Source organism: Reticulibacter mediterranei (assembly GCF_016587455.1).
On record NZ_BNJK01000001.1, the window covers coordinates 4,839,532 to 4,954,874 of the forward strand.

Annotated in this window: 103 protein-coding genes and 2 tRNA genes (2 of these 105 only partly in view); 58 read left to right on the forward strand and 47 right to left on the reverse strand. The window is 53.0% G+C overall.

Going from position 1 to position 115,343, the window contains the following annotated elements; translation table 11 throughout:
- The 4 genes from K3T83_RS20845 to K3T83_RS20860 all read left to right on the forward strand — a co-directional run.
- A protein-coding gene (locus K3T83_RS20845) for an ATP-dependent helicase (RefSeq protein WP_220204864.1) crosses the window boundary here: on the forward strand, nucleotides 1-574 show its end. It extends 3,101 nt beyond the left edge of the window; 574 of the gene's 3,675 nt are visible here — the last part of the coding sequence; its start codon lies off the left edge, out of view; it ends in the stop codon at nucleotides 572-574.
- 95 nt (nucleotides 575-669) lie between these two features.
- A complete protein-coding gene (locus K3T83_RS20850) occupies nucleotides 670-921 on the forward strand; it encodes a DUF2630 family protein (RefSeq protein WP_220204865.1) in 252 nt (83 codons plus the stop codon).
- A 517-nt stretch (nucleotides 922-1,438) separates the two neighbouring features.
- Nucleotides 1,439-2,086, forward strand: a complete 648-nt coding sequence (locus tag K3T83_RS20855) for a hypothetical protein (RefSeq protein WP_220204866.1) — start codon at nucleotides 1,439-1,441, stop codon at nucleotides 2,084-2,086.
- A 123-nt stretch (nucleotides 2,087-2,209) separates the two neighbouring features.
- On the forward strand, nucleotides 2,210-3,145 hold the full coding sequence (locus K3T83_RS20860; protein WP_220204867.1) for an NADP-dependent oxidoreductase: 936 nt from the start codon (nucleotides 2,210-2,212) through the stop codon (nucleotides 3,143-3,145).
- A 50-nt stretch (nucleotides 3,146-3,195) separates the two neighbouring features.
- Here K3T83_RS20860 and K3T83_RS20865 read toward each other — a convergent pair whose 3' ends face one another.
- Complete coding sequence (locus tag K3T83_RS20865; RefSeq protein ID WP_220204868.1) at nucleotides 3,196-3,768, reverse strand: general stress protein; 573 nt, start codon at nucleotides 3,766-3,768, stop codon at nucleotides 3,196-3,198.
- 255 nt (nucleotides 3,769-4,023) lie between these two features.
- On the opposite strand from K3T83_RS20865, the gene K3T83_RS20870 reads away from it, so the two are divergent.
- On the forward strand, nucleotides 4,024-5,505 hold the full coding sequence (locus tag K3T83_RS20870; RefSeq protein WP_220204869.1) for an outer membrane protein assembly factor BamB family protein: 1,482 nt from the start codon (nucleotides 4,024-4,026) through the stop codon (nucleotides 5,503-5,505).
- A 52-nt stretch (nucleotides 5,506-5,557) separates the two neighbouring features.
- Here K3T83_RS20870 and K3T83_RS20875 read toward each other — a convergent pair whose 3' ends face one another.
- Complete coding sequence (locus K3T83_RS20875) at nucleotides 5,558-6,376, reverse strand: SDR family NAD(P)-dependent oxidoreductase (protein WP_220204870.1); 819 nt, start codon at nucleotides 6,374-6,376, stop codon at nucleotides 5,558-5,560.
- Nucleotides 6,377-6,491: 115 nt separating this feature from the next.
- Here K3T83_RS20875 and K3T83_RS20880 point away from each other — a divergent pair, with 115 nt between their 5' ends.
- Nucleotides 6,492-6,914, forward strand: coding sequence for a winged helix-turn-helix transcriptional regulator (locus K3T83_RS20880; protein WP_220204871.1), 423 nt, complete (start codon nucleotides 6,492-6,494; stop codon nucleotides 6,912-6,914).
- Between the two features lie 62 nt (nucleotides 6,915-6,976).
- Here K3T83_RS20880 and K3T83_RS20885 read toward each other — a convergent pair whose 3' ends face one another.
- Nucleotides 6,977-8,161, reverse strand: coding sequence for a trans-sulfuration enzyme family protein (locus K3T83_RS20885; RefSeq protein WP_220204872.1), 1,185 nt, complete (start codon nucleotides 8,159-8,161; stop codon nucleotides 6,977-6,979).
- A gap of 279 nt (nucleotides 8,162-8,440) precedes the next feature.
- Here K3T83_RS20885 and K3T83_RS20890 point away from each other — a divergent pair, with 279 nt between their 5' ends.
- The 5 genes from K3T83_RS20890 (at nucleotide 8,441) to K3T83_RS20910 (ending at nucleotide 12,871) form a co-directional block, all read left to right on the forward strand.
- Entirely contained in the window at nucleotides 8,441-9,661 is a 1,221-nt protein-coding gene (locus K3T83_RS20890) for an acyl-CoA dehydrogenase family protein (protein WP_220204873.1), read from the forward strand.
- Nucleotides 9,662-9,805: 144 nt separating this feature from the next.
- Nucleotides 9,806-10,393 (forward strand): TetR/AcrR family transcriptional regulator, encoded by a 588-nt coding sequence (locus K3T83_RS20895; protein ID WP_220204874.1) that lies wholly within the window; start codon nucleotides 9,806-9,808, stop codon nucleotides 10,391-10,393.
- Between the two features lie 207 nt (nucleotides 10,394-10,600).
- Nucleotides 10,601-11,320 carry an MBL fold metallo-hydrolase gene (locus K3T83_RS20900; protein ID WP_220204875.1) on the forward strand — a complete coding sequence of 240 codons (720 nt, stop codon included), beginning with the start codon at nucleotides 10,601-10,603 and terminating at the stop codon, nucleotides 11,318-11,320.
- Between the two features lie 55 nt (nucleotides 11,321-11,375).
- Nucleotides 11,376-12,152 carry a hypothetical protein gene (locus tag K3T83_RS20905; RefSeq protein WP_220204876.1) on the forward strand — a complete coding sequence of 259 codons (777 nt, stop codon included), beginning with the start codon at nucleotides 11,376-11,378 and terminating at the stop codon, nucleotides 12,150-12,152.
- Between the two features lie 20 nt (nucleotides 12,153-12,172).
- Complete coding sequence (locus K3T83_RS20910; protein ID WP_220204877.1) at nucleotides 12,173-12,871, forward strand: transglutaminase-like domain-containing protein; 699 nt, start codon at nucleotides 12,173-12,175, stop codon at nucleotides 12,869-12,871.
- 6 nt (nucleotides 12,872-12,877) lie between these two features.
- Here the strand turns inward: K3T83_RS20910 and K3T83_RS20915 are convergent, their stop codons facing one another.
- The 5 genes from K3T83_RS20915 to K3T83_RS20935 all read right to left on the reverse strand — a co-directional run bounded on the left by K3T83_RS20915 (nucleotide 12,878) and on the right by K3T83_RS20935 (nucleotide 18,905).
- The gene (locus tag K3T83_RS20915; protein ID WP_220204878.1) at nucleotides 12,878-13,945 is read right to left on the reverse strand and encodes a glycosyltransferase family 9 protein; all 1,068 of its coding nucleotides are present in this window, start codon (nucleotides 13,943-13,945) and stop codon (nucleotides 12,878-12,880) included.
- A 47-nt stretch (nucleotides 13,946-13,992) separates the two neighbouring features.
- A complete protein-coding gene (locus K3T83_RS20920; RefSeq protein ID WP_220204879.1) occupies nucleotides 13,993-14,991 on the reverse strand; it encodes a radical SAM protein in 999 nt (332 codons plus the stop codon).
- Between the two features lie 12 nt (nucleotides 14,992-15,003).
- Nucleotides 15,004-15,987 carry a glycosyltransferase family 2 protein gene (locus K3T83_RS20925; RefSeq protein WP_220204880.1) on the reverse strand — a complete coding sequence of 328 codons (984 nt, stop codon included), beginning with the start codon at nucleotides 15,985-15,987 and terminating at the stop codon, nucleotides 15,004-15,006.
- Complete coding sequence (locus K3T83_RS20930; protein ID WP_220204881.1) at nucleotides 15,988-17,748, reverse strand: carbamoyltransferase family protein; 1,761 nt, start codon at nucleotides 17,746-17,748, stop codon at nucleotides 15,988-15,990.
- A gap of 68 nt (nucleotides 17,749-17,816) precedes the next feature.
- Entirely contained in the window at nucleotides 17,817-18,905 is a 1,089-nt protein-coding gene (locus K3T83_RS20935; RefSeq protein WP_220204882.1) for a glycosyltransferase family 9 protein, read from the reverse strand.
- A gap of 179 nt (nucleotides 18,906-19,084) precedes the next feature.
- Between K3T83_RS20935 and K3T83_RS20940 the strand changes: the two genes are divergently transcribed.
- From K3T83_RS20940 to K3T83_RS20950, 3 genes are all read left to right on the forward strand, one after another.
- Nucleotides 19,085-19,894 (forward strand): aldo/keto reductase, encoded by an 810-nt coding sequence (locus tag K3T83_RS20940; RefSeq protein ID WP_220204883.1) that lies wholly within the window; start codon nucleotides 19,085-19,087, stop codon nucleotides 19,892-19,894.
- Nucleotides 19,895-20,034: 140 nt separating this feature from the next.
- On the forward strand, nucleotides 20,035-20,736 hold the full coding sequence (locus K3T83_RS20945; protein ID WP_220204884.1) for an AlkZ-related protein: 702 nt from the start codon (nucleotides 20,035-20,037) through the stop codon (nucleotides 20,734-20,736).
- Nucleotides 20,737-20,983: 247 nt separating this feature from the next.
- Nucleotides 20,984-22,192 carry a LamG-like jellyroll fold domain-containing protein gene (locus tag K3T83_RS20950; protein WP_220204885.1) on the forward strand — a complete coding sequence of 403 codons (1,209 nt, stop codon included), beginning with the start codon at nucleotides 20,984-20,986 and terminating at the stop codon, nucleotides 22,190-22,192.
- Between the two features lie 19 nt (nucleotides 22,193-22,211).
- Here K3T83_RS20950 and K3T83_RS20955 read toward each other — a convergent pair whose 3' ends face one another.
- Nucleotides 22,212-22,445: an Lrp/AsnC ligand binding domain-containing protein gene (locus tag K3T83_RS20955; protein ID WP_220204886.1), complete on the reverse strand. Its 234-nt coding sequence runs from the start codon at nucleotides 22,443-22,445 to the stop codon at nucleotides 22,212-22,214.
- A 51-nt stretch (nucleotides 22,446-22,496) separates the two neighbouring features.
- On the opposite strand from K3T83_RS20955, the gene K3T83_RS20960 reads away from it, so the two are divergent.
- The 4 genes from K3T83_RS20960 (at nucleotide 22,497) to K3T83_RS20975 (ending at nucleotide 26,105) form a co-directional block, all read left to right on the forward strand.
- Nucleotides 22,497-22,817 carry a hypothetical protein gene (locus K3T83_RS20960; RefSeq protein WP_220204887.1) on the forward strand — a complete coding sequence of 107 codons (321 nt, stop codon included), beginning with the start codon at nucleotides 22,497-22,499 and terminating at the stop codon, nucleotides 22,815-22,817.
- A gap of 272 nt (nucleotides 22,818-23,089) precedes the next feature.
- Nucleotides 23,090-24,628, forward strand: a complete 1,539-nt coding sequence (locus K3T83_RS57260) for a Ppx/GppA phosphatase family protein (RefSeq protein WP_220204888.1) — start codon at nucleotides 23,090-23,092, stop codon at nucleotides 24,626-24,628.
- The gene (locus K3T83_RS57265; RefSeq protein WP_220204889.1) at nucleotides 24,606-25,199 is read left to right on the forward strand and encodes a CHAD domain-containing protein; all 594 of its coding nucleotides are present in this window, start codon (nucleotides 24,606-24,608) and stop codon (nucleotides 25,197-25,199) included. Before K3T83_RS57260 ends, K3T83_RS57265 begins: the two co-directional genes overlap by 23 nt.
- Before the next feature lie 129 nt (nucleotides 25,200-25,328).
- On the forward strand, nucleotides 25,329-26,105 hold the full coding sequence (locus K3T83_RS20975) for a DeoR/GlpR family DNA-binding transcription regulator (protein ID WP_220204890.1): 777 nt from the start codon (nucleotides 25,329-25,331) through the stop codon (nucleotides 26,103-26,105).
- A gap of 16 nt (nucleotides 26,106-26,121) precedes the next feature.
- Here K3T83_RS20975 and K3T83_RS20980 read toward each other — a convergent pair whose 3' ends face one another.
- Nucleotides 26,122-26,979 carry a sugar phosphate isomerase/epimerase family protein gene (locus K3T83_RS20980; RefSeq protein ID WP_220204891.1) on the reverse strand — a complete coding sequence of 286 codons (858 nt, stop codon included), beginning with the start codon at nucleotides 26,977-26,979 and terminating at the stop codon, nucleotides 26,122-26,124.
- A gap of 290 nt (nucleotides 26,980-27,269) precedes the next feature.
- Here K3T83_RS20980 and K3T83_RS20985 point away from each other — a divergent pair, with 290 nt between their 5' ends.
- From K3T83_RS20985 to K3T83_RS21010, 6 genes are all read left to right on the forward strand, one after another.
- The gene (locus K3T83_RS20985; protein WP_220204892.1) at nucleotides 27,270-27,452 is read left to right on the forward strand and encodes a helix-turn-helix domain-containing protein; all 183 of its coding nucleotides are present in this window, start codon (nucleotides 27,270-27,272) and stop codon (nucleotides 27,450-27,452) included.
- A gap of 123 nt (nucleotides 27,453-27,575) precedes the next feature.
- Nucleotides 27,576-27,731 (forward strand): DUF5679 domain-containing protein, encoded by a 156-nt coding sequence (locus tag K3T83_RS20990; RefSeq protein ID WP_220204893.1) that lies wholly within the window; start codon nucleotides 27,576-27,578, stop codon nucleotides 27,729-27,731.
- Between the two features lie 251 nt (nucleotides 27,732-27,982).
- Nucleotides 27,983-28,699, forward strand: coding sequence for a YggS family pyridoxal phosphate-dependent enzyme (locus K3T83_RS20995; protein WP_220204894.1), 717 nt, complete (start codon nucleotides 27,983-27,985; stop codon nucleotides 28,697-28,699).
- Between the two features lie 12 nt (nucleotides 28,700-28,711).
- Nucleotides 28,712-29,206 carry a DUF6391 domain-containing protein gene (locus K3T83_RS21000; protein ID WP_220204895.1) on the forward strand — a complete coding sequence of 165 codons (495 nt, stop codon included), beginning with the start codon at nucleotides 28,712-28,714 and terminating at the stop codon, nucleotides 29,204-29,206.
- A gap of 8 nt (nucleotides 29,207-29,214) precedes the next feature.
- Complete coding sequence (locus K3T83_RS21005) at nucleotides 29,215-29,487, forward strand: YggT family protein (RefSeq protein ID WP_220204896.1); 273 nt, start codon at nucleotides 29,215-29,217, stop codon at nucleotides 29,485-29,487.
- A gap of 25 nt (nucleotides 29,488-29,512) precedes the next feature.
- Nucleotides 29,513-29,764, forward strand: coding sequence for a DUF167 domain-containing protein (locus K3T83_RS21010; RefSeq protein WP_220204897.1), 252 nt, complete (start codon nucleotides 29,513-29,515; stop codon nucleotides 29,762-29,764).
- Here the strand turns inward: K3T83_RS21010 and K3T83_RS21015 are convergent.
- From K3T83_RS21015 to K3T83_RS21115, 21 genes are all read right to left on the reverse strand, one after another.
- Nucleotides 29,757-31,565: an ABC transporter ATP-binding protein gene (locus K3T83_RS21015; protein WP_220204898.1), complete on the reverse strand. Its 1,809-nt coding sequence runs from the start codon at nucleotides 31,563-31,565 to the stop codon at nucleotides 29,757-29,759. The genes K3T83_RS21010 and K3T83_RS21015 overlap by 8 nt on opposite strands.
- The gene (locus K3T83_RS21020; RefSeq protein WP_220204899.1) at nucleotides 31,562-33,304 is read right to left on the reverse strand and encodes an ABC transporter ATP-binding protein; all 1,743 of its coding nucleotides are present in this window, start codon (nucleotides 33,302-33,304) and stop codon (nucleotides 31,562-31,564) included. The genes K3T83_RS21015 and K3T83_RS21020 overlap by 4 nt, the downstream gene beginning before the upstream one ends.
- 362 nt (nucleotides 33,305-33,666) lie before the next feature.
- The gene (locus K3T83_RS21025) at nucleotides 33,667-35,532 is read right to left on the reverse strand and encodes a hypothetical protein (RefSeq protein ID WP_220204900.1); all 1,866 of its coding nucleotides are present in this window, start codon (nucleotides 35,530-35,532) and stop codon (nucleotides 33,667-33,669) included.
- A 228-nt stretch (nucleotides 35,533-35,760) separates the two neighbouring features.
- On the reverse strand, nucleotides 35,761-37,581 hold the full coding sequence (locus K3T83_RS21030) for a peptidoglycan-binding domain-containing protein (protein ID WP_220204901.1): 1,821 nt from the start codon (nucleotides 37,579-37,581) through the stop codon (nucleotides 35,761-35,763).
- Nucleotides 37,582-37,785: 204 nt separating this feature from the next.
- The gene (locus K3T83_RS21035) at nucleotides 37,786-39,198 is read right to left on the reverse strand and encodes a complex I subunit 1/NuoH family protein (protein ID WP_220204902.1); all 1,413 of its coding nucleotides are present in this window, start codon (nucleotides 39,196-39,198) and stop codon (nucleotides 37,786-37,788) included.
- Nucleotides 39,199-39,260: 62 nt separating this feature from the next.
- Nucleotides 39,261-40,418, reverse strand: a complete 1,158-nt coding sequence (locus K3T83_RS21040) for an NADH-quinone oxidoreductase subunit D (RefSeq protein WP_220204903.1) — start codon at nucleotides 40,416-40,418, stop codon at nucleotides 39,261-39,263.
- 61 nt (nucleotides 40,419-40,479) lie between these two features.
- Nucleotides 40,480-40,836: a hypothetical protein gene (locus tag K3T83_RS21045; protein ID WP_220204904.1), complete on the reverse strand. Its 357-nt coding sequence runs from the start codon at nucleotides 40,834-40,836 to the stop codon at nucleotides 40,480-40,482.
- A gap of 42 nt (nucleotides 40,837-40,878) precedes the next feature.
- On the reverse strand, nucleotides 40,879-41,607 hold the full coding sequence (locus K3T83_RS21050) for an NADH-quinone oxidoreductase subunit C (RefSeq protein ID WP_220204905.1): 729 nt from the start codon (nucleotides 41,605-41,607) through the stop codon (nucleotides 40,879-40,881).
- Complete coding sequence (locus tag K3T83_RS21055) at nucleotides 41,598-41,960, reverse strand: NADH-quinone oxidoreductase subunit A (RefSeq protein WP_220204906.1); 363 nt, start codon at nucleotides 41,958-41,960, stop codon at nucleotides 41,598-41,600. The genes K3T83_RS21050 and K3T83_RS21055 overlap by 10 nt, the downstream gene beginning before the upstream one ends.
- A gap of 293 nt (nucleotides 41,961-42,253) precedes the next feature.
- Complete coding sequence (locus K3T83_RS21060) at nucleotides 42,254-44,782, reverse strand: PP2C family protein-serine/threonine phosphatase (RefSeq protein ID WP_220204907.1); 2,529 nt, start codon at nucleotides 44,780-44,782, stop codon at nucleotides 42,254-42,256.
- Between the two features lie 48 nt (nucleotides 44,783-44,830).
- On the reverse strand, nucleotides 44,831-46,693 hold the full coding sequence (locus K3T83_RS21065; RefSeq protein ID WP_220204908.1) for a serine/threonine-protein kinase: 1,863 nt from the start codon (nucleotides 46,691-46,693) through the stop codon (nucleotides 44,831-44,833).
- Between the two features lie 444 nt (nucleotides 46,694-47,137).
- Nucleotides 47,138-48,451, reverse strand: a complete 1,314-nt coding sequence (hisD, locus tag K3T83_RS21070) for a histidinol dehydrogenase (protein ID WP_220204909.1) — start codon at nucleotides 48,449-48,451, stop codon at nucleotides 47,138-47,140.
- A gap of 221 nt (nucleotides 48,452-48,672) precedes the next feature.
- Nucleotides 48,673-49,614 carry a DUF6612 family protein gene (locus K3T83_RS21075; RefSeq protein ID WP_220204910.1) on the reverse strand — a complete coding sequence of 314 codons (942 nt, stop codon included), beginning with the start codon at nucleotides 49,612-49,614 and terminating at the stop codon, nucleotides 48,673-48,675.
- 281 nt (nucleotides 49,615-49,895) lie between these two features.
- On the reverse strand, nucleotides 49,896-50,426 hold the full coding sequence (locus K3T83_RS21080) for an RNA polymerase sigma factor (RefSeq protein ID WP_220204911.1): 531 nt from the start codon (nucleotides 50,424-50,426) through the stop codon (nucleotides 49,896-49,898).
- Nucleotides 50,423-50,653: a YgaP family membrane protein gene (locus K3T83_RS21085; RefSeq protein WP_220204912.1), complete on the reverse strand. Its 231-nt coding sequence runs from the start codon at nucleotides 50,651-50,653 to the stop codon at nucleotides 50,423-50,425. The genes K3T83_RS21080 and K3T83_RS21085 overlap by 4 nt, the downstream gene beginning before the upstream one ends.
- A 119-nt stretch (nucleotides 50,654-50,772) precedes the next feature.
- Nucleotides 50,773-52,194: a spinster family MFS transporter gene (locus K3T83_RS21090; RefSeq protein WP_220204913.1), complete on the reverse strand. Its 1,422-nt coding sequence runs from the start codon at nucleotides 52,192-52,194 to the stop codon at nucleotides 50,773-50,775.
- Nucleotides 52,195-52,281: 87 nt separating this feature from the next.
- The gene (gene recO, locus K3T83_RS21095; protein WP_220204914.1) at nucleotides 52,282-53,085 is read right to left on the reverse strand and encodes a DNA repair protein RecO; all 804 of its coding nucleotides are present in this window, start codon (nucleotides 53,083-53,085) and stop codon (nucleotides 52,282-52,284) included.
- Nucleotides 53,086-53,138: 53 nt separating this feature from the next.
- Nucleotides 53,139-53,212, reverse strand: a tRNA-Cys gene (locus K3T83_RS21100).
- A gap of 24 nt (nucleotides 53,213-53,236) precedes the next feature.
- Nucleotides 53,237-53,312: transfer RNA gene (locus K3T83_RS21105), tRNA-Gly, on the reverse strand.
- A 129-nt stretch (nucleotides 53,313-53,441) separates the two neighbouring features.
- On the reverse strand, nucleotides 53,442-55,829 hold the full coding sequence (locus K3T83_RS21110; protein ID WP_220204915.1) for a helicase-associated domain-containing protein: 2,388 nt from the start codon (nucleotides 55,827-55,829) through the stop codon (nucleotides 53,442-53,444).
- Nucleotides 55,816-58,206, reverse strand: coding sequence for a helicase-associated domain-containing protein (locus K3T83_RS21115; protein WP_220204916.1), 2,391 nt, complete (start codon nucleotides 58,204-58,206; stop codon nucleotides 55,816-55,818). Before K3T83_RS21115 ends, K3T83_RS21110 begins: the two co-directional genes overlap by 14 nt.
- A gap of 352 nt (nucleotides 58,207-58,558) precedes the next feature.
- Between K3T83_RS21115 and K3T83_RS21120 the strand changes: the two genes are divergently transcribed.
- Nucleotides 58,559-58,966, forward strand: coding sequence for a response regulator (locus K3T83_RS21120; protein WP_220204917.1), 408 nt, complete (start codon nucleotides 58,559-58,561; stop codon nucleotides 58,964-58,966).
- Nucleotides 58,967-59,021: 55 nt separating this feature from the next.
- Here the strand turns inward: K3T83_RS21120 and K3T83_RS21125 are convergent, their stop codons facing one another.
- Nucleotides 59,022-61,718, reverse strand: coding sequence for a hypothetical protein (locus tag K3T83_RS21125; RefSeq protein WP_220204918.1), 2,697 nt, complete (start codon nucleotides 61,716-61,718; stop codon nucleotides 59,022-59,024).
- 436 nt (nucleotides 61,719-62,154) lie between these two features.
- Between K3T83_RS21125 and K3T83_RS21130 the strand changes: the two genes are divergently transcribed.
- The 4 genes from K3T83_RS21130 (at nucleotide 62,155) to K3T83_RS21145 (ending at nucleotide 65,653) form a co-directional block, all read left to right on the forward strand.
- Complete coding sequence (locus K3T83_RS21130) at nucleotides 62,155-62,898, forward strand: 2-phosphosulfolactate phosphatase (RefSeq protein ID WP_220204919.1); 744 nt, start codon at nucleotides 62,155-62,157, stop codon at nucleotides 62,896-62,898.
- Nucleotides 62,899-62,977: 79 nt separating this feature from the next.
- On the forward strand, nucleotides 62,978-63,724 hold the full coding sequence (locus tag K3T83_RS21135) for a 2-phosphosulfolactate phosphatase (RefSeq protein ID WP_220204920.1): 747 nt from the start codon (nucleotides 62,978-62,980) through the stop codon (nucleotides 63,722-63,724).
- A gap of 412 nt (nucleotides 63,725-64,136) precedes the next feature.
- The gene (locus tag K3T83_RS21140; RefSeq protein ID WP_220204921.1) at nucleotides 64,137-64,565 is read left to right on the forward strand and encodes a hypothetical protein; all 429 of its coding nucleotides are present in this window, start codon (nucleotides 64,137-64,139) and stop codon (nucleotides 64,563-64,565) included.
- Nucleotides 64,566-64,885: 320 nt separating this feature from the next.
- A complete protein-coding gene (locus K3T83_RS21145) occupies nucleotides 64,886-65,653 on the forward strand; it encodes a beta/gamma crystallin domain-containing protein (protein WP_220204922.1) in 768 nt (255 codons plus the stop codon).
- A 99-nt stretch (nucleotides 65,654-65,752) separates the two neighbouring features.
- On the opposite strand, the gene K3T83_RS21150 is transcribed toward K3T83_RS21145, so the two are convergent.
- The 9 genes from K3T83_RS21150 to K3T83_RS21190 form a co-directional block, all read right to left on the reverse strand.
- Nucleotides 65,753-66,652, reverse strand: coding sequence for a carbohydrate ABC transporter permease (locus K3T83_RS21150; protein WP_220204923.1), 900 nt, complete (start codon nucleotides 66,650-66,652; stop codon nucleotides 65,753-65,755).
- A gap of 3 nt (nucleotides 66,653-66,655) precedes the next feature.
- Nucleotides 66,656-67,591 carry a carbohydrate ABC transporter permease gene (locus K3T83_RS21155; protein WP_236064945.1) on the reverse strand — a complete coding sequence of 312 codons (936 nt, stop codon included), beginning with the start codon at nucleotides 67,589-67,591 and terminating at the stop codon, nucleotides 66,656-66,658.
- Nucleotides 67,592-67,687: 96 nt separating this feature from the next.
- On the reverse strand, nucleotides 67,688-69,094 hold the full coding sequence (locus tag K3T83_RS21160) for an ABC transporter substrate-binding protein (protein WP_220204924.1): 1,407 nt from the start codon (nucleotides 69,092-69,094) through the stop codon (nucleotides 67,688-67,690).
- 226 nt (nucleotides 69,095-69,320) lie between these two features.
- Complete coding sequence (locus K3T83_RS21165; protein WP_220204925.1) at nucleotides 69,321-70,298, reverse strand: NAD(P)H-quinone oxidoreductase; 978 nt, start codon at nucleotides 70,296-70,298, stop codon at nucleotides 69,321-69,323.
- 68 nt (nucleotides 70,299-70,366) lie between these two features.
- Entirely contained in the window at nucleotides 70,367-71,314 is a 948-nt protein-coding gene (locus K3T83_RS21170) for a ribose-phosphate diphosphokinase (RefSeq protein ID WP_220204926.1), read from the reverse strand.
- A gap of 236 nt (nucleotides 71,315-71,550) precedes the next feature.
- Entirely contained in the window at nucleotides 71,551-72,075 is a 525-nt protein-coding gene (locus tag K3T83_RS21175) for a YceI family protein (RefSeq protein WP_220204927.1), read from the reverse strand.
- Between the two features lie 337 nt (nucleotides 72,076-72,412).
- Nucleotides 72,413-73,555, reverse strand: coding sequence for a BACON domain-containing protein (locus tag K3T83_RS21180; RefSeq protein ID WP_220204928.1), 1,143 nt, complete (start codon nucleotides 73,553-73,555; stop codon nucleotides 72,413-72,415).
- A 298-nt stretch (nucleotides 73,556-73,853) separates the two neighbouring features.
- On the reverse strand, nucleotides 73,854-77,345 hold the full coding sequence (locus K3T83_RS21185; protein ID WP_220204929.1) for a BACON domain-containing protein: 3,492 nt from the start codon (nucleotides 77,343-77,345) through the stop codon (nucleotides 73,854-73,856).
- A gap of 212 nt (nucleotides 77,346-77,557) precedes the next feature.
- Nucleotides 77,558-78,238, reverse strand: coding sequence for an HAD family hydrolase (locus tag K3T83_RS21190; protein WP_220204930.1), 681 nt, complete (start codon nucleotides 78,236-78,238; stop codon nucleotides 77,558-77,560).
- Between the two features lie 161 nt (nucleotides 78,239-78,399).
- On the opposite strand from K3T83_RS21190, the gene K3T83_RS21195 reads away from it, so the two are divergent.
- From K3T83_RS21195 to K3T83_RS21300, 22 genes are all read left to right on the forward strand, one after another.
- Nucleotides 78,400-78,999, forward strand: coding sequence for a metal-dependent hydrolase (locus K3T83_RS21195; protein WP_220204931.1), 600 nt, complete (start codon nucleotides 78,400-78,402; stop codon nucleotides 78,997-78,999).
- A 69-nt stretch (nucleotides 79,000-79,068) separates the two neighbouring features.
- A complete protein-coding gene (locus K3T83_RS21200; protein ID WP_220204932.1) occupies nucleotides 79,069-80,772 on the forward strand; it encodes a DUF2079 domain-containing protein in 1,704 nt (567 codons plus the stop codon).
- A 134-nt stretch (nucleotides 80,773-80,906) separates the two neighbouring features.
- On the forward strand, nucleotides 80,907-81,407 hold the full coding sequence (locus K3T83_RS21205; RefSeq protein WP_220204933.1) for a YggT family protein: 501 nt from the start codon (nucleotides 80,907-80,909) through the stop codon (nucleotides 81,405-81,407).
- Between the two features lie 343 nt (nucleotides 81,408-81,750).
- Entirely contained in the window at nucleotides 81,751-83,367 is a 1,617-nt protein-coding gene (locus tag K3T83_RS21210; protein ID WP_220204934.1) for a sensor histidine kinase, read from the forward strand.
- Between the two features lie 17 nt (nucleotides 83,368-83,384).
- A complete protein-coding gene (locus tag K3T83_RS21215) occupies nucleotides 83,385-84,023 on the forward strand; it encodes a response regulator (RefSeq protein WP_220204935.1) in 639 nt (212 codons plus the stop codon).
- A gap of 256 nt (nucleotides 84,024-84,279) precedes the next feature.
- Complete coding sequence (locus K3T83_RS21220) at nucleotides 84,280-85,050, forward strand: ABC transporter ATP-binding protein (RefSeq protein ID WP_236064946.1); 771 nt, start codon at nucleotides 84,280-84,282, stop codon at nucleotides 85,048-85,050.
- Nucleotides 85,047-86,363, forward strand: a complete 1,317-nt coding sequence (locus K3T83_RS21225) for an ABC transporter permease (RefSeq protein ID WP_220204936.1) — start codon at nucleotides 85,047-85,049, stop codon at nucleotides 86,361-86,363. Before K3T83_RS21220 ends, K3T83_RS21225 begins: the two co-directional genes overlap by 4 nt.
- Before the next feature lie 38 nt (nucleotides 86,364-86,401).
- Nucleotides 86,402-86,629: a hypothetical protein gene (locus tag K3T83_RS21230; RefSeq protein WP_220204937.1), complete on the forward strand. Its 228-nt coding sequence runs from the start codon at nucleotides 86,402-86,404 to the stop codon at nucleotides 86,627-86,629.
- Between the two features lie 27 nt (nucleotides 86,630-86,656).
- On the forward strand, nucleotides 86,657-86,893 hold the full coding sequence (locus tag K3T83_RS21235) for a hypothetical protein (protein ID WP_220204938.1): 237 nt from the start codon (nucleotides 86,657-86,659) through the stop codon (nucleotides 86,891-86,893).
- Between the two features lie 269 nt (nucleotides 86,894-87,162).
- The gene (locus tag K3T83_RS21240; protein ID WP_236064947.1) at nucleotides 87,163-88,101 is read left to right on the forward strand and encodes a ribose-phosphate diphosphokinase; all 939 of its coding nucleotides are present in this window, start codon (nucleotides 87,163-87,165) and stop codon (nucleotides 88,099-88,101) included.
- A 270-nt stretch (nucleotides 88,102-88,371) separates the two neighbouring features.
- The gene (gene der / locus K3T83_RS21245) at nucleotides 88,372-89,784 is read left to right on the forward strand and encodes a ribosome biogenesis GTPase Der (protein ID WP_220204940.1); all 1,413 of its coding nucleotides are present in this window, start codon (nucleotides 88,372-88,374) and stop codon (nucleotides 89,782-89,784) included.
- Between the two features lie 229 nt (nucleotides 89,785-90,013).
- Complete coding sequence (locus K3T83_RS21250) at nucleotides 90,014-90,889, forward strand: PP2C family protein-serine/threonine phosphatase (protein ID WP_220204941.1); 876 nt, start codon at nucleotides 90,014-90,016, stop codon at nucleotides 90,887-90,889.
- Between the two features lie 27 nt (nucleotides 90,890-90,916).
- Nucleotides 90,917-92,941 (forward strand): protein kinase domain-containing protein, encoded by a 2,025-nt coding sequence (locus K3T83_RS21255; protein WP_220204942.1) that lies wholly within the window; start codon nucleotides 90,917-90,919, stop codon nucleotides 92,939-92,941.
- 12 nt (nucleotides 92,942-92,953) lie between these two features.
- Nucleotides 92,954-95,008: a PP2C family protein-serine/threonine phosphatase gene (locus tag K3T83_RS21260; RefSeq protein WP_220204943.1), complete on the forward strand. Its 2,055-nt coding sequence runs from the start codon at nucleotides 92,954-92,956 to the stop codon at nucleotides 95,006-95,008.
- A gap of 46 nt (nucleotides 95,009-95,054) precedes the next feature.
- Nucleotides 95,055-96,293 (forward strand): vWA domain-containing protein, encoded by a 1,239-nt coding sequence (locus tag K3T83_RS21265; protein WP_220204944.1) that lies wholly within the window; start codon nucleotides 95,055-95,057, stop codon nucleotides 96,291-96,293.
- 65 nt (nucleotides 96,294-96,358) lie between these two features.
- A complete protein-coding gene (locus K3T83_RS21270) occupies nucleotides 96,359-97,021 on the forward strand; it encodes a double zinc ribbon and FHA domain-containing protein (protein ID WP_220204945.1) in 663 nt (220 codons plus the stop codon).
- Between the two features lie 96 nt (nucleotides 97,022-97,117).
- The gene (gene rpmH / locus K3T83_RS21275; protein ID WP_220204946.1) at nucleotides 97,118-97,252 is read left to right on the forward strand and encodes a 50S ribosomal protein L34; all 135 of its coding nucleotides are present in this window, start codon (nucleotides 97,118-97,120) and stop codon (nucleotides 97,250-97,252) included.
- 6 nt (nucleotides 97,253-97,258) lie between these two features.
- A complete protein-coding gene (gene rnpA, locus K3T83_RS21280; RefSeq protein WP_220204947.1) occupies nucleotides 97,259-97,648 on the forward strand; it encodes a ribonuclease P protein component in 390 nt (129 codons plus the stop codon).
- 22 nt (nucleotides 97,649-97,670) lie between these two features.
- Nucleotides 97,671-97,934 (forward strand): membrane protein insertion efficiency factor YidD, encoded by a 264-nt coding sequence (yidD, locus tag K3T83_RS21285; RefSeq protein WP_220204948.1) that lies wholly within the window; start codon nucleotides 97,671-97,673, stop codon nucleotides 97,932-97,934.
- On the forward strand, nucleotides 97,927-99,018 hold the full coding sequence (locus tag K3T83_RS21290) for a YidC/Oxa1 family membrane protein insertase (RefSeq protein WP_220204949.1): 1,092 nt from the start codon (nucleotides 97,927-97,929) through the stop codon (nucleotides 99,016-99,018). Before yidD ends, K3T83_RS21290 begins: the two co-directional genes overlap by 8 nt.
- Nucleotides 99,019-99,235: 217 nt before the next feature.
- Nucleotides 99,236-100,213 (forward strand): RNA-binding cell elongation regulator Jag/EloR, encoded by a 978-nt coding sequence (gene jag / locus K3T83_RS21295; protein WP_220204950.1) that lies wholly within the window; start codon nucleotides 99,236-99,238, stop codon nucleotides 100,211-100,213.
- A gap of 94 nt (nucleotides 100,214-100,307) precedes the next feature.
- A complete protein-coding gene (locus K3T83_RS21300) occupies nucleotides 100,308-101,198 on the forward strand; it encodes a PfkB family carbohydrate kinase (RefSeq protein WP_220204951.1) in 891 nt (296 codons plus the stop codon).
- Between the two features lie 373 nt (nucleotides 101,199-101,571).
- Here the strand turns inward: K3T83_RS21300 and K3T83_RS21305 are convergent, their stop codons facing one another.
- Nucleotides 101,572-102,288: a VC0807 family protein gene (locus K3T83_RS21305; protein ID WP_220204952.1), complete on the reverse strand. Its 717-nt coding sequence runs from the start codon at nucleotides 102,286-102,288 to the stop codon at nucleotides 101,572-101,574.
- A gap of 284 nt (nucleotides 102,289-102,572) precedes the next feature.
- On the opposite strand from K3T83_RS21305, the gene K3T83_RS21310 reads away from it, so the two are divergent.
- From K3T83_RS21310 to K3T83_RS21330, 5 genes are all read left to right on the forward strand, one after another.
- Nucleotides 102,573-103,772, forward strand: coding sequence for a sensor histidine kinase (locus K3T83_RS21310; protein ID WP_220204953.1), 1,200 nt, complete (start codon nucleotides 102,573-102,575; stop codon nucleotides 103,770-103,772).
- 1 nt (nucleotide 103,773) lies between these two features.
- The gene (locus tag K3T83_RS21315) at nucleotides 103,774-104,469 is read left to right on the forward strand and encodes a response regulator (RefSeq protein WP_220204954.1); all 696 of its coding nucleotides are present in this window, start codon (nucleotides 103,774-103,776) and stop codon (nucleotides 104,467-104,469) included.
- Between the two features lie 320 nt (nucleotides 104,470-104,789).
- The gene (locus K3T83_RS21320; RefSeq protein ID WP_220204955.1) at nucleotides 104,790-105,317 is read left to right on the forward strand and encodes an RNA polymerase sigma factor; all 528 of its coding nucleotides are present in this window, start codon (nucleotides 104,790-104,792) and stop codon (nucleotides 105,315-105,317) included.
- Nucleotides 105,318-105,343: 26 nt separating this feature from the next.
- Nucleotides 105,344-106,825, forward strand: a complete 1,482-nt coding sequence (locus tag K3T83_RS21325; protein ID WP_220204956.1) for a WD40 domain-containing protein — start codon at nucleotides 105,344-105,346, stop codon at nucleotides 106,823-106,825.
- A gap of 118 nt (nucleotides 106,826-106,943) precedes the next feature.
- Nucleotides 106,944-108,002 (forward strand): hypothetical protein, encoded by a 1,059-nt coding sequence (locus K3T83_RS21330; protein WP_220204957.1) that lies wholly within the window; start codon nucleotides 106,944-106,946, stop codon nucleotides 108,000-108,002.
- 9 nt (nucleotides 108,003-108,011) lie between these two features.
- Here K3T83_RS21330 and K3T83_RS21335 read toward each other — a convergent pair whose 3' ends face one another.
- From K3T83_RS21335 to K3T83_RS21355, 5 genes are all read right to left on the reverse strand, one after another.
- Nucleotides 108,012-108,749, reverse strand: a complete 738-nt coding sequence (locus K3T83_RS21335) for a response regulator transcription factor (protein ID WP_220204958.1) — start codon at nucleotides 108,747-108,749, stop codon at nucleotides 108,012-108,014.
- Entirely contained in the window at nucleotides 108,746-111,451 is a 2,706-nt protein-coding gene (locus tag K3T83_RS21340; RefSeq protein WP_220204959.1) for an ATP-binding protein, read from the reverse strand. The genes K3T83_RS21335 and K3T83_RS21340 overlap by 4 nt, the downstream gene beginning before the upstream one ends.
- Nucleotides 111,452-111,617: 166 nt before the next feature.
- The gene (locus K3T83_RS21345) at nucleotides 111,618-112,658 is read right to left on the reverse strand and encodes an ABC transporter substrate-binding protein (RefSeq protein ID WP_220204960.1); all 1,041 of its coding nucleotides are present in this window, start codon (nucleotides 112,656-112,658) and stop codon (nucleotides 111,618-111,620) included.
- Nucleotides 112,659-112,720: 62 nt separating this feature from the next.
- Complete coding sequence (locus K3T83_RS21350) at nucleotides 112,721-113,596, reverse strand: ABC transporter permease (protein WP_220204961.1); 876 nt, start codon at nucleotides 113,594-113,596, stop codon at nucleotides 112,721-112,723.
- Nucleotides 113,568-114,395: an ABC transporter ATP-binding protein gene (locus K3T83_RS21355; protein ID WP_236064948.1), complete on the reverse strand. Its 828-nt coding sequence runs from the start codon at nucleotides 114,393-114,395 to the stop codon at nucleotides 113,568-113,570. The genes K3T83_RS21350 and K3T83_RS21355 overlap by 29 nt, the downstream gene beginning before the upstream one ends.
- Nucleotides 114,396-114,694: 299 nt before the next feature.
- Between K3T83_RS21355 and K3T83_RS21360 the strand changes: the two genes are divergently transcribed.
- Nucleotides 114,695-115,060, forward strand: coding sequence for an SH3 domain-containing protein (locus K3T83_RS21360; RefSeq protein ID WP_220204963.1), 366 nt, complete (start codon nucleotides 114,695-114,697; stop codon nucleotides 115,058-115,060).
- 278 nt (nucleotides 115,061-115,338) lie between these two features.
- Nucleotides 115,339-115,343 carry the 5' portion of a metal-dependent hydrolase family protein gene (locus K3T83_RS21365; RefSeq protein ID WP_220204964.1) on the forward strand. 1,288 nt of this gene lie beyond the right edge of the window, so only the first 5 of its 1,293 coding nucleotides appear in the window; its start codon is at nucleotides 115,339-115,341; its stop codon lies beyond the right edge, outside the window.

Sequence of the window (115,343 nt, forward strand, 5' to 3'; positions counted from 1 at the left end):
GGAGAGCAACGGAACGCAGGTTGCCCCGACTCAGCAGGAGATTCAAGAACTGTATACGCAACACTGGCAGGAGTTGGGAGGGCATACCGCGCCCTTTGCCACTCTCTATGAAGAGCATGGGCATGAAGTGGTTGAGACGATTCGGCGCAAGTTGCTGGTGCAGGAGGATGTAGAGTGGGATACGCGACCGAGCTTCCAGGTAGATGTGGCCGGGAAGCCGGTACGCGTCACCGTTGATCGTATTGAGATGTCTACATCATCGCAGCCCATCGAGCCTGTGCGTTATGTCCGCACGCGTTTTGGCAGAAGTAAGAGCAGGCCATCGGCTGAGATGCGCGAGTTGCTCTATACGCTAGCCTATCGTCAACAGCATCCAGGGCAAAGTGTTGAGCTACATAGCCACAATTTGAGTACGGGTGAAGTTGTGCCGATTAAGATGACCGCCCGCAAAGAGCAAAGCCTGTATGATGAAGTCGAGAAGAGCATTACAGGGCTGGAGAAGAACGATTACCCTCCAAAGCCTGATGCGTTCCGCTGTCCAGGTTGCCCCTTCTTTTTTATCTGCCCAGCATAGGGGATGCAGAGCGAGGCTTTTTTGGTTATTATTAGGGAGTGGAAATATCGCATATTGAATAACCATCGGCAAGCAGAGAGGAGATAGAGACCCCTATGAATCATGAGAGCGATCAGGACATTTTGCACCAGATCACAACACTGGTTGATGAGGAACACACGCTGCTGCAAAAGTCGCATGAAGGAGAGCTGGCAAGCGATCAGCACGAGCGTATGAAGGAGTTAGAGGTAAAGCTGGATCAGTGCTGGGATCTGTTGCGCCAGCGCCGGGCGCGCAGACATGCCGGACAGAACCCGGACGAAGCCGCTGTGCGTAATGAAAGCACCGTTGAGCATTATCTGCAATAGCAGTCTGTAGAAGATGGCGGAACGGCAAGACGTGTACCGTCCGCCATCTTCCTCTTTTTTGGTGGCTCGCGACAGTGAGCGCATGTGTCTTTTCGCAGTAAAAAAGATGCTCCAATGGGGGGGTAAACGGCTAAATGAGGTCTCCATGAAGCATCTCCTTTATTCTCCATTATCTCCATGAGATAGCAATGAAAAGATAAGTTATTAGACTATAGTACTATTTATTCCTGAGAGAATTATCAGGAATGGATGAGGAAGTGATGGATAGTGGAATAGAGCTGGTTGCCTGAATGCTAGAGTTTCTCTCAACGGCAAAGAAAAAAGATACTTCAGTGGGGGTATAACAGAGTTCCAAGAGCGTTGAAGTATCTCTTTCTATGTACATGTTTGAAGAGTGAAAACAGACTCAGTGGAGCGAGCGAGAAGGATATAGACTGTCAGATTGCAATGATGTATCCTGTCCATAACGTGTTTTTGTATAGACAGGCTTGAAGGCCACGAAATGGAGTAGCGTTGCATGAAGCTATCGTTGGCACAACTATCCCTGTGGCTACGCTGGATCGCGCTCACCACCATTGGCGGATTGTCCGGGCTGCTGATTACTATGGTCCTGCCTCTGGATTCGCTCTTCTTTATCGGCTCGTATACTTTGGCGTCTGTCCTGGCTTGCATGGGACAGTGGCTCTTGCTCAATAAGCTTATCAACGCACGCAAGGGCTGGATAGCTACCGGACTGGCCGGCTTGATTACGCCGATTGTGCTGTTGATGAGTGCGGCACAACTTGGGGCGCTGGCCGGTACAGGTAATCCCCTTCTTCACAATTTGCTTACCTATCTCGGCGTTGGCATTGGTGGCTTGCTCTCGGGATTGCTGCTGGGCAACCTGCAACGTGCAGCTGTCTTGCAGCGCTGTCTGGATGAGACGCGAGGATGGACGCTGGCAACTGGCCTCGCCTGGGGTTTTGGCTGGGCGATTGGCACCACTATTCCAGGAATTGATCCGCCAACCGCAAACGATCCAGTTCGCATCATCATAGGCTGGCTCGTATCCTGGGTGATTATTGGAGCTATTACCGGCGGTATGTTGCTCTATTTGCTACCATCGAAGCGAGAACAACCAGCACAGGCTAAAAAAGAGATCGTTCACGAGAGCAAGCAATTGTAATCTTCATGTTGCATTATTTAGAGAGATGCGACATAATAATGTCTCTTTTGGCCCATGACAGTTTTCCTTCTTCGAGTTATGCTTAAACCAGATGAGAATTGAAGCAAAGGGGTAACGAAGAGAATGAAAGCGATTCATATTCATGGTCGGGGTGGCCCGGAACATCTCGTATATGAAGATGCGCCACAGCCGCGTTCAGGGCCAGGAGCGGTACTGGTTCGCGTCCAGGCAGCCGGTGTGATTGCGCCGGAATTAACCTGGGAGGAAACCTATCAAACCAGAGCGGGAGCGCCACGCTCTCTACCAATCCCTGGACACGACATCTCAGGTGTGGTTGTTGAGGTTGGTTCCGATGTTGCCAACCTCGCTGTAGGAGATGAAGTATATGGCCTTATCGCCTTTGAGCGGGATGGGGCCGCAGCCGAGTATGCTATTGCCTTGCCTGGTGAGCTTGCCCCCAGGCCGCGCACGCTCGATTATGTGCAGGCCGCAGCGGTGCCGTTAACGGCTTTAACAGCCTGGCAAGCGTTTTTTGACCACGCCGAGTTGAAAGCCGGTCAAAAGGTCCTGATTCATGGCGCTGCCGGAGGGGTTGGCGTTTTTGCTGTTCAGCTTGCGCATTGGGTTGGCGCGAATGTGATTGCAACTGCTTCGGCGCGGAACCATGATTTTTTGCGCGAACTGGGAGCAGATGAGATCATCGATTATACCACCACGCGCTTTGAGCAGGTGGTTCGCGATGTCGATGTCGTCTTAGATATGGTTGGTGGCGACACATTGGAGCGATCCTATGGAGCGCTGAAAAAGGGCGGCGTGCTGGTCTCTGTCGCTATGCCTCCATCTCCTGAGAAGGCAAAGGAACATGGTGTGCGCTCCGTCTGGTTTATTGTCGAACCAAATAGAGATCAACTGATCCAGATTAGTGAATTGATCGATGGGGGGCAGATTCGCCCGATCATTGATACCGTTTTTCCCTTGTCCCAGGCACGGCAGGCATACGAGCAGAGGGTGAAACGAGGCAAGATTGTGCTTCGTGTGGTGGATCAAGGCGAAGCATAAATAGGCAACCAGATAGCCTCTTACGGAGAGGCTATCTGGCGGAAGCTGGCTCATTCGTTCGTAGCACCTGGATTGTCAGTGTCTTCGTGATCTGTTGTGCCATAGGGCCGTACGGGAGGTGTCGCATTAATAACGCCTCTTTGAGTTGTGGCGTCATATGCACCGTTCTTGCGCAGGATAGCGAGCGCATCGTTGTAGCCGGTCTCGTCGGGCGTTTTGACCGTGACGATGGTATGGCCTGCGGCTAGCTCTTGCTGATAGAAGTGGGCGTCGCGTTCGGACAGACCCAGGCCGCGAAACGCACCAACTAACCCTCCAGCAGCCGCGCCTAATGCTGCACCACCAAACGTCGCTGCCAGAATGCCTCCAGCAATGGCCGGTCCCAATCCTGGTATAAGGAGCGAGGCGGCTGCGCCCAGAACTCCACCAATAACTCCGCCGCCGATCATACCGCTGGCGGCATCAGCGGCGACTGTAGCCTCCGGGTCCGCAGCACGTACACGCGCCAAAAAACCAATCTCATCATTATTGAAACCAGCACGTCGCAGTTCGTCAATGGCTCCTCTTGCCTGCTCCTGGTTGGGAAAGACACCCACCGCTACTATATTATGTACCATTGCCATTGGTTCTTCCTCCAAAGTTGATCGGCGAAGCTATCGCGCCTTCCATTACGTGCATAACGTAGCATTACATCTTTCACGGGTGAGGTTGAGAAAAGGTGACAGATCATATTAGGAAAAAAGTCAGATGGAGGAATGGCTCAGCTGGCCTGTGCAGGTAGTTGACATATATGTTGGTGAGATCGCTTACGTATAATAATTGTTGGGATATGAAACAACCGATATGAAACGACAAATAATGAGAAAAAGGAGAGAAAAATGTTTTTCGCCTTTGTTATCATCGCAGGAATGCTATTGATAGGCGTGCTGGTATTTGCTCGTCTCGCTGCCAGAGGGCAGTTCGTGATGCCATCTCGCTCTCCAGTATGGATCATCTTGAGTGCTATACTATTTGTGCTTGCTGGCTGCGGTTCGGGGTCGGTAACGACGCCACCGCCAATGACGCCAATCAGCACATCTGACACAGGGGCGACAACTCCTACAAGTGCGTCCGGCACCACTCAGAGTGATTGGACGATGTACCACAACGACAATGCTCGTACGGGCTATATTGAAAACTTCTCCGATCCCAAACAATTATCTCGCCTGTGGGATAAGACATTGGATGGTGCCGTCTATGCTGAGCCGCTGGTAGTGGGTGGTCACGTGTTGATTGCGACGGAGCAGAATACCATCTACTCTTTTGATGCCCAGACCGGCCAGGAGCAGTGGCATACTAATGTTGGCACGCCAGTTCCGCGCGCGGCGCTACCATGCGGCAATATCGACCCATCGGGCATTACCGGAACTCCTATTTACGATCCAGCGACGAAAGAGCTGTTCGCGGTGGCTGAGATCAGTGGCCCCTCGCATATTCTGGTTGGCCTCGATGTCAGCAACGGACAGGTGAAACTGCGCCGCCAGATCGACGTTGCGGGAATGGACCCATCGGCCCATCAAGAGCGAGCGGCGCTGGCGCTGAATCAGGGAACGGTCTATATTGCTTTCGGTGGTCGTTATGGTGATTGTGGCAATTATCATGGAATGGTGATCGGCTCAAAAACGAATGGGCAGGGACAATTGCTCGTGTATCAGGTTCCGACCCCGCGCGAAGGCGGTATCTGGTCGCCACCGGGACCAGCCATCGATGCTAATGGTCATTTGTATGTTGCGGTAGGCAACGGCGAGGTGACGAGCGGAACGTGGGATCATACCGACTCAGTGCTGCGGTTATCGCCAACCTTGCAATTGGAGGATGGTTTTGCTCCGACACAGTGGGCACAGGACAACGCCGCCGATGCTGATCTCGGCTCTATGAGTCCCGTATTGCTACCGAATGGACAGGTTTTTAGCGTGGGCAAGTCCGGTCGTGGCTATCTGCTGCATGCCAACGCACTTGGCGGTGTGGGAGGCCAGATTCAGGAGCAGCAGGTCTGTCCATCGTATGGCGGCTATGCAACGGTTGGTTCGCAAATCTTCCTGCCATGTCGCAATGGCATTCGTCAGGTGAAGATCGAGGGAAACAGCATTACGATGGGCTGGCAGCACGATCAGCCCAATGGCTCTCCTGTGGTGGGAGGCCATACGGTCTACTGCATGGATTATGCTGGTGGCACCCTCTACGCGCTCAATAGCGATGATGGTTCGGTGCGCACCTCGCTCTCCATTGGCACCACGTCGCGTTTTGCCACGCCCACGCTCTGGAATGGCCTTGTGTTTGTTGGCACAATGCAGGGTGTGGTTGCGCTCAAAGTGGCTTAATCTTAACGATTTCAGGGGAACTTGTTGCCTCAAACAAGTCCCCCTGAGACTATCAGAGCAGGTAGCTGCCGCCACCAGCAGCGAGGTAGTTGCCTGTGAGATAACGCGCCTCATTGGTTGCCAGCAGTAGAATTGCTCCGGCGACGTCTTCTGGTTGTCCGACGCGGCGCAATGGCAAGGAGGCGTTCAGCATTTCGCGGCGCTCCTGGATCACTGCTGCTGAAGCTTCGGTCTCAATTGCACCCGGAGCCACGACATTTACTCGTATGCCGTGTGGCCCCAGTTCGGAAGCCAGCACCCTCATCAATGCATCGACGCTCCCCTTACTGGCTGCAATGGCACCGCTACCCGGACGCGCTATGCGTGTTGCGAGGCTGCTGACGGCGATCAGGTTGCCACGTTTGCGCTCAATCATCAAGGGAGCTACAATACGGGCCGGGATATAGATGCCAGCCAGCGCTCTGAGTACCATATTCTGATATGTCTCCCAGCTTGACTCGACAAAAGGGGCAAATATTGCTTTGCTGTAGGCCATATTTGTCTCTGGCGTTTGAATCGTCTTACTCCCGGCTATAGCGTTCATGACCAATGTATCAATCGGCCCCAATTCTTGCTCAACCTGCTGTACCATTGCCGCGACTTGTTCATCGTTATCGACGCTGGCTTGAACTGCGATGGCTCGTCCCCCTTCGGCGCGAATAGCTGCGACCACCTCTTCCGCTCGCTTGGCACTGGCATGATAATTAACGCCGACCGCCGCCCCATGTCGTGCAAATAGGCGAGCAGTAGCCGCGCCAATCCCCCGGCTGCCGCCGGTAATCAACGCGACCTGTCCCTGTAATAATCCTGTGTTGCCTGAGTGTTCTTGCATAAAACCTTCCCTCGAAAAATGGAATGACGCATGTCTTTCATCGCTCACTACTGCTTACTATAAAATAGGAGGTATCTGCTTGCAAGAAGGCACTTAAAAGTGGTATAGGTATAGAATGTATACTAGGGAACCTGTCAGATTTGACATCAATTTTTCGGATCAAAAGTGTCCGGCTCGTCGCGCTCTGGATCTGGTAACAGACAAATGGACGCCGCTGGTGGTCTATCTGTTACGGGATGGTCCGCAACGCTATACGCAGCTCAAGCGGCAGATAGGCGGCATCACGCAGAAGATGTTGACGCAAACATTGCGCAAAATGGAGGAGGAGGGGCTGGCGACGCGAACCGTCTATCCAACCGCCCCGCCATCAGTCGAATATGCCCTGACCCCGTTGGGAGAGACGTTATGTGAGCCGATAGAGGGCTTGTTGCAGTGGGCCAGGACATATGGGTTGCAGATGCACTCGCTACTCGGGCCGGTGGCGTCTCGCGAGAGAAGACTGGCTCAGGAGGAGGCGGCAGACGAGGAAATAGACTAGCGCGCGTAATGACCAGCTTCGACAATCGTTAAGAAGTGGTCATTACATGCATCAATGGTTTGTTATTTGTTCAAAGCACTGTCCAGGTCGGCGATGATATCTTCGACGTTCTCCACACCGACAGAGAGGCGCAGCAGGCCCGGCGAGATGCCTGCCGTTTCGCGCTGTTCGTCGCTCTGGTGGGCGTGAATCATCGAGGCGGGATGTGTGATGAGCGTCTCCACACCGCCCAGGCTCACCGCTAGCAGGCAGACCTCCGTGTGCCTGACGACCTCGTAGGCACGCTGATAGCCTCCCTTGACCTCAAAAGAGAGCATGCCGCCGAAGCCACCAGGCATCTGCTGTTTTGCCAGAGCATGTTGGGGGTGTGAGGGCAGGCCCGGGTAGTATACCCGCTCAACCTGTGAATGTTGCTCTAAGAATTGAGCAACGGCAAGGGCATTGGCGTTATGAACTGCCATACGCAGGCCGTAAGTCTGCAAGCCGCGCCGCAACAGCCACGACTCGAAGGGATGTAACACCGGACCATGCACGCGTGAGTATTCCCAGACCGTATCGATTAATGCCCGCGATCCCATAATCGCCCCAGCCGTCACATCGGCGTGTCCATTGAGATATTTGGTTGCGCTATGTGTGACCAGATCGTAGCCAAACTCTAAGGGATGCTGGTTATATGCGGAGGCAAAGGTATTGTCAGTGATCGCCAGCGCCCCGGCTGCGTGAGCAATTTCGGCGGTGGCGCGCAGATCAGTCAGGTCCATTGTGGGATTCGTGGGTGTTTCAGTATAGACGATCCTGGTGTTGGGCCGTATGGCGTGTGCAAAAGACTCTGTATCGCGCTGGTCAACCTGCGTGACCTCGACGCCGTAGCGTGGCAGCGTTTCGGCCAGCAATGAGAGCGTCGCTGTGTAATGCGTCTGCTGAGCGACAACATGATCGCCTTTTTGTACATTGGCAAGAATAGCGGTCGTAATGGCGGCCATACCAGAGCCAAGTGCCAGCGCCGCCTCGCTCTCTTCCAACTCTGCCAGCAGGATCTCAACCTGTTTGTTATTAGGGGAACCATAGCGCGTATAATATGCGCCAGGAGCGACTTCCGCAGCAAGTTCAGCCCCTTCTTCCGGGGTACGCAACAGGAAGGTGCTGGTCTGGAAAATGGGGGGCGAGACGGCTGTGGTATCGTTGGCGTTGTGGGCATCGTGGATGAGGCGCGTCTGTAAGCCATAATCGCGTTTTTGCTCGCTCATAGAAATATTGCTCCTCTCAAGTGTCTATGCGGGGATTGCTATTGTACTTACCTCTATTCTACCGACACATTGGATCACGAAATAAGGGCCAATCAGCGGTTCATAGCCGGTTGGTCATCAGCCAACTGGCAGGCGGTGTTTTTGACTTTTTCTAAATGTGAATGCTACAATAAGTGCTATCTAAACCTGCCTGGACAGCATATCCTCTCCCAGATCTGTCATGTACATCGTGTGATTAGCGTAGGAAGCAGCATGCTTTTGCAAGGAGCATAGACGCGGATGGACAACAACAGTCAGTACGAGCCGGATGATTTCTCCAATCGAGATAATGCGCGCGAGGCCGCCAATCGTGAGCTAGGCGAGATGCTGGTGCAACGGGCGCGTGATCTGGTTCCAAAGCTACATGAGCGTGCCGCTCGCACCGAAGAGCTACGCAGCCTACCCCCTGAGACCATTTCCGATTTGCAGCAGGCCGGATTGCTCAGCGTCCAGAAGCCGCAGCGCTATGGTGGCTATCAACTTGGCTACGACGTGTTGATGGACGTATTGGTCGAGTTGGGGCGTGGCTGTGGTTCGACCGCATGGACGGCAATGGCTCTCAATTGTGCGAATATTCTCGTCGGCTTCCCGGAAGAGATTCAGCAAGAATTGTGGAGCACAGATGCGCTCGTCTCCGGCGTCTTTACACCTATTCCCGCCCTGATCGTGGATGGTGGTTATCAGTTGCGCGGCTCATGGTCGTATGCCAGCGGGGTTGACCATGCCGATTGGCTCTTTTTGGGAGGATTGATCGTGAGCCAGGATATTCCTGATGTGCGCTTCTTCCTGCTGCCGAAAAGCGATTTTGTGATCGTGGATGACTGGTTTACAGCGGGATTGCGCGGCACCGGTAGCAAGCGTGTGGTGGTCGATGACGCCTTCGTTCCAAAGGAGCGCACAGCCTCGCTTTCACAGTTGCGGGAAGGGACCGCCCTCAATGCAGTGCAGCACCAGACGTGGCTGTATCGCGTGCCGCTGGCTCCCATTTATCGACTCAATATGGTTGCGCCTGCCATCGGAATCGCTTTAGGAGCCTACGAATACTATCATGAGTGGGTACGCTCTCGCATTGGGTCGGATATGCAGCCTCTCTCGCAAAAGGCCAACGTCCAGATCCACCTGGCGGAATGTGCCGCCGATATCGACGCAGCTGCTCGCATCGTGCGTTCAGAGATAGCGGAGATCACCGAACGTGTGAAAAGTGGCTACGAGTTGACCATGAGAGAGCGCTCACGTTATCAGCGCGACGCGGCCTATTGTTGTGTGCTTTGTGTGCGTGCCGTTGACAGGCTCTATGAGCAGAGCGGAACAACGATCCTTCCCGAAAAACATCGCATCCAACGCGCATGGCGGGATATTCACGCGCTGGTTGCTCATACCGCCAATCTCTGGGATGATGCGATGCAGGATTTTGGACGCATCGAGTTTGGTTTGAGGCCGCTTAACCAGTTCTTCTATTGATGCTCCCTGAGCAATATGCGACAAAGATTTCGTAGTGGAGCCGCACCAACGCGATACATCGCTCCACTACGAAATCTTTGTCGCTTTTGTTAAATTTTTATATTCCCTTGACAATCATGTAAATAGTACTGTATAGTACTACTTATGAGAAGCACATCGAATCGAGACTACGTGATCAAAGTGGTGTCGGAAATGTTTCTGCTGCGCGGCTTTGCCTGTACTAGCATGGATGATGTGGTGAAGCAGAGCGGCGTTTCCAAGTCGAACATTTATTACCACTTTAAGAGCAAGGATGAGCTAACATTAGCTGTTCTGGAAAGCTATATTTCCACCCTGCAGAACCTGTTTCGCGAGCAATCGCAAGCTGAAGATGGGCAGCTTTTGCCGCGTCTGGAGCATTATATTGAACAGTTGATTCAGGATCTTGCGGAGCGCGATTGCGTGGGAGGTTGTCCCTTGATGTCGCTGATGGTGGAGGCTGGAAAGACGAACGAGGCGGTTCGTGTGCGATTGGCACAGTTCTTTCAGCAACAAAAGGATCAGCTTACACAGCTTTTGGAAGAGGGAAAGAGGCGTGGAGAGGTTCGGAACGACCTTCCGGCGAGCGTGCTGGCTTCTCTCATTAGCTCGTGGTTGGAAGGAATGCTGATGCTGGCAAGCATCCAGAAGAGCGCATCCACATTACGAGGTGAGCGTGACGCACTTCTGAGCATGCTCAAAGCTCGGCCCTGAATGATGGGAGGCTTTTCTTAATGAGCATGAACCTTCTTTTCGTAGTTGCGCGATTTATCGCGCTTTTCGACAATATAGATAATTGTGATAAAGCGCGATAAATCGCGCAACTACGAAAGAGATCTCATCATTAAGGGAAATTTCCTCTTTTTTTACCTTGTAATTAGTACCAATCAGTACTAATGAGAACCGTCAAGGAGGGAACATATGTATCGTATTGCGAATGGTATTTCTGGCATCGAGGGAACATGGATCGGGCGTATGTATGTGATTGAGGCACCTGATGGCCTGACACTGATTGATAGCAGCATCCCCGGCGCTTTACCACGAATCGAAAAAGACCTTCTGAGGGCCGGTCGTCGGCTTGACATGGTAAAACGTATCCTCATCACGCATGCGCACTGGGATCATTATGGCAGTCTTGCAGCTTTGAAGGAGGCGACAGGAGCGCGTGTGTACGCTCACCATCGCTATGAGAGCGCGGTCATTCGTGGAGAGAAAAAGCCCGATATGCCGTTGCCCTCGCAGCTTCATGGTTTTGACCGTCTGGTATCAACCGCCTGGATACAGCCGCAATTGAAGTTCAATATAGCGGTGAAAGTCGATTATGAACTCAAAGAGGGAGACCGGCTCGACGAGGTGCTACCTGGTTTAATGGTTATCGATACGCCGGGGCATAGTCTCGGTCATTGCGGTTTCTGGCAGCCAGAGCAGGGTCTCCTCTTTGGCGGCGATGTGATGATGCACCTGCCTTCTGGTCGCCTCGTGTTGCCTCTGGCATCCGCTACCCGTGATCTGGACGAGGCGAAACGTTCGGTGCAGAAAGTGGCCGACATGCAGGTCAAAACGCTATGCCTGGGGCATGGCAAGCCATTGATTGGCAATGCCACAGCAGCAATTAGCGCTTTTGCTGCCAAACTGAGCTAGAGGTCGAGCGATAGAGCAAGAGGGCTGTCTCTCCGAAGTTTGAGAGACAGCCCTCTTGCTCTATCAACCCAAATGCGATCATTGTCCGAAACTGCCGGTCATTCCCCTTGTCAAAATTGCTCTTTTTTGTTATGCTCTTTATGGAAGTGAACACGTTCATTTTTATGATAGAACGAGGAGGAACGAGACAATGAGCCTGGATGCTTTTGAATTGGAAGGAAAGTCAGTAAATCATGATGAGATGACGATCAGACGTAGAGAAAAGCATATGAAAAAGCGCTGGTTATGGATTGTTGGTATCCTGGGTTTTCTGTTGCCGGGCGTATGTCCGCCGTTTACTTTCTTCTTCAGCAAGCCAGAAGGCATGTTCTTTGATATGATATCCGTCTCTCCCTGGCCTTACCCATACCTGTTCACACCTGGCATGCCTGTAGAATACTGGTTTAAGGCGTTGAGCATATATACCGTGCTGGCAATAGGGACGACGGTGAGCGCCGTGTTGTTATGGCATTCGATTGTGCATAAAGCGGCAAAAATAAATTGGAAACAGGGAATGAAAGCGGGCGTATTGGCAAATATCGTGGCATACCTGTTGACCGGTATTATGCTGACATGGTTTTCTCAACTGAAAGCTCCTACCTATCCTCCAGGGATAGAGCAGTTTGTCTCTTTCATTATTGCAGTAACGACCGGATGGCTACTTGGTCTGGTTGGACTGCTACTCTATGGATGGTGGACAACTCCTGTTGCTCTCGTTTTAGGTTGGCTATGTGGTTGGTTAGAGGGAAGAGAGTTAAGTAAACCAGGAAGAGAAATGTTAAAATATGAATGATAAGAAGAAAGGAGCAGCATGTGAAATATGCTATGCCTGAAGATTACTTGCAGAGCACACCTATTCTCGATAAGGATCATTTGCTCATCGTTTGCCTGGTTAACGAACTGATCGCTGAACATGCAGGTGGAGATAGAGAATTTCTTCAGGCTGCACATCAATGGTTGGCACAGCATTTACGTCCCGTCTATACGTTGAATGAGAGGCAACCAGCATCGACCACGCTGGCACGTGGATGTGGCTCTTGCAGTCAACGGATGGCGGTATTGGAAGCGGTGGCACGGGCGGCAGGAATAGGGACGCGCTCACATGCGCTCTGGATCGATGGACAGTTCTGGCGTTCCCGCTTTCAGCAATTGCATCGGTTCCTCCCACAGAGAGTACTACTTGCATGGCCTGAGTTTTTTATTGATGGCTCCTGGGTAGGCTTCGAGGAACTGTATGGGCCGCTGCAAGAACTGGCCGAGCATAGGAGCGATGGGTTCACTAACGCCACTGGAGAGACGCTTTTTGAGGCGGTGCGATATACAGCTGTCGATTGGAGCGGTCAAACCTGTTCCTGTGCTATTGGGTCTGCCTGTGATCTCTCTCATGTCGTTATGGCTGATGGAGGCATCTTCTCTTCACGTGATGCCGTTTTTGATCGCTATGGTCTCCTGTTACACCAGCCCAGAGGTTGCCTCTTTGAACTGATCTTCGGTGGACGCGAAGCAGCCTGATTGGTGCTATGGGTGCCTGAAAACACTATTCGCCGCTGCTACTGCCATATCAACGGAGACCCCTTCCAGGCAAGGATAGCCGATAGGACAGGTCTCGTATCCGCAGGGACGGCAGGGAACGGGATGAGCCAGTGCTCGGAATGGCCCCGGCCGCAATGGTCCGTTGGTGGCGGGATTGCCAGCACCAAAGATGGTGACGGTTGGTGTTGCGAGCGCGTAGGCGATGTGTGCCGGTCCAGTATCGTTGGTAATCAGCACTGCCAGCCGATCTATGATCGCCCCCAGCGTTACCAGCGAGGTTTTACCGATCAAATTGAGATATGGCTTCCCGACCTGCCGGGCCAGTTGTTCGCCAGTCTCTCGCTCTTCTGGCTCGCCCAGGATGACCACTGTACCACCATGTTGTTGTCGTAGCTGCGCACCAACTGCCGCAAAGCGTTCGATGGGCCAGCGCCGTGTTATCTCACGGGCGGCTGGATGGAGGCCAATCAGTGGCGGTCGGGCATGCGACAGCGGCGCGGCGACTTCCGCGTGATCTTCCGGCCAGAGCGGGAACTCGATTTCTTCACCTTGTTCTGGTATCCCTAAGAAGCTGGTGAGGGCAAGGACGCAGCGTATCTCATGCGCTTGATCGGGATATGGTAGTGCAGCATCCAGCAAACCAGCGGAATCGTCGGAGCGCACAAAACCTGCGGTGGCCTTTGCTCCTAGTAGCAGTGTGAACGGGTTGGAATAAACGCCCGAACCCTGCATCTGAAGTGCCAGATCAAAATGTTGCTCCTGCATGGCCTGGAAAAACCGTATTGTCCTGCGAGCATCAAAGAATTGTTCCGCGATCCCTGGAAAGCCTGGAAACGCTACGTAGTGATCCAGATAAGGCGAGCGCACGGCGATATCGCGCAAAATTGGCAAGGTAATCATGGTTATTTCGGCATCTGGCAAGGCGTAGCGCAGGGCGCGTAGTGCTGGAGTCGCACAGATAAAATCACCGATGCGCGAGGCACGCAGCAGAGCGATTTTGCGAGGCGGCTCTGGCTGGCGAGTCAACAGACCTGGTGCAAACGGATTATTCATCTAGCATCGTACCTCGCTCTTACCTTTTAGTTTTTATCTCTTAGTTTTTAAAAAGTTCCGTGATAGAGCGAGCAGGAGCGGCAGACCTCTGGCGGTTCTTCAGAGGAGAGCTGGTCGCGAAATTGCTGGTATGGAGCGCTGTTCCAGAGGGTGTCGGCGCTCTGTTCGGTGATCTTCCCGAAGTTGATGCGGTCGGGCGTCGAGACCATGCAGCAGGGCATCGAGTAGCCCTGATAGCTGAAGTACGCGCCTGTCCAGGGCCAATCGCAACGTTGGGGGCCAGGAGTGCCGGGAGGATGCATACGCAGGCGGGTGCGCGGTAGGCGCAGATCTATATTGAGCTGTCGAGCAACCTCGCGTGCCTCGCCAAAGTAGCGCTCGATGCGTTGCGGCTCCTCTTCCAGCAAGGTCTGTTCCTGAACAAAATCGCGCATCGGCAGATAGTTGGCGGGCAGGCTGGACTCGCCGAAATCGTGACAGAGATGTTGCACAAAGATGCTCTCCATCTCATATTGAGCGGCAAAACGCACGATAGCAGGTAGCTCAGGCAAGTTCTGGCGCATAATCACCATCACCATGCGCAGGTGCGGTTGTGCGGAACCTGCGCGCTGGCGTGCTGCCAGAATGCGTTCGATGTTATTGACGACACGATCAAAGTGCGCTCGCACGCGAATACGCTCGTACGTTTCGGCGGTGGCGGCATCCAGCGAGATATGCAGGCTGTGGAGGCCGCTGATGATGCAGCGGTCGGCCCGGCGATCATTGAGCAGCGTCAGATTTGAGTTGGTGCTGACCTGCACACCGCGCCCGGTTGCATACTCTACCATGTCGAAGAAACGAGGATGCATCATCGGCTCGCCAAGCCCTTGCAGGTGGATCTCTTTGAGCTGAGGAAACTGGTCGATGATGGAGGTAAAGGTATCAAGATCCATGAACGCAGGCGGTCCGTAGGGTGGACCATCCTGGCGAAACTGGATCGAACACATCTGGCAGCGCAGGTTGCACTGGCCCACCGGCTCAATCTGGATATATTCTGGCAATTGCATGTCCTTCTCCTCTCACAAAAACCACACGCGAAACTTGATAGCCCCACGTAGCCGCCAGAAAATCGCCAGTGGCGGCAGCGCCATTGATGTAACAACCATCTCCATAACATGTCCTGGCTCACGCGAGGTATGGGCGAGGCGCTGCATACAAAAGCGCCCTGTCTGATATATCCAGAGGCCCAGGCCAAGCAACACGAGCGGCTTCGATTTTTTCAACAGGCCCATCACTGCAAGGAGCAGCGTGCCGATGATGCTATAGTAGCGCCAGGGTGGTGTGGCCTGAATCTTCTGTTTATACTGATGGGGATGTTTCTTGTACAGCAGGGCGTTAAACATGCTTTTGCGCTGTTGCGACACGCTTACGCCCCAGTTTGCGGGACGGATAGGATGGATCACGACGGCTTGTGGCGCGTTGGTGAAGTGCATGCCGTGTGCCAGGAGGGTAAAGCAGAGATCGCTATCCTCGCGCCAGGCAGCCGTGAAGCGCTCGTCGAAGCCGCCCACCTGTTCCAGCGCCGATTTGCGATAAAAGCAATTAGCTGTGACAAAATCGCACTCGGCTATGCCTGTGGCGTTATATTCGTAATCGGTGGGATTGTTCGGCAGCGGTACAATCAAGCGCCCAGCCACGCCATCGATGCCATCCGTCAGCGCCGCAGCACCAGCCGAGAGCCAGCGCTGTGAGGGGATGCAATCGTCATCGGTAAAAGCGATGATCGAGCCACGGGCAGCACGCCAGCCAAGATTACGGGCCGCAGCGGGACCAGCAGGACGGTGAGCGTAAGCACCGGGAAGATAGCGAATAACGGGCCGTTTACGAGCTTGAGCGTTGACCCGACTCTCAACAAGGCACCTTGTTTCCTGGCAATGGGCGTCATCGACAACGATAATTTCATAGCGCTCTGGTGCCATATCCTGTTCAAGCAAGGCATTTAGGCATTGGGCCAGCAGCGTAGGACGACGACACGTTGGAATCACAACCGAAATTTGTAGCATTTATGCATCCCTTACCGATTCGTCCACTGCATCATGCTCAGTGGGTTTTTCCAGAATAAATGAGCCAATAGCGAGCGCATCGAGAGGCGAGGACCAGTAGCATTCGATAGCGTCGCGTGGTGTGCAGACGATAGGCTCGCCGCGCGTATTAAACGAGGTATTGACCAGCACCGGTACGCCTGTACGTTGCTGGAACGCCTTGAGCAGATCGTAATACAACGGGTGCTGCCCACGATTGATGGTCTGGATACGCGCTGTGTTGTCAACGTGGCGCACGGCGGGGATCTGTTCGGCCCTGGCTGGCAGCACATCATAGACGAAGAGCATAAACGGGGATTTGCGAGCTTTTGCAAACCAGTTCTCGGCCTCTTCCTCCAGCACCACAGGCGCTACAGGGCGGAAATCCTCGCGATCTTTGATCTCGTTGAGGCGAGCCTGCATCGAGGCGCGGAGCGGCGAGGCCAGAATCGAGCGAGCGCCCAATGCACGCGGCCCAAACTCCATACGCCCCTGAAACCAGCCAATCACCTTATCCTGTGCCAGCAGATTGGCAACATCAGTCGCAAGATCCTTTGCTCGACGATAGGGCAGCTTGGACCAGTGCAAGAACTGTTCGATCTCGTCGTCGCTGTATGCAGGACCGAGGAAGGCGTGATCCATCAGGAACTTGCGGGCGGAGGCCGAGCGCTGCTGCACATCTATCCACATCGCGGCCCCAAGCGCTGTCCCCGCATCGCCAGCCGCCGGTTGCACCCAGATAGACTTGAAGGGTCCACGATCCCGCAAACGAGCGTTCATAACGCAGTTGAGCGCGACACCACCAGCCAGACAGAGACGATCGATTCGCGTCGCCTTGTAGAACCAGTTGACCAGCTTGAGGGCCGCTTCTTCCAGCGCGAGTTGCAATGAATGCGCGATATCGTAGTGGCGCTGCTCAAGCGGCTCTCCCTTGCGACGTGGAGGCCCGAAGCACTCATCCAATCGCACATCTGCAATAGTGTATTGACCGTTATCATCCACATGAATGATCTCGCGAAAGTCATTCAGATAGCGCGGCTGGCCGAAGGAGGCGAGCGCCATCACTTTATATTCGTCGGAGGAGTGCAGGAAGCCAAGATAGCCGGTAACGTCTTCATAGAGCAGGCCCAGCGAATGGGGCATGTTGACTTGAGCCAGGCGAGTAATTACATTGCCCTCGCCGATGCTGTAGCTGGTGGTTGCCCTCTCGCCGCGCCCATCCAGCGTCAGGATCGCCGCGCTCTCAAAGGGTGAAGGCAGAAATGCGCTGGCGGCATGGGCGAGGTGATGTTCTACAAAGTGCCAGCGCGTGGGGCCATCGGCACGATAGCCGCGAAAGAGTGCCTGGAGATGATGGGGAGCGCCTCCAGCCAGATGGCGCGGCGCGTTGATCATCGATGAAACGAAGAGTGGTTCCCAGACTGATTCCCAGCCTGGAAGAGCCTCATGAGCGCTTGGCTCCAGAGGAAGAACGAGTGCTGCGTCCTGTTGTTGTCGGTTGAGCAAAAGATATGGATCGTAGGAATAGGCAATATGGTGGACATCGGTGAGGGAGATGCCAACTGCTTGCAGGCAATAGTGAATGGCGTGGAAAGGGAGTTCGTAGGTGGAAAAGGGAATAGGTCGTTTCGCATGTTTGATGTGTGTGAGGCGTTCTTCCTCAACGGCGGCGATCACTCTACCATCATGTACCAGACAGGCGGCGGAATCGTGATACGCGGCGTTGATGCCAAGCGTGTACATAGGCTGTATTCCTCCGATAAAAGCAATCCTACAGATGCTATTTCATATATCCAACCTACAAGAATGATTCATTGAACGGGCGATGCTTTATGCTCTTTGAAGAGATCAAGGGTGGCTGCCGTGACATCCTCGCCAGGAACTTCACTCACGAATGAGACCTCGTGCGGACAGTCAGCGTGGGTATGGTTGCTGCCACAGACAGGGCAGAGCAATTGCCAGGAGACGAACGGGCGATGGCGGCTACGCGTTAGAATGCTGGAATTAATCATATTGAAGCACCAGTAAATGCCGATCGTAGCAGCACCCACCGCGCTGGCGAGATGAAGTGGTCCCGAATCGTTCGATACCACGACACGGCACCGCTTGAAGAGAGCAGCCAGGCCACCGAGAGAGATTTGTTCGGCCAAGTTTTGCCCCTCGCTTTGCATATGGCCGACGACAGCCTCAACCGTACCACATTCTGATTTCGTGCCCGTTACCAGCACATGCGCGCCTGCTGCGGCGAGAGCGTCGCCGACCGCTGCAAATTTTTCGGCGGGCCAGCGCCGTCTGGGATCGCCTGCCCCCGGATGCAGTGCGACCAGCGGCCTACCCTGATCTGGCACCACACGTTCGACCTCGGCGAAATCTTCTTTTGTGACTTCGATGTGTGGCTCTATGCAATTGGAGGTGGCTCCGACCAGGGAGACCACTTCCAGGTAGCGCAAGACCTCGTGCTGAAAGTAGATATAAGGTATCGAACGGTCTAACACAGGGGCATCGGGTGTCTGTGTTCCGGCAGTCATACGTGCGCCGAGGCGCAGCACGAACGGGTTCGAGTGTGCGCCGCCGCCGTGCAACTGAAGCGCCAGGTCAAAACGTTCCTGCTGCATATGTTGGAAGAAGCGTTCCTGCTCAATAGGATCTTCTTCCACCTCGCCCGGCTCTGCTCCTACGCCTCCATAGGTTGGTATGACCACGACACGATTGATTGGCGATGGTCGCCGTGCTAGAAATGAAGCGTGCCACTCTTTTGCCAGCAGAACGATTTCGGCGTTTGGATAAGTTGTGCGCAACGCCTCCAATGCGGGGAGCGTGAAGATAAAATCACCAAGCGCATTGGCGCGTAGCACTGCAATTTTGTGTACCCCCGGCACTTTATCGTAATGAGGAAGCATAAGAATAGCTGACCTTCCCTGGCGAGATAATATGTTACACTTAGATGAGCAGCCGGTTCTAGATACTATTGAGAACCGTTTTCGTTTCTGTCACGAATAAGAGCGGTTAATCGTGTCACTTATAAACCGAGCAAGCAACAATAAAGATTATGAAGACATGTCACAGGAGGAGATTTTTGATGGAACATCGCACGCTGGGACAAACAGGATTGCAGGTGCCGGTTGTAGGAATGGGAACGTGGAGAACCTTTGATGTACAGGGGGAGAAGGCGCTCAAAAATGCCCGGCGCGTCATTGATAATGCTCTTGCTGCTGACGTAACGTTTTTTGATTCATCGCCCATGTATGGTGCCGCCGAATATGCGCTGAGCCACGCGCTGAACAGGCGGCGCGATGAGGTGCGGATCGCCACCAAAATCTGGTCTCCAACGCGTGGCGAGGCGCTCGAACAGGTGAAACGCGCGCTCTCGCTCTTTGGGAACTGCATCGACCTCTACCAGATTCACAACCTGCTGAACTGGCGCGAGCATCTAACGTTGCTAGAAGGGCTGCGTGAGTCGGGCCAGGTCAACGCCATCGGCATCACCCATTACAGCAGTTCAGCCTTTCGTGAGATGCGACAGATTATGCAGAGCGGGCGTATAGGGGCCATTCAAATTCCGTACAATCCAGTGGAGCGAGATGTTGAGCGCGAAATCCTGCCGCTTGCTGCCGAACTGAATATCGGCGTGGTGGTGATGCGCCCCTTTGCCGAAGGGATCTTGACGCATCACCCACCAGCTCAGGAGGCTTTGGAACCGCTGAAGCCATTTGGCATTACCACCTGGGCGCAGGCGCTGATTAAATGGATATTGAGCGATCCGCGCTGCCACGTCACCATTCCCGCCACCACGCAGCCGCAACGTATCTGTGAAAATGCAACAGCTGGCAACGCGCCCTGGTTTGGACCGGAAGAGCGAGAACTTGTGGCGCGCCTTGCTGCTGGTTAAGCACGGTATGGGAAGTGCTTGCCCCAACGCGATAAATCGCGAGACTACGAACTACGTTCCTGATTTGAACAATTGTATCAAATCATCTTTCTGTGTATACTATGCGAAAAGCTGTTACACAGAAAGAGAATTGAAGAGTAATGATACCTACCGTAGAATGGCGCGATCTGATTCCCCGGCCTGTTCAGGGGCCGGATGATGCTGTGGCGATGATTGAGAAGCTGGGATTTTGTACCTGGGGGCCGGTGCCTGGATTGGACTTTCCCAATCTTGCCGAGGCGATGGGCGAGACGGCGCTTTCGGTGCTGAACCATACGTGGTCCTGGAAGGACGATCTGCATTTCGAGCGCCGTCTCTATTACGGCAAGATTATTGCCGGTCAACCTAGCTTTCTCTCTCCCGACTTCCTGCCCGTTTTTATCGCCGCTCTTGCCAGTCCTGATATGGGACGGGAACGTGACTATCTCCAGTTATTTCTCGATGGTCGCTTGTCCAGGGAGGCAAAGACGATTTATGAATATCTCGATGAGAACCCGGAGCAACCGACACGCGATCTGAGGCGAGGCGCGCACCTCAACGGCAAGAGTATGAAGACGCCTACAGAACGTGCGCTGGTGGAGCTTCAGCGCCGTTTTCTGGTCTGTAAAGTAGACCTGACGGGTCGTACTCGCGGCACCTATTCGTATATCTGGGATCTGGCCGAGCGCTTCTGGCCTGAAGCATTTGAGATTGCTATTCAGTTAACAACTGATGCGGCGCGTGAGCGAGTGCGAGAGCAGTTACGCGTAGCTGGTATTGAGCCGAATGCGAAACTGGAACAGAAGTTGTTTTTGTGGAGATAACAGAACAAAAAGAAAATACAAACATGGCGAGAAAAGTTTGGGGGTAATTCTGGCTAGTAATGGCGTTTGATTTGTGGAATGAGATTATTCATCGGGATATTCGTTAGAAAATAGAGATGGGCATTGTGTATGCTATCTTCTGGCCGTTCAGTATGGTTGAGGTTTTAGCAGGAAGCACCATCAATTAGTTCTCATCATCGAGTTAATTATTACATTCATCTGCACGGAATAATAAGGAGACGGAACAATGACATGTACTGTGTGTGGCACACCGTTGCCCGGCGGAGTTGAGAGATGCCCTCGCTGTGGAACATATGTCGCTGCACCCCCTTCCTCTGACGTGCCTCCAACGGTAGCTGTGCCCCCGGTCAACCAGGGAGCTTCACCGACTCCTCCCACCATGTTTGCGCCGCATGGTATGTATCCAGGTCAGGGAGACGAACAACTGACTCCCACCGCTTATGCTCCACCAAATCAGCGCTTCCCGCAAGCGCCCGGTGGTTATCCGAATAGCAATTATGCTCCCCCAACGCCTCCGAATAATCAGTATGGGTATCAACAGGGCGTGCCACCGCTCCCGCAGTCTGTGCCACCCCTGCCACGCCAGTATGGGCCAGTGAGCGATGATAGCAGCTCTGGCAAAAAGGGGAGTCGCTCGCTGATTATAGGGCTGATCGCCCTGGTGGTTATTCTGTTAATTGGTAGCATTCCTATCCTGCTTGCCAGATCAAGTAACAGCGGATCACAGAGCCAGCAAACCTCTACTACAGGCGGCGCTACTGGTGGTGCGAAAGGGACGGCGCAGAGCAAAGCAACCAACCCACCAGCATCAGGTGTAACGCCAACGGTCGCGGCTCCCACACTGCCGAACGAGAAGAATCCCTATCCTCCTCAGACGGGAACACTGGTGTTGAAAGATCCTATGCATGACAATACTCAGGGGAATATGTGGCAGGAGGGGAGCAACAATGGCACTACCTGTCGCTTTAACGGGGGTAAATATCATGTTACGAAGGCCAGTGGCTCGGCGCTCTGTATTCCGCAATCACCCGCCGTTCTCCTGCAAAATGTGACCGTTGAGGCTGATCTGGCGATGCAGAGCGGAACGTATATGGGGCTGGCAACGCGTATCGATGCGCAACAGGGAACTGGGTATCTTTTTGTGGTTGGTACGGACGGCACATATGCTATCAATCAGGTCAACATCAAGGCCACTGGTAGCGGTCAGGTTCGCCAAATTCGCCAGGGCTTCAGTCAGGCTCTACCATTTGGGGCGAACCAGGTGAAGATGGCCGTTGTGGTGCGCGGTTCCCAATTGACCCTGTTCGTCAATAATCAGCAAATAGATAGTGTCAACGATTCCAGACTCAACAATCCCGGCGGAATTGGCGTTTTTGTCAATGGCAATTCCGCATTGGATCTCGCAGTGAGCAATGTGCGCGTCTGGAAGTTATAGATTGTCAAAAACAGAGGGGCTATTCAGATGGAGATTCGATGTCCATCTGAACGGCCTCTGCCAGAATAGGTTTCCCCTGAACAGGCGAGGAGAGGACGATAGAAGTGATGGACGGCCCATATTCCATCAGGCGGTAAATCAGCGCTTCCAGGTGGGCAGTTGAGGAGACCACAACTTTCATGATGAAACTATCGCCGCCGGTCACGCGATGACATTCTAAAATCTCCGGTTGCGTTTTCACCAGTTGTTTCACGTTTCTATCACTGGTAGTCGAAAAGGGCTTGGAAAACTGGCAAACAAAACATTGGGTGTTCATCGCAACGTATTATTGACTGCCATTACAACAAATGTGTTTAACCCTCACCCCTATCTGTTCTGGGCCACTGTAGGTACTACTTTGCTGCTGCAAGGCTTTGCCAGTTATGGCATAGGCGTTCCAATAAGCTTTCTAGCAGCTTTCTATGTGTTGCTTGTGGGCATGAAGATGCTCATCGTTTTTCTGCTGAACTGGGGTCGCAACTGGCTGCGTGGGAAAGTCTATCATGCTCTTTTAATTGCCAGCGGCGTGTTGTTAGCAATGCTGGGCATCTGGCTCTTCTGGGAAGGCTGGCAGGTGTTTTATTGATGATTGTCAATCATTGGTACGAAACAGTTCCTCCATCCCATACGTGACACGATTAAGACGAACGGACCGTCCATTTCGTTGTTCAGGGCGTTGGCCCATGAGATTCCCCTTTTTTGCTGGAATAGTGATTGTATTGTGAGTTTTTGCTGTATTGTAGGTGGTATCATAGAAGCTAGTCAATCTGAGCTACATATATACCCTGTGAAAAATGGCGATATACAATGACATGTAGCAGGTCTATCTGCTTCTATACTGGAGAGAGGTATCTTATCATGGCAAAACGGAGAGGCTCTATAGAGCACGAGGGGCTTCCTCTGCAGGAGCAGCAGGGAGAAGCGAAAATGGTGACTTGTGCTGCTATTGATATTGGGAGTAATAGTACAGAGGTGACGATAGCCCAATGCAATGCGAACCATCTTGATATTTTGCAGGAGGAATCGCAGATGGTTCGCCTGGGTGAGAGCGTGAAAAATGCGGGAGAGGTCACGCCGGACAAGCGCGAGGCCGTAATTGCAGCTGTGCGCCAGTATCTTGAGAAGGCCAGGGAGAGCGGGGTTGAGCGTGTGATTGCCGTCGCGACCCAGGCCACTCGCCAGGCGCGCAATCGAGACGCTTTTCTGGAAGATGTTCGCCGTGAGACCGGGCAGTCTGTCAACCTCATCAGTGGGAACGTCGAGGCTGCTCTTACCTATCATGGTGCCATCAGTCGCCCGGATACGCCAGCAGATGCCGGAGTGCTGGACGTTGGCGGTGGAAGCAGCGAACTGGTGACGGGACATGATAGGCATATTACGTGGCTCGTCTCTCTTCCCATCGGCTCTGGCTGGCTGCACGATCAATATCTTCTATCTGACCCGCCCAAAGAGGACGAGATCACGGAAGCGCAAAAGTTCCTGCACGATTATCTCCGCGATCTGCAAGTGCCAGAGTTGCCGCCATCGTTGATTGCGACCGGCTCCAGCGCGAAAGAACTCCTGAAGATCTGCAAGCAGGCATTGCACAAAGACGATGGCAGCGACCAGATGAATCGCCAGGATCTCGTGGCCTGTCAGGGGTTGTTGCATTCGTTGCCAGCGCAGGAGATTGCGCAACGCTACGGCCAGCAGATCGAGCGTGCGCAAGTGTTGCCAGGTGGCGCTCTGTTGCTTCTGGAAATGATGAATTATCTGAAGCTCGACGAGGTGCGGGTAACAAACCAGGGCGTTCCAGAGGGAGCATTGCTTGCTTATGCGCGCTACGGCGATCAATGGTTAGAGCATGCGGAAGTGAACGTTGAGGATGAACGAGTGGGTAAGGTGCCACCGCTGCCTAAAGAGACCGTGCAAAGTGAGCAGGCGCAACAGCAGCAGGAGACACTGATCGATTCGGCCCGTCAGGAATTGCCCAAACGCGTCAAGAAATTTGCCGAATGGCGCAAAGACGTGCTGAAAGACGAAGATATCGAGAATGTGCATAAGATGCGCGTTGCCTCGCGCCGTTTGCGCGCCACAATGGATGCGTATGAGGCGGCCTGCAAGCCGAAACCGTTCAAAAAAGCCTATCGCAACGTGCAGCAGGCGGCAGATCTGTTGGGGAGGGTGCGTGATACCGACGTGATGCTTCAGCACCTTCAGGAGCGAGAACAACAGGCCGCCACGCAAGAGCAAGCGGGTATGCAATGGCTGGCGAGTCGTCTGCAAGTCTATCGTAAAGAGCAGGTGCAAGCGTTGGAGGGCTTTTTGCAGAACTTCGACGAGGATGCATTGCGGAAACAGATCGAGGGCAGTATTGTGAAAGGAGGCTCATCCAATGGCAAAGGCCAGACCCATTAAAGGACTCGATATTCGGGGCAATACAAGCCAGAATGCGAGCATCATCGCGCGCACCCGGCTGGAAGATATCTATGCCTGGGAACAACATGTTGATGCTCCTTATGCGGTCCGCGAACTGCACAATATGCGCATTGCCACCAAACGCCTGCGCTATACGCTGGAAGTCTTCGAGGATTATCTGCCTGAAGCCTGTAAAGCAGCGGTTGAGGAGCTACAGCAAATGCAGGATGAGTTGGGCGCTATGCATGATAGCGATGTGCTGATTGCGCTGTTGCGGCTCTGTCTGGCAAATCAGGATAGCCCATTGAATAGCAAAGCAATCTCTGTTTCTGAGAAAGGGCCGCACAAGTCGTTTCTGCCCCAGGAGTTGATCGAGGTGATGGTTGATCCCCAGACCGCGCCGAATGCGGAGCAGCGCTATGGGCTGGAACAGCTATTGTATCAATTGGAGGGAGAGCGGCGGGAGCAATACCAGGCGTTTCGTCAGCACTGGTATCAACTCCAGGAGCAGGATTTCCGCAACAACCTGCAAGGCCAACTGGATAAGGTAAAGGAGCCGGTCACAGCGTAGAAACGTGGGCAGGGGAGCAAGGCTTCTCCTCATTCGCGGGCTTCTGTGATATACTGCATGTTCAAGATCGTATAAGCTGTTTCGTGCATGTTCGTTATATATCATGAAGTCCATCAGGGGAGAAGAAGAATGTTAACAGCCGAGCGCCGACAATATGTGCTTGCGGTTTTACAGCGCGATGGAAAAGTGGTTGCCCGCCAGCTCAGCGAAGAGTTGGGCTTGTCGGAGGATACGATCCGGCGAGATCTCCGTGATCTCGCCGCCGATGGGCTATTATTGCGCGTGCATGGAGGAGCCTTGCCCTGTTCGCCCGCGACCGCCAATTTTTCGGCCCGTTTTGCCCAGGCTCCCTTTGCCAAGAACGCGATTGCTCGTGCAGCGGCCCAACTTGTGCGCGATGGACAGGTGGTGCTGATGGATGGAGGCACCACCAATATTCAGGTCGCGCAACATCTCTCTCCCGATCTGGAGGCCACCATCATTACCAACAGTCCACCACTGGCGACCGCCTTGATCGACCATCCCCGCATCGAGGTGATCTTGCTGGGGGGTAAGCTCTACAAGCATTCGGCGGTCACGCTGGGGGCTGCAACGCTTGAAGAACTGCATATGGTGCGTGCTGACCTGTATATGCTGGGTATCTGTAGCCTGCATCCCGACGTTGGCATCAGCACGAACAACCTGGAAGAAGCCTATCTCAAGCGCGCGATGATGGCGTGCGCGGCAGATGTGGTCGCACTGGCCTCGCCAGAGAAACTGAACACCGCCGCACCCTACGTCATCGGCGAGTTGCGCGAACTCAGCGAGATCATCACTGAGCACACCATATCCGAAGAGCTGCTAGAGCCATATCGCGCGCTTGGCATCACCATTACCCAGGCCGATAGCGGTATGGTGAAATCTTGATCGGCAAAGGGGCGCGTTACTGTCCCGAGCGCGGGTTGATAAGCGGGTTAAGGACTTGCCAGCCGCGCACCAGCCCTTCATCGAATTTGTCGTTCCAATAGACAAAATCTTCGTGCTCAATGACGACGCCGCCGTCGTAGCCGATCTCGTCGAGTGCCGAAATAAAGGCCGCCCAGTTGATCTCGCCATAGCCAGGGATGCGGAAGCGGAAATAATCGCCGTTCACGCCGCCACGATAGCGTTGCTCTGGTAGCATCTCCGTGTCCTTTGCATGCACATGATAGATGCGATCCTTGAACTCGTGGAGGGCGCGGAGATGATTGATGCCCTGCCAGTAGAGATGCGACGGGTCAAATTCCAGTCCGATAGCCCGAGAAGGCACGACGCGGAACATAGTCTCCCACGTATCAGGAGAGCCTCCCATATTGACCGGCTTGAAGGGGAGATGCCCCCAGAAGCCCATCCAATTCTCGAAGGCAATTCGCAAACCGCGCTGTTCTGCACGTTCCGCGACGGGGCCAAAACGGTCCGCAAAGAGCTGTACATTGCCCTCCCAGTCGCGGTCGGCATCAAAACCACTCATGCTGGCGATTACATTGACGCCTAACCCCTCTGCAACGTCAAAGACGCGCTCATAGCCAGTTGTGAGATCTTCTTTGAAGGCTGGATGAGAGGCGACGCCGTAAGCGGCAAGCGCAGTGATCTCGATGTTGTTTTTTGCTGCCTGTTCTCGCACCTGAGCAACGGTTTCTTTGTTGATCGGACCATCGGCAACCTTGCCAAGCGCCTCGACGTTCAGCTCGATGGCCTGAAATCCCAGGCGAGCCGCCTTTTCGATGTCCTGACTGTGGGCAGTGAGAAAACCAAGTTTCATGCAACTTCCTTTCGTGGCTTCGCTGATAGGATTACTATGAGCATAGCACAGTGACTTTTGCTTGTAATTTTATCACTTCGTCGCTTGCAATCTTGGCTGATACGGGAAGATGAGGGTGTTCTTTTTTTGTGGGATTAGTGAAGAAGGATAAATTGATGAAAATCGATTGACGAGAGGAACTAGTAGTAATAGAATAAAAAGAGGAGAGAGACAGACAGACAGAAGTAACAAGGATGCATTCTCTTCCTATTGCTCTTCATTATTAAGCGCGACAGAAAGGGGGTATATGCGTGTCTCAGGCACAAGATGCAAACTCACAAAAAGAGAAAAAGGCACGTGAGCCAAAAGATCCCAATTTGCGTTGTCGTGCCTATAAGTTCAGGCTCTACCCCACAAAAAAGCAGGTGAGCAAGCTAGAGTGGATGTTACGTCGCTGTAAAGAACTCTATAATGCATGGGGTACTTCACACTAGACAGTAGGACTATTTGAAGCATATGTCCCTTCGTTACCGTGTAATAAAGAAGAATGTCGGGTTTTGTAGAAACGAGTTGTTCTGCCTAACCCGTGTAGTTCAAGATGAGAAAGGAAAACCATTATGGCAGAGGTAGCATACTGCGTGAAATGTAAAGAAAAACGCGAGATGAAGAATCCGCATCAGATCGAGATGAAGAACGGCAAGCCTGCTATGCAGGGAGAGTGCTCTGTATGCGGCACCAAGCTCACTCGCATTCTTTCCGCTAAAGCAAAGTAACGCTCACTTTCCACGAGATTGTAGTGCATCGAACGCAAGGTTCGATGCACTATTTTATGTCCGTACACAACAGAAGTACTATAGGTTGTATCGGTCTTTGTCATGAAAGATGGGGACAGCCTGAGCGATGTTGACGAAACGGTCTCTTCTATGACACAGTATCCATAATAGAGAAGCACATAACCGCATCTTGCTTTCAAACGTACTAAGTATAAGATGAGAAAGCTTGCGAAGGATCAGAGAGAAGAGCCGTGATAAACAACCATCCTGCACAGGAACAGCTTGCCGCTAATCTTGCTAAAGTGAGAGCGGCCATTGCCGCCGCTGCCCAACGAGCCAATCGCCATCCCTCGGATATTACGCTGGTTGCAGTCTCGAAGACCCATCCTGTCGAATTGGTAAAGCTGGCATATAATCTAGGAGTGACTGATTTCGGCGAAAATCGCGTTCAAGAAGCGCTGGCAAAGATTGCCGATTTTCATCCGCAAGATGTGCGCTGGCACATGATTGGTCACTTGCAGAGTAACAAAGCCGCAAAGGTTGTTGGTTCCTTTGATTACGTCCAGAGTGTGGACAGCTTTCACCTCGCTCAGACATTGCAGCGGCACGCCGTCGAACAGAACAGGCGCGTACCAATTCTGCTGGAGGTCAATGTTGCCAGTGAGGAGAGCAAGTCGGGGCTAACACTAGATGAGACACCGGGAGTGGCTCGCCAGATTGCAGCCCTTTCCCACCTTGAAATGCAGGGGCTGATGACGGTTGCCCCACGTGCAAGCGATCCCGAACTGGTACGACCAGTCTTTCGCGCGCTGCGTGGATTGCAAGATCGCTTGCGCCAGGAGCTACCTACATGCAGTTGGCATCACCTCTCAATGGGTATGACCGATGATTATAGTGTGGCGATTGAAGAAGGGGCAACTATTGTTCGTGTCGGACGGGCGATTTTTGGTGAACGCCCTTATGTCTAAAGGAGCTTATCTATGAAAGCTGATGATTTTCTGTTTGGTCGCCGTATTCGGCAAAACCATGCATTAGAGCATGCAACGATTACGATTCTAAGCGAGAGAGTTCCTGACTTGAGCGTCAGCGCCCGTTCCAGCTCGGATGGCTTTATTGTCTTTGGAGATGTAGATCTGGGCGAGTTGCGTCGTGCCTCCGAAGAAGCTCTACATCGCCTTCAAGCAGGTGAGGCAGAACTGGCAATTCATCCAAATTGCGGCACCAATCTGGCTGTTGGGGTTTCGCTGGTTACGCTGGGAACGTTGCTAGCCTTGATGTCCAGCCAGGTACGTACGCGTGTTGCTACTGCCGCCGCTTCATCGCTGGCCGGTTGGGTTGCTGCTCGTCCCGTTGGAGAGTATGTCCAGCGTCACTTTACAACGTTGCCCGATCTGCAAGGGGTGCGTGTGACGGAGATTGCCCGGCGCAAGTTCTTCGGGCTAACCTATATTGATGTGAGAACTGTTCAGGAGTAGGTCGTTTCATGCTACAACTTAATATTCTCCACGTGGCTGTACAGCTCTGCATTGGCATCATCATCGCTGCCATGTTCGTGCGTTTTATCGCCTCATTGTTCCAGATTGATGAGCGCTATGCCTTTATTCGCTTTCTGGCCTACATCACCGACCCATTTATTGTGCCGATGCGTCGGATTGTGAAGCCGGTCTGGGTGCTTGACCTCTCGTTCTTTATCGTCTGGTTTATGCTCAGCACGCTCCAATTGCTGCTGTTACAGTCGCTCCCGCCCGGCTGGTAGCGCTGAGTATGAGGTAAAACAACCTATGCGTATCAGCGTTCGCGTGATCCCGCGCAGCAGCAAAAACACGCTGGAATGGGATGAGGGCAGCATTCGAGCGCGGCTGACCGCCGCCCCGGTTGACGGGGCCGCCAATGCCGCGCTGATCGAATTGCTATCGAAGTGGCTTGATCTGCCCAGGCGCAATATCGAGATCGTGCGCGGCGCAACTGGCAGACAGAAGATCATTGAGATCTCCGGTATGACGTTGGAAGAGATAGAGCAGAGGATCAGGTGAGATCGCTCTGCGCTGTATTCTCGCTGTCCTGCTGCTCTGCGTGCAGTTCGCCGTGCCACAGATGACGCATCTCCTCACTTTCCTGCAAGAGCGTATCGAGCGTTCCCTCGGCCTCAATCTTTCCATCTTTGAGGACAATGATATGATCGGCATTGCGCAGTGTGGCGCGACGATGCGAAACGGCAAGGCAGGTCAGGCCCGGACGCTCTGTAAGTTGCTGCCAGAGCTGTTGTTCCGTCTCAACGTCGAGGGCGCTGGAGAGATCGTCCACCACCAGCAACTCGGCGTTACGAACAAACATGCGCGCCGCTGCCGTGCGCTGCATCTGTCCCCCCGATAGCTTGACTCCACGCGATCCTACCATCGTTTCCAGGCCGCGCTCCAGTTCGGTAATATCGCGCTCCAGCACTGCCGACTGCACCGCTCCTGGAAGGTCCACGCGCTCTTCAGACAGACCCAGCAGGATATTGTCTTTGAGCGTCTGGCTGAACAGGCGCGGCACCTGTGATGTATAGGCGCTGCGTGGTGGCACAAAGAAGCTGGCTGGATCTTCCACCGGTTCGCCATTCCAGCAAATCGTGCCCCGCTCTTTCGGCAACAACCCCAGTAGCGTGCGCAAGAGCGTTGTCTTGCCCGCACCGATGCGCCCGGTGACGACTGTAAAAGAACCGCGCGGAATGTGCAGGTCGATCCCTTCTACGCCGCGTTCGGTGCCAGCATAGCGATACGTCAAGCCCTCTATCGTGACCTGTTCCAGTTCATCGGTAGGTGCCTTCGCGATAACAGGCAGTGCTGGGAAATCACCACGCAGATAGAGCGGGTGATGTTTCACCAGCAGTTCGGATGGTGCGCCCTGCAACAGCGCTATCAGGCGTTCCAGCGATACCTGCATCAGGCTGTGCTTTGCAATAAAATCGCCCGCTATGCCGATGACGAAGGTCAACCATGACAGATAAGACACGAAGAGAGCGAAGTCGCCCACACTAAAAGATCTGCTCGCCATTGCCTGAGCAGCTGCCAGCAACAGTAATCCGGTCCCGATACTGGCGGCATTGCCCGAGACGGCATCGACGATCTTGGTTTGCAGAGTATCACGTAGCGCCGCTCTGCGACGCCTTTCATTGAGCTTCTCGAAGTGTTTGACGACATGCTGTTCGGCATGAGCAACTTTGATGATGGTGACGGCCCCAAACACATCGCCCATCAGTCCTGTCACGCTGCCAATGGCCTTCTGATTGGCCTGGCGAAAATGGCGAATGCGCTTCTTGAGTAAATTGACCACAACCACCACTACCAGCATCGGTATAAAAACCAGCAGCGTAATCAGTGGCGAGATGCGCACGAGAATTATCAGTGCCACGATTAGCGCCACAAACTGCCCGATGGGGTCCGAGAGCCAGGAGCCGAAGGTGCCGACATTTTCCACATCGTTGCGAAAGCGGCTGATGGCCTCACCGGTCGAAGCTGGGAGCGCGTTTGCTCCGGGCCGCTGCAAGATACGCTCGAACAGGTTGCGTTGTAGCAGCGACATAAAGATGGCGTTGAGCGTCGTTTCAGCATACTGGCCGATAAAGAGCATGCTATGGCGCGTGATCGCCACCCCGATCAACAGTGCCACAAAGCTCCAGATACTCGTAGCGGCAGGTGCAGAATGGGTCAAGCTATCGAATATTTGCCGCTCGATCAGTCCCGGAATCAGCGGAAACAGGTAGAGAAAGATCACATAGCTCATCCCCATTGCGAGGTAGAGCCAGGGCTGAAAACAGAACAGACGCCAGATAAACCACATCGGTTTTCTCATATCATCACCTCCTCAAGGCCGGTACGCAGCAGATGGGCGAAACGTGAGTCGGGATTGCGCGCCAGCTCCTCGCGCTTTCCATACTCACAACGGGAGCCATCTTCCAGAATGAGGATCGTATCGGCGTGCAGGACCGTTGCCAGGCGATGCGCAATAATGATGCCAGTGCGGGACTCCATCAAGCGATCTACGGCATGTTCAAGGCGGCGCTCAGTGGCCGGATCAAGGCGCGATGAGGCTTCATCCAGAATGACGATGCGTGGATCTTTGAGAAAGACGCGCGCAAACGAGATAAGCTGTGCTTCACCCGCTGAAAGGCCGCTGCCTCCTGGAGCCAGCACCGTGTCCAATCCTTCCGGCAGCGACTCGTACCATTGTGCCAATCCCAACTCTTCCAGTGCTTGAACGATCTTCCCATCGGGAATATTTGTATCGAAAAGGGTGAGATTATCGCGGACAGTGGCGTGGAGGATTTGCACATCTTGCGTGACCATGCCGATGCTGCTACGGAGAGAGGCGAGTTGCAAGGTGCATAGATCGTTGCTGCCAACGCGAATCGCGCCCTGCTGGGGATCATAGAGCCGTGTAAGCAGTTTGGTGATCGTACTCTTGCCGCTGCCGGTGCGTCCCAGCAATCCCATCACTGTTCCCGCTGGCTGGGAGAAGGAGATATGTTTCAAGACCGGTACGTCCTGAGCGTAGGCAAACGAAACGTCATCGAAGACAATCGAGAGCGGCCCATCAGGCAAGTTTTGTTTGCCATCTTGAATGGTGCTATGGACCTTGAACAGATCCAGCACACGCTTGATGCTGCCGGACGCCTGTTGCAGATCGCGCATCTGGCGTACTATCTCTTGAAGGGGATCGTTGATCAGATTGGTATAGCCGAAGATCAGATAGACGGTGCCGAGCGTGGCGGAGCCTTCTCGAAACAGGTAAACACCCATTGCCAGTGCCACTGCACTGCCAGCCGCAAAGAATATGGGAGGAATTATCCAACTCACCGAGCTTCTGATCGCCGCACGCTGGGTCATACGCACACGCTGACGGGTCTTTTCTGCCAGCCCACGTAGCATATACAGAGTGCCGCCGCTGGAACGGATATCCTCGGTTCCTGCCAACCGCTCTTCGATAAAGCCAAAGAGATCGGCGCTGGCCTGGCGCTCTCTCTCCCAGGCGTTAGCGCTGAGATTGCGCAGACGATATAACACAATGAGACAGATGAAGCAGAAGGTCGTCACTATCAGCCCGACGCGCCAATCGATGCGATAGAGCAGGATCAACACGCCCAATATCAGGAGCAGATTGCCGAACAGTGCAACCAGGAAGCGCGAGAAGAAGTTGCCAAGCGTCGAGACATCGCCATCGATCCGTTCGATCAGCTCGCCCGGTGTGTGAGACGTATGAAAGGCCGGGTCCAGTTGGAGACAATGCAGCATCAGCTCTGAACGCATGTGATTGGTCGCTAATTGACTGAGATTCTCCGCCATATAGCCCTCACAGACCGCCACACACTGCTTGAGGACGGCTACTACGAGAAAGAGCAACGCCGTAGAGATCAGCGTGGAGATAGCGCCTCCAGAGCTGATCGTATCGATAAAGATGCGAATCATCTGCGGATTGAGTAGTGCCAGTCCCATATTGATCAGAAGGAGCAGCAATAAAAAGAGTGCCAGAGACCACTGTGGTTTCAGGTATTTGAGCAGCAAATCCCGATATTGCCTTAATTGGAGGTCCACAAAGTTGCCTTTCTGAATAGCTGGTTGGTTTTAAGCACACGACGATACGGTCAGATAATGTAAGAAAAAGAGGAAGAGGCATGCAGAGATTGATAAAGGGCGTCACAGAGAGGGAGTCAACCGGAACAGCCAGGATGGAGCGTCCAGCGCGACCATAAAATGGTCTGTGACGATATCAATGCATGTCTTTGCAGATGCGAGTGCGTGGCAACTTCTTCATGAAAAGGGTTCCTTTCTGTATCACATCCTTTATAGAATACCTGACAGATTGCGCTTTGTAAAGTGTTGAGGCGGGCAATTCTGTTTTCGGAGTACAACAAAAAAAGCGGGAAACATTGATGTTTCCCGCTTTTTTTGTTCGACTAATAATAGATATTGCCGGAGACCTTGTAAGAGGCGGTGGCCCCGTTGCCCTGGAACTGCAAATGGAACGATGTACCAGCGCTGAGTCCGCTCTTGATCAGCAGCTTGCTGCCAACAGACGTATATTTGACCCAGCTACCGCAGGAGCCGCTCGCGGTACAGAGCCGTACCTCGGTATCTTTGACCGAAGGTGCGCTGCTAAAGGCGAAGTATACTTTCCCGCCACAATTCCCGCTGACGGTCCGATAGGTGCCACCATTGCTGGAGGCATAGCCGTTGCCGTGATAGATTGGATTCGATGAAACCGAACCGGTAGTACATGTCTTCGGTTTCGGCGTAGGAGTAGGAGTCGGCTTGGCCGGCGTAGGAGTCGGTGTAGGAGGAACCGGAGTTGCCGTTGGTGTGGGAGTCGGCTCCTCCGCTGTTGGGGGAGGAGTCGGCTCAGGTGTTTCCACCGTTGGAGTCGGGGTAGGATCGGGAATAGTCTCAGTAGGCGGCGTATCAACGGTAGGGGTGACGCCAGGATTAGGCGTGGCTGTAGGCGTCGTGCCATCAGTTGGAGTAGTTGTAGGAGTGATGAGCGATGTTGGTGTAGGTGTTGGAACAGGTATTGGTGGTGTAGGCGTTGGGATAGGTGTGGGCGTTGGCACCACAACACGAGTAGGGGTCGGCGTTGGAACCGGGATGGTTGGAGGAATAACAGGCGGCGTCTCTGTCGTTGCGCCAGTATCGGTTGTGTCAGGAGTCGGGGTAGGAGTAGGCGTGGGCGTGTCGGTCGGTTCGGGAGTGGCCGTTGGTGTTGGGGTCGGTGTGCTGGTGGACCCAGGCGATCCCGGTTTTGAGAAATATTGTTCATAGAGTGAGCGCATGACCTGGCCCTGGACCATAATCTGGTCATTGCTGTTGACGGTGGGCGTTGAGCTTTTCGTGCCGGAATATTGCATGGAGGCAAAGACCTGATTGGTTGCCAGCGTTTGCATTGCGCTTTTGGTCCAGGTGGTGAGAAAGGTGCTATCGTTGCCTTTCCCGTCGCTGTTCTGAGCGTTGGCGGCGTAGTTCCACTCGGTAATCATGATTGGCAGCGTCGTTTGCAACAACCCCTTCATCAAGGTGCGAGCCGAGGCAATGTGTTGGTTCCACGCGCTGATGCCATTGATACACTGTTGCTTGCTCCAGGTGCCATCGCAGGTGAACTCGTGCCAACTGACCTCGTTGGGCAGAGGCTGGGCATTGCGTAAAAAGGAGCGTAAGTAGTTTTGATCGTAGTGATAGGTCACGGGTCCGATGAACTGTCCGTTGGGGGCCAGGCGTTTCAATGGTGGAATATTGGCATTCCAATCAGCCGTATATTGCTCAGCGGAGACGCCAAGGACATCTTCCTCATCGCCATATTCATAGTAGACCGTCGTGTTGCCAAAGACCTGTTTCATCGTCTGCACTACCAGCGTATTATCGGCCTGAGCATACGCATACAGCGATCCATGCAATGGGACCAGCGGTACGGCCTTGAGGCTCTGAACATAAAGGGCCATATTTTTGATGTCGGTCTGAGAGGGATTTTCTGCAAAAGAGATACGGATGATTTGCAGATGCATATTTTGTAGCACATCAGTAACTTGCGTTGAGGGCTGCGCTCGCTGCTTCGTATCGGTCGTGAAATCGAGATTGGTGCCGAAGAGGAGCGGCGAGACATTTGCAATCTTGGTTGGAGCAGGGGTGCGCGTGGGAGTGGTGGTTGGTGGAGATGGATTGGAGAGATCGGTCAGGTTGGACACCAGGATGTAGATGAACATGATAGCACCCACCACAATTGCGCCAAGAAATAAGATACGTTTGGCAGGCTCTGGCATTTCGACGAAGCGCATGTGAAGCTCCCTCTTTAAAAAAAATTAAGATCCTTCTATACATCCTCTACCTTGCCTCGTGAGCATTATCAGCATACTTTATAGTTTACATCAAAGCTAGAGAAAAGTCTTCATCTTTGTGAAAAGAGGGCTATCCAGGCGTCTACAAAAAAGCGAGAGGAGTTGTTAAAAAACAGCTCCTCTCGCTTGATAATGTATGATGAGCACCTGAACGCAGTGGAGCGAGTATCAACAGTGGCCGAGCGAATGCCAGGTTTGTGGGCCAACAATGCCATCCACCCCAATCTTTGCCTTCTTCTGCCAGCTTTTTACGGCGTACTGCGTATTTGGCCCGAAATCGCCGTCAACTGCCAGCGCTTTGCCGTCCTGACCCTTCATCCCGTGACTATTCAAATCCTTCTGCAACGTCTTTACCAACGAACCCGTACTGCCAGATTGGATCGTTGCCGGACAAACCGGCTTGGGAGTAGGCGTGGGCGTTGGTTTTGGTTTGGGAGTAGGCGTGGGCGTCGGTGTAGGAGTAGGCGTGGGTGTGGGAGTAGGCTCTTCCACTGTTGGAGAAGGAGTAGGCTCTTCCACTGTTGGAGAAGGAGTAGGCTCGGGAGTTTCCACCGTTGGAGTAGGTGTTGGTGGCGTGTCGGTCGGTGTAGTTTCGATCGTAGGCGTTGCGGCAGGCGTGGGCGTCGCTTCATCTGTAGGAGTGGGTGTGGGCGTCGCTTCACCAATAGGCGTGGGCGTTACGAGCGGTGTGGGCGTAGGAGCCACAACTGGTGTCGGAGTAGGTGTTGGGATAGGCGCGGGTGTAGGAGTTGGGACAGGTGTGGGCGTTGGCACCACAACACGAGTAGGGGTCGGCGTTGGAACCGGGATGGTTGGAGGAATAACAGGCGGCGTCTCTGTCGTTGCGCCAGTATCGGTTGTGTCAGGAGTCGGGGTAGGAGTAGGCGTGGGCGTGTCGGTCGGTTCGGGAGTGGCCGTTGGTGTTGGGGTCGGTGTGCTGGTGGACCCAGGCGATCCCGGTTTTGAGAAATATTGTTCATAGAGTGAGCGCATGACCTGGCCCTGGACCATAATCTGGTCATTGCTGTTGACGGTGGGCGTTGAGCTTTTCGTGCCGGAATATTGCATGGAGGCAAAGACCTGATTGGTTGCCAGCGTTTGCATTGCGCTTTTGGTCCAGGTGGTGAGAAAGGTGCTATCGTTGCCTTTCCCATCGCTGTTCTGAGCGTTGGCGGCGTAGTTCCACTCGGTAATCATGATTGGCAGCGTCGTTTGCAACAACCCCTTCATCAAGGTGCGAGCCGAGGCAATGTGTTGGTTCCACGCGCTGATGCCATTGATACACTGTTGCTTACTCCAGGTGCCATCGCAGGTGAACTCGTGCCAACTGACCTCGTTGGGCAGAGGCTGGGCATTGCGTAAAAAGGAGCGTAAGTAGTCTTGATCGTAGTGATAGGTCACAGGTCCGATGAACTGTCCGTTGGGGGCCAGGCGTTTCAATGGTGGAATATTGGCATTCCAATCAGCCGTATATTGCTCAGCGGAGACGCCAAGGACATCTTCCTCATCGCCATATTCATAGTAGACCGTCGTGTTGCCAAAGACCTGTTTCATCGTCTGCACTACCAGCGTATTATCGGCCTGAGCATGCGCATACAGCGATCCATGCAATGGGACCAGCGGTACGGCCTTGAGGCTCTGAACATAAAGGGCCATATTTTTGATGTCGGTCTGAGAGGGATTTTCTGCAAAAGAGATACGGATGATTTGCAGATGCATATTTTGTAGCACATCAGTAACTTGCGTTGAGGGCTGCGCTCGCTGCTTCGTATCGGTCGTGAAATCGAGATTGGTGCCGAAGAGGAGCGGCGAGACATTTGCAATCTTGGTTGGAGCAGGGGTGCGCGTGGGAGTGGTGGTTGGTGGAGATGGATTGGAGAGATCGGTCAGGTTGGACACCAGGATGTAGATGAACATGATAGCACCCACCACAATTGCGCCAAGAAATAAGATACGTTTGGCAGGCTCTGGCATTTCGACGAAGCGCATGTGAAGCTCCCTCTTTAAAAAAAATTAAGATCCTTCTATATACCCCCCACCTTTTCCTTACGATAAGTGATGCACATACTTTACAGTTTACACCAAAGCTAGAGAAAAGTCTGCATCTGTGCGAAAAGAAGGCTATCCAACTTCAACCTGAGTTGGATAGCCTTCTTTAGTTGATACTAATGCTGCTATAAAATGCCTGCCGGGTTACTTTTGTCCGCTGGCGGTGGCGGCGCTTTCTGGAATCTGTGCAACTTTGGCGGGAATGCCATCGCGCAACTGTAACGCCGGAACGCTGGTTGCGCGGCGCTGGGCACGAATGGCGGGGGCTTGAGCGCGACGTGTACTCGACACGGTGGCGCGACCCACAATCCAGATGAAGCCAAAGACCATCGCCCAGTTCACGATACCTAGAACGACCAGGAAGACCCAGGCCGGTGCTGCGAACGCGTTCACGATCAGGTATAGGCCAGCCGTCACAATAATGTTGACGAGTGTGACCGGAATGAGGATCAGCCAGGCAAACTGCATCAGCTGGTCAGAACGCAGGCGCGGCAACGTTGTGCGTACCCAGATGAAGACGAGGCAGAGCAGGTAGATCTTGAGGATCAGATAGACCATGCCCAGAAGGTTGCCCAGCAAGCCCCAGCCAGGATTGTTCAGACCTGTGAGATAGGCCACACCGGGACCGGAGAAGCCGCCCAGGAAGAGATACGAGGCTATGGCGGACACGATGGTCATATTGCCATATTCGCCCAGGAAGAACATCGCCCAGCGCATGCCGCTGTACTCGGTCATATATCCCGCGACCAGTTCAGACTCGGCCTCTGGCAGGTCGAACGGAGCGCGGTTGGTCTCGGCCAGACCGCAGATATAGTAGATGGCGAGCATGAGTGGCTGCACCAGGAAGAACCAGGCCCAGGGAGTGAAGCCCTGGAAGATGAAGTCCAGTACAGGAATGCCGGTATTGTGCCAGACATTCTGGAACTTCTGAATCTCGACCAGTGCAAGGGTTCCGATACCAGATGGGCCGGAGGGATAACCGGGCAGCCCGACCAGAACGCTGGTGAGCATAATTATGCTAATCAGCGAGAGGACCAGGGGCAGTTCGTAGGAGATCATCTGCGCCGCCGAACGCAGTCCGCCAATCAACGAATACTTATTGTTGGACCCCCAACCGGCCATAATCACGCCGACGACATCGATTGAACTCATCGCCACGTAGTAGACAATACCGGTAGCAATGGCGCTGCCTGGAATGCTGATGAAGGGCGAAAAAGGAAGGACGGCAAAAACGCCGATCACCGGAGCCAGAAAGACTGCCGGAGCTAACAGATAGATTGCTTTATCGCTATTCGCGACTCGAATATCTTCCTTCAAGAGCAGCTTCACCACATCGGCTACCGTCTGCAATAGTCCCCAGGGTCCGGTATGCATTGGTCCTAAGCGGTCCTGCATCCAGCCCATGACTTTGCGTTCGGCCAGGACCAGGAGAGTCGCGCTCGTCAAAACGAACCCGAAGAAAGAGAGGAATGCTACAACAAACTGTAGAAAATCCCACGAGATAATTCCGTGCCAGAGTTGTAGATACCATATATCGTCTGCAATAGAAATGTTCATAAGAGATAACTCCAGCTGCGAATGTACAGGGGTGAGTCGCCTGTATACATTCGCGATCAGCTTTATCGGTCAACCTCACCTAATACAATATCGGTACTACCCATAATTGCCACCACGTCGCTCATCTTGTGGCCGCGCAGCAATTCTGGCAAGACCTGCAAGTTCACAAAGGATGGACCGCGCAATTTTGCACGCCAGGGATATTCGCTGCCATCGCTGATAAAGTAGACGCCCAGCTCGCCTTTGCTGCTCTCGATCGCGAAGTAGGTTTCACCACGCGGTGGGCGCAGGGCGATAGGCGTACGGGTACTGATCGGGCCGCCAGGCAGCTTATCAATGGCAACGCGGCAGAGGCGGATGCTCTCGTAGATTTCTTGCAAGCGCACTTTATAGCGCGCATAGCAGTCGCCCTCCTGTCGCACCTGAACGTTGACTGGTACTTCGCGGTAGGCCATGTAGGGGCGATTGACGCGCAGATCCCAGTTGATGCCGCTGGCGCGCAGCATTGGGCCGGTCAGTCCATAGGCCAGCGCTTGCTGAGGATCGATATACCCAACGCCCTGTGTGCGAGCCTCGAAGATTTCGTTGCCAGTGATGAGCCGGTCCAGCTCGTCCGTATTCTTTTCTAGTTGGTCGAGGAATGCTTCACATTCTTTGAGCCAATCTTTGGGGAAATCATGCAGCACGCCGCCGACGCGAATATAGTTGACGTTGAAGCGACTGCCGCCCAGCGCCTCGAACAGCGAGAGAATGCCTTCGCGATCACGGAACGTCCAGAGAATGGGGGTAAAGGCTCCAAGATCGACAAGATATGTGCCAATTGCAACCAGATGACTGGCGATACGCTGCATCTCGCCGGTGAGCAGACGAATATATTGTGCGCGACGTGGTAGCTCGATGCCCATTACCTGTTCAACAGCACCAGCATAGGCAATTTCATTAAGCATAGGGGAGAGGTAATCAGCATTGTCCATATAGCGAATGCCGCCCATAATCGGACGATTTTCCAGGATTTTCTCAATGCCGCGATGCAAATAGCCGATGACCGGAGTACAGTCAACTACCGTCTCTCCTTCAAGCGTCAGCACCAGTCGTAACACGCCGTGTGTACTGGGGTGCTGCGGACCCATGTTTAGCAGCATCTCCTGTGACTTGAGACCCTCTTCCGACTCTTGCGTCGCGGTGCCGGGAGTCATGCCGTTCTCTTGGTCTGTAGCCATGAATGACCTCTTTTATACTGTGTTACTTTCTCTCTCGAAACAATTGATTTACTATATCTTTTTATTGTTGCTTCTGTCCGCTTTGGATTTTCCGCAGACGCAGCCAGAAACTATAGGCCCACATCAGGGCCATCAACGCGGCGATGCCACCGTAGAGATAACGATTTGGATCGGTTGTAAAAAAGGAAAATGAGATCGCCAGACCCAGGCATCCCAGCGTGACCATTCCGGGCATAATCAATGCCTGATAGCTACTGACTCTGGATGTCTGCTCTATGCGCCTGGCAGCGCGTGTAGTATGTACCGTTTGTCTGTCAGTTGTCGTACTGGCAGGGGCATCAGTCGTACGTCGTTGCGTTGTACTGGCTGTGTTCCTATGCGCAGTCCCCTTTTTATTGTTTCGTCTCGCCTTTGGCATGCCACCCACTCACGTCCTCTCCGGCGTCTATTTATCGGAACATTAACTGTTGCCGGACACCGCTTCGCCTTCCGGGTTGGCCTCTTCCTGATTGGCCTCATCATTGCCGTGGAAGGCATGACCGAAAGTTGGGGTGCCGGGATGCAGGCGCTCTTCCATTCCCTGGCCCAGTTTCTTCTGAACCACGCGTTCAAGGTTCTGTTGCTGGAATTTGCCGGAGATTGCCATATTGGGATCAACCTGCGTGGTAGCGCGCGGCTTCACCGTCATTGGAACCTGATGGAAGCTTTTGAGCAGGGGATAGCCCTCGAAATCGTCATCGAGCAGCATGCGCCTCAGATCGGGGTGGCCTGCGAAACGGATGCCATACATATCGTAGGTCTCGCGCTCCAGCCAGTTCGCTGTCGGCCAGACCGAGACGACGCTATCAACCTCCGGGTTCTGCGTGTCGATACGGACTTTCAACTGGATCAGCTGGCCGCGCGTGGTGGCACGAATGTTGTAGACCGTCTCCAGATGATCGAGCATATCGACGCCCGAAATACAACTGAGCAGATCAAAACCAAGCTGGTCACGTAAAAAACGGCAGACCGCAACAAGATGTTCGCGGTCAATATCCAGGGCGAGATAATCGCCTCTGAGTGTCTTAGGGCTTACAGGTTTCCCTGTAATTTGTGCTATAGGGGCCAGATCGCGGGCGAGCGCGGCATTCTGGTCTCGATACCCAGTTGTGGCGCTGGGCATACTCCGTGAACGCGGTACTAGATCCATCGAGTCACTCCCTTGCGCCAGGCATAGACGAGGCCGAGCGCGAGAACCACAATAAAGAAGAGCATTTCAACAAAGCCGAATATACTTAATTGTTTAAATATGACTGCCCAGGAAATGATAAACACAATATCTACATCAAATGCGACAAAAAGTAGTGCGAAAATGTAGAATCCCAGCGGATACTGAACCCAGGCCGAGCCAATCGGTGTCTCTCCTGACTCGTAGGTCTGCAACTTCTCTTTTGTGTGTTTATGAGGCGCAAGCAAATTAGCAAGGACTGTGACGACAATAACAAAAACAAATCCGGCTGCTAATAAGATGCCTGCGTAAAGATATGCTATATTCGCTGACACAAGCAATCCCTCCAATAACTGCCCTGTCCGGTTGACACGGGCAAGAAGTACTGCATTGATTATAGCACAGGGTGGAAGGTGCGACCAATCGGGGGAGTAGCCTCTACGGAAACAGCGGGCGACCACAAGTGTCGCACCCTACCATACGCGATGGTGAATCGCACGGCCCGTTTATGGCAGGGCGCGACACTTGTGGTCGCTCGGGGTGTTGATGGTTCGCACAGGAGATATGCATTACTGCCTCTTTCCTTGCGTGAACCACCAGGGGGCCTCGCTCTGTCTGAGAACCGCCGCTAGAGCTGCGGCAGTTGGATGGTGTCGGGTTTGTCGATAAGCTGGAAGCTGGGCACCTGTTCTTGTTGATCGTTTTCCTGCACCGAAACGACGATCACGCTGACGTTATCCTCGCCGCCGCCATCCAATGCTGCCTGGATCAGTGCATCGGCTGTCTGGTTGGGATTGGGCGTCGTAGTCCTGATGACCTCTTCGATCTTGGGATCGCGTACCATGTCCCACAGCCCATCGGAGCAGAGCAGGAACTTGTCGCCGGGCACGAGATGGACAGTAAAGGTATCGACCTCGACGACCGGTTTTTCGCCCAGACTGCGATAGATCTGGTTTCGTTTAGGATGGGTGTAGATATCGTCAGGCTTGATAATACCAGCCTCGACCAGGCTTGCCACCACCGAGTGGTCGTTGGTGACTTTCCTTAAGCCCTTGCCCTCGCGATAGAGATAGGTGCGGCTGTCACCCACGTTGGCTACATACGCCGTCGTGTTGACGATCAGGCAGGCAGTCATGGTCGTTCCCATATCGGCTCCCTTCTCCATATTATTGGAGTGGACCGCCTGATTTGCCTGCTGCACACCCTCGCCCAGCAAGCGTTCGAGCAGGTCATCCTGCAAATCGCTGAGCTTCATCAGCTTGGGCAATAAGAAATCGATGATGGTCTGAATTGCTTTGCGGCTGGCATCCTGTCCGTTGGCGTGTCCTCCCATGCCATCGGCTACGACAAACAGGCCGATATGCAGGGGTGATGCGTTATCGCCACGAATGCTTTGTGCGGCGAAGAGACTATCTTCGTTGGGCTTGTATCGGCGCTTGATGCCTGGATCGGAGCGCGTTCCCACCGCGAAGGCGACGTTGTGTCCATGCCAGCGCTGAAGGCCGTATGGCTCGGTTGCATCGTTCTCTCCCTGCCCATTCAGTCTGCCGCCGGGCGTCATCTCTATTGTTGGCTGTTCGGCCAGAGGGCCGGAAGAAACCAGCGTCGGCTGATCTGCCATAGAACGGGCTACTGGCGGTGCTGGTGTTCTCAGGCGCATATGAATGCCGGATTCGGACGGAGAGAGCCAGGTCTGGCAGTGTGGGCACCGAGTCGCACCCTTTGCCACCGGTTCGCCGCAATTGGGGCAACGTAGCTCTGGAACGGGTGGCAGCGGGCTGGTTTTCACATCTCCAGCCCGCATGGGAGGAGCACCGGGCTGCATCTGCATGGTTGGCTGTTGCGCCCATGTCGCCTGCTGCTGCTGGCCCTCTTCCATCATCATACGCTGAGCTGCCAGCGTTGCATCGCGATTGGCCTGGGCGAATTCGTCTTCGAGGCGCTTTTTACGAGCGCGCGAGCGACCAAAGATCAGGCTCACAATAATGATGATGGCGATGAGCAGGATCAAGCCAACAACGCTGGCGAGCCAGATCGGAACGCCCTCAATCTTGCCATCCTGGAACAGCGAGGTGCCAGAAGAAACAGGCGTATTGGTGGGCCTGGGTGTGGGTGTGGCGCTCAGCGCGGCCGCGTGCGCGGTCTGAGCAAACTTCTGCGCCCCCTCGAACTGATTATTGACTGTTGCCGCTGCATTGAATGATTGCTCGGCATCAGCATACTGACTGCGATAATAGGCGGTAATGCCGTTATTCCAATTATCGTGGACGATGTTGGAGGGAGGATTTTTGATTGCATCAACGGTCTGCAACAGCTTATTAATATCAGTACTATTGACCTGTTTCCCATCAGCCGTTGTCATGGCAGCCAGCTCACCCGTGCTATTTACAAGTGGCATGCCCGCTTCTTTTTCTGCGCTGGTGAAGTCCTGTTGCGTGGCGATGGCTTTGCGTGTAGGTGTAAGGTACTGCTGAATCTGGGGCTTAAAATTGCTCACCTGTTTGGTGTCACTGATCGAAGAAAGTGGCACCGCTACCGTGTTGATATCCTTTGAAAGATAGATCGCCGCCTGTGGGGTAGGATCAGCAACCGCAAGATCAAGGAAAGGGAGAAGCTTGATCGAGGTGCCGCCAAAGGAAAGCAGAGCCAGATTGTTTTGGGTATGAATTGCGTCTTTCAACGCGGCTTCGTCAATGGTGGCAATAGGAGATACGGGTTGCTGACTGTTGTAGGCGCTGCTCATGTAAATTTCAATCGAGCTGAGCGTCGCGGCTGGATGTGCTGGCACACACTGCGCCTTGCCTGTGTCAAGTAAACTGGCATTGGTCAGCACCCAGTTCACCTGTTGATTGTTTTTGCCAGTTAGCCCACTGCCCACCAGCACGCCCAGACCGGTACATTGGGCCGTTGTTGCTGGGGCTGATCCCTGCTTCGATTGATTGGGTTGACTGTACGAAATCAGCAGGCGTACAACCGAGACCCCTGCGCGCGTGAGATCCTGTGGTTGCGGCGTTGGTGAACCTTGATGAGAAGACGCCAGAGCGGGTGAAATGAAAAACAGTGATGATAGCAGCGCAATAAGGAATCCGCTGAGGGCGCGACCTGTATATTGGCCCGCCCTCATTTGCCTTTGAGATAGACTGCTATGTGTACTCATTGACACATTCCCCTTCATGCCGGATATACAGCGCATAGAAATCGCCTCTTACCGTCCTAAACGCGCTCGTAAACGTTGATACGTCTGCTGTACCGCCGGATCATTACCCAAGGGTGCTATGATATAACTGCACTCACGCAACGCATCTTCTAATTTGTTTTGCATCTCGTACACCTGGCAAAGCATAAAGCGTACCCGGTGTTCGGCAGGATTAATAACGAGAGCCTGCACAAAAGCATGCTCAGCTACCGGCAATTGATTGATCCGCTGAGCGAGTTGCCCAAGAGTCAACGCAAAATGGAGCGCCGGCTGTACCGGTTGCCTGGGCACCAGTTGCAGAGCTTCCTGATACTCGCGTAAGGCAGGCTCTAATTGACCGGTCTTCTCGTAGCATTGCCCCAATCGGAAATGAGCCTCAGCATCTTTCGGATTCAAACTCAGGGATTTGATATACGCCGGGATAGCCTGAGCCGGTTGAGGGCGCAGGAACAGCCAGATATCGCCGACCAGCTTGTGTGTTTCGGCATCATCCGGGTTGAATTGTAGAGATTTATTATAGGCTTGTAGCGCCAGTTCGATCTGGGGTGGCACGCGCCGGGCAAAAACCTGGCCGAAGAGTTTATGGACCACCGGGTTATTCGGTTCTACTCCACATGCCTGCATGACAGCTTTGTAGGCCTCTTCGATGCGATTGGTTGCCAGATGTCCCTGGGCTGCAACGATATAAGATGCAGCTGGCCCGGTGATTGTCCCGCCCGCCGATTGTGGAACGTTCGGCGTCAATGGGCTACCGGAAGGGCCGCTACCGGGTTGACTCAAATTTGCCGGTGGCGTGACTGGATGGACAGATGGTCCTGACCCTGGTTGGCCTGCACCTGGAGAGAGAGGCGGCGTGACGGTAATGGGAGGGAGATTGATAATAGCTCGCTCCATCTCCGCGCTATTTGGCCAGCGCTGATCCGGGTTGCTGCCCAGCGCTTTCATAAGAACCTGCTCAAAGGCAGGGGAAATATCGGGCCGCAACGAGCGAATCGGTGGGAACGAGAAGATGTGCGGCTTGTTATTGGCGGCATCGTGACATGTCAACACGCGATGCAGCGTTGCCCCCAGCGCATAGAGATCACTACGTGGTTCGGGCATGCCGTAGACCTGTTCCGGTGGCGCGTAGCCGACGGTCATAATAATCGTGGACTGACGCTGCGATTGGAAGGTACGAGCAATACCGAAGTCGATCAATTTAACTTCATCACGTGACGTGACCATGATATTAGATGGCTTGAGGTCGCGAAAGATAATGGGCGGCGTCTGGTTATGCAGATAGCTCAGCACGCTGCACACCTGTCTGGCCCAGTTGCGTGCTCGTGCCTCCGTGACTCCACGAGCGCCATTGACGCCCATCACATGGCCCTCTTTCTCCAGCACGCCCGCGAGTGTCATGCCATCGATGAAGTCCATTACCAGATAATGTTTGCCACCCTCCATGAAGAAGTCGCGGACACGTGGAATGCAGGGATGATTAAGGTCGAGCAGCAGGGTTGCTTCGCGCTCAAACCACTCTACCGCCTGTTGTCTTTCCGCATCTGAATTGAAGTCATCGAGCATCTCTTTGACGGCGCATGGACGATTAAAGCGTTTATCAGTTGCCAGATAGACGGCTCCCATCCCACCAGCGGCGACCGGGCGCTCAATTCGGTAGCGTGCATCAGATAGCTCTGTTCCAGGGGCCAGGCGACGACGTTGCCCTCCACTATCGGCTGACGACGAGGAGGAGGCAGACTGTCCGGCATTGGAAGAGGGTATGGATGCAAACTGTGCCCCCGATGGACGTGGCTGGTCTGTTCCATTGCCGCCCTGTCCGCTGGCATGGCGCACTGATGATATATTGTTTGGATCAGAATAATTACTAGCCATATCTTTATATACCGCTCTATAACTGCCTGAACTCCTTCTTGCCCTCTAAACGCATGTGTTCTATGGGCGGTCCAGGAAACATATACTCCACTCGACAAGTTTCATACTCATATTGGGGGCATTATAACACATCTTTCTGTTCGTGAGCAGTAGCCTATTCCACTGCCAGAGTGCGGTCTGGCTAACAATTCTGCTCACTTCCTTTAATCTCAACCGCTTCTTCCCATCTTATTTATCGAGAATATATCACATGATCGAAAAAATCCACCATTTTTACCAATATGGTACCACAGCACTACTGCTCGTACAACCTGTGCTGGCTATATTCTCAACCAATTATACGAACCCGTAGCGACAATCCCTTGCGGTTGTCGCTGGAATAACCGGGCATCCATGTTTTGCCAGCGACAACCGCAAGGGATTGTCGCTACGGGTTCGTATCTTCTAACGGCGTATTACGCGCTCGGTGACGGCCCGGGCGTGGGCGGGGAAGCCTTCAAATTCGGCCAATCGGCGCGTTGTCTCGCTGACCGCTTTATAGCCTTCCTGGGTCATATAGGCCACTCCCGTTCGCTTCAGGAAATCATATACCGTTGTGCAGGAATAGGTGTGTGCGAAACCGCCGGTTGGGAGAATTGCGTTGGTGCCGACGCTGAAGTTTCCCGTTGGGATCGGTGTATAGGGGCCGAGCAAAATTTCCGCTGCGTTCTTAAGATCGGGCAGCAGAGCAAACGGCTCGCTTACCTGGACCTCCAGATGTTCGGGAGCATATTCGTTGACAAAATCGACCGCCTCGCTCATTGTCGTCGTCAGGATGATCCCTCCTGTGCCCTTGTCGCTCTCAAAACCTGTCCGGCAGAAGCTTTGGCGTGGCTCTGGCAGGGCCGCGATTTTGTCGGGCAGGAGCGCCAGTACTTGTTCGGCCAGGACGCGGCTATCTGTTACCAGCAGGCCGGACGAATCGGGGCCGTGTTCGGCCTCCACCAGCAGATCGCGCGCTACCAACTCGGGATCGGCATGCTCATCGGCCAGGATGATCGATTCGCTTGGCCCTGCGGGCAGCCCGACATCGACGGTGCCATAAAGAAGGCGTTTGGCGGCTGAGACATATGGGTTGCCCGGCCCCGTAATTTTGTGGACGCGCGCAATGGTTTCGGTTCCATATGCGAGGGCGGCAATGGCCTGCGCTCCGCTGGCGCGATAAATTTCATGCACTCCGCACAGATCCGCTGCCACCAGCGAGGCCGGATCGATCTCGCCATCCGGTCCCGGAGGCGTGGTTACGACGATGCGTGGAACCTTTGCGATACTGGCCGGTGTTGCCAGCATATACATGACCGAGGGGAATGCTCCCTTGCCGCGCGGAACATAGAGGGCTACGCTGCTGATAGGTGTGATCTTCTCGCCTGCCGTAATGCCTGGTGCAATCTCGGTGAACCACTGCTCGTGAGGGAGCTGGCGTTCGTGAAACGTGCGCACGTTCTGGATTGCTTGCTTGATGGCAGCATAGACATTTTTATCCAGCAACTCATAGGCCCGCTCGATATCGGCTTGTTGCACGCGCAGGCGATCCGCACTCAGGCGCACATGGTCGAAGCGCTCGATATATTCGAGTAGCGCCTTATCTCCCCGGTCGCGTACATCTCTCACAATGGGGCGAACATAATCGAGGAGGTCATCAATAACGGTCTCGGAACGACGCAACAGGCGTCCACGCTGAGCTGAGTCAAGTCTGGATAATTCGTAAAAATGAATCATGTTCCTTATATCCTTGTCGGGTGCATCTCTCTAGAAATAATGAGTTTTAACCAGATAACGCGTGCGTTGTTATCGGTCGTCCCTTTCATGATACGCGACATCCAGGATGTTGTCTACAGCAGAGCGCGAGAAATTAAATGGACCTCTACGGCAGAGGCCGCGAGGTCCATTGTGCTTGTGCATGAGTATGTGCACAGGTAGTGAAGCAGTTCCACCCATCTTTATTGAAAGATTTGTGCGACGTCCGAGGTCGAAACAGCACCAGTTGGTGCAACAATCTTGACCGGATCGTTGAACTTGCTGTAGTCGATGGTAGTGTCAATGTTGGTTGATGAGGTAGATGGCGTGACAGATGCGCTGACGGCCTTGCCTTCCGACTTTGTTGCCGCTGTGCTGTTATTGACGTTCATGATGAACTTCAACTCCATTCGATGGACATAGGAGGTGGCCTCATCGATCCAGAGATGTAGCTCCGGGTTTTGCAGTTTTGCGTTCTTGAGCGCCTGCTCCAATTTCGTACGCTCTGGTGCGGGAAGAGCGTTGAGCTGACCAGTGGCGGTGAGCAGGTCATGCAGAGCATCATTGCCGAAAGTGGCAGTGATATGGCGCAAAGTGACACCATTCATGGTCGCGTTACCATTGTCGGTCAGTTTGGCCTTTTCCGCCAGAGTGAGCAGGTTGTTATAGTTGCTTACATTGGCTCCCGCCAGGGGATTTGCCCCTGCCTCTGCCGCTGCATTGTCCAGAACAAACCATTTGCCTTTCGCATTCTGGATATAGATTTTTTGTCCCGTCTCGATTTCAGCCAGCTTCAGGCTCGGATTTGCACTCGCCTGACCAATATTGAGTTGCATCGAGAGTTGATCGGGAAAGATCAGGTCTCCTGTATTCTTCAGGTTCATGGTTGTGGCTGGCTGTGATGGACTGCTACTACTCACTTGATTGACAGTGGTCATCTCAAAATGAGTCGTTTTTAATTGCTTCATCGCGGTCACGCTACTCTCAAGAACCTGTTGTGCGGTCTTCGTCGAGGTGCTTTGCGTCTTACCTGTATTCGCTGTATTTGTTTGCGAAGAGTTATTCGCGCTCACACAGGCACTTAGCAGAAGCAAAACCATTATTCCCAATGCGATTGAGCCGCACCACCTGTAACGTACTTTCATGAAGAAGGAACCCCTTTCCATAAAACCCCTTTGATTTACGGATACATCCTGCCACAGGTAAAAATATGCAGCAATGCAGATTGCCCCACTTTGCCGACAGTGTTCAAGATGTATCATGACGATTCGTTCGACAACACTTTCAGCCGGAATGGAATCATGGCTGAAAGCGTCCCTCCCACTACTATACAGAGATGCAGCTATTTTGTCAATCTAACAATATTTCTATATTTGGATGAAAGCAGGTTTTGTTTTTGAAATATATTTATATATATCTTTTTACACTATTTCCACTCCTGAAGTTTCAAACGTAGTGTGGTGCGAGCGCGATGCAGGCGGCTCTTAACGGTCATTACCGTAATACCAAGCCGATCCGCAACCTCTGATGCGGGCAACTCTTCGAGGTCGCGCAGGAAAAATACCTCGCGGTGTGATGGCGGTAGTGTTGCGAGCGCTGCTGTAAGGTCGTGACGCAGAGCAATCTGGCGTTCGGTATCCTCATCGGATGGGACAATTTCAGGCAGTTCGCTGGTGAAACCTGTGTGTCGGGCAAGTTTGAGTAGCCGGAAGCATTGATGGCGCACGATCTTGAACAGCCAGGAACTGAACGCCGATGCCACGCGCAAAGTGCCAATCTGTTGTGCGGCAATCCAGAGCGTTTCCTGCACGGCATCCTCGACATCTTCGGGCGTGGCACAGAATTCACGCGCAAAGCGGATCACAGATGGATGATACTGAAGCAATAGTTGTTCTATTGCTTCAGTATCACCGCTGATCGCATCGTTAATGAGCCGGGTGTTGGGCAATGGCTTCATTGTATGTGCTGGTTCGATTTGAGCTTACGTCCAACCATAGCGCAGGCCGGACACCATCCTAAGAAGCCAGTAGCAGCAATAAAGAGTCCTGAGAGGAGCAACAGGATGCCTGGCCACGCGAAAGATGCGTATTGGAGGAATATGAACAGGGCGCTTGCTGCCAGAGCAAGGCCAAGAAGGGCGCGCAGGATACGTTCAAAAAGAGGAACGTTTTTTACGTACAACATGTCTATCTCCTTATAGATTTGATACACAGTAACGGTTCCTCTAATAAGAGATCAGCACAGGCCGAAAGGATTCAGCATCCTGCAAATTGCCCCTGGTCTTTCCGATGATCGCCATTGTTCTAGGGAGCCATGCCTGCTCTTTTATCTGCCTGCTCTGCGGCGAGGATATCTGTTGCCATCCAGCGCGCACCAAAGATACCAATCAGGCCAGCAACGAGCAGAGCAGGCGTGCAGGTAAACAGGAGGGCGAGATTGAGATCCTGCCCGGCGTATCCTGCGGCGAAGTGGCCACCATGAGTGGGATCAAAACTGGTGGCGATAACGCCGACAATAGAAGGTGCAAAGGCATCTCCCAGAAGATGAGCAATCAACATCGTCAGCGAAACGGCAGAGGCGCGCAGGGCTGAAGGGACGACATCCTGAGTCGCTGCCGTGCTGGGACCGAGGTAGATGCTGAGCAGGAGAGCGGTCAGCACAAAGAAGAGCGTAAAGGTGAGCAAGTCTCGCGTGGTGACGGCCAGCGCGAAGGCCGGAGCGCTGAGCAGGAAGCCGATACCACAGACCAGCACCCGCGCTCCCGGATGGCGTCGATTGAGGATATCTGCCAGATATCCTCCCAGGATCGTTCCGGCAATGCCAGCGACGACGATCACGCCACCAGAATAGAGACCAGCGTTTGTCGAAGAGAGTCCAAAGGTGTCTTTTTGTTGCAGATAGGTCGGCAGGAAGGTTGTATTGACTCCCAGTACGAAGAAGGCAAAGACCTGCATAACGATCAGGACAAAAAGGCTGCGAATCCGTAGAAGCGTCCAGAACTGGCTCAACACTCGTTGTGGCACCACAACCATATGAGTAGCCTCTTGAGCGCTTGCCAGCGCCTCTGCCTCGCTGTTCTCCTCTTCGTCGGCCTGATTGCGTCGTGGTTCCCGCACTCGCCACATCAGGAATGCCAGCACGAGGCCGGGGATGCCCGTAAGGAGGAAGGCTAGTCGCCAGCCGCCCGGATAGAGACCGGCCAGCGTTCCACCAATGCCATAGCCGCCCAGAATTCCTACAAGTTGTGCGCACCCCCACCAGCTCATGATGCGGCTGCGACGAGCGCGGTTGAAATAATCGCTCAGCAGGGCGGTTCCGGCGGGATAATAGCCAGCTTCGCCAACACCGAGAATCATGCGCGATAGAAAGAGGGTCCAGAAGTTCGTCGCTAGCGTCGTCAGTGCCGTTGTCACGCTCCAGACGGCCACGCTTAGTGCAACGATATCTTTGCGCCTGGCACGGTCTGCCCAGATGCCCATCGGCAGGGCGCAAAGTGTATAGACAATTAAAAATGCTGAGGTAATATAGCCGATGCCGCTGAGGTCGAAGTGTAGTTCGCCTGCCATAACGTTAGCGGCTCCCGTCAGGACATAGCGGTCCAGATAATTCAAAAAATTGACGCCAAACATGACCCAGAAGACGTAATAGGCGTAGCCGCCGTTGGTGCGCCGAACGATTGGTTGTTCGGCAAGCTCCGATGGCACATCAGGAGCAGCATCGCTCATAGAAACCTCCCACTGAAAATGCAAAGAATACAGGTAGGATTGGCGTATCCCTCTGTAACAATACCATATGGGAAAAGGTTTGTCTGGTTAGCGTAACATCTCCAGGAAGCTCCAGGATTTGAGATCGCGTTCGAGGTGGAAGCGCAACAGGCCATGCATGGCGTTCTCGATCTCGGCATGGAGGCGGTTATCGAGATGAAAACGAGGGACGCGTTCCCAGTCGGTGCGCTGCAATAGCCGCAGGACTTTGAGGGCGTTCATCGAGAGGCGCTGGCCCCACAGATGTGCGCATTTTGGGCAGAGCGCGCCGCCAAGCGAAGGGGTGAAGCCGTTCTCTTCGGGTTGTAACTCACTGTTACAATGGGCGCAGGTGCGAAACAGCGGCTCGTAGCCAATATAGGAGAGTAGATAAATCTCGAAGTAGCGCATCAGTAACAATGTGCGGTCACGCTCGTGATCGGCTTGCAAGTTGCCCTCTGCGCGCTGTTGCTGGATTTCCTGAGCATCTGCTTCGAGGGCGTGGAGTGCCTGTAGCAGGAGGGTATAGACGTTGAAATGCTCGGCGTCGTCCTCGATAAAGCGATCTACCAGTTCGGCCAGATAGAAGGCGCAGGTCATATGCCAGAGTTCCTCACGCATAGAACGAAAGCTTTCGATGCCCTGGGCCTGAGTGATGATATCGAGGTTGCGACCAACGCCCATTTGCAACTGGCTATGGCAGAGTAGCTCCAGGTGGCCAGCTTTTTTGCTAATGGGTCGTCGTGCGCCTTTGGCTATCGCGTGATATTTGCCTTTGCGGGGAGTGAATAGCGTCAAGATCCGATCAGCTTCGCCCAGATCGGAATGTTTGAGTACGATTGCTTCGGTGGAGTAACTACGTTGCTGTCGCATGGATGTTGTTACCAAAAAAGAAGAGACGTGATAAGCTTATCACGTCTCTTGTCTGGAGGCGACGAGCGGACTCGAACCGCTGGTGCAGCTTTTGCAGAGCCGTGCCTTACCACTTGGCGACGTCGCCATCGCTATCACAATAAATGGGGATTGGAGCGGGAGACGGGACTCGAACCCGCGACATCTTCCTTGGCAAGGAAGTGCTCTACCAACTGAGCCACTCCCGCAATGCGTTCCTGCACTTTCAGTGCGTCTCGTTTGCGCATCATTAAGATATCATAGCTCTGGCGATTTGTCAACACTTTCTTTTGCGATTTGGCAGGGATTCAAAAATCTGTCTGTTTGTACCGGCTCCCTCATTCTTCAAGCTGGAAGCCACGCGCGCGCAGGAGGGCGAGAATCTGTTCAAGCTGATCCGCTTCGACGCGCACCAGGGAGCTTTCTCGCTCTACCTCATCGCCCAGCAGTGGCCGGATCTCTTGATCGTTTTGGAGATCTTGCAAGACTTGAGACGGGAGACGCAGCATAGGGGTCGTTTCGACGGCGATCTCCTCGCGATCATAGCCTCTCCCCCACAATTTGAGCCGAATCAGCAGAGAGCCAGGGATGCCACCATCACAATAGACTTGTAAGAAGCGCAGAATTGTTGCCAGCGAGTTATCTTGCAACCCGCTTTGTAGCGACTCCGGCGTGATTCGTTGCCACCCACTCTCTTCGTCCAACTGGCTGAAGCGTTCAACCTCCGCTATCAGATAGAGATCTAGAACGGCGTAGAGCGGTTGTAAGAGACCATCTTCGTGCAGCCGCCATTGTGCTTCGTGGGTAGTTGCTCGACCAGTATCGTTGGTCTCCTGAGCGGGAACCGTGCTTAACGCGGGTAGATAGTTGCGTTGCCAGAGCATGCGTTGGACAGCTTCGAGGTGCTGGGGCGCGACCTCGACCAGACGAGGGGCGAGACGGCGCTTGAAAAGCTTGCGTGTTTCCTCATGCGCAAACAAATCGTCCACCAGTTCTTCCTCGTCCACCTCCAACAAAATCGCTTCCTGCCAGATCTCGATGCGTCGCGCCTGCCGTTCCCATTCCACCAGCGAGTAGCGGACATTCTGAGGGATCTCGCCACCGGCTGCCTGCTCAAGTACCTTTTGAATCTGTTCGGCATGCAAGCCTCTCTGAATGGCGCGTGTGATGCTGGCCTTTGTGACGCGGTATTGAGCGATATGTTCCAGGCTCACACGCTCAGCAAAGCGATCAAGCTGCACAAGTAGTAGCTCGGAGACAGGGGCTAGCGCCACCAGTTCAAAATTCGGCTGAACAATCAAACGGCCCCATGTGGTTTCGTCGTGTGTGACTGGCTGCTCGTTTGCAGCGACAGAGAGAACATCGTTGGTCAGGCGAAACGCTCCAGGTCCCTCCTCGTGGTCGAGGTCAATCAGTCCCAGCCAGTGTAGTGGTCCCGCCACGACTGCGCGGATGAAGCCGCCCTCCACCATATGCCAGCCCTCGCGATGAGTGAGCCAGCCACGCCGGAGACGAAAATCCCAGCCATAGGGATTGCTGCCGCTGGAATAGCGTTCGGCTCGTGATCCATACTGGCGAGGGAAAAGCAGATAGGGGGCGTAGAGCTTGGTACGGGCGATCAAGGCCGGGAACGAGTGCCACTCATTCGGCGTTTCTTGTAGTACACGATCTATGCTGATGTGCCGTGCTCTGATTACTTCCTCGTGAGCGGAATCTTGCGGTTGCGGTCCGGGCCGTACATTAACATCGGGCAAGTAGAGCAACTCGTTCCAGAACGGAGTCTCGACATATAGGCGATAGCAGCGTTGTATGCGTTCCACGAGGGGTAGAGCAAAGAATGCTTCGGCAGGAAGCGCATAGATGCTGCCGCGTCGTTCTTGCAACAGACCAAGTTTCATCAAGAGCAGGCGCACAAAGACCAGCAGCGGCGTATCGCTCTCAACGCGTGTCTGTTCAGCATGCAAACGGCTCCCCAGATGCTCGACGACGTGGCGCAAGGACGAGCGAGCCAGCAGGCCACTATTGACTAGCGACAGCCCTTCGCGCATCGAGGCAGCCATCGACCAGTAGAGGTAGAGTGTGCGCTGAAATGCTCGTGCCTGCTCTCCTACTTCTTTATTTTCGGGAAGCACCGTTTCTGAGAGAGGCCATTCCTGACGCACAACATTTCTGACGGCAATTGGAACGATCAGCACGCCATCGTGCACGCCGCTGGAATAATCGCGTCCCGAAAAGTTGGTTTGCTTGCCCCAGAAGACCAGTCCCAGCACCAGCAGATGGCGCACAGACTGCTCAAAGATACCATGAGGATGGGCTGTGGGATAGTGGAGCAGCTGGCCTGATGCGCTGCTGATAATCGGATCGATGGTTTCTCCCCGCAAATCTGTTCCCGCCTCGGATTTTTGAACAGGAGCTAACAGGCCGCTACAACTGAAATAAAGAGCCAGGTCGCGGCTATTGGTGCGCCCACCGCAGTTGACCAGTTCGCGCAGGATCAATTGCTCCGTCTCGCTCAAGTGTTGGAGTGCGCGCTTCACCGATGCAGGATCAAACAGGGCTTCGGCGATGTTGGGTAGGGAAGGTGAGGAGGTTGACGAAGAAGAGGAAATGTTCGGTGAAGGCTCGATGCTGTATCCTTTGAAGGAAGCGCCGAGTCTGGTTTTGGCCACCGATTGTACATGATAGGAAGGTACCATTTGTAACAGGTCAAGGTCACTCTGTTCCATATGAGTCCTTGTGATGTAAAAGAGGCGACTGACCGCGTCGCTTGAGATCATCGATCACCTGCTCAGCCCCAGCCTGCTTGAGAATTAGCAATGTTGGATGAATGCTTTGTACAATATGGTCCTGTAACGTGGTGGTGGCCAGTAACTCGCGCATCACCAGCGTATCGGCCGTTTCGACCAGTGTAACCCCGGTATAGAGGCGTACACGTCCATAGTTGGCAACCCAGCGTTCCAGGTGTGCTAGCATCTGCGATAGAGGCGTGTCGTTCTCCGCGCTCTGTTCTTCTGCCAGTTGATGCAACAGATCTAGCAGGCGTGTTGCCGTTTTGCCTTGACTCAAGGCTTCTCCCAGAGCCTTTGGTGTCAAACGATAGCGAAGGCGGCTGTTCTGTACACCCGCAGCCTCCGCGAATTGATCCATCACGTCGATTGCTGGCCAGGAGCGCGTGGAGGACGTGACGAGAATTTCTTCACTATCTACTATTTCTAACGAAGTTGCACGACCCTGGTAATTCAGCACCTCTTCTTGCTCGATAGAGGTATTGTCATGGAGTAGCCAATTTGCGGCGGGCGTCAGGTGAAAAGCGAGCAGACGACCATCAGCGGCGCTCGCGGTATCACAAATCCCCCACCAGTGGAGCGGTCCACGCAGCAAGCGGGCCAGATAATGTGCCTCTGCTCGTGACCAATCGCTCAAATTGAGCGGGCGCAACGGCCGTCCTTCTTCCAACTCCAACCACCAGTGCGGCGAGGAGAAGTGGCGTTGTCGCTTCTGCAAAAAGAGGGGATTGAGGCGGTAGAAGAAGCGCGCAAAGGCTGGAAAGCTGATCCACTGATTGGAGGGAGCTTGCGTCAGCAGTTCCACCACCAGTTGCAGAGCCTCTCTGTTCTCAACATCCAGATCTCCCTGGCGAATCAGTGGAATGTTGAGCGAGGTCGCCCGACAGCGCAAACGCACCCCTTCTTCCTGCAACTCAAAAAGGGTGTCGTATGATGATCGCGTCAACCATAGCTCAAAGAGGTCTCGCGCCGCTTCCTGACAACGTGGTCCCAGTAACAGCTGCGCAGCATCAGGCAGGACGCGGAGATAGGGCGTGCCGCTATCGTCTTGATGCACAATGCCTGCCATCGAGAGCAGATGGAGCGCGAGACGCAAAAAGGCTGGTGGCCGTTTCAACGAAGATTGTAGAAGCGCCATCATTGCAGGTGATGGCATATCGGCAGGTGGCGGGATCGGCGCTGAACCATCGCTATTGCTTGGCATACGTAGCGACGGCATGGTCTCGTTAGTGCGGCCACCTGCTTTGCGTTCAAGCCACTCGTCCTGCTGTTCGAGTCGGTAGCCTGCAAGCACTCGCGCAACCAGTAACAGATCGGCCAGCAGGTGAAATGGCGTGCTGGATTGTACGTTTGGTTTCTCTTCGCTGGACTCAATCTGAAAGCGCGTTACAGGAACCATGACGCGCAGGGCGGTGCGCACTTCTAGGGGCACATACCAGCCCACATCAAAGAGAGCACTGCTTGAGCCAGCTCTTTGATGTGATGTGCTGCTCAAACTGGCGCGAACCAGCAATGCTTTGTTTTGTAGGGCCATCAAAATATGCTGATATTGGTTGGGTTGACCAAGCGAGAAGCGCTCATACAGGCCGCGCAAATCGTCATCGTTCATCACGCCTCCTGCCAGGATCAGCGCAGCCAATAACTGGCGCTGTGCCTTCTCCAGCGTGGTTGCCACATGTCGCACCGCTTCGGGTTGTTGTAGGGCTTCTTGCACGCTTACGGCCAGATGTTGTCTGCTCAAACCATTAGGGATAATATCATATTCACGCGCTATTGCTCGCAGATCGCTCAACCCCATCTGTCCCAGCATACTGAGCAGATCGCCAACGGGGACCGGGTCGCTTTGCATCGTTTTGATCGGAGTTGCTCCCTGCGATGTTTTGATCGATTTCTGTTCATCATGGGTTGCTCGTTTGGTCGCCTCTGTTGGTGCAGGTGTTTCTAGTGTCGTGGTGAATGCTGCGGGATGAGCGAGCCAATGATAGAGAAGGCTGGCTGCATGCGAGCAGAGTTGTGTTGGGACCGGATTGCAGGAGCAGGTACTCTCCCAGGATGTGGCGCTCTTGATATCGACCTCAACGGTGAAGGTGTGCCGCCCGGGTTCGGCTCCCTCCTCTTCATCTTCTCCCTGGCTCCCTGCAATGGAGATATGTGATGTATCGATAACACCGGAGAGACGCGTGCCTGTACGTTCTGGCTGGTGGACTGCTCCCTGGCGACTATATTCCTGTCCTAACGAAGCGGCTGTTAAACCGGCCATACGAATGATATCGGCGGCGCGTAAACGTTGGAGAACTCCAGGTACAACATTTTGCATAGATGATTTGCCTGCAACAATATACCGAGCGTTGACTCATGTTGCGCTATAATAGCACGTCTTTTGATCCTGGTCAATCCAAACAGCCAGGCGTTTTTGATTCGAGAGAGCTTTGAGAGGGAACTGGTGTATGCAATAGAATAATACATAACTAGATAGTACTGTTTTATGTCTTATTTGAAACTCTCTGAGAAGTGTTGCCGTGTTAAGCGCGAACGCAGCAGTTTTAATTAGAAAGGTACGTATCTTTTGCGCTTGCTTTCTATCTGGACGCTCCTCTTTCATCGTTCGTCGTTTTTGTTAATGGCTGAACAGATGACAATAGATCACAACCCCCAAAGGATGGTACTCTATGGATAGTTCGCAATTTTCATCGTTTTCTCTTGCAGATGATAAAAAACTTATTTTGCTGGTAGAAGATGATGAAATACATGCTTCCATGCTGTTTAATGTTTTGAAGCAAGAAACATCTTACCTCGTCTATCATACTTCTGATGGTCAGGAAGCATGGCATTTTTTACAACATGTGAAGCCACATTTGATCTTGCTCGATTACCTGTTGCCACGCATGGATGGCCTGGATCTCTACGACAGGATTCACGAGAATAAAGATTTGCAAAATCTTCCCGTGTTGATGTTGAGCGCCGCCTTGCCTCGAAAAGAGATTCAGCAACGTGGGATAGCGAGCATCCAGAAACCATTTGAGATCGATGATCTACTACAAACCATCGATATGCTCATTCTGGGTGGTACTTCATAATGAGCGAATGGACGCCGCTCACAAGTGGCGTCCATTCGCAAATGTGGCGTTCCCTTTACCAATAAAGGGCATCCACATAGACATTGCTGTTGACACCGGGTGTTGCGGTGTGGAATTGGATGCCCAGCGTGGCCGTCGTCCCTTTGTAGTCTGTCGGCAGCGAGTACCAGAGATGGTTCCAGGTGCCGGGGGTCAGTGTCGTCTCGTTGGTATAGAACCAGTTGCCCCCTGACTCGCCAACGAAGAGCTTGGCGTTGACCAGCGCCTTCTGATTGGCAACATAGACATAGGCATGGATCAGCTTGCCGGGTTCTGGTACATTTGGTAGTTTATCCACTGTTGTTGATATATAGGGTGTGTCGTCCTCATTGGCATTGGTGAGCATGAATTGCAAGGATTGCCTGCCATCAAGCGCTTTCGCCGTCGAGATCTGGGGATGCGAGATACCGCCTCCGGTCGAGATCCAGCCTGCTGTATCCTGTCCCTCAAAGGAGACCGCAACCTTTGTTCCTGGTTTAAGGGCTGTGGTACTCAGGATACCCGATGATTGCGGCGGTGTGTAACCATCCATGACGATTTTCTTATAGTTTTGCTGGAAAATCTTGCCCTCGATACCCATTGTGCCATCGGAGGTGAAGAGCGGCATGGATGGATTGGTGGCATAGTATTGTAGTGCTGCGTAGATATGGCCCTCTGCCAGCGTTTGCATCGCCTTCGTCATCCAGGTTTGCATAAACTGAGGGTTGCTCAATTTGCCATCATCAATGGGTTTGTCGTTGCTGAGCATCTGGTCTGATGCATAATTGTATTCCGTCACCCAGATAGGGATCTCCGTGCCAATGGCCTCGCGCATCGCGGCCCGAGCCTGCGCAAAGTGCATGGGCCAACTATCGATATTGGCGAGGCAGAAATCTGCGGACCAGTGAATACTACAGGTATACTCGTGCCAGCTTACTCCATCGGGTCGTGGCTTCGCGTTCTGCACAAAGGTTTTGAGATAACGGCGGTTAAACTGATACATATCCGGGCCGAGAAAGCGGGCCTGCGGATACATCTGCTTGAGCGGTGGGATCACCTGATTCCAGATCTGGACGTACTGGTCGGCTGTGATGCCCTGCAAATCCGACTCGTTGCCAAATTCGTAGTAGACCGGCTGGTTCCCAAAGACGCCAGTAATCAGGCTGACAAGATGGCTGTTGCGCGTCAGAATATTGCCCTCTTTATATTCGGGACCACTTAACACGACCAGTGGCACGGCTCCTACCGCTTTAATCGCATTTGCCGCTGCAACCTGCGTCTCGTCTTTCAGCGTACCACGTGTAGGCATGCGTATTACCCGCACGCCCACGTCCTTGAGCATCTGTCTTGCCTCGGCTGACTTCAATATCGACTCGTCCCAGTCATGGAAGAGGGCCATGTTGGTGCCGAAGAGCAATGGCGACATGGTGGTTGTGTGGGTGACATCGTTGAGAGAGCGATTGAGGCTGCCGGGCCAGAAACTACTGGTGATCCCGATGAAGGCTCCTGTGTTCTCCGCCAGCAGCAGCATCACCACCAGACCGACATTCATCAGAAATGCCAGCATCGGTGTATAGCGTTCCAGGCGTGGCAGTTCGACCTCTCCCTCTCTAGAGGGTACTTCTGGCAGCGAGGCGGCCTCTTCCGCTGGCTGTTCCCACGTGACCGCGCGGCGCTCTCCCGTCGCTATCACATCGTTCCAGTTGAAGGCTTGCGGGGCCGCATACGGGATGGCTGGCACTCCCCAGGTGACTGCTCCCTGCTCGCCGGTTGTATACATCTGATTAGTGTACATGCCACCGTAAGCGTTTTGATGGGCGGTCGCGCCCTGATTCCATGCAATCTGCGGTTGCTCGCCGCTAATCACCTGATCTGGTGGATAAACTGCCTGTTGCTCTCCTGTGACCTGTGGCAATCCCCAGGGAACCATGAGATGCCCATCAGACAGGACCGGGGAGAGCTGTTGCGAGAAGGGTTGCGGCTGATCTGCTACGTAATCCTGCCACCAGGGGGCAGCGTTGTTCTGTCCGGTCGCCTGTGCATTATTCAGCCAGGGCACACTTGGTTGTTGTCCACTTTGGTGAGATACGCCCTGATGCTGCTGTGGCGAAACCGCTCTTTGCGGGTCGGTGAGCCATGAGACGTTATTCTGTGGTCCATTGGTTGGGGCAACGCTCTTATGTGGATCGGTCAGCCATGCGGTGTTCTGTGGCGATGTCCCCTGATGTGACTGAGAAGGCATAGCTTGCGAGTCGGTCAACCATGCGGCGTTCTGATGTTGTTGCGAAGGCATCGATTGAGAATCAGTCAACCACGCGGCGTTCGGCGACACACTCTGATGTTGTTGTGAAGGCATAGGTCGAGAATCAGTCAGCCACGCGGCGTTTTGCTGTCCACCGGGCAACGGTTGCGAGAAGGGTTGGGGTGGAGTTGGCAGTGGGCGGGTTGGGTTGGGACCAACGGCTGGCATTCTAAACTGTGAAGATGTGTTTAGCCCTCCTGTGGGCGTTGGTTGCCGAGGGTTCGTTGCGCCTGGATACGGCGGCAATGGTTGCGAAGCCGGAGGAGCGAAAGGAGAACCAGGAGTTTGCAGATTGGACTGTGAGACGCTGCCCGGCTTTTTTGCAGCGTGAAGTCTAAATTGTGAAGGTCTTTCCCACCCTCCCTCATCAAACGTACCATCAGACCCAGGAAATTGCCCTGTTCTCTGTCTATCATCATAGGGAGTTGTCACGCTAAATACCGCCTTTAATAAAATCCAACAGCTGTTTGAAAATATATCCTGGAAAGCGTTGCAAAGCGCTTTCTCCGTCTCAAACTGCTATCTCCGGGCGTGTCCATCAATCTGTCTGAGTAATTATGTGTGTGCATGTGTCAATATATGATTGACCTTTTATGTATCCTTAGTGCATGTTCTGATGCACAGGCAATCATGCTTCGTTCCAAGTATACACCCTGCAAATGTGGTTGATAATACTATCACCTCAAATGGCTATTTCGAGATAGCACGCCAGGAAGAATCATGTGCCATTAGACATCATTATGTGCCTCCTGTGATGATACCTATCATCAAAACGCTACAATATATATGGCACCGCTGCCAGTATTCTTGAAGAAGGCTACTTGAAAAAATACTGGCAGTAAAGAAAAGAACGTCATAGGAGGAACTTTTGCAGCTTAACATTTTCTTTAATCCGGCTGAACTGACTCTGGTTGAGGCTCCCGCGCGCGATATCTACATTGTGATCGATGCCATGCGAGCCACCACGACGTTGACCGTGATGTGCGATGCTGGCGCGAAACAGATCTTGATTGCTCAGACGATTGAACAGGCGCTCTCGGCAGCGCAAAGTATTCCCGGTCGTCTTCTGTGTGGAGAGAGCCACACGCAAACGCCGCCGGGCTTTGATTACGGCAATTCACCTGCGTTATTTGCCAACCTGGATTTGATGGGCAGAGATCTCATCCTGACCACCAGCAATGGCACCCGCGCGTTTTTCGCCTGTCCAGAGCATAGCACCCGGCTAGCTGGCTGCTTTTATAATGCTGAGGCCGTCACAGCCTACGCCTTACGTATCGCGCGCGAACAGCAGCGCAATATCTCCATTGTTTGCGCTGCCGAGTACGGCTATTTTGCCCTTGAAGATGCCACCTGCGCTGGTTATCTGGCGCTGACAATGCAGCAGCGCTCTCCCGAATTGCAGCTTCATGATAACGCCCATGCCGCGATCACTCTCTATGAAGCCTATCCTTTCCCCAAACTAATCGAATACGCGCAATCCGCACGCGATCTGATCGCTATTGGACAGCAGCGCGATCTGGATTTCTGCTTGCAGAAAGATGGCAGCGATAGTGTTCCAACGGTGATCAAGCGCGAGCAGGAGACTGGTCTTTTGCTTTTACAACGCGCCTAACATGCGAGATTCTGTCAGGCAATGAAAGCCTGTGGTAACATTCACTATAAAAAGTGATTGCGAAGGAGCCAGAGACATCGTGCAGCTTACTATTTATTTCAGCCCGGCAGAGGTCGCTGCTGTTCAGCCCTCAGACAATGATGTGTATATCGTGATCGATGTTATTCGCGCAACAACCACGCTGACGACCATTGTTGAGCGAGGGGCGAGCTATGTGTTGATCGCTGATATGCTTGAGCAGGCGCAGCAGGCCGCGCAACGAGTTCCTGGTCGCCTTCTCTGTGGAGAACGCAACGCCTTGCCTTTGCCCGGTTTTGACTATGGAAACTCTCCAGTGCAGTTCGCGCAACTTGATCTCAGTGGTCGAGAATTGATTCTCAGCACGACGAACGGCACCCGTGCGTTTTTTGCCTGTCCTGAGCAGAGCGTGCGGCTGGCTGGTTGCTTCTATAATGCTGAGGCTGTTTGTGCGCAGGCGCTTCACGATGCGGCAGAACGCCAGGGTAATATCGCCATTGTTTGTGCGGCGGAGGTGGGCTATTTCGCGCTCGACGATGCCACCTGTGCGGGCTATCTCGCTCTCGAACTTCAACGTCAGCACCCGGCGTTGCAGGTTCACGAAAGCGTCCTCGCTGCCGCTGCTCTCTACCACACGTATACTCCACCAAAGCTGTTGGAGTATTGTAACTCCGCTCGCTCTGTGAGAAAAGCAGGCTTACAGGAAGATCTAGAATTTTGTATGCGCATCAGCCAGAGCAACTTTGTGCCTCAAGTGCTGGGGAGAGACGTTGAGACAGGGCTGTTGATGATTGGTGTCCCGATCTGAGGCTCGTCTAATCTTCTAAATCGTGGGCGTTCATGGTATCGAAGTTGATATCTTCATATACATCGGCGACCGGAAATTGAATATGGAATGGTAGGTACTGCTATCTGTCAGCATGAGCAACTCACCGTTAAAATATTCATAATGCCGCTTTGTGCTGTTTCGATTAAGCGTTAGATAATCTTCAACCTCGATATATGGATAGTGTGGTGATACCATTAAGATTCTCCTGTGAGTAAAAGCACCGGACTAACTACTATACATGATACTATCCTTTACCAATACGAACTTCGGAAATACGACACGCAAAAAGCTTCCCTACAATCCCCTCAAAGAGAGAGCTTTCAGTCAGTATGCTTGGAACAAAGCATTGTCGCTAAGAAGACAAAATTCATGAAAGGAACTCGTGATGCGAATGAAAGCACAACTTTTGAAATGGGGAACTATAGCAATAGTCCTGCTCGGAGTGGCACTTTTTGCTGCTGGCGTAAGTCCATATACAGCGAAGGCAGCCACTTTACAGGAGGCTCCACCACCTGCTGGAACTTGTGAATTGACCTGGAAAAATGGTGGAGGTGGAAATATCGCACTGTATGCGAATTACGTAACAGATGCGGGGTTAAAACAGACCTTACAGGATTATAATCTGCTCTGTGGTACTGGCGTAAAGGTGACATCAGGGTGCATACTCATGCCTAACAGTAATGTTTCAGCTTTACCTGCCGCCTCTCAGACTCCCCTGTACCTGGTGAACATTCAGGCAACCTCACCGTGGGTATATAGCCATTTGAATGGTCAATATAACTCTGTGTGGTGCGACGGAAATATGACGTTTGCGCTTTGAGATGGACCTTAGCGCTTTGAGTTATCAATCATATGAAGCAGCCAGGTTCCATACACATTTCAACGCCAACGAAGAGCCATTGCCGAGTATGCGATGGCTCTTCCGAAGCCCGCAAGAGCGAAAAATGTGACGGAACGATATTGTCTATCACCCTTGCTAGTTGGTGAGTGAGGAAAACGCTGAAAAAATGCTAGACCTCGGAAATGCGGCATGCAAAAAATGTCCTCGCATCCCCCCAAAGAGAGTGTTCTTCGTCAGTATGCTTGATAATGAGCATCGTCATTAGACATGCAATTTTGTGAAAGGAAATCATGGTGCGAATGAGAACACAACTTTTGAAATGGGGCGCTGTGGTAATCGTTCTGTTCGGAACAGCGCTCTTTGTTGCTGGCGCAAGTTCTTCTACAGCAAAGGCCGCCTCCTTGCAGGAGGCTCCCCCTCCCTCTGGAAACTGCGAATTGACCTGGAAAGATGGTGGTGGCGGAAATGTACCGCTGGACTTTACATACGTAACAGATGCAGCATTAAAAGGGACTTTGCAGGGAAGTGATGATAAAACGGGATATAATTTACTTTGTACTGGTGTGAATGCGTCAATGTGCTTTCTCGTCCCTAGCAATAACGATCCTCATGTTGCAAATGAGACCACGCTCTACTTATCAAATCTAATGCAGCCTTCGAAGTGGATATATGACCAGTTGAATAATGCCTATACTTTGAATTGTAAAACTACTTCAGGTAGCAGTACTACTTCAGGTGGTAGTACTGTAAGCCTGGGTAGCCCATCTGGTGATATCTACCGTGTAAATGGATGTCCATACACTGATAGCTTTACTGGAATGGTTGAATCTGATGATTACTTTGATCTAACTACTGATAATGGCGGACATGTGGATTGTTTTGCGAAGGCTGGAACGCTGCTTGTAACAGTTTACAACGTTTCAAAAGTGTGTACAGGGAACAATACCGGGTACGTCATTGGAACTTCTGACAATGGCGCAACCTTCGTAAAGAAAGATTTTTCTGATAGGAACCATTGCTACGATATAGATACTATCCCGGTGGTCAGGCAAATTACAATTAACTAATCATTGCGCATGTTGTCAAAAAGGGCGAAAAAGTGATGGAGCGATACACACGATATCGTTCCATCATCAACATGAAGCGCTTGTTTGCCTGATTGGTGTTTAGCCCTTAACGCCGGTAAGGGTGATGCCCTGAATGAAGGTCTTCTGGGCGAAGAAGAAGAGGATGATCACCGGGATCACCACTACCGTACTCGCGGCCATCAATGGGCCAAATTCGGTCTTGTACTGGCCCTGGAAGAACGAGAGGCCCAGCGAGACCGTGTATTTTGTGGTATCGCTCAGATAGATCAGAGGTCCGAGAAAGTCGCTCCAACTATTCAAGAACTGGAAGAGTGCCACTGCCGCCAGAGCAGGCTTCGAGAGAGGCAGCACGATGCTCCAGAAGATGCGCAGCTCGTTCGCTCCATCAATACGTGCCGCCTCCAACAGTTCATTAGGAATGGTCATAAAGAACTGGCGTAGCAGGAAGATGTAGAGGGGAACGCCCAGGAAGTGTGGCACGATCAGGGGGAGATAGGTATCGGTCCAGCCCAGCGTGCGGAAGACTGAGAAAAGCGGCACCATCGTTGCATAGAAGGGGATCATGGTGGTGCTGAGAATCAGGACAAAGAGCGGCGTGCGTAACGGCCAGTCGATCTTTGCCAGCCCATAAGCCACGAACGAGCAGGAGAAAACCGCCCCGATGACGCTGAACAGGCAGATCACCAGCGTATTGATGATGTAGAGGCCAAATGGCACCATCGTTAAGCCGTAGAGATAGTGTTCCAGCGTTACCGGATCGGGAAACCAGACGACCGGGAAGGCGTTGAGCTGGCTATCGATCTTGAACGAGCCTGTCACCATCCAGAAGAAAGGCATAAGGAAGATCAGACTTAACATGATCAATACCACGTGAGTTACGATCTTCTGGAGCAGTCTATTGATCTTCTGCTGGCTCTGTTCTTTCTGGCTGGCATCGCTGGTGGATTGCTGAATAGTGATGTTTGACGTGGTTGCCATTACTTATGCACCTCCATAATAGACGCGTTTGCCGACGAAACGGAAGACCAGAGCGGTACAAATGACGATAATGATGAAGAGAACCCAGGCGATGGCGCTGGCATAGCCCACTTTGAAGTAGCGGAAGGCGTTCTGGTAGAGATAGAGGGGAGCGATGAGCGCGGAGCCTGCGGGATCACCGTTGCCGTTGGTCAACACATAGACTGGCGTGAAGTACTGGAAGCCGGCGATCAGTCCAGTGACCAGGGCAAAGAGCAGATGTGGGCTGAGGAAGGGTAGCGTCACATGGAAGAACCGTTCCCAGACATTGGCCCCATCGACCTGTGCGGCATCATGCAGATCGCGTGGCACATCCTGTAAACCGGCCAGCAAGATAATCATCAGGTTGCCAACGCCCCACAAGCTGATCAGGATAAAGGCTGGTTTGGACCAGTAGATGCTGGAAAGCCAGCCCGGACCATCGACGCCAACCGCCCGCAGCATGTTGTTGAGAATCCCATACTGCGGGTTCATTACGTAGCTCCACACCACCGACGCCGCCACAATCGGCATGATGCTAGGGATGTAGAAGATAGTGCGGTAGATGGCCTGAATGCGCGTCTTGATATTAAGCAGCAGGGCCAGTGCAAGGGCAAGAATGATGCCCAGCGGAACAGAAAAGATCAGGATGTATACCGTATTGCCAAGCGACATCCACCAGTTGTCATCGGAGATTAGATCGACATAATTGACCAGCCCGATCCATTTGAAATCCCCGAAGAACGAATAGCTGGTGAAACTGTAGTAGAGCGAGGCCAGCACCGGATAGGCGACAAAGAGCAGCAGCCCGATGATGGCAGGCGACGTAAAGAAGAGTCCCCAGAGAAAATTGCGTCGTGCCCGCGAACTGCGCCGTGGCTGACTGGTTCGGCTCATCTGTGTTGAGCTAACTGTGGTCACTTATAACCTCCTCGTTCGTGCGACCGTGAGAGAAACGATAGTCCAATCTACGCACAACAATTATTGATGTGTGTCTATCTGCTCATGTCACAGTAGCTATAGACCATGTTCGCGGTTAAAGCGCTCCCACTCTTTCATAGTAAGAGCCTTTGCTTGCTTCATCGCTTCTAAAGGTGTCATCTGACCATAGATGGCATCACTCACGAACTGGTCGAGAATGCCAGTATAAAAGGCTCCGACCGGGATAGCGGGGCGTGAATGTTTGGCATTGATCAGGGTTGTGTAGTATGGTCCCATCACGGGATCATTTTTGATGTCCTCTAGAACTGGCGCTTTGCGATAGGCGGGAGGAAAACCAACCGTCTCCCATGCGGCGCGTAAGCCCTCATCGGTGACTGAAACCCACTTGATGAACTCCCAGGCTGCATCGGGATTTTTTGCTCCTTTGGGGATAAAGAGGCTCCAACCGCCAAGCCAACCTCCAGCGCCCGGTGCGGTTGCCCCCGGTCCCTGGAATGGCAGCAGGGCAGCGCCAATTTTCATGTCGGGTTTAGTCTGGACCATACTTCTATATTGCGATGCCACGATAGGTGCCATTGCAACGTTACCAGTAGAGAAAACGTGAAGCTGTAGATTGGGTGGACTGACCGCCAGTTTGTCGGCACCACCAGCATTTTTGGCGTAATTTGCCATCCATTCCAGCGCCTTCACGATATACTCATTATCTGGCGTGACCACCTGCTTCTCGCGATCATAAAACTCGCCGCCGAAGGCCCAGCCCCAGGTAAAGAGCGAGTTGCTAAACCCGTAGTTATCCCAGGGGATCAGACCAATGCGCGAGATATTCCCATTTGTCTGCTTGTTGATCTTTCTAGAGAACTCGTCAACCTCTTCAATTGTTTTAGGCGGCGTGTCGGGATCGAGGCCAGCATCCTCAAAGACCTGTTTGTTCCAGAAGAAGGGAAAGTTCGCATCGGCATCCCACTGGACCTGCCATACCTTCCCCTGCCAGTTCATGTCGTTCCAGGCTGCTGTGAAGAAATCATCGGCTCCCAGTCCCTCGCGCTGCAAATATGGGGTAAGATCGGTCATGACGCCCAGAGAGGCGAATTGAGGCGTGCTGAAAGGGGTGATCTGCGCGAGATCAGGGGGATGACCGGCAGCGATTGCTGTGAGAAGCTTCGGGTTATCACCGCCGCCACTGCTGCCAGCCGGGGCATAGGTGATCTTGATGCCAATGTCCTGCTGAGCTTGCTCGAAGCGTTGCGCCAACTGTATCCAGTGGATGTTGTCGATACCACCAAAGATATTGTACAGTTCGATTACGGTTTTACGCCCGGCTGCTGCTTCTTTGCCTTGAGCCTGCAAAACGGTTGCCGAGGGTTTACCCAGCGTAAAACCACAACTGGAGAGCGAGAGTGCTGTGGCTCCCATGCCAAAAGTCTTCAAGACTTCGCGACGCGTGAAATTGCGTCTGCCCGCTCGCTCACGATTGTCTGCCATATTTTCTCTCCTAGAAAATACTATTCAACAAATCATCGGCGACAAGCGTTTCATGTGATAGAACTAATAATAACATTACCCTTTCGTTTGCTACAAGTAGCTTTCATAGCAAAATCTCCGAAAGGATTCATAAGGGGATAAACACAAAAGGGAGCGGCGAAGAAAAGAATTGACGAACAGCTTCTCTCCTTCGCCGCTCCCTTTTGTGTTTGATCGTGCGAGGAACTCAGTCAATTTTCAGGATGAGCTTGCCGAAGTTTTTATTCTCACCCATTGCTTTATGCGCTTCAGCTACTTCATGCAGCGGATAGATCTGCTCGATGACTGGAATGATGCGGCTGCTGGCGAACTGGGGGATGACCTGCTGGGCGAAGAGGCGGGTCACGGTTAGCTTCTCTTCCAGCGTGCGTGTGCGGAGGGTGACGCCGCAAATCTGGATGCGCTTACCCATCATTTTCCCCAGGTTGACCTGCGCCTCTGCACCACCAAGCGTTGCCAGGAAAACCATCCGTCCCCAGGGCGATAACGCGTCCAGATTTTGCTCCATGTATGCCGCGCCGATGAAGTCCAGCACTACATTCACACCCTTGCCATGTGTCAGTTGCAACACCTCGCTGGCGAAGTTTTGCGCTGTCAGTCCTACATCTAAGCCGAGTGGCTTGGCTCGTTCGAGCTTGTCTGGTGTGCGCGAGGTTCCGTAGACGGCAGCCCCAATGGTGTGTGCCAGTTGAATGGCAGCCGTGCCAACTCCGCTACCAGCTGCATGAATGAGGACGCGCTCTCCCATCTGCAATCCCGCTTGAGTGAAGAGGGCGTCGTGGGCTGTCATAAAGACTTCGGGGATTGAGGCCGCCTGCACAAAGTCCAGATTTTCGGGAATTTCGATCAGCAATCCCTCATGTGTCAGCACGTACTCTGCCTGCCCACCGCCTCCAACGATGCCCATCACGCGCTGTCCGGGTTTCCACTGGCTCACCAGCGGTCCCACAGCATCAACCTCCCCGGCAAACTCCATGCCGGGGATATCTGCTGGCGCTCCTGGAGGGGGCGCATAATGGCCTTGACGCTGCAAGAGGTCGGCACGGTTCAGGCCAGCCGCCCGCACGCGTACTCGCACCTGATCCGCCGCTGGCTCAGGCACCGCAACCTCATGTACTTCTAATACGTCCGGTCCTCCAGGCCGTGTAATCACAACTGCTCGCATAAAATCACTGCCTTTCACGAAATAGTTGCAATGTTGCTCGAAAAATGAGGTGAAAGTATCTCACCCTTCTACATTGTATCAGTGAACAAACTGCTGATGGACTCGCCGTTGTGGATGCGCCGGATGCCCTCAGCCAGCAAGGGCGCAATCGAGAGAATCGTCATATTGGGCAGACGTTTCTCAAGCGGGTGAGGCACAGTATTAGTCGTGACGATCTCGGCCACGTCCGATTGCGCTCCCAGCCGCTCGATTGCCTGGCCGGTGAACAAGCCATGTGTGCAGGCAATCGAGATCTTACGCACGTCGCGCTCGCGCAACCGTTCGAGAATCTCGATAATTGTACCGCCATTGGCGATCTCGTCGTCAATCACAATGGCATCCTTCCCCTCTACATCGCCCACGATTGTATCGATAATAACTCTATCGTCGCTGACTCGCTGCTTGCTGCCAGCTGCCACTGGCACACGCAACAGATGCGCGAACTGAGAGGCGGATTTGGCATTGCCGAGGTCGGGCGAGACGACGACGGTATTCGAGAGATCATATTTGCGGAAATGGCGTGCCAGTACGATCAACGCATTGAGATGATCGGTTGGCACGCTGAAGAAGCCATGCACCTGTGCCGCATGTAGCGTCATAACCAGCACGCGATCAGCACCCGCCGTCGCCATCAGATCGGCCACCAACCGACCTGCAATAGAGATGCGCGGCGCGTCCTTTTTATCGGAACGAGCATACGAATAATAGGGAATGACCGCCGTGATCCGCTGTGCCGAAGCACCACGAGCTGCATCTAACATAAAGAGCAGCTCCATGAGATGGTCTTGCACTGGCGGAACGAGAGGCTGTATGAGAAAGACATCGTTTTCGCGACAATTGGCCTTCATCTGTACATAAAGGCAATCATTGCTAAAACGTCGAATGGTTGTTTCACAGAGGGGAACACCGAGAAAATGGCAGATCTCCTGCGCCAGTTCTATATGAGCACTACCACTAAAAATAGTAATTTCACCCATGCCATAATTCCTTCTACTTACAGAGACGATAAGCAAATACAATGATAGCATTATTGTACCCACAATGGCGATCACGGCAAAGACGATCATTGCAAGCACGATGCAAAAAAATCTTATAACGAACTGAGCAAAAACGCCAGCCCAAAGGGACTGGCAATTTTCCAGGCAGCAAAAAAGAGCGGTTACAACACTGGTTTAAGTCGTAACCGCTCTTTTTTATTGTTTTACCAGATAATTTAGCCTTTGTTGACTGCTTCCAGGTCGATCTCAACCTTTACGTCGTTACTAACCATGACGCCGCCGGTTTCGAGGGCGGTGTTGAAGGTCATGCCAAATTCAGTACGATCGATCTTTCCGGTTGCCGTGAGGCCAGCGCGGGTGTTTCCCCAGGGATCTTTGCTCTGACCGGTATATTCGGCTTTAAGGACGACTGGCTTCGTTACATTGCGGATCGTCAGATCGCCCGTCACTTTATACTCATCACCCTCTACATGCTCAACTTTTGTGCTTTTGAAGGTGATTGCCGGGTACTTCTCTGCATCGAAGAAATCGGGTGAGCGGAGATGTCCATCACGAGTGGCATCACGTGTATCAATGCTGGCAGCTTCGACCTGAGCCTCCACCCAGGAATTAGCGGGATTCTGCTCATCAATATGCAGGCTACCGCTCAACACATTGAAATGTCCCTTCACTGTGCTGATCATCATATGTTTGACTGCAAATGTTGCTTGCGAGTGGGCTGCATCAATTTCCCAGGCCATGAAAAATATCCTCCTCAACTAACAGAGTTATTTTTTATTAGTTGCTAATTTAACTATAGTTAATATATGATATAGAAATCAGTTTGTCAAGTACCTGAGTTTTTACGAGTAACGTCGTGATGGGAAGATGCTTATGTGTTATCGAGTCCTCGGCTCCTCATTTCAACGATTTACAGCGCAGAGAGGCACGACTCGTTCAGGAAAGCGAAAGAGCACATCAAGAGATCATGCGCTTGCGAATAGAGCAGGCGGAGCAGGAACGGTTGAAAACAGCGCAGCAGCAGGCGCGGACAATCTATACTGAACTGCATGCTGTCTAATGGGATATTCGCGTTGCTTATTGCGCGAGAGGTAATGAAGCTGTTGGTGTTGGTGTTGGCGGCGTTGCCTCGACCTCCATTGTCACCTGTACTATGTGAGTTGTTGCGCTATCTCCGTTTTGTCGAAAAGTAATATGGCCGAGATATGGTCCAGGAGCCAGATTTTCTCGGTTGATGTTGATCTGAACGTTCGTGCTACCCGCAAACATTCCTTTATCAGGAGAAACGGTGAGCCAGCTCTGATCGCTGCTAACCTGCCAGCGTACCATGCTGCCCCCGGTATTTGTTAGCGTCAATGTCTTATTCGAGACGACGCCCGCTTCTGCCTGACCAAAGCTGACTTCTGCGACCGGTATCTGAAGATGGGGCTGGCTGCCAGGTGCAGGTTCGATGGTGATGAAGGTCGAGATGCTCGATTGTTGCGCACTATCCAGCACATAAATCGAGTGTCGTCCAACACCCCAGTCGGTGGAGACACGAATTGTGGTGCTGAAGCGGCCATCCTCGCTCACCTGTACCTGTAATGGCCTCTGATTGCTATCAAAAACGGTATGGCGAAAATCATAGCTGAACGTGAGCCAGTGTCCGCCGGTGAAGCCCTGACCCGAGAGCGTGAAGATGTCATTCGCACGTATTGCGTTGGGTGAGGCCTCGACCTCCGCGCTGGAGATAGAAGCGTTTTTTCCGATCAGGGCAAAGGCGATAATGCTGCTTGCCAGCAGAAAGAACAGACACGAGAGAGCCAGAATGAACGAGACGGGCCGAACTGCGAACGACGCTCTTTTTTGTGGGAGAACTGGCGGAACTGGTTGTTGCGGTCTGTTGACGACGTGGCGAGATACGGCTGGCAGCGTCTCCTCGTCATCGGGGGAGGGCAAGATGATTTGTTCGGGTTCGTGGAGAGGCCGCTGCCATCCTTGATCCTGAACGAATGGCGGACGCTGCACGGCAATCTTGCTCGATTGATAGGGCTGGTCTTCAGGATGTAAGCCTGCGTAGTGCCCGGCGCGATGTGGCGAGGCAGGAGGAATCGGGGTGTGCCTCAAATCGCGGGTGCGCGTTTCTGGCTTTTTGCTCAGAAATGCACGTCCACAACGGCTACATGTCTGGGCTTCGGCTCTTTGTAATTTATGGCAATAAGGGCAACGTTTCGTTTCCATACGAGCAGGCTTTCTCCCGGCAATCTCTAACAACGCAAGAATGGCATTTCTCTTTTGAACATAATTTCATTGTAATTTTGAATAAACTCTTTTTTCTGGCTTTTTGTTGGTCATCGGGAAGTGAGTGTGCAGACTACATGTATCTACTTGATAAACGTGGCTGGTCCATAATTCTCAAACATGGATCTTCTTGTGCATGCGCTCGTGTTGCTGTTTGTCCGTGTAGCACAGTGTATTTTACCACATAAAAATATGACGATGCGACAATCTCGTCACATCGTCACCTGTAGGCAATCAGTTATTGCGCAACAAGAGGCGTGGCACCAGTAGTGGGCGTGCTGGCAGCATCCTGTAGCGCCACTTGCTGGTCGCCGGATACCAGGATGGTTTTGCTCCCGCTATAGCTGATGTTGGTGCTGTCAGTGCCGCTGCTTTCGATAGTGTACGAGCCGCTGTTGACGTTCGAGAAAGAGAAATTTCCCGATCCATCTGCGGTGGTGGTTTTTGTGTGTTGCCCTGAACTATCAATCAGTATGACCTGTGCATTGCCAAGCGGTTGAAGAACATTGCATGCTGTATCGGTGCATGCGCTCACGGTTCCGCTAATGGTAAATGTGGAGACGGGAATTTTCAATGAAACCGCTATCGTCTGAGTACCGCCCTGAACGGGATTCCCGCTGCTATCAGAGACAGTCACGGTGATCGAGCCGGTATAGGTGGCTCCTGCATTCAAATTTGAGCCATCGGCCTTGACCAGGATACCGCCATCGTTGGAGCCGCCGGTATTGACGCTCAACCAGTCAGTATTACCATCGTCGGCCACCGCGTGCCAGCTGACCGATGAGCAGGCATCGCTGGCCTGTACCGCGATAGTTGCCTGACCCTGCGTAGCGGTGAACGTCAAGCTGTTCGGGATGATCTTGACTGAGCAGGGAGGTTGCACGGTGAGAGAGACGCCGAAGGAGGCCGGGCTTACCTGTACCTGTTCATTCGCACTATCGGTAACGGCGATGGGTATCTGGACGTTCTGGTTGGCGGTAAGATTGGCAAGCGAGGGGGCAACGCTGATCGTTGCGGTCGGATTGTTCGCCGTCAGCGTGCCAGATGTAGATGAGAGCTTCAGCCAGGATGGGATGTTCTGCAAGCTCCAGTTGAGCGGCCAGCTACAATTGCCGGAAGCCGTGATCGAGATGTTTTGAGGTGCGGGATCATTGCCGCCTTGTGTGGCGTTAAAGGCCAGCGAACTAGAGGAAGGTTTTGCAAGAACGCAGGGCGTGGAGACCTGGAAATTGACAACCACGCTCTGTGGACTCCCTCCAGCCAGCGCGTGAGTCGCATCTGTACCATTCAGTTGGATCTGTGCGGTGTAGCTACCCGGAGGAAGAGAGCCAGCGTTGACCGTCACCGTCATCTGTGCCATCTGTCCCGGGGCAATGGTGCCGCTGGTTGGCGTAGTTGTGAGCCAGGGATCAAGCTGAGCATCGGTCGTACTGTCCCAATGTAAGATGCTATGACCGCTATTGGTAATCGTCACCGTTTGACCGGGAAGATTGCCCTGTCCCTGATTGGCTGCGAAGTTCAGATTGAGAGGAGCCGCGCTCATAATGGGTGCTGTCGGCGTTGGTTGCTTCTGTAGCGTCAACTGTACTGTCACCGTATGGCTGCTCTGTTTAGTGGTAATCAAGAGTGTCGTGGTATAGACTCCGGGCCTTCGTAAGTTGCTGGTATTGATGCCCACGCTCATGGGCACGGTATCTGTTCCCGTCAACTGCCCATTTGCCGGGGTCATCGTGACCCAGTTTGCCGACGAGATGGCCTTCCAACTAATCGCATCTGGGCAACCTGTATCTGCCGACAGATTCAATGTCTGATTGCTAGGATTGTCCTGCTCGGCAACGGCTGTAAATGCAAGGTTACTAGTGTTGAGGGCCAGCCCACAATGTTCCTGTACTGTCAAAGAGATGCTGACGCTTTGCGGGGCATTGTATACTCTGTAGTCTTCTTTAGAAGAATCTGTCGTAGCACTATCTTTGCCGCCAGAAAATACCAGCGAACTGAGGTACGTGCCGGGCATCAGGTTGCGGCTATGGGCCAGCACTTGAATCGTCGCGTTTTTCCCAGGGGCAACCATACCAGAGGAGTGATCGGCCCCAAGCCAGTTTGTCGCAGAGCCGCCGGTCGCGTCCTGATTTGCTGCCGCAATAGCCCGGCTGGAAAGCGACCAGTAGAGCGGTTGCTTGCCCGGATTATTGATCGTTAAGCGCTGAGCCGAGGGGTCTACTGCACCATCGATGGCCGTATAAGAAAGGACGGCAGGAGTGATTGCCAGCACTGCGCCCGCATCAGGCGGCAGGGCAAGCACAGTCATCTTCACGGTAATCGTGATGGGCGAGCCGACATTTGAGGTGATAGTAATAATTCCCTGATAGTTTCCTGGCTGAAGATTGGCCCGTTGTCCGCCAACCATCATCGTCTGGCTCTCGCTAAACGTGCCCTGGGATGGCGTCATCTGTAACCAGGGCTGATTGCTACTGGCCACCCATGAAACCGCCCCGTTCCCTGAGTTGTGCAGTTCTAACTCTTGCATGCTAGTGCTGCCCTGCGCGGCGGCACCGAGATCGAGCGCTTTTGTATTCACGGTAACATGAGCCGGTTGGATAGAGCCGCCATTGACGCGCAATGTGACGCTCGCCGTGTAGCGGGTTTTCATATCCTCGGCCTGCAATGTATGAAATCCAGCCTCCCAGGTCGTGTCGATCAGCGTGCTGGCCTGGACTGCGCCATCGTTGCCAACCTGAAGTACAGATTTCCCACCTGGCAGCGTCTTAATCGGTTCGTTGACATCGTGGGTCAGATAGACAGTAGTCGAGGGCGGGAAGTTGCGTATCGAGAGCGTCACTTTTTGTCCGTAGTCGACCAACGTTGATGAGAGCATAAACGTTGGTGGCTCATGCGCGCCGGATTTTGTGCCATTCACGCCGTGCCAGAGGACAAAGGCACCCAGCACGCTATCAACGATTAGCGCAAGCACCGCCAGGACAGCCAGGCAGATGAAAATCACGCGCAGACGCCGCTTCGCCTGCAAACGCTTGTAGATCTCGATCTGTGAGGTCGTTGCCAGCCCGTCAGAAACCGCTCGCTTGAGATCTGCCTCTTCAATACGAACGGATTCGGCTCGCCGAGGAAAATGACGAGAGACCAGGGGATCGACGTCATTTTCCCCCTGCTCTGCGAACTCTTCTCCCTCGTCCTCTGGTAGCTCAGAAAGCCAGGACCAGAGATCTGGGAGATCTCCCAGATCCTCTATGTCCTCGTATACTTTCTTATTTAACGTCTGCGGGATCGGCGTGCTTTTGCGCTGGATATCGGCTGAAATATCGCGCAACGGTGATAGGCGCGAAGCATGCAAACTGCGATGCTTGCTCTGCTCAAATGCTTCGATGCGTCGTGCGGCATCTTGCAAATTATGCAATGCCTGTTCCGCCTGCTGTCCGTTATAATCATCGTTCACGGGCGGGAGTGGCGTAATAGGATTATTCTCGCTTGCCTGCAACATCTGTTCCACCTGCATCATATAGACATCGTCGATTGGTGGAAGGGGAGTAACAGGATCATCGATGATCGGCTCTTTGAGCGTTGGCCCTTTGACGGCTGAAAGTGGAGATGTGGCGTACCGAGACACATCTGTAGGAACTACGCCACTTTTTTGCAGTTGTTCTCGCAAGAACGACCGACAATTATCACAAAAGGTCGCCTTGCAAGCTTTGCCGCAGCGCATGCACTGACGCATCTTTTTCTCTTCTTAAAAATAAATAATGAATAAAAACTGCCTCTGGATGCGCACACCCTGTCACAATCCACCGGCTTTGAAATAGAGGCTGCAAATGAACAGATCTACACAGTTATAACGTTAAACTATGCCTGTCTGTCACATCAAGCAAGCAATATTATAAATACTGGATAGAGAAAAAAGATAAGGCATGTATGAGGGAATGTACGATGCTATATTGAAGGGGAGGGAGGAGCATTGGAGAAACGAGTGAGCAGAGTTTCTAGCGGCAAATCCACCAGCGAGTTTAGCCGTAAATCAGCGTGTTCCAACGGTAACTGGCTGGTGAGAGGATTGGGAATGGCAACGCAGAAGATGCCTGCACGTTGAGCCGCCAGCACTCCATTTGGCGAATCTTCAAAAGCTATGGCATTTTGTGCATCAACCTGTAAGGCGGATAGCGCGGCCAGATATAGCGCGGGATCAGGCTTGACGCGTTCAACATCGTCAGCACATTTCATGTAATCGAAGGAGTCCAGCAGAGCAAGGCGGGTGAGATTGCCAACAACCCACTCGCGGGTGCCGCTTGAGGCAACGGCCAGTCTCAGACCGAGTCTCTTTGCCTCAGTTATATACTCAAGGATGCCCGGCAAGATAGGTTGGGCCGCGACCAGTTCACTATAGCGTTTTCTACGCTTTGTTCGTATCGCCTGACGATCAATAAATCGACCCGATTGCGCCTCCAGATCGGAGTAAGCATCGAATACGTCGGCAGCTCCTCCGATATAGGCGGCCCAGGTTGATAGGGGCAGGTCGCAACCGTATTCAGCGTAGACCTCCAGCCACGCTTGATAATCAGGAACCTCAGTATCGAGGATGAGGCCATCAAAATCAAAGATCAATGCCTGTATCATATGTTTATAATAGCATATCTATCGAGCAGCGTAGCGTTTCCCACTCGGGCTGGCAAGATGAATGATGTTGACATCCGTTCCACGAACCCCTACAATTGCCCATAACATATGGAATATGGAAGTACCAATTCTGAACAGATCTTGTTCGCCTGGATGGAAATATGGAAGGTCGATCACATCTACTGGTAGGGTTAACGGCAGGGGTCGTCCTTGATAGCTTTGTGCATTTTTCGGGAGACCCGCTCACCGTAGCGAAGACGGTCACGCTGGCTTTGCTGGTGAAAAAGGCGGTCTTTTATGGTGCGGTTGGTTTTGGCGCGTTGTTACCTGATATAGATAATGCTCGTAGTACTTTAGGGCGCAAGTTCGGCGCTGTTAGCAAAACAATTCAGCGTCTCGCCGGACATCGTACGCTATTTCATAGCATTCTGGGCCTGGTGCTTGGCTCGTTGCTGGCTATTGGCTTAGAGCAGGTTGTTATTTTCCTGCTTGATCAACGCGGCCTCCAGGTGCCCGCTCATCTGATCAGCACCTCGCATCTGGTCTTTTATGGCGTGCTGTTTGGCAGCATTATGCATATCGCGGCGGATTCGTTAACGGTTGGCGGAGTCCCACTATTCTGGCCCATACACAAGCGCTTTGGCTTTCCGCCCGACCCTGATTGGCGCTTTACGACGGGAACATGGCGCGAATATGTGATCGTATGGGGTTTTATGATCCTGGTTGCCTTTGCGATCTGGCAACAGATGATTATCATTTAAAGGTTTCGCAGACTTCTTTAGGAGAATGATGAGAGGATTGAATATACGCTCGCGTATAGTGCAGATACGTTGGGGCATGTAGCCTGGATGTTGCTCATTCTGGTGACATTTGGCTACGTCGCGTGGATGGGATATCAAACCGTCCTTCGCTACGATAGTTTCAAGGCGACGGCCTTCGATCTGGGCAACTACGATCAGGCCATCTGGAATACGATTCATGGACATCTCTTCGCCGTGACGAATCGTGGACAGGACTGGTATGGTCCTCCAACCCGTCTGGGCATGCACTTTGAGCCGATTCTTCTCCCAATCTCCTTGCTCTATCTCATTGTTCCCGATGCTCGCACGCTGCTGATCTTGCAAACGGTGGGCCTCGCGTCTGGTGCGTTGCCGGTCTTCTTGCTAACCCGCAAATATGTGCCAAAACTGCCCCTGGCAGCTCCGGCGATGGCGGCTGGCTATCTTCTGAACTCCGGCGTGATCGGCCTCAATATCTTCGACTTTCACCCGGTCAGTTTGGCGGCTCCGTTATTGCTTTATGCTGTTCTGGCCCTGAGCTATCGGCGCACTGGCTGGTTTCTGCTGGCCTGTTTGCTGGCGGCCTCCTGTAAAGAAGATGTTCCTTTTGCGATTGCCTTGCTGGGCTTGCTGGTGATCTGGAAGTATAAGCAGCCACGCCTGGGTATTTTCCTTTTTCTTGCCGGGATGTGCTGGGGTATTATCGCGTTTAAAGTGATTATTCCTCATTTCTATCCTGGCGGCAATAACTACCTCTATCGCTATGCCGCGTTGGGAAGTACGCCGGAAGAGATCTTTTTCAATGTGGTGACGCATCCCTGGCTACCTTTCACGACCTATATCACCCTTGATCGCTTCTATTATCTGGCAAACCTTGCTCGTAGCACTGGCTTTCTCGTGCTGCTGGCCCCGGAATGGTTGCTGGGCGGACTCTTCAGCCTGGCTGTGAACCTGCTGAGTAGTGACGATAAGATCTATAGCGGTGTATTTCACTACAATGCGCCGATCATTCCTTTTATGGTTCTCTCCGCTATTCATGGCCTGGCCCGTCTGGTGACGCTCTGGCAGCGCTGGCGTGGCGAAGCGGTTGACTATCCACCAGCCAGAGCCGTATCACCTGTGGCGCAACCGACTTTTTTGGATACGTTGCTTGCCCCCATCGTTACAACATGGGCGATGATTGCTCATTCTTCTGTCGGGCATTCGATGCAGGCAGCTGTGACGCGTTCAGTCGCGCTGGTGCAGCCGCGCATCATCTCTCCTTTTGCTCGTCTGCGGGCGGCGCGCTGGGAGCCGTTTAGCGAACGGATGGCGGCGCTTGCTCGTCTGGTTCCTCTCGCGCGGCTACAATGGGCCGTTGTATTGTGGATTGTCGCAATGATCGTCGTCAACTTTATCATTATGACGCCGCTCTTCAATATCTTCTGGGCCGATCACACTCCAGCCGCTCGTGAGCAGCATATTCAACAATTGCTCTCTATGATTCCTCCTGATGCCGCAGTTTCGGCAGGTGGGAATCTCAATCCTCACCTCGCCGAGCGTAGATATGTCACGGTCTTCCCCGAACTGACCGTTGCAACGTCGGATAAGAACAAGATGGTCACGGTGCAATACATTATTGTAGATCTGGATGATGTCTTTCCCGAAGACAAGTATGGGACGGCCACGACGCTCAACGCATTGATAAATTCGGGTCAGTTTCGCATCCTTGCGCGTGCCGATGGCGTGATTCTGTTAGTGAGAGATAAGCCATAGCACTTCACGGGAATAGATGTTATAATCCGATCATAAAAGTAATTGCTGAACCGACGCATTCATAGGTGCCCTATCAGGATGGGTATTCTGATAGGACAATGGGCGCACCAATTAGCGATATGGAGGAGAGCAGGATGCGCAACGATTCGTCTTTTCCCAACGAGCCAACAAGAGTGCAACCGACAGAAACGTACCCGCCGCCGATGGAGGAACTGCCTAAGAAGCAGCCACCACCTCGGCCTCAAACGCCGCAAATACCTCTCGATACAACGACTTCTGAGGCTGATCTGGTAGAAACACGTCAGGAAGAGGCCCGTACTGTCAGGTATGCTATTGGTAAGCTTAATGACTTCCTCCAGTGGTTTATGGCTGTGTTGGAAGTGACGCTGGCAATACGTTTCCTGTTGAAACTGATCGGTGCTGATCCAACAAATCTCTTTGCTGGCTTTCTCTATGCTCTCACTGATATTATCCTTTTCCCGTTCAGTACTATCGTACGAGCGCCTTCGATCCACCCGAATCAGGCGTTTGAGTGGTCTACGCTGATTGCGATGGCGATCTACTGGCTCGTGTTCTGGGCCATTCGCCGTTTCTTACGCATTCTGATCTCTGGTCCCGAAGAAGCGGCCAGCTAAGCATTGTTCTGGATAGCATATAAATATATAAAGAAGAGTAGAAGGCAGGGGCTAGATAGTATCCGAGAGAAAGCAATCTGCCCTTGTTTCTTTCCCCAACTATATGGCTTCTATGTCGATACTTCAAAGTTTCGCGCCCCCTGTTCGTCATATTCTGTTCAAGCCTTTGTATCTCGCTATCCCCTCTCTACGTTGAATATGATAGATTTATGATTTTTGACAACCAGGATCGGGAATCTCCCCAGTTCGTAGTCGAGCGATTTATCGCGGGGGATCGCTCAACAAGTGCCCGCGATAAATCGCTCGACTACGAACTACTTTGAGTATTTTGAGGAGTGGCAACATGGCTGACACCAGCATAGCAGATGAAATCTATCTTAATAAAAAGAAGAGCTTCTCAAAGGAGATCTTGACAAGGTTGTCCTCCTGGTCTGCCCATATGCGCAGTAATCTGGCGCTTACCGGCTGGGTCATACTGGGGTTGGCATTGATCACCTTGCTGGCAACTATCCTGGCGCGTTTCCCCGGCTGGTTTGGCCCTGTCTTCTTTGGCCCAAAAGCTGATGTGCTGGTGATGAATGCTGGGAGTGCTGCCAGGCAAGTTGTAGGAGAAAAAACGACAAAAACACTCTTGATGATCACCATCTCCGATGCCAACAATCTGCTCTCGACGCTATTGCCTGTTCTCGTGACCCTCTTCCTTTATAGTGTCATGAGCGCAACTGGTATCACACGCACGCCCTCGCGACTCGCTTCCAGTGCCTTTTTCTCCTGGTTGGCGGCCAGTCTGATGCTCCTTGCAGTTGGGATCACGATCCTCCTGGTAGCATCTCCAGGGGCTAGCAGTCCTTTTCAATACTGTCTGCTCTTCTACGCGTTTACCGCCTATGCACGTGTCGCCTTGAGCAAGAAGCAGAGCTGGCTCGTCGAAGGTGTTGTCCTGGTAATTGTTCTCTGCGTTCTTGCCACAGTCCATCCACAAAAACAGCTTCTCGCACCTGCGCTCGGCACTATGGATACGGTTCCGGGGTATCCGCAAAGGGTGAACTATTCGTTTGATGATGGCAATCAATTGATGTTGCGTATCCCGCTGCTGGGCATTCAGGTGGGATGGACACTGCAATGGTTTGAAACGATTGTCTGGGCGATAGGGCTGCTCTGCCTGCATATCTTTACCGGAATAGGCGTACATGAGCGTGCGGCACGCCAGCGCAGCGAACTCCTGATTAAAGAGTTGACGCAGGCGCAGGAGCAGCTACGTGCCTATGCCTTGCGCGCCGAAGAGCTGGCAACGATGCGCGAACGTACCCGCGTTGCCCGTGAGGTGCATGATACGCTGGCTCAGGGACTCGCCGCCATCAAGATGCACCTGGAGACCAGTAGCAAGGTTTTCCCCGAAACGCCAGCGATGGCCCAGAAGCATCTTGAGCGCGCTCGTGAACTGGCTGGCGAGTATCTTCAGGAGACGCGCAATTCTATCCTCAATTTGCGTACAGGCGTCTTGCGTGGTCGCACCTTGCCGGTTGCCCTCTCCGAACTGGTGGCAGGCTGGCGACCAGCGGCAGGCACGCATGGCTCAACATTTTGCGTTAGCGGCAGCGAAAAAGAAGATGCCGTCTTCTGGCAAACGCTCTCGCCCGCCATCGAGCTGTCATGCTATCGGATTGTGCAGGAGGCGTTGAGCAATGCCACGCGTCATGGGCTGGCGCAGCATATTGATGTGGAGTTGAGCATGGAAAAAGAAGAGCTTTGCCTGACGATCACCGATGATGGCGTGGGATTTGATCCCGCCGCGCTGACTCCCCGACAGACGGGCGGCTTTGGCATTATCGGCATGCACGAGCGTCTGAAGCAGTTGGGCGGCAGGCTTGAGATTATCAGTGCCCCCACAACTGGAACGCAGGTGGTGGCTATGATCCCGCTTATCTCTGCTCGCCACGACGAATTGGTGAGCAGATGAGGGAGGAGCACGGTTGTATGATTCATATTTTGCTGGTGGACGATCATCGCATTGTGCGAGAGGGGCTGGCAAGCATGCTAAGTACGCAGGCCGATCTCCGCGTTGTGGGAGATGCTGCGACCGGGCGAGAGGCGCTTGCCAGTTTGCAGCGCTTACAGCCTGATATTGTGCTGCTGGACCTTGAGATGCCTGATCTGGATGGCGTAGCAGTTCTGGAACAGATGCAGGCGACCGGCTTCACAGCGCGCGTGATCGTGCTGACCGCTTACGGCACCGAAGAGCGTATTCTCGATGCTGTTCGGGCCGGCGCTAGAGGCTATTTGCTCAAAAGCGCAGGCATGGACGAGGTGATACGAGCTGTGAGGGTCGTTGCGGCGGGCGGTTCGCTATTAGAGCCATCCGTCACGGCCCGGCTGCTTGGATCGATGGAACGGCTCTTGAAGGGGAGTCAGAGCGCCGAGGTGTTGACCGAACGCGAGCGTGAGATACTCACACTGATTGCGCGCGGCCTCTCTAACAAAGCGATTGGCGAACAACTCCATCTGGCCGAACGCACCATCAAGTTCCACGCCACCGTGATTTTTCGCAAGTTAGGTGTCGCCAACCGCGCCGAGGCAACCGCGAGAGCGTTGCGCGATCATCTGATCCAATTGTGAGCATCGGCGTTGCCCCATGCTTCTCCACTGCCCGAAAGGGCAAAATTCTTTACCCTCTAGTTTGCCCTTTCAGTAGATGCCCTTGTCTTCCAACTTCTTTATACTGCTGGCTGAGAGCTATCTCATCGTGCATACTTAGCGGACCGGGTTGGAATTGAGCGAATCAGGCACAGAGACTCAGGTACATGTTTTACCAGTTCAGTTCGCTGAGTATGCAGATTTCATCATCCATGCGTAGCAGCATAAAGGGTGTTATGTGAATACCAGCAATTTTTCATCACCATCCATCGGTACATCTAAGCAGGAAGATCAGCATACTATTCCAGTGGTGGCCGTGCGAGGGCTGACCAGGACGTATTATCTGGGGCAGAGCGAGGTGCATGCGCTTCAGGATGTCTCGCTGGATATCTATCCAGGCGAGTTTGTGGCCGTTATGGGACCGTCCGGCTCAGGGAAATCAACGTTTATGAACGTGATTGGCTGTATGGATCGTCCCACCAGCGGCGACTACTGGCTTACCGGTATCTCTGTAAGCAGCCTGACCTCGAATCAATTGGCCGAGGTTCGCAATCGCCGCCTGGGTTTCATCTTCCAAAATTTCAACCTCCTGCCCCGTGAAAGCGCTCTAGCAAACGTTATGTTACCGCTGATGTATCGTGGCCTGTCAGAGCAGGTGCAGCGTCAACGCGCGCTATTGGCCCTGAATATGGTTGGCCTGGGAGATCGCATCGAGCATATGCCGGTCCAACTTTCGGGCGGGCAGCAGCAACGTGTGGCAATTGCACGCGCGCTGGTGAGCCAACCCGCCCTGTTGTTGGCCGACGAGCCAACGGGTAATCTGGATAGCCACACCAGCCAGGAAATTCTCGCCTTGCTGCAATCCTTGAATCAGCAGGGCTTAACTCTCATCGTCGTGACCCATAACGCTGATGTGGCGGAGGTGGCAAAGCGGCGTGTCGTGTTTAAGGATGGGCAGATTGTGGAGGATGATGGTTCCATGCAAAGAAAGGCGGATGAATTGATATGAGCCGTGTGCTAGCGCCTCCTCCGCGTATTGTGTCGTCGCGACCAGAATTGCCGCGTGCAACATCTTCGCGTGGTCTGTTGCTGCTCGCCAATTTTCGTGCAGCCCGTAAAGCGCTGCTGGCAAATGGAAGTCGTTCTTTTTTAACAATGCTGGGTGTGATTATCGGCGTGGCTGCGGTGATTACGGCGGTGACGCAGGCCGAGGGAACCAGCGCAGATATTAACCAGCGCTTTTCAAGCCTGGGCACCAATATCCTTACCATCCAACCAGGCGCGCCGCCTGCTATGGCTGGAAAGGGAGGATTTATGATCAAGCAGGGAGGAAGTAAAGACAGTACGCTCACGCTCAACGACGCGCGGGCGCTTGCCTCTCTTGCACATGTTGAGCAGTCCAGCGCACTCCTCCGAATTGGAGGGAATGTCATTTTTCGCAATCAGAACGGACAATTTCAGATGCTCGGCGTTTCTGTGAACTATCCATCGATCCATAATTTGCAACTTGCCGAAGGCTCCTGGTTTAGTGATGCAGATGAATCAAGCAGAGCGTCAAAGGTTGTGATTGGAGCTACTGTTGCGCAAACGCTTTTTAGCGCTTTACATGTAGATCCTATCGGGCAAACCATTCGTTTTGGCAGCGACCGCTTTGGGAGCCAGCCATTTCAAGTGGTTGGGGTGCTTACATCGGCGGATCCGATGGCCGACCAGAACATCTATGCTCCCTTCAATACGGTGCAGGTCCGCGTGCTCAACACGACCACGACCGACTCTATTGAAGTTCTGGTCGATGATACAAACAACCTGACGCTGGTGCAGCAGGAAATTACTGAACTGCTAGAGAAGCGTCACCACATCACCAGTGGCGCCGAAGATGATTTCTGGGTGCAATCGGCAACCCAGATGGTCCAAAATAGGCAGGCCAGCGCCTCGTCTCTGGCAACGCTGCTCATTGGTATCGCGGCCGTCTCGCTGACCGTTGGCGGAATTGGCATTATGAACATTATGCTCGTCTCCGTAACCGAGCGTACGCGCGAGATTGGCATTCGTCTGGCAGTTGGCGCGCGCAAGTCCGATATTCGCAATCAGTTTCTGATCGAAGCCGTGCTGCTCAGCGCTCTAGGAGGGATTATTGGTGTCTTCTTCGGCCTTTTTGTCGGGTACGAGATCGTCGTGAGTTCTGAACTCCCCTTTATTCTCAATCCAGGCGCAATCATGCTGGCCGTTAGCGTGGCGGGGCTGACCGGGATCATCTTTGGCCTTTATCCCGCTGTGCGTGCAGCCGATCTCGATCCTATTGTAGCTTTGCGTGCGATATAAATGTAGTTTCTGTAAAACACGATAAAAGGAGATGTTTAATGGAAAATAATAGTCAATCGCGAACGCTTTATCTGATTCAAATCATTACCCTCGTTGTGCTGGTGCTATTGTTGATTGTACAGATATTACCGTTCTTTGGCATCATGCCTCCTGGCAAAAGTGCTCCACATATCCAGACGATGCCGAAAGGCAATGTCGCCCCTCCACAGCAGCCAGGTGAAGCGTCTACGGATACAGTAGCGTTGTTTATTCCACCCCTATTCTGAGAAGAAGCAGAGGAGATATACATTATCATGCAGAATATAAATAACCTTCGTCAACACGTTGTGCTTGCTATCGTCACTTTAGTCGTGGCTGCCGTTTTGCTCGCCCTCACGTTCATTCCACGTCAGCCTGTCATGATACAGGGAGGAGGGCCAGATGGAGGCAATCAAATCATAGGGCCGACCAACTTTAGCTCTTCTTCGCCGTTTACCCTGGCGGCTGACCCGCAACTCGTCTCGCCGCTGTTTACTTTGTCCGCATCTTAAATAATCCTGGTGCCCGGCCGCTGAATGTCAGATAGTGGCCGGGCACTATCTCCACAACAACATGCCTCCTCTCGAAATGCGCTGCACTGTGTCGTCTCTACCTTGCTTACCCACGTGTATTATGCAGAAGAAGGTTGCTCTGGCTGTTTACTTTTTATGGGCGTTCAATGAGCATTGCGTTTTCTTGCTTTGCGCGTGGAAGGCTTGCATGTTTGCTAGCAAACATGCTATCTATATAGTGTTGACATTGGGAATCAGGAGGAGTGAACTTGGATAATTTGAGTATATTCAGCGGAAATGCGAATCGTAAACTTGCCCAGGACATTTGTGATCATCTCCAAATGTCGTTAGGTAATGCAGATGTTTTTCAATTCAGCAATGAGAATATTTTTGTCAAAATCAATGAAAATGTACGCGGACATGATGTATTTGTTATCCAACCTTTCAGCTCACCGGTCAATCGCTCGATTATGGAGTTGTTGATTATGCTGGATGCTCTCAAGCGAGCTTCTGCTGCTCGTATTACTGCTGTTGTACCATATTATGCCTATGGTCGCACTGATAAAAAAGATCAACCTCGCGTACCCATTACCGCTCGTTTGATTGCCGATTGTATTACTGTGGCAGGCGCGCATCGTGTGGTCTCAATGGATATGCACGCCGGACAAATCCAGGGCTTTTTCGATATGCCCGTTGATGAACTGACCGCGCAAACGATCCAGGCCCGTTATTTCGCCTCCAAGAAGCTCTCTGATTTGACCGTTGTTGCCGCCGACGAGGGCTTTGCAAAAAAAGCGCGTCAGCTGGCCGACCGACTTGGAGCGCCTCTGGCTATCGTGGAGAAGCGTCGCCTGGGCAACGAGGGCGTTACGGAAGCGATGGGGATCATCGGCAATGTGCAGGGGCGCTGTGCATTGATCGTTGACGATGAGATCGATACCGCTGGCTCGCTGACGCAGGCGGTTCGCATTGTGACGAAGCAGGGCGCGCGCGAGGTCTATTGTTGCGCCACACATGGCGTTTTTTCCGGTCCAGCCATCGAACGTCTACACACTGCCCCTATTAAGGAACTGGTTGTTACCGATTCCATCCCTTCCCCCGAAAATAATCTTCTACCTAATCTGACTGTACTGTCCGTCGCCGAACTGCTCGCCGACGCCATCTGCCGCATCCACGATAGCCGCTCAGTATCAGAGTTGTTTTATTGATATGTGTCGATTTATTTATGTCTGACCCGCGACACGTGCGAGGTATTCACGGCGACACGTGCGAGGTATTCACGGCGATATGTGCGAGGTATTCACGGCGACACGTGCGAGGTATTCACGGCGATATGTGCGAGGTATTCACGGCGACAAGCGCAAGGCATTGTCGCTACTACTCTTCGCAAGAGGTTTATGTTATAATGGCGAGAAACCTGGGGCATCCTATGCGTGGATGCCCTTTATTATGAAAGCCATAGAGGTAGAGGGGCGCGAATGAAGCCACTTGTTGCTATTGTAGGCCGGCCAAATGTCGGCAAGTCAACATTTTTTAATCGTATGATAGGCGAACGTATCGCCATCGTAGAAGATATGCCCGGCACAACCCGTGATCGTCTCTATGGCGATACTGATTGGAATGGTCGCGAGTTTACCCTGATTGACACAGGTGGCCTCGAACTTGGTGGGGGCATTCCCGTTGGTCAGGTTGGCCTGAGTGGGCAGCCGGGCGATATTATGAACCATGTGACCTCTCAGGTTCAGCTTGCCATTGAAGAGGCCGATGTGATCATCTTTATGGTCGATGCGCAGGCCGGGATCACAGCTGCCGATGAGGAGGTCGCGGACCTGTTGCGCCGCTCCAAAAAGTCGGTCATCCTGGCAGCCAATAAAGCCGATAACGCGAAGCGGCGTCTGGATGCCGTTGAGTTTTATGCTCTGGGTCTGGGTGAGCCTATCGATATCTCATCTATTCAGGGTGTGGGCACCGGCGATCTGCTGGACTTGATCGTGGAGGCGCTGCCACCAGCTGATGAGATGGAGGAAGAGGAAGAGGAAGATATCCCGCGCATCGCCATCGTGGGCCGTCCGAACGTGGGTAAATCCTCGCTGCTCAACGCTATTCTGGGCGTGCAGCGCTCGATTGTCAGCGATGTTCCTGGTACGACGCGTGATACCATTGATACAGAGTTTGAGTACGAGGGTCGCAAGATCAAGCTGATCGACACCGCCGGGATTCGACGGCGTGGTCGCGTTGGTGCGGGCGTCGAAAAGTATAGTGTATTGCGCTCGACGCGTGCTATCGAGCGCGCTGATGTGACTATCCTGCTCATCGATGCCAGCGAGGGATTAGCCGCGCAGGATACGCATATCGCGGGCGTGGTTCACGAGCAGGCCAAAGGCGTTATTGTGGTGGTCAATAAGTGGGATCTGGCCCAGCAACAGCGTCGAGACGAGCGAGAAGGCAAATTTGCCAGACCAGACGACGAAATCGACAGCGCGGAACACTATCGCGTCACGCTGGCAGAGGATCTCAAGTTTATTCCGTACGCTCCAATTGTGTTTGCATCGGCTAAGACCGGGTATCATGTCAAATCGATACTGGAGGCGGCGCTTCATATTGCAGAAATGCGTTATCTGCGAGTCCCCACGTCCCGTCTGAATGAAGTAGTACAGGAAGCGATTCGCCGTCATAATCCGACAGTGATTCGCACAAAACCATTAAAGATTTATTATGCAACGCAAGCCCGGGTCAATCCGCCGACATTTGTATTCTTTGTGAATGATCCACAAGCAGTCCATTTTTCGTATGAACGATATCTGGAAAATCGTCTCCGTGACGCCTTTGGCTTTAAGGGAACAGGTATCCGTCTCCAGTTCAGACCCCGTTCAAGAAATGAGGCCCGGTAAATGCCGGGCCTGTTCTTTGCTTTCTCGGCAATGAAGAGCTAATAACCACAACTTTTTTCTTGAGCACCCCGTATATAGTGTGTTGTATCTCATAAAAATGTACAAGCGCTACATGCTATACTAATATATCTATGCAATTAGGAACTTTCAATTGTCATGAATACTACTATATGTTATAGTGAACACGGAATAAGTGTCGTGAATTCCTGCTCCTGTGAGGTACAAACGAATGCATTTTAAACTCACTGCCGCCGATAAATCTGACGTTGGGAAGCAACGCGAGCAAAATGAGGACAAGGCATACAAGCGCATTGAATCGTTAAATGATGGTGATCGGGGCCTGTTTATTGTCGCCGATGGTATGGGCGGATACAAAGCTGGTGAGATTGCCAGCCAGTTGGCGGTAGAGACTATCAGCAGAGGGCTTGATAGCTTCTTCAAACCTCTCCCGGATCAACCTACAATTAAACTTTCTATTCGCAATCAAGATCCCGAAGAAACTGTTGTACAAAATCCTGGCCCGGCTGCGGACGCAAAGAGAACCCGCAAACTTTCCGAGACATCGATGAATGAGGCCACTGAGGAGCAGCTGAAGGTCGCAATTCAGCAAGCCAACAAAGCTATTTTACGTTATGGCGAACAAAAACCTTCTGCTCATGGGCTTGGGAGTACAGTTACAGCCGTTTTGATTCAAAATGATCATGCTTTTATCGCCAACGTTGGAGACAGTCGTACGTATTTATTAAGAGGCAACGTTTTGCAGCCGGTGACGAAGGATCATTCACTGGTGCAAAAATTGGTAGAAGCGAATCAGATTGCCCCGGAAGATGTCTATACGCATCCTCAACGCAATTTGATCTATCGTTCCCTGGGGGCCGGACATAAAAATATCGAAGTAGATGTCTTTCAGGAGACAGTACAGCCTGGCGATACGTTTTTACTGTGTTCTGATGGACTCTGGGAGATGGTTCGTCACCAGGAACTACAAAAAGTGCTTAGTGAGCAACGCAGCCCGCAAAAAATTTGCGATATGCTGATCGATATGGCGAACAATCATGGCGGGGAAGACAACATCACTGCCATCGTTGTCCATATCAGTGCGTAGTGAGCATCAGGTGGAGATTACAGGAGTATGGCTCTCCCTTTAGGTACAGTCCTTGATGGAAAATTTAAAATAGTGCAGATTCTTGGCGAAGGTGGGATGGGAACGGTCTATAAGGTGGAGCAGGTCGGGACGAATCCCCCCTATTATTATGCTGTCAAAGAACTGCTTATCAGTCCGAATACCCCGGAAGACGAACGCAAGGCTGCTATCGAGCGTTTTAATAAAGAGATCGCGTTGCTGCGCGGTCTCAAGCATCCTCGCATTGCAGGCTTGAATCTGCCCTTTCAGGATCGCGGCAACTACTACTTCGCAATGGAATTTGTGCCTGGACGTAGCCTGGAGAAAGTTCTCGAAAACAGTAAGGGATCGCTGCCCGAAGAGCAGGTGATCGGGTGGATGATCCAGGTCTGCGAGGCACTTAGCTATATTCATTCTCGCAACCCTCCTATTATTCTGCGTGACTTGAAGCCCGGCAATATTATGATTACGCTGGATAATGAGGTGCAACTGATCGATTTTGGCATCGCTCGCCGCTTCGATCCGAATAAACGTACCAATACGGAGAATCTCGGCACGATTTCATATGCGTCCCCAGAACACCTGGGATCGATCACGATGCCTGGACAGAAGCGTTCTCCGCAGAATCCTGGCAAACTGGTGCAGACGGATGCGCGCTCCGACATCTATTCGCTGGGAGCGACCATGTATCATCTCCTGACGAACTATGAGCCAGATCCGATTCAGACGCCAACGCCGGGCAGCATTCTGGCGAAGAATCCTCGCTTGCGTACAGTTCAAACGGACGGGAGAATCGTCTGTCCAGTGGAGCAGGTGATTATCAAAGCGATGCAGCAGGAGCCGGCCAAGCGTTTTCAGAGTGCTGAAGCAATGCGTGTGGCCCTGCAATCGTGTTTGCCGAACGGTGTTCCGCATACGGTCCAGATACCAGCCATTGCTTCGCCCAATGCAACGATTCTGGTTTCGGCCAATCCTGGTATTGGATTGGTCTGTCCCAGGTGTGGCTTTCAGAATCGGCCCGGGGCCAAGTTTTGCAAGCGAGATGGTCAGCCGTTGGTGCAGGGCGCTGTCGTGGCTCCTCCACAGATTCGTGCTCAGGCATCGCGTGTCCCCATTCAGGCGCGCCCAGTGCAACAGCCGATTGCACCGCGTCCAGCCTCATCAATTCAGGCTCGTCCTGTGCGCCAATCAATCCAGGCCCGACCCGTGCAGCCTATTCGCGCTCGTCCCGTCTCATCGGGAATCGATCCGAACGCGGCATATAGAACTGGCCTGCAACATCTGGCAAATAAAAACTACGCCGAGGCCGTGACCCAGTTTCAGCGCGCCCTCAGCGCCAGTGGTCCCAGCTATGATGTTCTGTATAATCTTGGCCGTGCCTATCGGCAATATGGTTTATCAGTGAGAGATGTAGATAAAACGCTCTTCAGAAATAATATGAAATATGCCGCCGAACAGTTTCAAGAGGCGACAAAATATAAAACGGATGCGTTGGATGCGTTCTTTCAGCTAGGGCTATGCTATCGTGATCTGGAACTGCCAACCCAGGCCACCGATGCTTTTAAGAAGGCGCTTGCGCTGGCTCCCAAAGATCCCGCCGTCTATTACCAGCTTGGTTTACTGGCAATAGAGCAAGGTGCAAATGATGATGCTGAGCGTTACCTCAAGGATGGATTGCAATTTAATCCCGATCATGCGCTCATTTTGATTGCGCTGGGACGCCTGTATATGAAGAAGAAGCTTCCTTCTAGCGCTGTCAAAGCCCTGCGTCAGGCGACACAGCTTGATCCGGCGATCTGGGAGGGGTGGTATGAGTTGGGCCGCGCCCATAGCCAGTTAAAGGAATGGACGATGGCCCGTAGTGCCCTGGATCGCGCACGCCAGGCTGCTCCGCATATATCGGAGATTTATAGCGCCCTGGCCGCCTGTTACCTCAAATTAAATAAAAAGTCCGATGCAAAACAAATGGTGCAGGAGGCTTTACAACGCGACCCGAATAATGCCGAGGCAAATCGATTGAAAAAACAACTATAAAAGGAGGGCAGAATGCTCTGTCCGTCGTGCCATACACCAAATCGTGATAACGCAAAATTTTGCAAAAAATGTGGTTTGCCGTTCGTCCCTGAGATCGGCGACAGCGCTCCTGTCAAGGCACAGGAGGATGTTGTAGCTCCCTCAGCGGCGGTTTCCACTCCGACAGAGTCATCATCGGCCCCCGCTCCATCTGGCGCTCCGACTCCCGCTGAAGACGCGGGCAAGGCAGCAGAAACTCCAGAACAGAGCGTTGTTTCGGCCAGCGATGCCTCGACGCAAGATGCTGCTGTTGACCAGACAGCGTCTCCTGCCGCCTCTTCGCCTGTTGCGGAAGTAAAGGGCGAAGATGATATTGCTCTGGCCCCGACCCAGATCCTCTCACCTGATAAAATGGTGGAGTTACAGACGCGTCGGTGGCAGCATGAGATGGGGCGGGAACAGACAGCAAACGATGTTGCGGAGATGCCAACAATGATGATGCAGCCTGTTGGCAGCAACCTGTTTACGGACGCGACGATCTTACCAATCACTCCCGCGCCTCGTCCGCCGGATATGTCTGCTCAGCCGGATATTGCGGAGATGCCAACGGTTCTCATCACGCCAGGAGAGATAGCGCCGCCACCGCCTGTGTCGGATAGCCCGGCTCAGGAGGAGGCCGCGACCATTCTTCCGAAATCTGAAGGGCGGCCTTCGGGGGCAGGCGAGGTCAAAGCAGGAGAGACGCAGGAAGCGCAAAAAACGACACAAACTACGGAGACGGCCGGCCCGTCTAGCGGAGCCGCGCCTTCTCCTTCACAGGAAGAGGACGGAATGGAACACGTATCATCGACCAACAACCAGTCGCCGCAAGATAGCCAGTCGTCAGCGGAACAGCAGACGCCGCCAACCACTGCGCCAGAGCAGGGCGCAGCAGCGGAGGATTTCACACTGCTGGAGAGTGGAACAGTACTGGAAGGCCGCTATGAGGTGACGCAGGTTATCAGTGAAGACCCGACGGAGCATGTTTATTCGGTCATTGATAAACAAGGCTATCAGCATTGCTGGAACTGCGGTTCAGAGGAGAATGCTGAAGGAGATGAATTCTGTATCACGTGTGGGGCCGAACTGCTCAACGCCTCCTATACCATGCATGAATATCCCGCCAGCGCCAGCGGAGACAGCGAATCACATGTCTTGCAAGGAACGATTGTCAATACCTTTGTGGATGGCGGACGGACCTATGTGATTGAGCAGGCACAGGCCATGCAAACCTCCTCTCCCAACGGCGTCCGGCTGGTTGCAGCCTCCGATTCTGACGCGGGAGACGTGAGACGCAGCGAGGTAAACGAAGACAGCACGCTTGTTCTGCAATTGCAGCGCGTGCATGAATCGATTGCATACCCCTCTGGCGTCTTTATTGTAGCCGATGGTATGGGCGGTCACGATGCCGGGCAGCTGGCAAGTCACATGGCGATTGGCACGATTGCCGAGCGCATGGTGCGTGAGCTGGTCGCTCCTCCTCTGGAAACGGAGAAGGCGGGCGGAAATGTCCCGGAGCAGACCGAAGATACCCTGGTTGAGTTGCTGCATGGTGCAGTGGAAGATGCAAACACAGCCATCTGTCAGAAGAACCAGCAAGCAGGCACCGATATGGGATCGACGATCACCGGTTTTATGATTGTGGGTGATCTTGCGTATATCTTCAATGTAGGGGATAGCCGCACCTATATGCAGCGCGATGGAAAACTGTACCAGTTGACCAACGACCATTCGCTGGTCGGTCAGCTTGTGGCCGGAGGACTGATCGAGCCAGATGATGTCTATACGCATCCGCAGCGTAGTCAGATCTATCGAAGCCTGGGCGATAAATTAAATGTGCAGATCGACATTTTTAAACAGCAGGTCACGCCCGGCGATATCCTGTTAAGCTGTTCCGATGGCTTATGGGAAATGGTGCGCAATCCACAAATCACTGATATATTAAATAACGCACCTGATCCACATACGGCATGTACGCGCTTAATCGAAGCCGCGAACGCGAATGGTGGAGAAGACAACGTAAGCGCAGTCGTCGTTTTCGTGCGTTGATTATGATATACTAGGGCGAGCCGAATGCGAAAGGAGCTAATGAATTATGCCCGGAGAGGTAACGCTGGCACACCAGTTAGGAAAAGATTACATGCCGGTCACTGGTGGTAGCCAGGTCGCATATGTTTTATTGGAGGCCAAGCCATCGGACCTGATGGCTCAGGTGCGCATGCCTTTGAATTTCTCACTGGTGATTGACCACTCTGGCTCCATGAAGGGTGCCAAACTGAAGAATGTACGAGAAGCGGTTAAGATGGTGATTGACCGCCTGGAGCCAAGCGATTACATTTCAGTGGTCATTTTCGATGATACCGCTCAGGTGATTATTCCTTCGATGCCTGCCAATGACCCGGTTGGGATGAAGGCAGCTATTGACCGCATTCAGGATGCCGGGGGCACCACGATGTCGCTCGGTATGATTCAAGGTCTGGGCGAACTGCGCCGCTGGAATATTCCCAATGCCGTCAGCCGCATGATCTTGCTCACCGATGGCGTCACCTATGGTGATACGGATCGCTGCCGCCAGTTAGCGCGCGATGCCGCCGCCGCCGGAATTTCAATCTATCCACTGGGAATTGGAGCCGACTGGGACGAGCAGTTGCTTGACGATGTGGGACAACTCAGCGGTGGTTCTCCTGCCGAGTTCATTCGCTCTCCTGCGGATGCCATGACCATCTTCCAGCAGCAATTGCAGAGCGCGGTTGCCGTTGCCGTTCGTAACGCGACGTTGACGCTCAACCTCCCGGCTGGCGTTTCTCCCCGCAAAGCGGTACGTGTGTTGCCGATTATTCGCGATATCGATCAGTCTTCTCTGTCTGATCGTCGCGTGACCATTCCGCTGGGAGATCTGGAGAAGGACACACCACAGTCGGTGCTGGTCGAGTTGATGATTGATCCTCGCCCGGCAGGATTGTTCCGTATCGCACAGGCGGAATTAACGTATGACGTGCCCGTCACAGGTCTGGCGGGGGAGCGCATACGTGAAGATATTAAAGTTACCTTTACGCAAGATGCAAATCTGGCTGCTCAGGTCAATCCGTTAGTGATGAACTTTGCGGAGAAGGCCAATGCGAATCGCCTGGTCACGCGTGTACTCGACGAATACAAACGCACGGGTAAGGCGACAACCAAGCTCGCACCCAATGTTACTCGCGTGCTGGATCAGGAGACCGTCTCGGCCCTCGAACAGATCAGCCAGGGCCAACAGATCTCACAGGAACAGGTTAAATCGATTGGCAATAAGACGCGCAAATTGACACAGCGTCTCGACGATCTATTACCTTAATGAGAGAAGAACTCGCAGCATTCGAGAGGAATTATCACGAATAGTATTGAGGAAGGATAGAGATCATGTCAGTACGATGTTCATTAGGTCATGAAAATCCTGATGGTTCGGCTTTCTGCGATGAATGCGGAGAACCGCTGGGAGGGGCGGCACCCGTCGCCACCACTCCCCCACCAGCGGCAGATACCTCTGCTCCCGCAGCGGCAGGGACGCAGGTCTGCCCATCGTGTGGGGCCACCAATCCGGCGGGTGAAGCGTTTTGCTCGAATTGTGGCGTCAGCCTTCAGGGAGCGCCAGCAGCAGTCGATAATGTTGCTCCCCCTCCACCATCATCGGTGACGCCTCCACCACCTCCGCCAGCTGCTCCTGCAACATCGGGAGCGCCCGTGAGCGCACCAGTTGCATTGCAGGCGCGTCTGATCGTTGAGGCTGATAATCAGGAGTTTGATCTGAGCGGCAAAGATATGATCACCGTTGGGCGTGAAGATGTCGTCAGCAACATCTATCCCGACGTAGATCTAACTCCACATGGAGGCGAAGAGGGCGGTGTTTCGCGTCTGCATGCCCGCATCTTTGTAGAGAATGGTCAGTACCTGCTGGAAGACGAGAACAGCACGAACTTCACATTTCTTAATCGCCAGCGACTTGCCGCGAAAACTCCGACGCAGTTGCATGACAACGATGAAATTCGCTTCGGGCGCGTCGTATTGCGCTTTAAGACGCCGTAATGAAGAGATAATCTCTTCGGCTATGACAATTGACAGTACCAGAGATACTCGCTATAATCTACGGGATATCTTAGTGGAGGAGAAGGTTAAGTTTTCATGAAACGTACCTGGCAACCTAAACGAATTCCGCGCAAGCGTGAACATGGATTTATGAAGCGCATGGCGACCCGCAACGGGCGTCGTGTACTCAAGGCCCGCCGCGCCAAAGGGCGTTGGAGTTTGACTGTCTAGGCTATTGTGGCACTCAAGCGAGCGTTACGTTTACGTAAGAACAGTGATTTCCAGCGAGTCAGGCAGCAGAGACGCAGTGTGTCGTCTCGGCTGCTTATCCTCGCATGGGCATCCTCTGACAATAGAGCATTGAATGTAGATGCAAAACCCCGCATCGGCTTTGTTGTTGGCAAACGTATCTCAAAGCGTGCGGTTGAACGTAATTACATCAAACGGTTACTCGGTGAAGCCATTCGACCAGTTCTTGCTGATCTTCCTGGCGGTATGGATATTGTCATCAGCGCAAAAAACCAGGTAATAGGTTCTGATTTACAAATTCTGAGACACGATATCGCTACATTGTTACGTAGAGCGCAATTACTCCCTTCCGCACGTCCTTCGGAAGCGAGCAGATGATCGAACACGAAGGTTTCAACCTGTGAAATATATTGCACTGGCTTTAATTCGCCTTTATCAGCACACGCTGTCGGTGGTCCTGCCCTCATCGTGTCGGTTTACACCCTCATGTTCCCACTATGGATATGAGGCTATTGAACGTTTTGGTTTTTTCCGTGGCGGTTGGATGACCATCAAGCGCATAGGTCGCTGTCATCCTTTTTATCACGGTGATCTCTACGATCCAGTACCCGAATACCTGGGCGGGAAACTAGATCAAGGAAGGCAGGAGAGTTCTCGTGGGTGAGTTATTCGGTCCTATAGGCTATCTATTCAACCTGATCTTTACATTTCCTATCTTTAATGCACTGATGTTGCTCTATCATCTCTTTGGTGATTTTGCTCTCTCTATTATTGTCCTGACCGTTATTATCAGGCTCATCCTCGTTCCGCTCACTTTGCAAAGTCTCAAATCGACGAAGGCGATGCAGACACTACAGCCGCGCCTTGCTGAAATTAAGAAGAAGTATGCCAACGATCAGCAGGCTCAGTTGACGGAGACGCAAAGACTCTACAAAGAGGCGGGAGTTAATCCTGTTGCCGGGTGTTTGCCGATGTTCCTTCAGATGCCGGTACTCTACGGTTTGTACTTCGCCATCGGCAACTTGATACACACGACTTCGGGCGGCAATGGGCAGCTACCCAATGGCTACTTTCGTACTATCAATTCGCTGCTGTACCCGTTTGTGCCGCATTTCTCCGCCAACCCGGATCTGAATCTCAACTGGTTCACCTTTCTGAATCCTGCCTGGCACATCTCGCTTATCCATCCACAGCCCGTGTTAGCTATTCTTGCTGGCCTTGCAACTTTTGTGCAGTTGCGCATGTCTCAGCCCAAAACTGCGGCTGCTACTTCCGCCAGCAGCGACCCTTCTGCTCAGTCCATGAAAATGATGCAATACTTCATGCCGGTGATGATTGCTATCTTTGGTTGGTCGGTTGCCGCTGGTCTGGCTCTGTACTGGACGGTCTCTTCTGTCTTCCAGGCTGTACAGCAGTACTTTGTGACCGGCTGGGGATCACTTGGCAACCTGATACCGGGCCTGGGATCGAATACGCCGGAGCAGAAAAATAGCTCTACGGTAGTGAGTGCCAATAATGAGAAGCGTCGCGAGTCCAGTGCTGAACGGCGAAATGGCTCAGCGAGTGCCGATGAAAAAGCAACTGAAGAGACACGTGAGAGGGTTGGTGCGGAGCGCGGTGCCGTGAGCAGCCAGTTGCGAACCTCGACAAAATCAACGAATAAGGGTAATTCGCAGGCCAATAAGCGGTCCCGCTCAACAAGCGCATCTGCCCGCCGACGTAGTGGCGCTCAGAGATCACGCAGTTAGCAGCAGGCAATGGCGATTGCAGTCTGGACCTCCAGGCTGCAATCTTACATATCGCCTTTTATTATTTGTTCTATTTGTCTGTTGTCGGTATCCTGAAAGCGGATCGTATCTGGATAGTTACGCTCTGATCGACAGCTTCCACGCACATTCCGCTAAGAACGAGGACGCACACATACAAGTAAAACAGGACACTGAATTGATTATGCACTAGGGAGGCATGGAAACTGTGGAAAGCATAGAGGCTAGTGGCAAAAGTGTTGATGAGGCGGTACAGCAGGCATTGTTACGCCTGGGGAAACGCCGTGAAGAAGTCGATATTGTCGTACTCCAAGAACCCGTGCGTGGCACATTCGGTCTGGGTAGCAAAGATGCACGCGTTCGTGCTACAGTGCGCGTAGGTGCGACTGGCGCGATCATTACCCCGGAGATGGCTGATGCTATTCTTGGTCCTGATGGTCCTGATGTTGCCCTCCCCGAAGACGAATTGTACGACGAGGATGCCAACGAGGAGTTCCTCGATGAGGAAGAGGACGAAGAGGAAGAGTTCGAGGACGAAGAGGAAGAGGAGGAGTTTGAAGAGGACGAAGAGGAAGAGTTCGAGGACGAGGAAGAACTGGAAGACAGCACCGCTCCTTTTATTTCTTCCGCTGCCTTCCCCGTTCAGCAATCCGAGCAGGAGCAAGCCCAGGCGAATGGCACCGCCACGACGTTGCAGGATGTGGTCACGCCATCACGCGAAGATATCGAGATTACCGTCGATGTCTTACAACATGTGTTGCGCTACATGAATATTCACGCAACGGTCCAGGTTCGCTCGACCGAGCCGCTCACCCTCAATATTCATGGCATTAACGAAAATCTTGGCCTGCTTATCGGTCGGCGTGGCGAGACGCTGGCAGCGCTGCAACTGCTGGTCAATCTGATCGTAAGTCATCGCACCCGACATCGCATGCGAATCATTGTCGATGCCGAAAACTACCGTCAGCGCCGCGAGGAGAATCTGCGTTCCCTTGCCCTACGTGTTGCCCAACAGGTGCGCAGCTATCGTCGCTCCATTGCCCTGGAAGCAATGCCACCACACGAGCGCCGTATCGTTCACCTGGCCCTCTCCGATAGCAAGGATATCAGTACTGAGAGTATCGGTGAAGGCGACGAGCGACGTGTGGTAATTTCTCTCAAACGGCCAGGTCGATAGATGATTGGATAAGTTGCCCGCTATTCAGACCAGGGCGGCTCCTGACCAACAGATGGCATGAGCCGCCCTCAGCTTCTATGAGGGAAGGTGCGTTATGCTCCAGATGCCCGACTTTCTCACCCTCGGCCATGTGACACGTGATTTGCATTCCGATGGTTCTTTTTCGCTCGGCGGTACTGTGACCTTTGCTGCCCTCACCGCCTATCACCTGGGATTAGCCGCAGCTATAGTCTCACGAGCCGATCAGCAGTTGATTCCTGAACTTTCCCGATACCTTCCCAATATCGAGCTACAGATCCAGCCTTCTCCTCAATCCACCACCTTTGCCAATCAATATCGAGAGGGCTTTCGCACCCAATACCTCCATGCCCGCGCCGAGTCGCTAGAGATCAGCGATGTTCCCGTTCAGTGGAGAGAGGCTCCGATTGTGTTGCTTGGTCCGCTGGCGCAGGAGCTATCCCCCGATATCGTCTCGCTTTTCCCACGGCGACCCGGCACTATTCTTGCCGCGACTCCTCAGGGCTGGCTGCGGCGCTGGGATGCCGATGGGCGCGTCTGGCCTACTCCCTGGATGGAGGCGGAGCGCATCCTGCCGCAAATTGATGTTCTCATTCTCAGTCACGACGATCTGCTCCCCTTTGCCGATGGCAATCGCCGCGATGCCGACGCGATCTTGCATCGCTGGAGCATGCATGTGCCTCTCCTCGTTGCCACCGACGGCCGCCACGGAGCGACCCTTTTCCGTCACGGTCAGACGCAGCGCTTCCCCGCCTATCCCATCGACGAGGTTGATCCAACCGGTGCTGGCGATGTCTTCGCCGCCGCCTTCCTGACGCATCTCCATAAACATGGCGACCCCGAACAGGCCATCGATTTCGCTAATTGCACCGCCTCTTTCTCCGTTGAGCAGCCTGGCATCGCAGGTATTCCTACGACCGAGAAGGTTTTACAGAGAATGAACGAGAAAAAGAATTTAACAACATAAATCTTGTGTTGCAAGTTGTATCTGTATGATTTGTCACGTCCCATTCGTCTGAATATGTTATGAAGGTTAACCCTCATAACATATTCGTTATGCTCTTTAGTGATAAGTGGAGGATATTCCTTGAAAAAAATCTTTCGCTCCTAGGCCTTCTCTATGTTTTTGAGAGGCACCAAACAGCGGCAATACCTGCGAGATTGGCGTATTTTTATGAGATAAATCCTCGAAATGAGAAATATTGGATGAATCACAGGATAAATGGAACCTGATAAACTATGTCTGAACAACCTGTTAAGACCGTTTTATGTGGTTAAGGTGTGGAGTCCCTTTCCAGGCCCATGTCCTGTACAACTGTGGATATGATGGCGTGGTGAAGTCATGATTCAAGAGTGCTGGCACGAGTTTGTGCTTCTTTGCTTGTCTTGCGTAGGCGCTGGCCTAAACGGAAGGTTGCAACGCTGGCAAGAATGGTGAGCGCATAGAAGATGACGGATGAAATCACTAGCACCTGAGAGATGGCGAGCGTGTAAACCATGACCAGGCGAATGAGAAATTCTAACGTGTAGACAGCGCCCCACAGGATCGTTACTGTACGGATGTAGGCCCGGAAGGAGGCAAATTTCCAGGCCGCGTTATACGCGATCATTTGCTCGTGATTGTTGCCCACAGTGAAGTATCTGATGATATAGTACCAGATCGGCTTGGGAAAGAGCAGCGAGATCAGACAGATGATGCCGAAGAGGACCGTCAGAAAAGATTCGCGAATCAGGAATAGTCTGGCATCGTTTGTTATGAAGGTCAGACCAATCGAAACCGCCGTCACGACCAGCGTAAAGACTCCCAGAACATCGATGCTACGTTGCCGGATCAGGGGAATAAGCGTCCCGACCATAGCAGGCAAAGCCGAGAGAACCAGCGCGGTCACGTCAGAGGCCGAGGTAAAATGTTTCACCAGTTGATAGACGACAATGACGCACACGCCATTCAGGAGAATGCTGGGCCACAGACCGATCACCAGGGTTCGCAAAGATGGTGACTGTAACGACTGAGCCATCTGCGCATCAGCCGCTGAGGGGTTGGGTGTTGATGTCATAGGTGTTGTTTCCTTCTTTCGTGTTTCTCTCGTGAATCAATATGATGTTCCTTTGTCTTCGGCTTGACCATGTGGCGAACTCGATGAGTCGAGTATAGCCAATAGAAACTGGTTGACGCCTGTACCATCGGTCACGAATCATGGGCCTATTTCTGACGTTTCTGAGCTATGGCCTCGGTCATAAGTGCTTGTGCGGATCCGTGACCGCAGACACTGGTGAACTGGAAGATCGATGAGGTATACTACGGAAAACAAGTGCATCCCTTACGTCGGTGGACAGACTCATGACAAACAAGCAAGAGCAGATGATTCAAAAGCTCCCCAGGCCATTCGACTTGTTCCTTCAGTGGACCGTTGATTGCGTCGCCGGGGTTGGTTATCTCTTCGGTCTCTTTCTGGTGCAGCGCACCCTGCTCAGTTTGCTTTTACTCACGGGAATCTATGGCGTCTGGCTTGTGATCTATCATATCGGAAGACGACGCGCACCTCTCTGGTGGTCGCTTGCCCTGTTCTGCCTGGCCTGCACCTCTCTATTCATCCCCTTGCCGAGCACGAACGTCTATTGGTTCCCGATTCTGCCGACGATGACGGCTTGCTTGATGATGACCATCACACCACGACTTCTCGGTCTGGGGCTTTCTTTCGCCCTGTGGTTGAGTACAGGTTGCGCACTCGGCCTTCTCACCGGGCAGTGGAATGTTGGCAGCCAGGTGATCCTGTTGCTCTCGTTTAGCTCCACCTGTGGATGCGCTGCAACGATCCGCGAACTCGCAATGGCCCATAGGCAACTTCAGAAGTATAGCGCCCAGGTGGAGGAACTTTCGGTCATCCGCGAGCGCAACCGGATTGCACGTGAGATCCACGACACCCTGGGTCATGCGCTGACGTTGCTCGCAGTCCAGTTAGAAGCGGCCACGCAGCTCGAAGCACGCAGCGATCCTCGTTTGCACGAGGAACTGCTGCAAGCCCGGCAGGTGGCAAAAGCCTGTCTGATAGAGGTCCGTCACTCTGTCGAGGCGCTCCGACCCGATGAAGCCTTTGCGGACTCGCTCCAGGAGCAATTGCGCAAGTTGGTGAGGGAATTTGAAACCACCTGCCACCAGACCAGAATCACGCTCGATTTGGAGGAGGCAACGCACCCACTCTCTCCAGAACAGCGTCTGGCACTCTACCGCTGCGCGCAAGAGGCGCTGACCAATATTGGCAAGCATGCCCACGCCTCCAAAGTGCTGTTGCGCCTTTCCACGAGCGATGAGCAGGTAGAACTGACCGTGCTGGACAATGGAGTGGGTGGCGAGCCTTCGCACGAACGCCAGGCGTCTGGCTTCGGGCTGCTGGGCATGCACGAGCGCGTTGCACTGCTCTCTGGGCGGCTTTGGGCTGGCCCGGAAGCTCGAGGCGGCTGGCGTGTTGAAGCAGTGCTCCCACGAGAGCAAGCGGAGGTCAATGAAATGCTTGCACGTGAGACCAGGGGGAAGGTCTAGTATGGCAGAACGTATCCGTGTGCTGATTGTGGATGACCAGCGCTTGCTGTGCGAGGGCTTTCGTACGCTGATTGAGCTGGAGACGAACCTGGAGGTGGTAGGCATGGCTGGCGATGGTGAGGAAGCGCTGGCTGTGGTCGAACGCCTCCAGGCAGAGCGAATGGCCCCCGATGTGGTGCTGATGGATGTGCGCATGCCGCGTCTGGATGGCATTGCTACGACGCGTGCTTTCAAAGAGCGCTGGCCGGAGATCCATATTGTCATCTTGACAACCTTCGATGATCGCGAGCCGATCCAGGCTGCTCTGCAAGCAGGAGCGGAGGGCTATGTGCTCAAAGACATTACCTCTGAGCAGCTCGCCGCGACCATTCGCGTCGTCGCACAGGGCCAGATTCTCTTGCACCCGGAGATAGCACAGAAAGTCCTTGCCTCTTTTTCCTCTGCCTCCATCGAACCCACAGTGACCACACCTGCCACCTCTGCGTTCGCTGGCGCGAGTGATTTGGCGCTGTTGACCGAGCGTGAGCGGGAGATCCTGGCTTTGCTGGCGCGCGGCGCTTCCAATCGCGAAATCAGCGAGACCCTCTACATCGCAAGCGGCACCGTCAAGAACCACCTCAGCAACATCCTGAGCAAACTGGGGGTGCGCGACCGGACGCAGGCGGCACTCAAAGCCAGAGAACTCGGGTTGTTGTAAAAAAGCGCTGGTTGCATGGTGAGGCGAGCGCTCAGAATGATGCTCTCTACGTGCTGGATCTGCTCATTCATATCCACTTTGCTTGTAATACCCCCATCATTCTTATTATTTACGGTTAAGATTCGGTAAAAAAGTACCGCTTTTGGTTGAGAAATAGTAACTTTGTGCTACGTTGAATGGCAAGATGGTGGCGTTTTGTGGGGAAGCATGCCCTTTTGGGAAAAGAGGAAAAATACGAATGGGTATTGTTATGTTTTGGGGCTGGCAACGATATCTGTAGTGAAATCACACGTGAGATTGAAATGATCGTAGGAAACCAAATGCAACGACAAGGGAATAAGGGGCTGGACGATGCAGCTGCGGAGTTGTATCGTCTCCACGCGCCTTCTATCCTGGCATACCTGCGCATGCATACATCATCATGGGAGGAGGCGGAGGATGTTCTGGTAGATGTTTTTCTGGCGGCTCTAGAAAAGGAGAATTTTGGCACCTTACGTGAGTCTGAGCAACGTTCATGGCTATGGCGTGTTGCACGTAATAAAGTAATTGACGCCTTTCGTGCCGCTCAACGTCGGCAATTCCAATCCCTCGAAGATATTGCAGAAACGGTCTACGATGATGACGATCTGGCACCTGAGCAATTCGCTCTGCGTCAGGAAGAATATCATCAGCTCTACGCCAGTATACAAAATCTTTCGGCCTTGCAACAGCAGGTATTGCGTTTGCGATTTGTGCATGAATTACGTTGTGCGGAGATTGCAACCGCTCTTGGTAAGAGCGAAGCTGCGGTGAGAATGCTGCTCTCACGTACGTTGAATCTGTTGCGTTCCATCTACGAGAAGCACTGAGGTTATGTAAGGAGCAAGTAAGCAGAATGGCAGAAAATGAACGTTTTTTTCCTCCTGAATCCGTAGATGAGCAGATCGAGCGGCTTTTGATGCAGCAGGGCAATTCATCACAGGAAGAGGCGAGCAAACGCCTGATACAAGATCTTCATCACGCCTATCAGCATCAGGCCGAGCAGCGCCAGCAAACGCTGGATCATGCCTGGCAGCGCATTCAGCAGCGTAATCGCCTGATTGAGAGCCCCACCTCTCCTTTGCCGCCTGTTACACAAATGCGACCTCGCCGCAACTGGTCGCGCTCGCAGCAATTTAGCATGATTGCTGCTGTCCTGGTGACGTGCCTGCTGGTCGGAAGCCTGCTGGTGGTCTTGAATATAGCTCGGAGCTCACAATCACCGGCGAGCCAGAACGTCCCGACTGCTACCAGCACGGCTCCGGCAACTGCGGTTGTGCCAACTAAGCTGGGTGAGACTTTGTTTACCGCTCAAGATAGTTCCGCAATCTATTCGGTTGATTGGTCGCCAGACGGCACGCTGCTTGCATCTGCCAGCAAGACGGTGCAGATCTGGGATGCAAAAAATGGTGCTCACAAGTTGACCATTACGCCTGATCAGGTCTCTGGTCCTTTTGCCGCGCGCTGGTCCCCTGATGGCAAATATATTGCGACCGCCACTTCTGGGCTGCAAGTCTGGGATGCGACAGGCAAGAATGTGGCTTCCTGTTCAGATCCTCTCCAACAGGTTACGCTCTTCACCACTTCTGGCGGTTCTCCAGGCTCCTCCACAAATGAAACCAGTCGCATTGCCCTCAAACGGCTATCAACCAGCGCTGTTGCTCTTTCCAATAAGGATCAGGAGCCAGTTAATCTATCCTGGTCTCCCGATAGTAAGCAGGTTGCGTTTACATATCGAAAGCAAGGGCATCCGATGGTCGTAGTGGAGAATGTCGCCTCTTGTAAAGTGACACACAGTTACAGCTATAAAAATGACGTTCCCTATGATGTCAAATGGTCGCCAGATGGCAAATATATTGCTGTGTCAACCAACGATCGCATTGTACAGATTCACGAGATTGGCAAGGATAAACCGGTCTACACCTATGAAGATCCTTATGACACAGATATCTTTAGCTTCGACTGGTCGCCAGATAGCAAATACATCGCCTCTGCCAGCTATGGGAGCGGCAAGATAGAGGTGTGGAACGCATTGAATGGAGATGTGCAGCACGAACTGGCTGCTAATGCCAGACCTGCCACACGCTTAGCCTGGTCACACGATGGCGGCAAGATTGTTTCTGTGAGCGAACCCGCTGAGGGTGATGCTGCTGGCGTGGTGCGCATCTGGAACGAGCAAACAGCCCGGGTTCTCTATACCTATTCCGGCCATAAACATCTCGTTCTTGCCGTAGCCTGGTCTCCCGATGGCAAATGGATCGCCTCCGCTGAGGGCATGCCTGATGCAGGCACCAATATGTCAGGCAATGGAGCAGTAAAAGTATGGTTGGCACAATAGCTATAAATGATGATATTTAACAAAAGTTATGCATCGTTCGTATAAACAGTAGGAAAAAGAGAATATACTTAGAGTTGCACATGTTTTGTACCAATGGTTTTGAGGAGTAGAAATATTAATGGATCGCAGACGCTTAGCGATAATCTTATTCGGAGTTGCCGCGCTGCTGGTGGTTGGAGTGGTCGGGCTGGTGGTTGCGCAGGCATTGTTTCCCAGCAAGCCAACAGTTGTTGTGACTCCAACGGCTGTGCCAACTCAGGCAGCCACGCCAACGGCAACTTCAACGGTTTCACCACTCATCTTCGGGACCAATATGGGTCTGTTTGATGAACATGATCAGGTTGTGACCTCGACGGATGTGCAAGATACTATGAAAAAGCTACATGTACAGATCGTGCGTATGCCCACTCGTTCTAATCTCAGCGATGCATTGGACATGCAGGCTGCACAGGCGATTAAGAATGTCGGCGCTGTACCACTGATTGCGTTGCGCGGCTCTCAAAGTCCGAATATACCACAGGTAATCGCCGATGATACGCGCATGATTAACATTATGAATCAGGTATTCCCCGACACAACCGTCTATTACGAATTTGGCAATGAAGATGATTTGAACGGCGTCAAGATCGCCGATTATATTGCGCGCTGGAATCAACTGGTCCCGCAGCTGAAGAAACTCACCCCACATGGAAAATGGATTGGCCCTGTGAGCTTTGAATATAGCCATAAAAACCTCACACAGTTTCTTGAGCAGGCAAGCCCGCGCCCCGATGCGATTAGCTGGCATGAATATACCTGTAGCTACAAGAGCAATCAGGATAAGTGCCTCGCGAACCTTGAGAAGTGGCCCGATCATATCAAGGATGCTCATCAGGTAATGCAAGATACCATTCATGCTGACCTGCCAGTGATGATTACCGAGTGGAACTATGCATCTGACCAATCCATTCAGAGCAACGGGAAGCCTTTTGACGATGGGATGTGGGACAACGAGGCTTTCATGAAGCAGTGGACCACGCGCGCTATCCGAATCCTGGTGGAAAACAAAGTCTTCGCCTCAATGCAGTACTCGGTAACGAATACTGCCATTCCCATGATCGATAACAGTGGCTCAATCACGACTCAGGGAACAACCTTCCAATCCCTGTATGAACAAGATGTTACAAATAAGAAGTGATGAAACATGTTACTCAGGCAATGGAGGACGCGGTCGCGTTCCTCCGGCGTCTGGCGCAACAAAGCGATAGCCGACGCCCGGTTCGGTGAGGAAATAGCGCGGTTCGGCGGGGTCTGGTTCGAGTTTCTGGCGCAAACGGTTGATGTAGACGCGCAGATATTCGGCCTCCCCGCCATATTCTGGCCCCCAGATTCTTTGCAGAAGCATGCGGTGCGTTACTACTTTGCCCTCATGCGTGACCAGCTGCTCAAGCAGGGCGAACTCCGTTGGTGAGAGGCGCACTTCCATACCGTGCCGCCGGATAATATGCCCGTCCAGATCAACCTCAAGAATCCCGAAGCGCCGCACGCTGCTTGTGGGTGGCTGCGCCTCCCATTGCGTGCGTCGCAATACGGCTCGCACTCGGGCTAGTAACTCTTCCACGCCAAACGGTTTGGTCAGATAGTCATCTGCACCAAGATCGAGGGCCGCTATTTTGTCACGTTCGGCATCCAGCGCGGTCAGCACAATGATTGGTACAGTGGAATGTGTACGTATTCTGCGACAGACTTCAAGGCCGTCCATGCGCGGCATCATCACGTCGAGAATCAAAAGATGTACATCTTCCTGTTGCAAGAGGCCCAGCGCCTCCAGACCATTGCTCGCCTCGATTACTGCGAAGCCACGCACGCGCAGGTTGCGACTGACAAAGTCGCGCAGGACGGCCTCATCTTCAGCAATCAGAATGCGTCTCAGTCCTGTCGTCATACATACCTCCGTTCTTTTCGCCCCGGCTCCTTTGCAGCGAGGACAACCCTGTCAGAAGCGGTGAGCGGTAATGAGAATGAGATCGTGGTGCCATCTATGCTGCTCTCTGCCCATATGCTTCCCTCGTGAGCTTCAATAAATGCTTTGCAGATCGCGAGGCCGAGTCCCGTGCCACTGGAACGCTGCCGGCGACCATATGTGGCGCGATAGAAACGCTCGAAGACATGTGGTAGCTCGTCGGGAGCGATACCAGGCCCGTCGTCGGCAACCGAGACTACAACCTGGTCATTATGTTGGCTGGCCGTGATTCGTACCGTTCCTTGACCATAGACCTGTGCGTTGGCTATCAAGTTGTGGAGAACAACCTCGATGCGTGTGCTATCGATATTGACCAGGGGCAGATCAGCGGGAAGCTGTACTACGAGCGCTGTTTGTGGATAGTTGTGTCTCGCGACAATCTGTGCCACGAGAACCTGGATGCTGATGTCTGATCGATTGAGAAGAAGCAGTCCAGCCTCCTGACGTGAGAGATCGAGCAGGTTGCTCACCAGTTGAGCCAATCGATCCGCCTCACCGTTAATGGTGCGCAAGAAATGGCGCTGATCCGTGAGAGGCCAGGAAACATCTTCTTGCAGCAAGGTTGACGCGTAACCTTTAATGATTGCCAGCGGAGTGCGCAATTCGTGACCGACAGCTGCCAGCAGAGTTGTTTTGAACTCGTCAATTTCGTGTTCGCGCGTGACATCATGCAGCAGCAGCCCGCGCCCGATGGGTTGCACATCGAATGGTCTCAAGTGAATGGCGCGCAGATGACCATCCTGCCTGATCTCGATAACGGCCTCGGTCTGCGCTTGAATGTGCTCACAATCCCTTGCATTGGTTGCCAGTTTGCATAACGCTGCGCTGAGCATGTCAATGGGCTGATGTATCAGTTCATGACCGGCGAGGCCAGCGATGGAGTATGCTCCTTGATTGGCATAGAGGACTTTCCCGTCGCTGCCTGTTAGCACCAATCCATCCTGCATGCTGCCCATGATCGCCTCTAGCTTCTGCTTCTCCTCTGATGCCTGTTGGTACAGCCATTCGTTCTCTTGCGCAACTTCGCGCAGCCGCTCATCGCTGCGTTCATAGAGGATCGCGTGTTCCCAGGCGAGCGTGGCATAGTTGGCGAAGGTCAGAAGAAGATCGATCTCGTTTTGTTCAAATGAGCGAGGCTCGACGCGGTGGACCAGCAAAACAACGCTCCCGGCGTGACGGCTGATAATGGGGATTGCCAGCACTGAGCGGAAGCCGTCGTCATAGGAGAAAGACGGCCAGGACTCTCTGGGGATCAGCAGCTTTTGGACAGGTCTGCCCTCACGCAACGCCAGTACCGCCGATGACACGGGATTCTCCGGGGGCAGAGAGAGAGCATGGTCGTAGTGTTCGCTATGCCCTTCGCTGACCAGCACACGCAGTACGCCATGCTCATCTGGGAGCAGGACGGCGGCGGCTTGCACGTTGACCAGCCGTTGCACCTCACAAATGATCTTCCTCACAACGGCCTGCGGCTCAAGCGAGCCAACGACGATACTTGATGTTTCGAGCAACGTGCGCAACTCACCGAGCTTTTCCAGCCCGTCGCGTTCCAGACGCACAAGCGAGCGTGCCAGTTCGCCGACCTCGTCGTTGCGGGTGGCAAGCAGTCTTGTATCTTCTGGGATAGCCTGTTCCGAAGTTGGGAGCGTCTGATGTTGCAGGGCGAGAATCTGGAGGGGACGAATAAAGCGTACCAGTAGCAGCAGCCAGAAGAGCAGTCCACCGATGGCGAAGAGGAGAGCCGCAGCCAGTAACCAGAGATGCAACTGCGTTACGATGGCCAGCGCTTCGCTTGCGGGCCTCTGTACTACAACGGCCCAGCCAGCGCCGGGAACGGGAACCGCCGTAAAGAGCCAGTCCTGTCCATCGACAGTGGGACTCAGACTGGAGGTTGCATGCCCATGCAATGCTTCGTTTGCTCCTGGCAACTCGTCGAGGACAGTTTGCAAGATACGGTTATGTTCTGGCGTGGCGATCAATTCGCCGCGATCATCGATGACGCTGATCATCAGACGTTGCCCCTGGCGTTGCTGGGCCTGGATGACCGTTTTAAGCGGGGTACTGAGTTCGACGAGAGAGAGGTTGGCCGCTACTATTCCAATCAACCTGCCGGTGTTCTCATGGACAGGTTCCGCGATGATGACGCCTGCATTAAATGTTGTTGCCACCGCGATACCAACCTCGATGACGGGGCCAGCAGAGACGCGAGCCTGTTGTACGATGTTGGGGGGTGAGAACTCAGAGCCTATGCCAACGTTTCCCTCAGGCCACGAGGCTTTCAAGGTGCCAAATGGATCAAGCCAGTAGAGCTGGTCTACATCGCTGCGTGCTGCCTGGAACGTCTGGAAGAGTTGCTCCATTGCTACACGTGTAGTGTTTCGTTTCGCCAGTTTGCCAAGCTCGACAAGCGAGTTCTCAGCATCGCGCAGGTGCAGGCTTGTTTCCAGCGCAATCTCTTGAGCCAGTGCGTGGTTTGAGGCTTGCACATCATTGTATAGCTGCCGCTCAACGATAGCATTCACGCCCACGCCACCGGCCAGCACCACGATCACAAACAGCAGATATACGCTCAACAATTGGATCAGGAGAGATCGATGTACATATTGATATATAAACGGTGGCATGACTGCATCTTCTCGCTCCATGCTAGAGGAGAGCATGACTTGTAAACGACCCTCGCCCCGTTCCAGGGGAGCAATATGCGTCTATTATATCACCTTGACTCTCCATAGATGATATTTACTTTGATAGTGCGATATCCTGAACACGGTCAGGATATCGCGGGAATACTTAGTTGGCTTTGTCTACAAACTCGTTGGTGTAGGTCTTGGTGAGATTGATGGTTTTGCCCTGCACGCTCTGCGTGGTCTGCTGTTCAATTTTCAGGACCGACTCGGGGCCTCCCTCTGGCATCTTTCCATCGGGGCTGAAGATGGATAACTGGTTTTTCAATGCGGTGACATAAAGGGTTTTGTTGCCTGCGTAGTAGTCGGCTGGCATTTTATCAGCGATCTGATCCGCTGTGTGGCTGTGCATCCATTGCAGCGTCTTCACATAGGCATTGACCAGCTTTTGCACTACATCTTTGTGAGCGGCGATGTAGGTGTTGTTCATAAATACGCAGATGAAGGGGTATGGTCCTCCAAGCGCGGCTTGTGTGGTTACTGGTGTGCGCAGGTCAACCAGCACTTTGCCGACGCCGCTTGTTAAGAGGCGCGAGATGGTTGGTTCGGTCGTCATACCTGCATCAATACGGCCCTGCTGCATCGATGCGATAAAGGTATCGCCAGCGCCGACAGGCACGAAATGGGCCTGATCCTGGGGAATGCCTACTTTGTTCAGCAGTGCCATTGATAAGACGTGCGTGCCTGAGCCTAGTTCGGTCACGCCCAGGTTTTTACCTTTAAGGTCTTTGACCGATTGGATCTGGCCTGTCTCTTTAGCAGAAACCATCTCAGCTTCGCCGGGGGCGATATCCAGTTGGACCACGCACTGCATTTGTTTGCCTGCTGCTTGAAGATCGATAGTATGATTGTACGACCCGGAACCAGCATCCACCTGCCCGGCCAACACCTGGTTCTCAGATGATTGTCCCGATGCCTCATCGATCAGCGTCACGCTGAGGCCCTCCTGGTCAAAATAGCCTAGCTGCTTCGTGAGCATGTTGGGCAAATAGATCTGTTTGTTCAACCCACCAACCATAATTGAGAGGTGGGTTTTGCCAGCCGGAGCAGCACCAGAACTGGCGGTAGTGTTACCACTGCATGCGCTAAGGATGAGTACAGAAAGAACAGCGATAATCAGGCTAAAACGTTGCCTCCATGAGTTCATGTGCCTTATCCTTTCCTCTCTTCATTGATCCGCTGTGTCTGCAACGAACACAGCCTGTACCATTAGATGGTTACGTTACCAACCGTGGCGGGACGCCATCTGAGCAGACGGTTTTCCAGCATTGTGACCAGTGTTTCGGTGATCAGAGACACGACTGCCAGAATAACCATTGCCGCAAAGACGCCATTCACATTGAATGTTCCCTTTGCGGTCTGAATCAGTAGGCCAAGCCCCTCCGTTGAGCCAATAAATTCGCCGACTACCGCTCCAACCAGCGCAAAACTGAAGCTGGTGTGCAGGCTGGCGGTGATCCACGAGAGTGCTGAGGGCAGGATGACTGCTGTAGAGATTTGGCGCTGGCTCGCTCCCAGAATTTGCGCGTTGGCTAACAGGTTGCGATCAACCTCACGCACTCCCTGAAAAGCATTGAAAAAAACGATAAAGAAGACCATAACGACGGCCAGCGCGACCTTCGATTGCATGCCCAGGCCCAGACCGATCACGAAGATAGGGCCCAGCACAACGCGAGGAATGGCATTGCCAGCCTTGATATAGGGACTGAGAATATCGGCGAGAAATTGATTGCGCCCAAGTACAACGCCGGAGGCGATCCCAAGCACGACGCCAATCACAAAACCGATCACGGTCTCTTCCAGCGTGACGGCAACCTGCTCCCACAATGGCCCTTGTGCCGTTCCCTGAATGGCCCAGGTGACGATCTGCGCCCATATACCGGAAGGTTCTCCCCAGAAGAAGGGATCGATGAGGCTGGTGCGCGATGCCAGTTCCCAACCTCCCACAATCACGACCAGTAGCAGAACGCGCAGACTATAGACCAGGACGCGACGGCGGCGGTTTGTGGCCACATGCTGTCCGGTGGCTTCGTTGTTCTCAGCTGTGCTGTCTGGTTTATTGACCTCTTTGTTTTGTACGCTCATAACTGATCATCACCTCATTGCGAAGAGCTTCCCAGATTCGTTGATACAATTGGATGAATCGTGGCTCGAAGCGGATTTCTGCCACATTGCGGGGGCGTGGCAGGTCGATGGTATAGATCCCCTTCACGCTCGCAGGCCCGGCCGTCAGGACGCATACCTTGTCAGCAAGAGAAATAGCCTCTTCAAGGTCATGCGTGACAAAGACGACCGAAGCGGAACTGGAGGCCCACAAATTGAGTAGTTCGTCTTCCATCATCGTTCTCGTCTGGACATCAAGCGCGCTAAACGGCTCGTCCATAAGCAAGATCTGTGGCTCATTAATGAAGGTCTGGGCCAACGCCACGCGCTTGCGCATGCCGCCGGAAAGCTGATGCGGATAGCGATCCTCGAAACCGGCGAGTCCGACGCGCTCGATCCAGCCCCGAGCGCGTTTTAACGCTTTGGCCTTTGGCTGACCCCGAAACAGGGGGCCGGTGGCAACATTGTTCAGCACATTTTTCCAGGGGAAAACGGCATCGGACTGAAAGACATAGCCAATGCGCGGATCAATGCCCTGAACGAGATTATCCATCACTTTTACCTCGCCCAGACTCGGCTTTTCCAGACCAGAAATCAGGCCCAGCGTGGTAGATTTGCCACAACCGGTTGGCCCGACGATGGCGCAAAACTCACCAGGAGCCACGCTCAAAGTGAGATCGTGCAGCGCTGTATAGATCTGGCCTGTTGGTGTGAGAAAGCGCTTGGTGACGTTGTGCAGTTCGATGGCAGCTGTGACCTCGCCTGTTTGCTGATTTGTCATAATTGATGCACTTTTCATGGGTGTATGTATTACTGACCTCCTCTCTTGGATGGATGGTCTTCCGGTTACTACATATGTCTCGTCTCCACGAGAGACGGGTATGAAGATAGTGTAATCGGTTGGCCGTAAATACTGCATAAACGCACCCAGCCCGGGTATAAACAGCGCGTAAATATTAGGTGTAACCAACGGCAACTTCGTTCTCTCAGTAATGAAGCGGTTTGGACTTCTGAGTACAATGAACAGTGGATGCTATGGCATGATTTAGTGTCTGTTGTCATGAATAGAAGGAGAAAGATATGAAAATATCTATTCGTATAGTGTTAGTGTTTATACCTGTAATAGCCGTTTGTGCTTTGCTCATTGGAATGGCTGTGCTTCGTCCGGCGCAAACACATGCAGCAGGAACGGTTGCCCATGTGACGCATGCAGTTGCAATCCCTGGAAAGATTACTGATTCAGCTGTCAATCTGTACCAGTGCGATAACGGTCCACAATCAAATTGCTCTGTACTTACCCAGTTGAACGAAGGCGATGCTGTGCAGGTTGAATGTCAGATGAGCGGGTGGTCAAAGGTGTACGCTCCTGACTACGGTGATACAGGTTGGGTGAGCAACAATTATATTAGCGCTACTGGCCGTGTGCCAACCTGTGCCAAGCAATAGCCTGAAGTTAAGCAGTATTTGATGGCAATGAAATTGGCGCGGTTGTTTACGGTTTGTCCTTTCCGTTAATTTGTTGGCAAGCCTCTATACCGCGCCACGCTATATGCTCCTCTCTCTGTCTTTCTCCTGATCCACGAATTTTCGCCTCCTTCCGATAGGTTGAGTTGACGTGCCAACTTATAGAGAGATAGACTATGTCAAACTGGTGTTCCCGTTGTCGAGCGAAGACAACCGCCTCATACATTGTTATAATTCATGTATTTATCAGGAGTTTATCCATGTC

Excerpts from the sequence above, each read along its gene's own strand:
- K3T83_RS20850 (WP_220204865.1), top strand. The coding sequence starts at position 670 with ATGAATCATGAGAGCGATCAGGACATTTTGCACCAGATCACAACACTG.
- K3T83_RS20855 (WP_220204866.1), top strand. The coding sequence starts at position 1,439 with ATGAAGCTATCGTTGGCACAACTATCCCTGTGGCTACGCTGGATCGCG.
- K3T83_RS20860 (WP_220204867.1), top strand. The coding sequence starts at position 2,210 with ATGAAAGCGATTCATATTCATGGTCGGGGTGGCCCGGAACATCTCGTA.
- K3T83_RS20865 (WP_220204868.1), bottom strand. The coding sequence starts at position 3,768 with ATGGCAATGGTACATAATATAGTAGCGGTGGGTGTCTTTCCCAACCAG.
- K3T83_RS20870 (WP_220204869.1), top strand. The coding sequence starts at position 4,024 with ATGTTTTTCGCCTTTGTTATCATCGCAGGAATGCTATTGATAGGCGTG.
- K3T83_RS20875 (WP_220204870.1), bottom strand. The coding sequence starts at position 6,376 with ATGCAAGAACACTCAGGCAACACAGGATTATTACAGGGACAGGTCGCG.
- K3T83_RS20880 (WP_220204871.1), top strand. The coding sequence starts at position 6,492 with ATGTATACTAGGGAACCTGTCAGATTTGACATCAATTTTTCGGATCAA.
- K3T83_RS20885 (WP_220204872.1), bottom strand. The coding sequence starts at position 8,161 with ATGAGCGAGCAAAAACGCGATTATGGCTTACAGACGCGCCTCATCCAC.
- K3T83_RS20890 (WP_220204873.1), top strand. The coding sequence starts at position 8,441 with ATGGACAACAACAGTCAGTACGAGCCGGATGATTTCTCCAATCGAGAT.
- K3T83_RS20895 (WP_220204874.1), top strand. The coding sequence starts at position 9,806 with ATGAGAAGCACATCGAATCGAGACTACGTGATCAAAGTGGTGTCGGAA.
- K3T83_RS20900 (WP_220204875.1), top strand. The coding sequence starts at position 10,601 with ATGTATCGTATTGCGAATGGTATTTCTGGCATCGAGGGAACATGGATC.
- K3T83_RS20915 (WP_220204878.1), bottom strand. The coding sequence starts at position 13,945 with ATGAATAATCCGTTTGCACCAGGTCTGTTGACTCGCCAGCCAGAGCCG.
- K3T83_RS20920 (WP_220204879.1), bottom strand. The coding sequence starts at position 14,991 with ATGCAATTGCCAGAATATATCCAGATTGAGCCGGTGGGCCAGTGCAAC.
- K3T83_RS20925 (WP_220204880.1), bottom strand. The coding sequence starts at position 15,987 with ATGCTACAAATTTCGGTTGTGATTCCAACGTGTCGTCGTCCTACGCTG.
- K3T83_RS20930 (WP_220204881.1), bottom strand. The coding sequence starts at position 17,748 with ATGTACACGCTTGGCATCAACGCCGCGTATCACGATTCCGCCGCCTGT.
- K3T83_RS20935 (WP_220204882.1), bottom strand. The coding sequence starts at position 18,905 with ATGCTTCCTCATTACGATAAAGTGCCGGGGGTACACAAAATTGCAGTG.
- K3T83_RS20940 (WP_220204883.1), top strand. The coding sequence starts at position 19,085 with ATGGAACATCGCACGCTGGGACAAACAGGATTGCAGGTGCCGGTTGTA.
- K3T83_RS20945 (WP_220204884.1), top strand. The coding sequence starts at position 20,035 with ATGATACCTACCGTAGAATGGCGCGATCTGATTCCCCGGCCTGTTCAG.
- K3T83_RS20950 (WP_220204885.1), top strand. The coding sequence starts at position 20,984 with ATGACATGTACTGTGTGTGGCACACCGTTGCCCGGCGGAGTTGAGAGA.
- K3T83_RS57260 (WP_220204888.1), top strand. The coding sequence starts at position 23,090 with ATGGCAAAACGGAGAGGCTCTATAGAGCACGAGGGGCTTCCTCTGCAG.
- K3T83_RS57265 (WP_220204889.1), top strand. The coding sequence starts at position 24,606 with ATGGCAAAGGCCAGACCCATTAAAGGACTCGATATTCGGGGCAATACA.
- K3T83_RS20975 (WP_220204890.1), top strand. The coding sequence starts at position 25,329 with ATGTTAACAGCCGAGCGCCGACAATATGTGCTTGCGGTTTTACAGCGC.
- K3T83_RS20980 (WP_220204891.1), bottom strand. The coding sequence starts at position 26,979 with ATGAAACTTGGTTTTCTCACTGCCCACAGTCAGGACATCGAAAAGGCG.
- K3T83_RS20990 (WP_220204893.1), top strand. The coding sequence starts at position 27,576 with ATGGCAGAGGTAGCATACTGCGTGAAATGTAAAGAAAAACGCGAGATG.
- K3T83_RS21000 (WP_220204895.1), top strand. The coding sequence starts at position 28,712 with ATGAAAGCTGATGATTTTCTGTTTGGTCGCCGTATTCGGCAAAACCAT.
- K3T83_RS21005 (WP_220204896.1), top strand. The coding sequence starts at position 29,215 with ATGCTACAACTTAATATTCTCCACGTGGCTGTACAGCTCTGCATTGGC.
- K3T83_RS21010 (WP_220204897.1), top strand. The coding sequence starts at position 29,513 with ATGCGTATCAGCGTTCGCGTGATCCCGCGCAGCAGCAAAAACACGCTG.
- K3T83_RS21015 (WP_220204898.1), bottom strand. The coding sequence starts at position 31,565 with ATGAGAAAACCGATGTGGTTTATCTGGCGTCTGTTCTGTTTTCAGCCC.
- K3T83_RS21025 (WP_220204900.1), bottom strand. The coding sequence starts at position 35,532 with ATGCGCTTCGTCGAAATGCCAGAGCCTGCCAAACGTATCTTATTTCTT.
- K3T83_RS21030 (WP_220204901.1), bottom strand. The coding sequence starts at position 37,581 with ATGCGCTTCGTCGAAATGCCAGAGCCTGCCAAACGTATCTTATTTCTT.
- K3T83_RS21035 (WP_220204902.1), bottom strand. The coding sequence starts at position 39,198 with ATGAACATTTCTATTGCAGACGATATATGGTATCTACAACTCTGGCAC.
- K3T83_RS21040 (WP_220204903.1), bottom strand. The coding sequence starts at position 40,418 with ATGGCTACAGACCAAGAGAACGGCATGACTCCCGGCACCGCGACGCAA.
- K3T83_RS21045 (WP_220204904.1), bottom strand. The coding sequence starts at position 40,836 with ATGCCAAAGGCGAGACGAAACAATAAAAAGGGGACTGCGCATAGGAAC.
- K3T83_RS21050 (WP_220204905.1), bottom strand. The coding sequence starts at position 41,607 with ATGGATCTAGTACCGCGTTCACGGAGTATGCCCAGCGCCACAACTGGG.
- K3T83_RS21060 (WP_220204907.1), bottom strand. The coding sequence starts at position 44,782 with ATGAGTACACATAGCAGTCTATCTCAAAGGCAAATGAGGGCGGGCCAA.
- K3T83_RS21065 (WP_220204908.1), bottom strand. The coding sequence starts at position 46,693 with ATGGCTAGTAATTATTCTGATCCAAACAATATATCATCAGTGCGCCAT.
- hisD (WP_220204909.1), bottom strand. The coding sequence starts at position 48,451 with ATGATTCATTTTTACGAATTATCCAGACTTGACTCAGCTCAGCGTGGA.
- K3T83_RS21075 (WP_220204910.1), bottom strand. The coding sequence starts at position 49,614 with ATGAAAGTACGTTACAGGTGGTGCGGCTCAATCGCATTGGGAATAATG.
- K3T83_RS21080 (WP_220204911.1), bottom strand. The coding sequence starts at position 50,426 with ATGAAGCCATTGCCCAACACCCGGCTCATTAACGATGCGATCAGCGGT.
- K3T83_RS21085 (WP_220204912.1), bottom strand. The coding sequence starts at position 50,653 with ATGTTGTACGTAAAAAACGTTCCTCTTTTTGAACGTATCCTGCGCGCC.
- K3T83_RS21090 (WP_220204913.1), bottom strand. The coding sequence starts at position 52,194 with ATGAGCGATGCTGCTCCTGATGTGCCATCGGAGCTTGCCGAACAACCA.
- recO (WP_220204914.1), bottom strand. The coding sequence starts at position 53,085 with ATGCGACAGCAACGTAGTTACTCCACCGAAGCAATCGTACTCAAACAT.
- K3T83_RS21110 (WP_220204915.1), bottom strand. The coding sequence starts at position 55,829 with ATGGAACAGAGTGACCTTGACCTGTTACAAATGGTACCTTCCTATCAT.
- K3T83_RS21115 (WP_220204916.1), bottom strand. The coding sequence starts at position 58,206 with ATGCAAAATGTTGTACCTGGAGTTCTCCAACGTTTACGCGCCGCCGAT.
- K3T83_RS21120 (WP_220204917.1), top strand. The coding sequence starts at position 58,559 with ATGGATAGTTCGCAATTTTCATCGTTTTCTCTTGCAGATGATAAAAAA.
- K3T83_RS21140 (WP_220204921.1), top strand. The coding sequence starts at position 64,137 with ATGAAAGCACAACTTTTGAAATGGGGAACTATAGCAATAGTCCTGCTC.
- K3T83_RS21145 (WP_220204922.1), top strand. The coding sequence starts at position 64,886 with ATGAGAACACAACTTTTGAAATGGGGCGCTGTGGTAATCGTTCTGTTC.
- K3T83_RS21150 (WP_220204923.1), bottom strand. The coding sequence starts at position 66,652 with ATGGCAACCACGTCAAACATCACTATTCAGCAATCCACCAGCGATGCC.
- K3T83_RS21160 (WP_220204924.1), bottom strand. The coding sequence starts at position 69,094 with ATGGCAGACAATCGTGAGCGAGCGGGCAGACGCAATTTCACGCGTCGC.
- K3T83_RS21165 (WP_220204925.1), bottom strand. The coding sequence starts at position 70,298 with ATGCGAGCAGTTGTGATTACACGGCCTGGAGGACCGGACGTATTAGAA.
- K3T83_RS21170 (WP_220204926.1), bottom strand. The coding sequence starts at position 71,314 with ATGGGTGAAATTACTATTTTTAGTGGTAGTGCTCATATAGAACTGGCG.
- K3T83_RS21175 (WP_220204927.1), bottom strand. The coding sequence starts at position 72,075 with ATGGCCTGGGAAATTGATGCAGCCCACTCGCAAGCAACATTTGCAGTC.
- K3T83_RS21180 (WP_220204928.1), bottom strand. The coding sequence starts at position 73,555 with ATGGAAACGAAACGTTGCCCTTATTGCCATAAATTACAAAGAGCCGAA.
- K3T83_RS21185 (WP_220204929.1), bottom strand. The coding sequence starts at position 77,345 with ATGCGTCAGTGCATGCGCTGCGGCAAAGCTTGCAAGGCGACCTTTTGT.
- K3T83_RS21190 (WP_220204930.1), bottom strand. The coding sequence starts at position 78,238 with ATGATACAGGCATTGATCTTTGATTTTGATGGCCTCATCCTCGATACT.
- K3T83_RS21195 (WP_220204931.1), top strand. The coding sequence starts at position 78,400 with ATGGAAGGTCGATCACATCTACTGGTAGGGTTAACGGCAGGGGTCGTC.
- K3T83_RS21205 (WP_220204933.1), top strand. The coding sequence starts at position 80,907 with ATGCGCAACGATTCGTCTTTTCCCAACGAGCCAACAAGAGTGCAACCG.
- K3T83_RS21210 (WP_220204934.1), top strand. The coding sequence starts at position 81,751 with ATGGCTGACACCAGCATAGCAGATGAAATCTATCTTAATAAAAAGAAG.
- K3T83_RS21215 (WP_220204935.1), top strand. The coding sequence starts at position 83,385 with ATGATTCATATTTTGCTGGTGGACGATCATCGCATTGTGCGAGAGGGG.
- K3T83_RS21225 (WP_220204936.1), top strand. The coding sequence starts at position 85,047 with ATGAGCCGTGTGCTAGCGCCTCCTCCGCGTATTGTGTCGTCGCGACCA.
- K3T83_RS21230 (WP_220204937.1), top strand. The coding sequence starts at position 86,402 with ATGGAAAATAATAGTCAATCGCGAACGCTTTATCTGATTCAAATCATT.
- K3T83_RS21235 (WP_220204938.1), top strand. The coding sequence starts at position 86,657 with ATGCAGAATATAAATAACCTTCGTCAACACGTTGTGCTTGCTATCGTC.
- der (WP_220204940.1), top strand. The coding sequence starts at position 88,372 with ATGAAGCCACTTGTTGCTATTGTAGGCCGGCCAAATGTCGGCAAGTCA.
- K3T83_RS21250 (WP_220204941.1), top strand. The coding sequence starts at position 90,014 with ATGCATTTTAAACTCACTGCCGCCGATAAATCTGACGTTGGGAAGCAA.
- K3T83_RS21255 (WP_220204942.1), top strand. The coding sequence starts at position 90,917 with ATGGCTCTCCCTTTAGGTACAGTCCTTGATGGAAAATTTAAAATAGTG.
- K3T83_RS21260 (WP_220204943.1), top strand. The coding sequence starts at position 92,954 with ATGCTCTGTCCGTCGTGCCATACACCAAATCGTGATAACGCAAAATTT.
- K3T83_RS21265 (WP_220204944.1), top strand. The coding sequence starts at position 95,055 with ATGCCCGGAGAGGTAACGCTGGCACACCAGTTAGGAAAAGATTACATG.
- K3T83_RS21270 (WP_220204945.1), top strand. The coding sequence starts at position 96,359 with ATGTCAGTACGATGTTCATTAGGTCATGAAAATCCTGATGGTTCGGCT.
- rpmH (WP_220204946.1), top strand. The coding sequence starts at position 97,118 with ATGAAACGTACCTGGCAACCTAAACGAATTCCGCGCAAGCGTGAACAT.
- jag (WP_220204950.1), top strand. The coding sequence starts at position 99,236 with ATGGAAACTGTGGAAAGCATAGAGGCTAGTGGCAAAAGTGTTGATGAG.
- K3T83_RS21300 (WP_220204951.1), top strand. The coding sequence starts at position 100,308 with ATGCTCCAGATGCCCGACTTTCTCACCCTCGGCCATGTGACACGTGAT.
- K3T83_RS21305 (WP_220204952.1), bottom strand. The coding sequence starts at position 102,288 with ATGACATCAACACCCAACCCCTCAGCGGCTGATGCGCAGATGGCTCAG.
- K3T83_RS21310 (WP_220204953.1), top strand. The coding sequence starts at position 102,573 with ATGACAAACAAGCAAGAGCAGATGATTCAAAAGCTCCCCAGGCCATTC.
- K3T83_RS21315 (WP_220204954.1), top strand. The coding sequence starts at position 103,774 with ATGGCAGAACGTATCCGTGTGCTGATTGTGGATGACCAGCGCTTGCTG.
- K3T83_RS21320 (WP_220204955.1), top strand. The coding sequence starts at position 104,790 with ATGCAACGACAAGGGAATAAGGGGCTGGACGATGCAGCTGCGGAGTTG.
- K3T83_RS21325 (WP_220204956.1), top strand. The coding sequence starts at position 105,344 with ATGGCAGAAAATGAACGTTTTTTTCCTCCTGAATCCGTAGATGAGCAG.
- K3T83_RS21330 (WP_220204957.1), top strand. The coding sequence starts at position 106,944 with ATGGATCGCAGACGCTTAGCGATAATCTTATTCGGAGTTGCCGCGCTG.
- K3T83_RS21335 (WP_220204958.1), bottom strand. The coding sequence starts at position 108,749 with ATGACGACAGGACTGAGACGCATTCTGATTGCTGAAGATGAGGCCGTC.
- K3T83_RS21340 (WP_220204959.1), bottom strand. The coding sequence starts at position 111,451 with ATGCCACCGTTTATATATCAATATGTACATCGATCTCTCCTGATCCAA.
- K3T83_RS21345 (WP_220204960.1), bottom strand. The coding sequence starts at position 112,658 with ATGAACTCATGGAGGCAACGTTTTAGCCTGATTATCGCTGTTCTTTCT.
- K3T83_RS21350 (WP_220204961.1), bottom strand. The coding sequence starts at position 113,596 with ATGAGCGTACAAAACAAAGAGGTCAATAAACCAGACAGCACAGCTGAG.
- K3T83_RS21355 (WP_236064948.1), bottom strand. The coding sequence starts at position 114,395 with ATGACAAATCAGCAAACAGGCGAGGTCACAGCTGCCATCGAACTGCAC.
- K3T83_RS21360 (WP_220204963.1), top strand. The coding sequence starts at position 114,695 with ATGAAAATATCTATTCGTATAGTGTTAGTGTTTATACCTGTAATAGCC.